The sequence below is a fragment of the Rhizocola hellebori genome, from assembly GCF_016862955.1.
Classification (GTDB): domain Bacteria; phylum Actinomycetota; class Actinomycetes; order Mycobacteriales; family Micromonosporaceae; genus Rhizocola; species Rhizocola hellebori.
On the sequence record NZ_BONY01000039.1, the window covers coordinates 1 to 93,777 of the forward strand.

A 93,777-nucleotide genomic window follows, 5' to 3' on the forward strand; every position below is an offset into this window, starting at 1 on the left:
TGGGTGTGGCGGGGGTGGGGGGCGTGATGGTGACTGGGACGGGGGGAATGGCTGTGGGGGGTGGGGCGAGGCTGGTGAGGGCTGCGCCGATGGCGAGGCCCGCCTCCTTGCCTGCTGCGGCGGCACCGAGCTCGCCCGGGGCGACCGTCACCTGACGCCGCAGGGTTTCGGCCCGGTCCGGGGTGGTGATCCAGGCTTGGGACCATCCGGCCCGCGCGAACAGTTCGGCGCTCGCGGCCAGCGTATCGTCGAGTATCTGGCCGGCCAGGGACGGTCCAATGACGACGGACACCGGGTGCCATCGCGGCAGCGCCAGCTGCCGGCGCGCGCGCACCAGCATCCGGCGCGCGGTGGCCGAAGGGCCGGGTTGCCGCCACTGCCCGTGCGGCCAGCTCACGCTCGCCAGCGCGATGAGGCGCGGCGGGTGTGACCGGGCCACCGCGATCACGGCGCCCGACTCGCCAAGGCAGATGCCCACGCCCCGGCCGTCCTCCTGCTTCATGGCAACCTCCCGGGTTCGGCTCAAACGGTGGCGTTGGCGGCGAGCAGGGCGGGGGTCGGCAGGATGGCCGCCTGCACCTGGGCCAGGCCGCCGGCCTCGACCAGGTAGCCCCGGCCGGGCACGGCCTTGGGCGGGGCCTCCCGGGGCAGCCGGATGCGCAGGATGTCACCGTCGTCTGTGCCGGGTCGCAGCAGCAGACCGGTACGCGACATGGTGACCGCCCGCTGCCACGCCTGCATGCCGCGGAACGCCTCGGCCCGCCCGGCGACGACGATGTGGGTGGCGACCGCGACGTGGGCGAACAGACGGTCGAGGGCGGCGCCCACGCCCGGCCCCATCGTGTCGACCCCGTCCACCAGCAACAGTCCCCGGCCTTGCGGGGGCCAGCAGGACAGCTCGTCGAACGACCCGGCCAGTTCGGTCAGTTGCGCCGGGTCCCAGCCGGACGGATCGGCCGCGACGACGCAGATGGCCGCATCGGGCGCGCTGAACCGGGCTGCCGCGGCGAACACGCGCAGCGCCGTGGTGCGGCCGCTGCCGGGCGGGCCGGCCACGACGGCATGCATGCCGGGGGCCAGGGCCAGCGCGGCCACCTTGAGATCGCGGTAGTAGCGCCCGATGCCGAACCGCCAAGTCGTGCCGGTCACCGCCGATACCTTGAGGATTTCCGCCGCGGGAACAGTCTCGGGCAGAACACCGATCGTCGCCGTGCTTGCCGCATCCGGGTACATCGCGACAACGCGAGCCACCGCACCGTTCCCGTACCGTCCAATGTGGAGTTCGTGTTGGGTCTGCAGGTCGATGGCGCGAAGCCCGCGCAGATCGGGCACGTCGCGCACGCGCAGCCCGAGGCCGGTGTAGGAGCTGGCGTCGGCCAACCGCAGGCACAGCTTCGTGGGCAGCTGGGCCAGTACCCGGCCGGGCACGGCACGCTCATGGGGTGCCGAGATCAGCAGCCGCAGACCGGCCGTGACCCCGTCGCGCAGCAGCCGCTCCAAGCGCTGGGCGGCGTCGGCCAGCCCGGCCCGCTCGGCACCCTCCACGACCGCACTCCAGCCGGCCAGCACGAGCAGGACTTCCGGGCCGGGTGCCCCGCTGGCGCGCCTGCGGGCGACCTCGCCGTCGAGCAGATCCAGCACCCGGCTGAGCCGCTCGCCGTCGTCGGATCCGACGATCGCCACCACATGCGGCAGGGCGATCAGCTCGTTGAGGCCGCGCCCCACCCCGTCCAGGATGAAGATTTTCAGACGGTCGGGTGGACGGCAGCGCGCCAAGCCCAGGCAGGCCGCGGCGAGGACCGCGCCGGTGGAGTCCGCGTCGGCGGCCAGCACCAGGGTGCCGCCCGCCTCGGGCTGCCACCGCCAAACATCGCTGCGCTGCTCATCGGGAAGGTCCACTATGGCCAGTGGCACCGGGCCGTCGCCGTCGGGCAGGGTCCACGCGTCGACCTCGGCCGGCAGCGGCGCTGGCCACGGCACCCGGGGCGGGTCGTAACCGCCCTGCCGCGCGGCCCCGATAGTGGCCTGCAGCAACAGTTCCAGGTCGGTCGGGCCAGCCGCGGCGGCCGGGCTGACCGCCGCCTGCGACTGCGGAAGCAGGCCGAACGGGGTGACATCGAGACGCTGCGCCGCGTCCGCCGACACGGCCGCTGAGACGAGCGCCGACTGCAGCGCGACGATCTCGCCCGCGCCCAGGCGTACGTAGGCCCGGCCCGGCCGACGCCGGTCGATGTCGGCCGCGTTGCGGGTCCCGAGGACGTCGCGCGAGTCCGCATCGTCCTGAACCCGCAAAGCGACCCGCAGGTTCGTGTTGGCCCGGATCTTCCCGTCGACCACGCCCTGCGGCCGCTGGGTAGCCAGCAGCAGATGGATCCCCAGGCTCCGGCCCCGTTGCGCCACATCGATCAGCGCCGACAGGAAGCCCGGCAGCTCCACGGCCAGAGTGGCGAATTCGTCGATCACGATGACGAGCCGCGGCAGCGGCGGAGAGGGTGCCAGATAGTCGGCGAGGTCGCTCACGCCCGCGTCGCGCAACCGGCGTTCCCGGTAGCGCAGCTCGGCCCGCAGACAGCGCAAGGCCCGCGCGGCAAGGTGTTCGTCCAGATCGGTTACCAGCCCGACCGTGTGCGGCAGCCCCGCGCATGCGTCGAAAGCGCCGCCGCCCTTGAAGTCGACGAGCAGGAAGGTCAGGTCGTCGGGCGAATACTTGCACGCCAGCGAGGCGACCAAGGTTCGCAGCAGCTCACTCTTGCCCGAGCCGGTCGTCCCCACGACCAGACCATGTGGACCGTCGGCGAGCAGATCCACTGTCAGCGGGCCGTGTTCGGTGACGCCAACTGTCGCTTGCAGGCCCGAAACCCCACGCCGCCACCACGCGAAGATCGTCGCCGGGTCGAGCTCGGCGACCGGGCGGCCGAGCCCGTCGGCACTGGCCGCCGCCGCCAGCAGGAGGTCGAAAAGCCTTGCCTGATCGGGCAGGAGAGCCGCCGCGACCGGCTGTTCCGGGTCGGTCCACCGGGCCAGGGCGCGCGCGGAAGCGGTACACACCTGAAGGGAAGCTTGAATTGCGGTCAGGCCCTGGGTGCGCTCACCGGTCACCGCATCGGTCACGGTGGCCAGACCGTCGGGGGTCAGCTCGAGGAAACTGCGGCACACCGACGGCAGCCGCTCTGGGCGTGAGGCGATCACCAGGGCACGGCCACCGCCGCGCGACAGCTTGCCCAGCAACGAGGCCACCGCACCGGTCAACAGGTCCTCCCCGTCGACGACCACCACGACGTGCCGGGTGGTGGCGGGCGTACCTCGGCCGACGAGCGCCGGCGTCGTCGCGGGCGTCGTCTCGGCGGTGAGGCGGGTCAGCAGCGCCACCGCGCCCTCGGCGTCGGTGGCGATGCGCGGCGCACCGTCCTCGCCGGCCAAGTGCGGCAACCACTTCGCCCAGTCCCAGTCGGAAAGCAGCCGGGGGTCGAGCACCAGGGCCAGGTCTATATCGGCCGGGCCGTGCCGGGTGACGAGATCGACGACTACCGCTGCGATCGTTCTGCGCGCGATCTGCAGCGGGCCGACCGCGCCGAGTCCGGAGCGCTCGCGCAGGTCGACGATCACCGGTACGTCCACCAGAGTGGCCCGCGTCTGCAGCACCTCGGCCAGATACGGCAGGGCCGGCAGCGTGTCGCCCCGGCGGCCCAGGTCGGGCCGCCAGGGCAGGTTGCCGATGCCGACCGGCACCCTCAGCTCATCGGCGTCGCCGGGCCGGACCTCCCACAGCCGCCGCCCCGACTCCGAGCGCAGCGCAAGCTCGCCGAGATCGGTGAACCCGGCGCGGGCCGCGTCACCGGCGACTGTTCGCGCCTCGTCGAGGTCCGCACCGAACCGGGCCGCGGCCGCCTCCTCCTGCGCCGCGATCCGGGCCTTGTCCTTCTTGGCCCGGAACTTGCCCTCCACCCACCGCGCCAGCCCCATCATCGGCGTCATCGCGGTCATGACCAGGAAGAACGGGCTGAACACCAGCGCCATGACCACACCGATCGGCAGCGGTGCGAGCAGCAGCAGCCACGAAAGCGGGGCCGGGACCGGTGGTGGCGCGGGCGGTTCGGGCACCGTCACTTGCGGGACGGGTGCCACGGTGGCCACGCGGGGAGTCCTGATCAACGGTGACCGGCCGTGTACGTCCACTGTGGACTCGCCATACGACGCCGCGCTGGCCGCCCGGGACAGCCGGAAGACGGTGGCGCCCAAAGCGATGATCGAGCCTCGGTCCATCCCGGCGGGCGTCGGCAGGTCTGCGGCCAGCGCCTGCCCATCGATTCTTATGACTTCTTCGATCAGCGGGCTGATCTGGCATCCGGCCGCGGTGACCTCGATGCGCACCGCGGGCCGGGTCACCGTTGCGTGGGCGAAGCCGGGTGCGGCGGCGGGCCCCAGGGCGAAGACTCCGTCCCCAACGCGAAGGCGCAGGCCAGAATCGGGCCCGGCGATCTCGGTGAGGTCGATCAGACCCCTTGCCGCTTGTGCGGCGGGTTCCTCCTGCGCGCGCAGACTCAGCACCGATCCGGCCCGCAGCGCCAGCTCGGTGATCCGATCGTGCACGGTCACCGGGACACCGTCGAGATCCATGACGGGGGTTCGGGCCGATGCGGCCGGCCACAGCACGTCCAGCAGTTCGCCGACAGTCACGTCGGCGGCCATCGCGCCGAGGCTCACATCCAGCACGGGCCGGACGACATCGGCAAAGCGCTGGTCGCTGATGCTGAACCTCATGCCACACCGTCCACATCACCGGTCGTCATTCCTGCGCGGTCGACCGGCATTCGCCGCCGACGCCCGCGACGGTTCCCGGGGATCCACAGCGGACGATTTACCACGTAAGGTGGCCACGTGGCCGTGAGGATTCCCCCCGACTCCCCCGCCGGCGCCGCGGCGACCTCGCCCGCCTCCGCCGACGCGGTCATCCCGGCCCAGCCGCAACAGCGGATGCAGCTGCCCGCGGCCACCCTGGTCCGGTTCCGCGACGGCGATGTGGAGGCGCTCAGCGAGGTCTACGACCGGTACGCCCGCCCGGTGTGGTCTGTCGCGATCGGAGTGACCCGCACCGATCAGCTCGCCCAGGAGGCGGTGCAGGAGACGTTCATCCGAGCGTGGCAGGCGGCCTCCTCCTACGATCCCGAACGTGACCTCGGGCCGTGGCTGCTCACCATCGCCCGCTACACGGCGCTGGACATGATGCGCCGCGAGCTGCGGCCCACCCGGGGCGGCCACGAGGCCGAGCAGGACGCCGTGGTCGAGTCGCCCGGCATCGATCAGGCCTGGACCTCCTGGGTGGTGCAGGAGGCGCTCGGCTCGCTGGGCACCGAGGAGCGGGAGATCGTGCGGCTGTCGTTCTTCGAGGATCTGACCCAGGTGCAGATCTCGGAGCGGCTCGGGCTGCCCCTGGGCACCGTGAAGTCCCGTTCGCACCGCGCTCATCGGCATCTCGCCGAGCTGCTCGCGCACGTGCGCGACAATCCCGAATCCGACACCGGGGAACCGGGCCTACCCCGCGGCCCGTATTCAGATCGAGGAACGGGCCAACGACGGAGGGATTCTCGATGAACGCCGGCCTCCGCAACGATGACGCCTTCGTGGACCGGCTCACCGCCTACCTCGACGAGCGGGCAGAACGCGCTTCCGCCGACTCCGGCGTGGCCGAATTCGCCGCGCTGGCCGATGAGCTTCGGGCCCCGGCCACCTGGAGCGCGCCACCGCCCTTTCTGCGCGATAGCATCCTCAGCCGGGTGAGCGACCAGGCAACCGCGGCCGCCACACCTGTGCCGGCCGAACCTGTGGTGGCCGCGCCCGCAACACCTGTGCCGGCCCAACCGGTGGCGGCCGCACCCGTAACACCTGTGGCGGCCGCGCCCCAACGGCAAAAGGCGCGTGCCGAGCGCTGGCGCCCCAGCTGGGGACGCCTCACCTGGGCGATTCCCGTCGCGGCATTCGCTGCGGCCGTGTTCACCTTCGGCGTGCTGGCCGTAGACAGGGCGCTGCAGCCCGGCCCGCCCGCGGGCGAAACGTATGTGGCCAGCGGCACCCAGCTCGCTCCGGACGCCACGGCCACCGTGGTGGTCGCGGCGAATCCGTCCGGCTTCTCGCTGCGGGTGCAGGCAACCGGCCTGCCCGCGGCCGCGCCCGGCTCCTACTATTCGGCCTGGCTGCACGGCCCCCGCGGAGTGGTGCCGCTCGGCTCCTTCCATCAGCGCCAGGAGGGCAGCTCGGTGGCGCTGTGGAGCGGAGTGGACCCGAAGGACTACACCGCTCTGGTGATCACGCTGCAGGCCGAGGGCGAGCCGCCGAGCCCGTCCAACGCTGTCGTCATGACGGCCACCCTGAAGCACTGAACATGACACTGTGGACAGTTGGCAACTGTCCACAGTGTTGGCCTGTAAGCACGTCAGCGGTTGGCCCAGGCGGGCGCCGCTTCCGGGGCTGTCGGCGGCTCGGGGGCCGGCTCCCGTGTTCCGTGATGGTCCTGCCAGTCGCGTAGATCGGCCTGGTACCGCGTATAGGAAGCGGCATAGGTGTGCTGGTCGGCTTGTGCCTGGCGGCAGATCTCGGCCCGTTCCCGGCAGGTGGCCACCAGCTCGGTGAGTTCGGAGGAAACCTGGTCCAGGATCCCGGCGGCCGCGTCGAGCTCGTCGGTCACCAGCCGGGTGAGCTGCCCACCGACCATCACCCCGGTGCCCAGGGCGGCGCGAGCCGATTCCATCATCGACGCGGCCTCCTGCGCGGCGGCCTCCAGCGCGTTGGCCGCTACGTCGTAGTCCTCGGCAAATGGCATGTCAATGCCTCCTTCTCGTCCGCGCGCAGTGGGCCAGGCCGTGCGCGATGGCCGGGACGCTCATCCGTCCCGGCCATCCGCCAGCTGGGCGATCCCGCCGCGGGATCGCGGGATCCGCGCGCCCGTGCCCGCCTCAGACGCGGACGATCCCGGTGTTCATCACGTCGTTGAGCTGCATGGCCTGGGCGTTCATCGCGTGGCCCAGCGACCCGGCCGACTCGGCGGCGGCCGCGGCCACGGTGTTGAACTGGGCCGCGACGTCGGTCAGCTGTGCGCCCAGGCGGGCCAGGTCGGCGCGGAACGCGTCGAACAGTTCCTGTACCTGTGCGGTCGTTTCGGTGACGCGGGCGTCCAGCTCGATGCCGACCTCTTCGGCCTGGGCCCGGTTGGCACCGGTCCACTGGATGCCGCCAAAGCTCGACATGACCGAGCGGGACTCCTGGCTGACCGACTGCAGCGCGGACACGACGGCCATCTGGGCTCCGCTGATCTGCTCCTGCAGACCGGCCACCGCATTGTCCGTAGTGGACACGATGTTTGTGCCGCACGCGACGAGGCTGTCACCCAACACCCGGTAAGCGGCGGCGTGTTCCTGGATCTGCGCGACATCTCCGCCGAGGATTCCAGTGCTCATCTCTTCCTCCCGATCTGGTGTCTCCATGGCGACCGTTGTGCCGCCTGGTTGTTTGGTATTCGCTTGTAGGTGGGCTTACGGTTCGCGTTACTCGTAAACGAAGTCCCCGGTGTCGAAAGTGGACGATTCCTCGAAGGTGAACATCTCCACGTCGCTGAAGCTCTCGGCCGGCTGTGTCGGGGCCAGGTCCGCGTAGTAGAAATCCGCGTCCTGGAAGGAGAATTCGCGGGTCTCGAAGGCCTGCCCTCCGAACGGCGACATGTCGCCGGAGGCCCAATCCACCGACGTCTGCACGAGGAAAGGTGCGCCGTCGAGTGGGTTGAGACCGGCGCTCTCCTCTGGCAGCAGGCTCCCGTCGGGCATCACCGTGCCCTCGGGCAGGAAGGCCGGTTGCGGGATGACGGTCCCGTCCAGGGCTGTCGCCACGACCTGATCAGGCGGCCCGAACGACAGCGCCATCCCTTGCGGCGCAAGCCGTTGCACGCCGTCCTGCCAGGCGAAGCGTTCCTCGACCTCGCGGCGGTAGATCTCGTCGTTGACGATCTGCCGCATCGCCTCGGACTGGTTCGCGCCCATCTTCAGGCCCTGGACCGTCTCATCCATGGCCGCGCCGAACAGCATCCCGGCCGGGCCGCCATACTTCCAGCCCTTCTCCGCGCCGACCACGAGCCCGATTGTCCCGTTGACGAGCGCGCCGTACGGGCCGAAGGCCCTCCAGCCGACGAAGGCGCCTTCGGCAGCGCCCCAAGTGCCCAGCGCCGTGGCGCCGATGAGGGGACCGGCCTGCTGTATGCCGGTGAGGAGGCTGGCATCGAACCGTTGTGCCTCCACGTCGACACCAAGCTGCTCCGCTTGCGCGCGTAGCGATTCGGTCGATATTCCGCCGAAGCCTTCCTCGAACCAGTTGTCGATCGGCCGCCCGTCCGGGCGCAACACGGACTCCTCTGGCAGGTTCTGGTCCAGGTTCGGCATCCGGTCGTCCAGGTCTGGGCCACCCCGCCTGCGCAGGCCGGCCAGCACGATCGGCAAGTCTTCGCCCTGCCCGCTCAGCGTCCGCCCACCGAAGCTGTCCACCACCGTGATCGCGCCGGGCTCCTCGCTGAAGTTGGAGAGCCCGGCCCGCCGCAAGGGTGCCACGTCGCTGCCGAACGGTGGGATGTCGTCGGGCGCAGGGTCCACGGGCATCCGCATCAGGTCGGGCAGCGGCCCCTGCGGCCTGAACATCGGCTGCGGGAGCACCGTCCCGTCAAAAGCCGTCGCGGGGGCCCGCTCGATGCGCCCGAAAGTCAACACCGTGCCCGATGGCGCGAGCTGCTCCACGCTTGTGCGGTAGGCGATCCGGTCATCGACCTCACGGCGGTAGATCTCGGTGTTGAGGAGCTGCTGCATCGCCTCGGACTGGTTCGCGCCCTCCTTCAGCTGCTGGATCTGGGTGCCGAACATGTTCACCCCCACGATCTGCCCGACGAGATTGCCTGCCTCCCAACCCTTGCGGACACCGACGACGAACCCGAGCGTGCCGTTGACGATCGCACCGGGCGGCCCGAACTCGAAACCGGTCAGCGCGCCCTGGGTGGCGCCCCAGCCACCCAACACCGTGGCCCCGGTGGTTCCGAAGATGAAGGGGGCCCACTGCTGCACCCCTTCCAGCAGTCTGGCCTGGGAGCGCTGGGCTTCCGCGTCCTGGCCGAACTGCCGCGCCTGTTCACGCAGAAGCTCGGTCGACATGCCCGCGAAGCCTTCACTGAACCAGTTCTCCGGCGTCTTGGATATTTCCGGGTCTTCAACGGTGGGCAACCGGTCCGCAAGCTCCGGCCCACCCGCGGCCAGAATGAGCGGCGCGCTTCCGTCGCCGCCCTCTCGGAAGCCGGCCAACAGCACGTCCGCGCCGGCGTCGCCGCGCAGGATCTGCGCACCGGAGCTGGTCGCCGCCAGCCTTTCCGGACGCTGGACTCCTGCATTGGCGTCCGGAGCTCTTACCTGGGTACCGAGTGCATCGACCACTTTGGACAGACCATCGACGACGAAGGGCGCGGCAGCTCGGGGATTGGCCCCCTTGAACACCTGCTCGAGGATGGCGCCCACCTCGGCGATGCGCTGGGTCACCACGGCACGGTTTCCCACCACGCTGGTACGCGGATCGTTGAGCGCCGCCACGGCCTGCGAGAGGAACGACCCGGCGAGGAAGGCCTGACCCGCATCGGCCGCGGTGATGGCCCGGGTCAGGTTGCCCAGGACCCCTGTGCCCTGGCCGATCGCCCGCAAGGTGGCCTGCGCCTCCTTGTCGAAGCCGAATAGCGAGCTGCCGAGGCTGGTCGGGGTACCAAAAACACCTCTGGGATCGGAGAAAGCCGTCGCACCGGCGGACACTGCGAGCAGCCCGTTGCCGAACGCGTTGGCGAGGTCGCCGTTCTCGATCGCCTGGACCAGGCCCGCGGCGGGGACGACCATCCTGGTCAGGTCCCGCGCGGTGGTGCCGAGCTGCACCAGGGCTTTGCCGAGCGAGACGTCGCCGCCCATGCTGCGCAACAGTTCCCCACCGTTGCCGAGCGCGGTGGAGAACGCGCCCAGACCGGCCCCGATGCTGCCCAGCAAGGAATCCGCCTGGGTGAACCGGATGACCGAGGTGCCGATGTCGAGCGCCCGCTTCGCGTTGATGAGGAAGTTCAAAGTCTCGTCGCCTTGGAACAGTGTCTTCACGAACTCCATCTGCGATGTCTGGAGCACCGTGGCCGAGACCTCGCCGAACACCTCGGCCCCCGCCGTGAAAGCGGACAGGCCCGAGCCGATGGCCGCCAGCCAGTCCCCTTCCACGGCATGGAACGCCGCCTCACCCAGGCTCAGCGCCATGGCCGCCGCGCCCAAACCCAGCCCCGGCACGAAAAGTGACGCCACACCGAGAGCGATCTTGCCCACCTGGAAGATCGCCTTGAACGGATTGTCCTTCCAGGACTCAAGAATCGCCTTGCCCACCGACTTGATGGTGTCGAACACCCGCGACAGCGTGCTCTTCTTCTTTCGCCGGATCCCGGTCAGCACACCGAGTTCGTCGAAGGACCAGGAGAACTTGTATTTGCCGAGATCCTGTTTGTGGCCACCCGGAATCCCCCATTGGCGGGCGACGAGAAGGAATTCCGGGTTCTTGCGCACCGCATCGGCGTTGCGCAGCCGCAGCCGCGCCCGGCCCAGCACGCCCAGCACACTCTCGCCGACGACCGCGGTGAGCTGCCGCTCGGTCAGCGCCGGTGGGCCGGTGACCGCGATGGTCCGGAAGGCCGCGACGACTTCGATGATGCGCTGGCGCAATTGCGGCCCGGTGGTTGCCTGGCGAAGGTAGCCGAGCGCCGCGATGAACTGGCCCTGGATCGCCGGGGACTGGGCCAGCGCCGCCGGGATCTGGCTCGCCACGAACGCGAACAGCTGCTGCTGCAACGATTCGGTGAGTTCGGCCGGCACCGGTCCGGACAGGTCGATGCCGAGCGCCGCCATTCCCCTGTCCAGCAGGGCGGCCAAGCCCGCGATCGTGGTGCCGGTGAGGACACCCGTGCGCAGCCCTAGCTGAAGGATCTGCCCGATCCCCGGTTCGTTGAAGAACGCGAGCGGGTCTGGATCACCCTGGAAACCCGTTGGCAGCAAAGCACTTTGCAGCAATCGGTTGGCTCTCAGGTAGGCCACCGCGTCAGCGAAGCGCTGCGCCGGGGTCCCGCCCGGGTCGGCCCAGCCCACCCGCTCCGCGAAGGCGAGCGTCTGCACGAGCTGGGTGTCGTCCGGGCCGGTGAGGTCCTGCCCGACCAGGAAGGCGGGCAGCCAATCGGCGATGGCCGGGAACGCCGCCTCGGTCTGTGCCACGATCGTGGCGACGTCGCCGCCGCCGGTGGTCGCGAAGTCATAGGTGGCAACAACATCGCCGAGCGTGGGCAGGCCGGTGGCGAGCGCCAGCCGGCGGTCGAGCTCGAACGTGCCGGCTACCCAATCGGCGAGGCGGCCGGGGTCGGCGAGGACCTCGTTGACGGTCACGCCGTCGGCCCAGAAGTCCTGCCAGAAAACCTCTGTGCCGCCTCGGGTGTTGCGCTGCCGGGTCTCGGCATCGCCGGACGGTCCGGCGTGCTCGATCCCAAGCCGCAGGGCCACTGTCCGCAGATCGGCCACCTGTTCCGGTACGAGTTCCGGCCGTTGGCCGGCCAGCAGCGCAGGCAAGACCGCGGGGCTGAGCCGGGCCAGGGCCGCGTCCAGTTCCGGATCCGCTCCCGGCGGGGCGAGCCCGGCCAGGACGGCACGCAGATCGACCGGGCCGCCGAAGCCGATGAGATCAGTGATCGCCATCCCTAGCTGCTCGGCCGAAACGCCCAGTCCGGACGCGATGCGCTGGGGGTCCAAAGTGAACTGTTCGGCCAGGCCCGCCTTGTCCGCCACACCCGACGCGAGCCGGGAAAACCCGTCCTGTACCAACGCCAGCTGCACCGGCACCTGACTGGGCAGATCGGCCAGCTTCAGCGCGCCCACGCTTTCGCGCCGTATGGTCTCCGCCCGCGTCGCAGTGTCCGCCAAGACCTTGGCCAGGTCCCGCACCCCGCGAATGTCCAGCCCGACGTAGGCCATCGAAACCACTCCCGTCACCCGAAGGTTGTCGACTCCCCGGGTTCGCCGCATCCCAGCGCAACGGTTCCCATCAATCTCGCGCGTTTTTTCGGGAACCGGCGGCAGCGCTCACGGCGAAAGCAGGTGAACGAGATCGAGTCCACACAGGAGGTACGCCGTGTCGGTCGACGTCAGCACAGCAAGGGTTCGCGACATCCCGGATGACCGGTGGGCGGGCACGCCGCTGGCAAGCGCGCACTGGTTGGAGAGCACGACCGGGTTCCCGCAGGGAAGCGTCGGCGCTCACGACAGCGGCGGCGGCGCCGAGGTGGTCTGCGCCGTGCGCGGATTCCGGCTCACCCGGCAACAGGTCACCGAGGTCCTGGCGTTCGCCGAATTCCTGGCCGGTAGCGCCCTCACCCCGGCCGACCGGGCCGAGATCGAGGAAGACATCATCGACGCGTTCGAGGACTCTCCGAAAGCGGCGGTGAAGTTCCTGCAGCCCATCTCGGGCGGGGTGGCCCGGATGGGTTCCATGGACCCGATCGAGCGCTGCCAGCGGCGGCTACACGCGCTGACCAGCAGCTATACCGTCGATCAGCGCAAGCGTAGCGACGGCGCGGATCCCGACCCGGTCATGTCGGTGGTGGGACGCTACAACCCCCTCGTGCGCTACTGGGCCTCCACCGGCATCGTGCTCGTCGAAGATGCGCTGAGCGCCCGTTTCCAGCAGCACCAGCTCGTGCTCTCCCTCATCGGCCGAGAACCCGAGCCGGCCCAGTTCCTGCGGGAACGCCTGCTGGCCCGCCTCGGCGACGCGGGTGCGGTCGAGATCGCCGACCTTGCCGCGGCGGAGTTCCGGCTGCTGTCGATGCGCGCGTGGCTGCGCGATCTGGGCGAGGCCACCCTGCGGATCCTGCGCGCGGATCTCCTTCGCGCCGTGCCGTCCGCGCTCGACATGGACATTGTGGTCCAGCAGGTCGGTTTCCGCGCGGCTCTAAGCGCCAGCTGATCCTTGCCGGGCGGCCTGCCGGACCGCGCGCGCTGTTCGGATCGCGGCGAGCACGGTCACGAGGCTGGCCACTGTCCACAGTGGATAGGCCACCCAGCGCGTGTCCAGCGCCGTCTTATCGAACGCGCCGCCGGCCGAGGTGACCGCCTGGTACACCCAAAAAAGCCCTTGGACCAGCACCGCGATCAGAACGCTGGCCCACGCCCACGCCCATGCGGCGTTGCGCCGCGTTCGGACCAGCCAAATGACCACGGCGACGGCAGCCACCACCGACCCGGCGATCCAAAACCTGTCGGCCACGATCGTCGCATCGCCACGAGGCATCAGCTGCTGCCACACTTCATAAGCCAACCAGGCGGGTACCACGTCGGCGCTGCCATGGGTCACCACGGTAATCCGGTCCTCGTAATGGCCCACCGCCATGATCGTGTGGAACACATCGAGGATCGCCCAAAGACTCAACGCAAGCACCAACACACGCGCCGAAGCCCGCAGCTCAACCGTCGCCTGTTCCACAAGTCCCCGTTCCGTCGAAGGTCACCGTCGAGTATGCCGCCTGCCCGTGACCATCCCCCCGGCCCGGGGTGGGGTGGGCGTGCTGCAAGATTCAGGTGTGGCCAAGCTGACTGACTTCCTCATTGAGTATCTCGGAGATTGGCCCGGCACGCCGGGGCTGACCATTGCTGGAGCCGAGGTGCGTATCCGTCCTGGGTGGGACGGGCAGCTGCGCGAGGTGGTCGGTGTGGGCAGCCCGCAGAGCGCGGTGATCTCCGTGCCGCCCAGTTCCGCCACGCTGGCGCGCGATCGGGTGCTCAGCTGGGAGCAGGCTCAGGCGGCGCTGCCCGAGGTGTTCGCTCGCCCGGACAGCCGGGTCTATTACGGCACGTTCCGGTGGACCTACCAGCCGACCGATCTTCCCGATGCCGGGGTTTGGATTCCGGCCGACGATCCGCTTGTGCCGCCGTGGCTGCATCCCTTCGGGGGCGACGTGCTGATGACGCTGATCGACGGGAAGTATGCCGCAGGGGTGGGCATCAAGCGGCACAACGCTTCTGGTCTAGAGATTTCTGTGGGTACCGAGCCCGAGCACCGCGGCAAGGGATTGGCCGCCGGCCTGGTGGCGCAGGCGGCGCGATGGATCCTGGCCCAGGACGCGGTGCCGATCTACCTGCACGATCCGGCCAACGTCGCCTCGGACCGCACGGCCAACGCGGCAGGGTTTCCCGATGAAGGCTGGCAGATTCTGGGCATGGGTTAGCCCGCGGCGCTGCCCCTCAGCCGCACCGCGATCGCGACCGTCCAGATGAGCCACGGGAACGCGGCCAGCCGTTCCAGCGTGCCTGCGCCCACACCTACGTCGGCCTGGGTCAGGAACAGCGCGGTGCCCGCCACCCCGGCCAGGCCCAGGGTGAGGCTGATCCCGCGCATCGAGCCCAGGACGGAAGGCCGACGGGCCAGCGATGCCACGAGCATGCCGGCATTGGCCAGTACAAAAATCAGCATCGCCGCAAGAAAGTGATTGTTCTCGTTCACGTCGGCCGGATAGAGCCCGGCCAGGAGATAACCACTCGCGCCCGCGAGCGTCAGCACCTGTGCCGTCCGCGCGCAGATCCCTTCCCCGAGCGCCGACCAGGTGAGCAGGGCCCCGAGCGCGAGCAGCACGCCAGTGGCGATCATCGCGCTGTTCATCGCCACATGCCAGGGCGAGCAGACCTCGCGCGGCCGGGAAGTGTCCCACACCCCGCAGGTCACGTTGCCAAGGTCGCTGATGTTGTTGGTGGCCCAGCTGAACGGCGGATGTCGCCAGGCCAGCCCGGTGACCACGTTCGCGACCAGGAACAGGGGTGTGGCCAGCAGCCAGCAGTAGGCGCCCAGGCGGTGTGTTCGCATCAGCTAACTTCAGCGTCCGGCGGTGACAGCCGCACTGGGCCCAGCCCGTCAAAATCGGGTAGGGCCAGGCATACCGCCGGCATTCGAGGAGTGCCTAGACTTCGCGTCATGCTGCAGGTTGAAGCATTCGCAGATGAGGATGTCACCGAGGCCTGGACACGGATCGAGGCGGGGCTGAGCCGTGTCCTGCCCGCTTCGCTGCCGCGCCTCGCGCCGCCGGCCGAGGTGGAGGCGATCGAAGAGGCGGAAGCCGTGCTGGAATTGGTGCTGCCACAGGATTTCCGGGCCAGTCTGCGCATCCACAACGGAACGGCATGGGGTCTGCCCAGCCCGGTTCCGCTGGAGTGCCTCTTCGACGCCAGCGGAATCGTCGAGTCGACCAGGATGTGGCGCACCACGATCGATGCGGACCCGGTCTTTGACGACCCCCGGGTCTGGGCCTTCATGGTCGACGAGAGCAGGATTCATCTCAACGGGCCGGTGCGGCCGACGCTGAGCGCCGAGGGCAGGGTGTGCGTCGGCACCATGAACGGCGACGTGCACTGGTTTCTCGACCTCGATCCGCCACCGGGCGGCACACCGGGACAGGTGATCCGGATCGATCCCGAGTGCACCGCATGGGACGTCCTCGCGCCGTCGTGGCGGCAGCTGCTGATCCGCTACGCCGAAGACCTGGAGCTGTTCGCGACCACTCCGGACAGCTCCGGTCTGGACATCGCACCGGAAGCCGGACCGGCGTGCGAATGGGGCAGCCGGACCGGCGTGCGAATGGGGCAGCCGGCCCAGCCCGCGCGGAGCACGCCCGGCTTATCTCCAGGAGGTTCAGGCGCTCAATCCCTACTCGTGGTGATCCGGCGGGTTATCCTGCGGTGGTGCTCAAGGGGTTCAAGGAGTTCATCACCAGGGGAAACGTCGTCGACCTCGCGGTCGGTGTGGTCATCGGCGCTGCCTTCGGCGCGGTCATCACCCAATTCACCGCCTCCTTCCTTGACCCACTGATCCGGCTGCTCACCGGCGGCAAGCAAGCCGGTGGCACCTTCACCATCGACGGCGTCGTCTTCGATTACGGCGCTTTCATCAACGTCCTCATCGCGTTTCTGCTCACCGCCATCGCCATTTATTTCTTTGTCGTGGTACCGATTAACCACCTCGCCAAGCGCAAAGCCTCCGAAGAGCTGAGCCGTGAGGCCCAGCTGCTCACGGAAATCCGCGACCGCCTTCCCGCGGACAGGTAGCCGGGAAACTCTGCGGCACTTGCCCTTGCGGCGATCACCGGGCAGGATCGCTGCGGGAGGCGACCATGGACGCTCTGGAATTCCTTCGGCTGCTGCTGCGCTATCTGCACCTCATCGGCTTCGCGCTGCTGCTGGGCGGCGTCGCGGTGCAATACTTCAACGGCCGCTATCAGGTGAACTGGGTCATGCGCATCGGCATCGGCGCGCTACTGACCTTCGGTGCGCTGCTGGCGATCCCGTTCCCGGCAGGCATCGACCTCAACTACCCCAAGCTCGCGGTCAAGCTCGGCATCGGTGTCCTCATCGGCGCCGCCATCGGCGTGGCCGTGGTGCGTGAGCGGGCCGGCAAGCCCGTCTCGAAAGGCCACTTCCTCGGCATAGGGCTGATGACCCTGCTCAACGCGGCGATCGCGGTCTTCTGGCGGTGACCATCTCCCGCAGTCCAGCAGCACGGCGCATCGGATGAGCCCGAGGTGGCTGTAGGCCATGGGATGGTTGCCCAGGCTCAGATTCTGCGCGACGTCATACATCTCCGGCATGAGTCCGGTAGGGCCGAGCAGTCCGAGGAATTGCTGAAACAGATCGTGCGCTTCGAGGCGGCGTCCGGTGCGGAGGTAGGCCTCGACAAGCCAGGTGGTACAGAGATGAAAACCGCCCTGATCACCGTCGAGACCGTCGTCCCAGTTGTATCGGCAGACGGTGGGCCCCACTCGAAGGTGCTTCTCCACGGCGTGCACGGTTTGCCGGAATCGGGGATCTGCGGGCTCGATCAGGCCGGTGAGGCCGACCCAGAGGGCGGCCGCGTCAAGATGGTCATTGTCGTATGCCTCGGTGAACGCGGCGACGTCGCCGTTCCAGCCCTTGGTCAGGACCTCCTCTCGGATTGTGGCAGCCAGCCTGGTCCACGATTCGATGTCCGCGTCGTGGCGTTGGGTCAGGGCCGCGATGTCGATCGCGCGCACCACGGCCCACCAGCACATGACCTTCGAATGCAGGTGGTGCCGTGGCCTTTGCGGAGGCTCCCAGATCCCTTGATCGGGATCGCTCCAGCCCACCGAAACCGCTTGGACCATGGCCAGAACGAGCCGCCACTCGTGTTCGGCGATCAGCGGGCCGTCCCCTGCACCGCGAGCCGCTCTGGTCTCTACCACAGCGGCGACGAGGTCCACCACCGGACCGAAGATGTCGCGCTGGATCTGGTTGTCGGCCTGGTTGCCGACTCGCACCGGCCCTGAGCCGCGGTGTCCCGCGACGGTGGTGATCTGCGCTTCGAGCCCCAGCTCGCGCCCGTCGAGGGTGTACAGCGGGCGCAGCCGCTCCGGGTGCCCATGTGTTTGAGCGACACAGCGTTCGATCCAGCCAAGCAGCGCTTCGGCCTCCGCTAGCGAGCCGAGCCTGACCAATTCCCGAGCCGACATCGACGCATCGCGAATCCAGCAGTAGCGGTAGTCCCAGTTGCGGCTGGCCCCCAGCGTTTCCGGCAGCGACGTGGTGACCGCGGCCAGGAACGCACCGGTCGACCGGTGCCAGAGCCCGCGCAGGGTCAAGGCGCTACGCCGGACTTCGTCGGTGGCGATCGCCGGCAAGTTGAGGGTGTCGGCCCATTCCTGCCAGGGCCGCAGGCTCGCGCCGACCTGCTCATGTGGTGAGAGCGCGGGCGGTTCGAGGTCGCTTGTGCCGCATCTGAGATCGAGCAGAACAGGTCCCGACTTGGCCAGGTCGACGATTCCGATGGCGACATCGTCCAGAATGGACCAGCTGACGCCCGGCGAGTACAGCGCACAGACATCGACACCAGCGAGCATCAAAAGCCCGTTCGGCCCGACCCGGAGGATCGCGGTGGTCTGCCCGAATTTCGGCTTCGGAGCGAATTCGATGCGGACTACGCCTGTCCCTTCGAGTACCCGGATCAGTGATGTCGTCAGATGTTGCTCGCCATAGAGACGGCTGGTGAGCCAGTCGGTGAGCGTCAGCTCGGTCCAGCTGGTCTCCACCGTCATGCTGGAACCCACGTAGCGCTGGCCCCGCAACGATTCCGGCCCGATTGGCCGCAGATCACCGGTCAGGGGCTCGATCGAAAAATGTCCGGCGGAGGTTCCGCCGAGGAGATCCGCGAAGATCGGCGGTGAGTCGGCCCGGGGATGGCAGAACCAGGTCACCCGAGCATCCGGCGTCAACAGGGCGACGGTCTGCCCGTTGGCCATCATCGAATGCTCTTCGATGGCGACCCCGGGCGGTGCCAGGTACCCCTGCGGCGCCAGCGGAAATGGGCCACTCACAGCGGTCGTGAGCGAGGCGACGAAAGCTGCCGACGGCAAACGACCGCCGGTCACATCCTCGTAGTGAACACCACCGAGCCTGAAGAACGGCTCGCCGGCCAGGAGCAGCGGAAGGATCGGCTTTCGCCGCGTTCTGGCCCGGTGCAGCTCGTTGTCGACCCACTCGGACTCCTCGGCGGCCGGTGACATCACCACCACCAGGGCCGCACATCGATCAATGCGATCGCGCAGCATGGCCACCCATCGATCGCCACTGACGATGGACTCATCGATCCACACCTCGAAACCCTGCGACTGCAGGAATGCCCGCAGCGTCGCCACATAGCCGGTGTCGGTGTGGGAGTAGCTGATGAACACGTGGCCACCCGGCGAGGCGGGCTCCGGCTGCGACACGCTGCCTCCTGACAAACCGTGGCCGATCTGACAATGTGACATTGATGATTGTCCACTCACGGTTCCACCCTGGGGAGGAAAGACAATGATGTCTCGGCTCATCCGGACAACGATCATTGGCGCGGCCGGCGTGCTGCTGCTGGGCTTCTTGCCGGCCGCGGCTTCGGCCGAGCCACCGGCTCGCAGCACCAAAGGGCCATGCCAGTACACGCAGACCCCTGACGATCCCGCCGTGCGCAAGGTGCCGCTGCCGCCCGACCCGCGGCGCACCCCGACCGGGGATCGTCTTGCCACGCTGCGTACCAATCACGGGCCCATCAACCTCACCCTGACTGGCAGCAAGGCGCCATGCACGGTGCAGAGTTTCGCCCACCTCATCCGGCATCGCTTCTACGACCTGACCAGCTGCCACCGGCTGACCGCCTACCCGACGCTCAAGGTCCTGCAGTGTGGCGATCCGTCGGGCACCGGCTCGGGCGGGCCGGGCTACCAGTACAAAGACGAGCTGCCGACAGATCTGCCGCCTGTTCCTGATCGGCCCGACCGGGTCTTCTATCCGCGCGGCGTGCTGGCGATGGCCAACGCCGGACCGAACACCAACGGCAGCCAGTTCTTCCTCGTCTACGCCGACTCCATCCTGCGCCCCAACTACACGGTCTTCGGCTGGATGGACAGCCGCGGCCTGGCCGTTCTCGACGAAATCGCCGCGGGTGGAATCGCGCCCACCCCGGAGGATCCAGCGCCCGTGGACGGCGCGCCCGCACTCGCGGCCCGCATTCTCCACGCCGACGTGCACTGGCTGGAATGCCCCCACTGCTGAAATAAACCGCCAACCGGGGCGGTGGCGCTGCGCCACCGCCCCGGAGCGGATCAGGATTGGCGCGTCAGCACCATCCCGTAGCCGGGATAGCCGTAGTTCAGGCTGCATCCGGTCAGCATGAAGCCGGAGTAGACGACGGCCCAGCCGGCCGGGACCGGGCTGCCGCTACAGGCGGTAACGTTCGTGCCGATCGGGTAGCCGTTGACCTGCATCACCCGGGAAGCGTTGTAGACCGCGCCGGGTGGGGTGTAGCAGGCTCCGCTGTAGGTGTAGTAAATGATGACCGAACCGGATGGAGCGCCGATGCCACATACCGTGCTCTGGTCGCCTGGAGCTGCCTGCGCTGCGGCCGGGATAGCCAGCATTCCCACGCCGACCAGGAACGCGATCAGCGCCATACGCAATGTGCGCACATTTTCCTCCATTGCCTGACGAGGACGTCCACCCCTGCGGGCCACCCGCGGAGCCCCGGCGCTTCCCGTCTGGCGTGGCCTGAGGTGATCGAGCGGCCTGCCCTCCGCCGAATCGAGGTTACCAAGTTGCCGGCGACGATTCCCTCGCATCAAGGTGCCGTTGTGGGGCTCAAGCTGTGGCGGCCACGCTGGTTCGACGGCGTGGCGCTCGTGGTCGGCGCGGCCGCACCCGACGCCGCCTACGCGGTGACGGGCCTGCCGATCGACATCCGCAGCCACGCCTGGCACGCACTGGGATGGTTCAATCTGCCGCTGACCGTCGTGGTCGCGGTATTGATCCGGCGTGCCGCGCCATACATCGTGGCCCATCTGCCCTCCGGCGGCCGGCTGGCCATACGCGACTACGGCGTTCTGGCCACGGTGCGCCACCCGGTCATGGTCACCGTTTGCTCGGCGTTGCTCGCCGCGCTCAGCCATCAGCTGTGGGATTCGATCACGCATCCGTACCTGCTGATAGGGCATCCCTTTTACGGAAACGGCACCTACCTGACGGCCATGCATGCCACCGCGTTTGCCGGACTGCCCTGGTGGCGGGTGATTCATCTGGCGTCGGAACTTCTCGGAAGCGCGATCAGCATCGCGGTGGCTCTCCGGATCGGCCGGCGGCGGCTGCTGGTCCGCTGGCACGGGCCGGCCCCGATCGCGCCGCGGCGTCCCCTCGTGTTCTGGCCGGTCGCGGCCGCGGTGTGGGTGGCCCTGGTTGCGGGAGCGGCCGCATTGCCGCGCAACGATCTCATCAACGTCGCCGGATCTCGGTTGCTCATCGCGGTCACCGTGGCCGTCCTGGCCGCCGCGGCCACGGTGCGCTGGCTGGCCGGACCAGCAAAGTCCATTTTGGATGATCGACGATCGCACCCGGCAGGTGTCGGGAATCCGATTGGCGACTGACGCAGTCTGGACCGGCGCCTACCCCCTATGTAGAGTTTCGAGCATGGTCGACGATGTGTGCATGGTCGCGCTCTGTCAACGACTGTCCGAAGCCGACGATTCGGGGCCACGGAAGCCGCGTACCACATGAGAAAATTGGTCGAACAGCTGCTAAGGATCGCGGTCAGCCGGTGGCCGGCCCCGCTTCGTCACGAACGCGCCCGGGAATGGGCTGCCGAGATACATCACCTGGGTCGCTGGCAGCGGCTGCGGTTTGCGGCCAGCCTCGCCATGTCCCCACCGATCAACCGGGCCGGCGTGCCCATGGGCTGGCGGGAAATGCTGCCCGCGCTCGGGCGCGGGGTGCAGCCGCTGATCGTCCTGTTCTTCTGCGGCCTGATGTGCTGGGTGGTGGCGATGCTGGCGATCCCGATGGTGAGCATCGGCGTCACGCAACTGATACTGGGCCCTCCGGAACCGGCCACCACTTTCAACTGGCTGGCAAACGGACTGTCTGTGGCCGCCATTGCTGTTGCCGTCGGTGTGCTGTTCTGGATCGGGAAACGGGTGGGTGCACGGACGAGGATGCCGCGGCCCAGCCGAGCCAGGCTCGCCCCGGCCTTCGTGGTGAGCGCGGCCGTGTTGGTGAGCCTGCCGCAACAGGCAGGCGCGACTGGCGACAGAACCCATGCGGCCCAAAGCTTCGCCGTCTTCATCCTGTGGGCAGCCGGTTTCACGGTCATCGTGGCCGCGGCGAACAACGCCAGGCGCCGCTGGCTGGTCGCGGTGATGGGCGCCGTGGTGACGCTGGATCTGATCGCGATCGTCGCAGCCTGGCCGTGGGCGCAGGAGGCGGGGATCAATCTGGGTTCCGCGCCGGTGTGGTTTCCGGTGGCATTGCTCGATTTGAAGAACAGCGGCGTGCGTTTCGACAATGCCGGGCCGGGTTTCATCGACGCCGAAATGGTGGTGGGCAACGCGATCGGCCCGGTGCGCATCTGCCTTCTCGCGTCGGTGTTCGTGCTGGGGTACGCGCTGGCGGGCCGCGCGGCACCGGCACGGCCGGCCTTGGTCAGCGCCAGCGCGCTGATACAGAACGCCGCCGTGGCCCGGTCGGCGCTTCGCGGCTGGCTCCTCGCCGGCAGCGGGCTGGCCGTGTGGGTCTATGCGCTGACGACTCTGACCGCAGCGCTCAACCCGCAAAACGACGGCGGCGGCGAGCACCACATCTGGGTCCATGAGATCCGCCAGGGGGCGATACTGGTCATGGTCACCGGTTTGGCCCTGGCCATCGCCGGGCGCGGTGCCATCGTCTTCCCGGCGGTGCTGGCGTTTGTGGCGCTGTTGGGCATCGACGCCGTGTTCGACTCGCGCGACGCCGTTTCCGTGCAGGCGGCAACGCTGGCCGCCGGCCTCGGCGTGATCGTCTTGTACACGGCTTGGCAACTGGCCCAGGCCATACGCACCGACGAAGCTGCTGTCCGCCGGACGCTGGCCGGGTTCGCCGTGCTCGGCGCGTACTGCACTCCGGCGATGGTGGTGGATGCGATCCTCTACCCTCTTGCCAACGAGTCCGCGGCATACCTGCCTGACGGATACTCCGTCGGCTCGGCGATCGTCATCGGTCTGCTCAGCTTCTCCGCGATGCTCTGCGCGCAAGCCGTACGCGGCAGGACACATTGGTTCGATTCCGCGATGATCGCCGCGCTGATCGGATCCTGCAGCACGTTGCTGCCGCCCCTGGTGCCGTTGATTCTGGGTCTTGGCACACCGCTGGCCGCACTCGCCGCCTGGTACATGCGCCCACCGGGATCGACGACCCGATGGAAGCGCATCCTGCCCGCCTCATTGGTGCTGGGCACCCAGATGGGTGGCGCTCAGATCATCACCGGAGTGTTCCTCGGCGTGCCGCTCATGGCGTTGGCCGGATACCCACCGCCCTACGACGGGCTCCCCATCCTGCCCGGGGGGATTCTCTTCGGTGCCGGCGTAGCCGTCATCGTCAGCGCCGCCACGGTTTCGCGCAAATCAGCCGCTCCGCTGATGACCGCCGATTAGGTTACGTGGCCGGTGTGGTGAGGCAGACCCATTCCGGCTCTGCGGCCGGGTTGTAGGCGGAGACGCCGGACGAGTTGTAGGCGCGGACCTTGAAGCACATGTAGGTGCCGGGGGCCAGCCCGTCCCAGTCGTACGTGGTCGTGTTAGCGCCCACGTTACGAGACGTGACGCCGTTGATGACGGTGAAGCCGTCCTCGTCGGCGGAGCCGTCTGTCCACTGTAGACGGATGGTGCCGCTGTTGACCGCCGTCGCGGTGAGGTTGGCCGGCGCGGCCGGTCCCGGGCCGAGCTGGGTGGTGGCGCAGACCCAATCCGCCTCCGCGGCCGGGTGGTAGGCCGATGTTCCCAGCGAGTTGTAGGCGCGGACCTTGAAGCACGTGTGGGTGTTGGGGGCCAGCCCGTCCCAGTCGTAGGTTGTCGTGTTGGCGCCCACATTGCGCGACGTGGCGCCGTTGATGACGGTGAACCCATCTTCGTCTGCCGAGTCGTCCGACCATCGCAGGCGGATCGCGCTGGCGCTGATCGGCGTCGCCGTCAGGTTCTTGGGCGGGGGCGGCGGAGTGGTGCCGGAGACCGTCCTGGGCTTCGTGGAGCTCGATGCACCGGAGCTAGGCCCCGGATTCGTCGCGCCCGGGGCCGAAGCTTCACTAGTAGCGCCAACGTTTCCGGCCGGACCGGTGGCGAGCGGGTTGCCCAGCGGGCTCTGCGCCTGCGGGCTGCCGCCCCGGCCGAGGACGATCGAGATGGTGGTGACGATCGCGATGACCAGCACGGCGGATGCGAGCACGACCAGCCGCCTTGACCTGTGCCGCTCGGGCACCGTTTCCTCAGCCGCCGCGAAAAAAGTGGTCTGGGTTTGAGTCGCGGCTGGAGTCAGCGCGCGCCGCGCTTCGACGGCGAGCGCGGCGCCGGAGGGCCAGCGGGCCGCCGGATCCTTGGCCATCGCCCGCTCGACGACCGCCCGAACACCTTCCGGCACATCCGAAGGCAGCGGCGGCGGCTCGTCGTCGACGTGTCGCAACGCGACACCCAGCGGGTTGTCCCCCTCGAAAGGCAGGCGCCCGGCCAGGCACCGGTAGGCCACGACGCCGAGGGAGTAGATGTCCGAGCGGGCCGTGGCCGGCCGGCCGATCGCCCGCTCGGGCGCGATGTACCCGGTGGTGCCGGCCAGCGATCCGGTCGCACCGTGTCCGGTCGCCTCGGCCCAGCGGGCAATGCCGAAATCGGTGAGCAGCGCGCTGCCGTCGGGGCGCAGCAGCAGGTTGCCCGGCTTGACGTCGCGGTGGGTCACCCCGTTCTCGTGGGCCGCATGCAGCGCCTCGGCGGCCTGCGCCACCAGCCGCATCGTCACCTCGGCGCTGAGCCGTCCGGTCCGGGCCAGGGTGTGCGCCAGCGACTCGCCGTCGATGTACTTCATCACCAGGTACACGCCGGCCGCCGGGTCGTCGCCGAAGTCGTAGACCTCCACGACTCCGGGATGGCTGATGGTGGCCATGGTGCGCGCCTCGGCCCGGAACCGGTCGACGAAGCTCGGATCATTGGGCAGCGTGGCCAGCAGGCGCTTTACCGCGACTGTGCGGCCCAGCACCTGATCGGCGGCCCGCCACACCTCGCCCATGCCGCCGCTGGCGATGCGCTGCTCGAGCCGGTACCGCCCGGCCAGCACCGTTCCCGCGAGGACCATCACCGTAGGGTACGGCGAGCGTCCGGGTCAGCCTCCGGGGGTCCCAGGTTGAATGTCCACAAACCAGTCACCGGTCAGATATTGGGGCTCGACCGTGATAGTGACCGGCGTGCCGTAGGCGGGATCCGCGACACCGATCGGAAATGACAGGAAGTAGCCGTGATCGCTGGTGCCATCGTAGGTCCAGAACGATATCGGCAGCTTCCTTCGTTCTCCGTTGAGGCTGATCCAGAGCAGGCCCGGCGTCTGGGAACGGGCGTGGAGCACGAAAATGCCCGTCCACACGGTCTGAATCTCGTGAACGCCGTCGGCTTCCAGGCGCAGATTCTCCTGCGCTTTCGAGGGCCGGGTCAGCGGCTCAAGGACGGGATGGCGGCTTGGCAGCGGATACTCCTCGAACGGGACTTCCTGGGCGATAGCAGCCGTGTAAGTGCCCACCGGCGGCAGCGAGGACTTGCCGTCGCGCGCTCGCACGAAGACGGTGATCACCACCGGCCGGCCAGGCGTCAGGCCCATCGCCTCCGGATAGGATTCGCTGTCATAGCCCCATTCACGTGGCTGCAGCGACTTGCGAGCGTCGTCGCATCCGCGGACTCCGAAGCGCTCCCGGCCGTTAATCTCGACGGCCACCTCAAATTTGCCTTCTGTCTCGGTGGAACAGCTGAAGCTGAACCACACCAGGCGGTCCGCGATCGGGGTCCAGGTCATTGTCGTCCTTGGACGGCTGAACGGCGTTTGCGGTATCTCGGCAGCGATGCGCCTGCCCTCCTCATACTGGCCCGACGGCGTCGGCGACGGGTGGACCGGCTCGCTGCGGCGGTGGCCCAACGGGGTCAGCAGGTAGGCGGAAACCACGACGGCCACCACTGCGATGACGGCCGCGGCGGTGGCGATCCGGTTGCGGCGGCGCTGCCGGACCCGCTGATGAACACCGGCCAGGCGCTCATGTCCAGCAGGAATATGTGGTACCTGGCCCGGCAACTCGCCATAGGCCGACAGGCTCGGGTCCAGGCGCAGCTTCGCCAGCGCCTTGGCGGCGTAGTTCTTCACCGCGCCCGCCGAGATGGACATCGCCTCGGCGATCTGAGCCTCGCTGAGATCTTCGAAGTAGCGCAGGACAAGCACCGCCCGCTGCTGCCGCGGAAGCCGCCCCAGCGCGCGCAGGACCAGGTCGCGATCGTCCACATCGTCATGCGGCCGGGCGGCTTGCGGCTCGGGCAGCTCGGCGGAGGGCACCTCGCCGCGCCAACGCCGGCTCCACCACGAGCTGTAGGTGTTGACCAGGATCCGCCGCACGTACGGTTCCGGATCGCCGTCGAGCCGCGGCCACGCCGACCAGGCCCGGACCAGAGCGGTCTGCAGCAGATCCTCGGCCAGCATGTGGTCCCGCGACAGCAGGAACGCTGTCCGAAACAGCCGATGCGAGCGGGAAAGTACGAACTCGTCGAACCCGGGATGATCCTTCACACCATAAGGTACCGGTCAGCCACCGGCCCCGGTTGTACCGAACGCTTGCAGATTAGCGTCGCGCTGCCACATGCCAGACGTCGTGGTAGGTGCGCAGCCGCTTGGGCACGTCGGGCAGCCACTCGCACTTGTCGAGCTGGTCGGGCAGGTAGGCCTCGGCCTGCCAGCCGTGTGCGCGCAGCCAGCCTTCCGGGTCTGCGTTGGACCCGATGAAGGGCGAGCCGCGATCGATGCAGTAGTCGAGAAACTCACGCAGCTCCGGATCGCTGAGCAGGGCCGGGTCCGGGATGTCCAGGCAGAGCATGGATCCGGGCGCCGATTGCGCGCTCACCTCGCCCAGTAACCTGTCCGCGTCATCGTCGCTGAGGTAATAGAAGAGACCCTCGATGATCCAAACCGTCGGCTCATCGGCCCGGTGTCCGGCCTGCACCAGTGTGGGAACCCAGTCGGTGCGCAGATCCGCGTCCAGGGCGAGCACCCTGTTCCTGGGTGTTCCGAGCGCGGCATGCTTTCCGGCCAGCTGTCCCGGCAGGTCGATCTCATAGAACGTCGCGGCGCCAAGGTCGAGCCGCCAGCCCCGGGCATCGGTGCCTGCGGCCAGCGACACGATCTGCCGCACTCCGCTGTCAAGCGCTTCGGCTAGAAGTTCATCGCCGAACCTGCCTCGTACCAAGACGATGTCGATGGGCGAATGCTGCTCGCGCAACAGGTTGAGCACCCGTTCCGGCTCGGGTCCGGTGAGCCGTTGCGCCCAGGGATCGGTCAGGTAGGGCGTGGACAGCCGGTTCTCCGCCGCCCTCACCGCTGCCATCCAGTCGTTGGTACTGCGCACAGGCTCACTCACCGTCGGATCTTATGACGTTAACTGGCGAAAAGTCCGATTACCCGTGCTCGGCGCGGCCGCGTCCGCAAGGTTGGCGCAAGGTTGCCGTGCAGGTTGCCGCACCACCATGAGGCCTCCTCACCACGGAGCTGAATGGAGAAAGCCCATGGCCATCAAATCGAGACCCAGATGGGCGACAAGCCTTCTGGCCACCATGACGCTGGCGATCGGACTCGTCACGGGGTGGCAGGTCACCGCGGCTGGACCCGCAAAAGCGGCCGACGAGGTCACCGACCTGGTGTTCCTTGTGGACGGATCGTCCAGCATCGACGCCGCCGATTGGCAGGTGCAAAAGGACGGGCTCAAGGCCGCGCTGGCCGACCCGGCCGCGTTCCCGCGCAACGGCGGGATCGCGATCGCCGTGGTGCAGTGGTCCTTCGTCAGCGACACCGAACGCACCCGGGTCGAGGTTCCCCTCACCGTGCTCGACAGCCTGGCCACCGTCAACACGATCGCCGGTCAGATCCAGGCGATGACGCAGATGCAGAACCTGACCAACCCCGGGGACGCCATCCGCTCGGGAACCGATCTGCTGCTTGCCGGCGGCGAGTCCCCCGCGGACTGGATTTTGTGCATGTCCACCGACGGCATCACCAACAGCGGTGAGGAGCTCGCGACCGCCGCGGCCTACGCGACCGCGAGCGGAGTGGACAAGTACGCCGTGGTGGCCATCGAGGATCCCGGCGTGGCCACCGGCGACGAGCTGAAGGCGCACTATGGACCGTTCGTCTTCGGCGGCGGCTCGGTGACCGTGGCCCGCGACTCCGCCGAGATGGCCGACATCATTGTCGGCGGATGTCTGAGCGGACCGGTGGAGCTGCGGGCGCTTGAGGTGAACCAGTCGGTGCAGGACTGGCATCACTCCGTCCCGCTGATCACCAACAAACCCACCGCGGTAAGGGCTTTCGTGCAGATGCCGGTGGGCGTGGCCGACCATCTGGTGTCCGGTCGCCTCTATGGCCGGCGCGGCGGCGTCGACCTGCCGGGCAGCCCGCTGCTGGCCCAGAACGTGGGTGGCTCGATCGTGGTCAAGCAGGACATCGTCGCGCGCCGCGGGGTGCTGGCCGACAGCCTGAACTTCCAGTTGCCGGCGGATTGGCGCAGCGGCACCGTCGAGCTCAGGTTCGAGGCCGCCGGCGCGCCGGTCATCTGCAAGGAGCCGACGGGGCCAGGTGCCAACCCGGCCAACGACTGTGTGGTGACGGTGTCCTTCCAGGACGAGGTCACCCCGCAGGTCAGGTTCATCGGCGTGCGCTACACCGAGGCGGGCACCGCCTTCCAGCCGACGACAGCGCAGCTTTCCGAGCAGATGTTCCGCTTCCAGTCGATCCTGCCGGTGGCCGCCATCAACGCCACGATGGACACCATGGGCGACTACCCCACCAAGCCCGCCCTGTCCACGGTGAACTCCGACCTCGCCTCGAAACGGACGCTCGACGGGGCAAGCAGCCAGTCTCGGTACTACGGAGTGCTTGACGGATATGGCGGCGGCTTGGCCAACAACATCCCCGGCACCGTCTCCTCCGGCTTCCTGGAAGGCGTCGGCGCCATTGGCAGCACCGGATACAGCCGCAACATCGGCCCACACGAGATAGGCCACAACCTTGGCCGCCATCACGCCGTCGACCCGACGCTGCCGCCGCTGAACAACGGTCTGCTCGTGGGCTATTGCGGTGAGGTCGCCGGTCCGTCCGCGCCCGGCCACACGCCTTTCGAGACCGTCAACGGCAGTAAGCGGCCCGTCCTCGGATCGCTCAGCGATGGGGCGGACAACGAGGTCTGGGGTTTGGACAACCGGATGCTGACCGACAACACCCATCTAGCGGTCGTCGATCCCCGGCAGACCTTCGAGCTGATGGGTTACTGCGGCGGCAGCGCGCAGGGCAAGTGGGTGTCCCGCTTCACCTATACCGGTCTGATGGGTTCCTTCCCGGCGGCAGCGGGCGTGTCCGTCGCGAGCGCCGACTTCGTGTTGGTGAGCGGCAAGATTGACTTCGCCGCCAACACCGCCGTGGTAGCGCCGATCGTGACGGCCACGGGCAGCATCGCGACGCCTGCGCCGGGCGACTATCGGGTGCGGCTGCTCAACTCGAGCGGGGCGGAGCTGGCCGGGGCGGCCTTCACCCCGGAGGTGATGGACGCCGACGCGGCCGGGCCGGGCAAGCCCACCGGTCCCCCGATCGGGCTGATCAACGTGCAGCTCGCCAAGCCCGCCAGCCCCATCGCCGCGGTGGTGGTCCTGCACAACGGCCAGGAGATAGGCAGGATCAACGCCACGGCCAACGCCCCGACCGTGCAGATCCTCAGCCCGGCCGGTGGCGCGAACCTCACCACGCCCACGGTCACCCTGCAGTGGCAGGGCAGCGACCCCGACCAGAACCCGCTGAAATACACGGTTCTCTACAGTGCCGACAACGGTGGTACGTGGGACACGCTCGCCGTCAACACGCCGGCCACCACGCTGACGCTGGCCCGCTCGGAGCTGCCCGCCTCGGCGGCCGCCCGGCTGAAGGTGATCGCCTCCGACGGGGCGCGCACCGCCTCGGCGACATCGAGCTCGTTCACGGTCGCCAACAACGCCCCGTTCGCCGCTACCGACCACTCCGTCCAGGATCGGTTGTTCTCCAGTGTGCAGAACATTCACCTGCGCGGCTTCGGTTTCGACGCGGAGGAGGGCGCATTGACCGGAGCCTCGCTCAAGTGGACCTCCAATGTGGACGGCCCGCTGGGCACCGGCAACGAGCTGACGGTCAACGCCTTGAGTCTCACGGCCGGCACCCATCAGCTGACCCTCACCGCGACCGATGGCACCGGCACGACGGCGACCTCGACCCAGACCGTGCACATCTATCGGGTGGCCCCGCCACGGCCGGGCATCACGATCAGCGCCGGTGGACCCTACACCGGGCAGGAGGGCGCACCGGTGACGGTGACCGGCACGGTGTCCGATCCGGACAGTCTCGGTTCCACGAGCCAGTGGAGCATCGCCCCCAACGGCGACGTGGATCCGGGTAGCAGCTGCACGATCGCCGACCCGGCAGCCCTTTCCACCACAGTCACCTGTACCGACAACGGCACCTTCACCTTGACGCTGACCGCGCACGACGGGGTCAGCCCGCGCACGATCAGCCAGACCAGCACGGTGGTGCTGGGCCAGGCCGATCCGGTGGTGTCCATCTCCGCACCCGGCACCGGGGCGATGTTCGCCGCGAACACGCCGGTGGCGCTCAGCGCGACCTTCACCGACGCTGGACACAACGACACCCACACCTGCACGGTCGACTTCGGCGACGCCACGCCGATCGCCATCGGACAGGTGACCCAGGCGCCTGGCTCCGGCACGTGCAGCGCCACCCACCCCTACACCCAGCTCGGCCCGCACACCGTCGTGGTGAGAGTCACCGATGACAACGGCCGCTCCGCGACCGCGAGCATCACCGTGGTGATCTACCTGCCCGGGGAAGCGTTCGCCGTCAACGCCACCGGGCTGGTGACGATCGCCAAGACGCCGTTGGCCACCTGCCCGCCGAACAAGTCGCTCACCTTGGCGACGTTCAGCGCCGGGATAATCTCGGTCAACGGGCTCACCGCCAGCTGCGCGGTGGACTCGGGCACGGGGCAGACCACCGCGTCGGCCTCGGTCGACCAGACCAGCGTGCTCGGCGGCGCCATCACCATCACCGGCATCCAGAGCAGCTGTGTGGCCAATGCCGGTGGGGTGACCCGTACCTCCAGTGTGGGCGCCATCAACGGGATCCCCATCGGGCAGGGCTCTGGATCGATCACCGTGCCGCTGGTGGCCCAGGTGTTCTACAACGAGTCCTCGACCGTCAACGGCCAGCAGATCCGAACCGCCATCCGGATACAGACCCTGCTGGGTCAACAGATCATCCTCGGCAGCTGCCGGCTCGGCTGACCACCGGGGTCAGCGCCGCGACAACTGGCTCGCCGGATTGTGCCACCCGGCGAGCCAGCCAATACCGCCATTTTGACCCGGTGAGCCTTGCCGGGATGCGACATTCGAGGGGCACCCCTGTCGTCGCCAGCCGGAGAGGTTCCAAGTGACGTCCTCTCTGGTGTTCCTGGGCCACTCGACGGTCCTGCTCGACATCGGCGGGGTGCGGGTGCTCACCGATCCGGTGCTGCGCGGGCGCCTGACGTTTCTGAGCCGGGTGGTCGCGCCGGTGGCGCCCGCCGACTACGCCAATGTCGATGTCGTGGTGCTGTCCCACCTGCACCACGATCACTGCGATCCGGCCTCGCTGGCGCTGCTCGGCCGCGACGTCCAGCTGGTAGCGCCGGACGGGGCCGCCGGATTCCTGCGGGGGCGCGGATTCCGGCGCGTGGTCACGCTGGCAGTGGGTCAGTCGCACGCGGTGGGGGCGGTGACCGTCACCGCGACCCGGGCGGTGCACGACGGCCGGCGGGAGCCGTTCGGGCCCCGGGCCGCCGCGGTCGGGTACCTCATCGGATCCAGCGATACCGTCGCCTATTTCGCCGGTGACACAGATCTGTTCGCCGGGATGCGCGACCTCTGCCCCGACCTCGATCTGGCTCTGATCCCGGTGTGGGGATGGGGCCCGAACCTCGGCCCGGGACACCTCAACCCGCAACGCGCCGCCGAAGCCGTCGCCCTGCTGCGCCCCCGCCGAGCCGTGCCAATCCATTGGGGCACCCTGTTCCCTTATGGGTTGCGGGGCTTCTACTCCGATCGGCTCCGCAGACCGGCTCGCGCCTTCGCCAGCGCGGTGGCGGCCCGCGGGCTGCCCACCGAGGTGCGGCTGCTGGCACCGGGCAGCGGGCTGACATGGTAGCCATGAGCCGCTGGTGGCCCGGTGGTCAAGCGCGGCTTGCCCTGCCGGTCCTCCTGCTGGACTGGGCGGCGCTGGGCATCGCGATCGCTGTCACGCCCGGGCTTTCCGCGAACACGGGCTGGGATGTGCTGCTGGCCGCGGTGCTGCTCGCGATCGCCGCCGCGCTGCTGCGGCCGCTGTTCGCCGCTTTCGCCGCCAGGCTCGGCTGGGCCGGTGTGGTGGCGGGATGGCTGTTGACCCAGGCGTTGCTCGTCTACCTGGCCCTGTCGGTGACCCCCAACATTCAGGTGAGCGGCTTCTGGCCGGCGTTCTGGGCGTCGTGGATCTACTCCGTGCTCGTCAGCGCCGGGATGTGGGTCGTCACCGCCGGCGACAACACGGCTGTGCTGGCGCATCTGTTGCGCACCACCAGGAAGAGCCGCCACGCGGCCGACACCACCACCGTGCCCGGAGTGGTGATGATCCAGATTGACGGGCTGTCGGCGCCCCTCGCCCGCTGGGCGATCCAGGCGGGAAACCTGCCGACGCTGACCCGGTGGATCCGGTCGGGCAGCCACAAGCTGGTGGAGTGGCACGCGCAGATGCCGGCGACCACACCGGCGAGCCAGGCCGGTCTGCTGCACGGGGCCAGCGCGCACGTGCCCGCGTTTCGCTGGCTGGAGAAGCAGACCGGCCGGCTCGTGGTCACCAACCATCCCAAGGACGCCGAATACGTGGAGCGCGGTTTCTCCGACGGGCGGGGCCTGCTCGCCGACGGCGGAGTGAGCATTAGCAACGTCTTCTCCGGCGACGCGCCCGTCAGCCTGCTGACGATGAGCACCGTGGCGCGCAAGGGCGCGCGACGCGGCCCCAGCCGGGAGGTCAGCACCTATCTCGTCGACCCGTTCGGGCTCACCCGCTCACTGGTACTGACCGTCGGCGAGATGGTCAAAGAGGTGTTCCAGGCGCGGCGGCAGCGGGCCCGCGACATCGAGCCCAGGGTGCATCGCGAGGCCTCCTACGTGGCGCTGCGTGGCGTGACCAACGTCCTGCTGCGCGACCTCAACCTGAACCTGGCGGCAGAGCACATGATGCGGGGCGCGCCGGTCATCTACTGCGATTTCGTCGACTACGACGAGATCGCCCACCACGCCGGTCCCACCCGGGCCGAGTCGCTTGCCTCACTGGACGGCATCGACTGGGTGCTGGGAAAGCTGGAACAGCTTGCGGCGCAAACCCCTCGCCCGTACCACCTAGTGGTTCTTTCTGATCATGGACAGAGTCAGGGCGCGACCTTCCTGCAGCGCTACGGAATGACGCTGGAGGCTCTGGTCCGAAAGCTGATGTCGGGCGATGGCACGGATCTGGCCGGCGCTCCCGAAAACGAGCAGTGGGGCCGGGTCCGCGCCCTGCTGACCGAGGTCAGCGGGGAGCAGAAGGCGATCGGCAAGCTGACCAAAAGCGTGCTGGCGGCGCGTGACGAGCCACCCGCGCCCAGCCCGGACGACGGTACGGAGCTGGTCGTCATCGCCTCCGGCAACCTGGGCATGGTCTACCTCGCCCGGGAACGCCGCCGCCTGACGGTGGAGGAGATCGAGGCGCGGCACCCGAATCTGCTGACCGGGCTCGTCACCCACCCCGGCATCGGGTTCGTGATGGTGCGATCGGGTTCGCGCGGGCCGATCGTCCTCGGCCGCGACGGCGTCCACCATCTCGTCGACGGCCGGATCGACGGCTCGGATCCGCTGGCCGAATTCGGCCCGCACGCGGCCGACGACCTCAGACGCCACGACACCCTGCCGCACGTCGGCGACATCGTGCTCAACAGCCTGATGGATGCCGCGACCGGTGAGGTGGCCGCTTTCGAGGAACTGGTCGGCTGCCACGGCGGGCTGGGCGGATGGCAGACCCGGCCGATGCTGATCCACCCCGCGCACTGGCCGGGGCCGGGATCGTTCATCGGCGCCGACGCGGTACACCATCAGCTGGTGCATTGGCTAAAGGACCTCGGTCTTCGCGCCGAGCAATAGAAAGGCGACCGGCCCTCATCGAGCCGGTCGCCCCTTGTTGTTGTGCTGGTTGAGGTTACGGCGTCGTAGCATCCCGGTGGGTGACCTGATAGGTCGCTTCGACTCCGGAAGCCTCAAGGACGACGGTCACCGGGCCTTCCGGCAGGGTGCACGTGATGGTGCGGTCGGCGTAGCCATAGAACGTGTAGCAGTAGCGCAGACCGTCCGCCGTGTACACCGACACGGCTGCCTCGCCGGTGCCGGTAAGCCGGTGCCAGGTAAAGGATTCCCGGGCAGCGTGCTGATCGGCGGGGATGCTGAAGCAGGTGGCGAAGCTGTCCGCGTTGGTGCTGACAGTCGCGCCTGCCTCATCTCGGGGCAGCACCGGGCAGGCCGGTGGGCCGTCGACGCGGGCGAAGGAGAGCGCGAACGGGCTCGGAACATAACCGCTGCGCTGAGTCACCACCGCCGTGTAGGGGCCGGTGCCGGTCAGCTCACAGCTGGCCTGGCGAAGACTCCACGAGGAGTCGCAAACGTATTCGCCCGTGGAGTTGAGCACATACACATTGGGATACGCCGCTCCGGTCGCGTCCGCGGGCAGCAGCATGACTACACGGCCACCCGCCGGGGTGGGCAGTTGCAGACAGACATATTGCCCTGGCGTGGTGAACCCACCACGGTGCGGCGCTTGGGCATAGCCCGTGTCAGACACCGGGGTGCACCCGGACGGCTGGTAAGGCAGCAGCGTGGTGTAGTAGGAGAAATCGTTGTCGACGACCGACCCCGGGGCACGACCATTGAGCACCATCGTGTACCGGCCGGCCGCCGGGATGTCACATACGCTGCTGTCGTTGCAGATACGGGTTCCCGTGCTGTCGTAGACAGGCGCGTATGTCTGGTTGTTCTCGGCGTCGAACGCCTTGGCGATGTAGCGCCCAGGGGTCGCGATGTCGAGGATGCGGCAGCGGATCGGGCCCAGCGCCCCGGCCGGTGCGGCGTTGTAGGCGCCGGGCCGGATCACGGGACAGCCAGCGGGCTGCGACAGCCGCCGGATTTGCAGTTTGTACATGGCGTCGGTAGTGCCGGAGTCCCACGAATTGAGGTACGAGATGATCCGGTAGCTGCCGGTCGCGGGCAGGACACAGCCGTCCTGCTCGCTGTATTCGGTGCAAAGCGATGTGCCTGTACTGTCGACCAGCCAAGCCACCACGGTGTTGTAGACGATCGGCGCCCGGTAGAACACCACACGATCCCCGGCGTTGCCGTGGAACAGCTGGCAGTTCGTCTGGACGTCCGAGGTCTGGTGCACCAGCGCCGCGTCGAGTGCCCACGACAGTCCGGTGTTGATGGCGCAGCCGCCGTTGCGGAACAGTGAGGCTGCCGCGATGTGGTAGTTGACGGGGTTCCAGTCCCTGTTTTGCAGGATCACGGTGTAGTCGCCCGCCGCCGGCAGATTACAAGACAGCAAGTTGTACCCGTAGCACACCGTCAGACCGGCGTCATCGTAGGCGGTCCAGCTGATTGACTGCCCGTTGTAGATGCGAATGCCCACCGTTCCGGCAGAAGGCATGCGGATCTTGTGACAGCTGATGCTCTCCTGACCGCCGAGGCTGCCGCTTCCGGTGTTGGAACCCGGATCACCGAAAGGCGTCAGTTTCAGCGCGGCGCACCCGGCGGCGTTCGAAATTCGCGCGATCCGGAAGTTGTAGGTGGCCGCGGTGCCGTAGTAGTTGGACAGGTTGAGGTGATAGGGCCCGGCCGTGGTGAGCGTGCATTCGTTCGCATAGCGCACCTGGCAGACCGGCTGGAATTGCCCGTCGAGAATCATCCCTTGCACGTCAGCGCCGCCGGCGCCGATGCCATTGGTCTTCCACAGGTGCACGACGGTGCCGACCGGCTGGTTGAACCGGTAGCAGTCGCCGGCGGAACCCGCCGCCAGCGAGCCGTCAATACCGGTGCTGGCGAAGGAGAAGAAGGTCCCGGGCAGTGTGGTGCAGGTGGACGGAGTGCGCATCGACTGCACCGACAGCGAATAGTCGCCGGTGCCTTCGCCCCACTCCAGCTTGACGGTGATCGTGTAGGTTTTCGCCCCGGCCAGCTGGCAGGTGCTCGCGCTGGTGAACAGATAGCAGATCGGGTCGCCGTTGGGCGCCTTCAGCTGAGCGCTCACATAGTCGCCACTGCCGCCCTTGAACATGGTGTACAGCAGGTCGTTGGCGCGGGTGGTGGTGACGGTGAAGTTGTCCTCCCGATCGCCGGTGATCGAGGAACAGACGGCGATATCGCCGAAGGCCAGGGCTCCACCACATTGCTCGGCCGCCGTGGAGACAGCCGTGGCCGCAGCCACCGCCGTGGTCGCGGTCGTCGCTGCTGGCGTGGTGGTTTCCCTCGTTGATGATGCCCCGCCGTTGGTGATGGCCGCTGTGCTTTGGGCGACCGCCGGCGGCGGTGCTTGGCTGGCGGCGGCGGGTGTTGCGGTGATTGTCGCAGCGGCGCAAACAAATGCGCCGAGCAGTGACAGCACGCGCGATGGCGCAGAGAAATGCACCCTTAAATCAACTCCCCGTGTCAGGCTCTGACGGAATGCAGAGCGATTAGATAGTTGAATGGATATCACTGACTGTCAACTCATTAGCGAAACAAATGTGAATCTTTCGAGCAGATTCCGGTTCCGCCTCTACTTTGGATGGTTGGCGAATCAGAGCAGGCCGCGCCGGGCCGCCTGCAGCCCGGCCTGGAAGCGGGGTCTGCGCGCCGAGCTGGCGCATGAGCGTGCTGATCCGGCGCTGGACGGTACGCAGCCGAGCCCGAGGTGGCGGGCGATCGCCTGATCGGTGATCCCGGCGGCGAGCAAGGTCAGCAGGGCGCGGATTCCTCATCCAGCAGCCGTCATTCCAGCCCACCCTGCCTTCGGCGCAGGCCGGCACCTTCAAGGTGACCGACCTGCTGCGTTTCGCCGGCGTCGATCCGGCCAGCCGCGGCCAGTAGGGGCTGCTCCGGCTGCCGTGTGAGCGTGCTCCGAACCGCATGGCAGCCGGAGATCCACCCGGCGAAGAACCGGGCGGGCGGCTCCCACCGACGGCCCGCGACGACGTATTCTGCCGGGCATGGCGAATTCGGATCGGGACGACGCACTGACCTCGGTAAACATCACGCGTGAGGCTTGCCCGGGATGCGCGGGCACGGGGCCGTTCGCGCTCTACGCCGAAGCCAAGATCGATCCCAACCGGATGACCGATCTCGCTTTCGCGTCGCGCAAGGCGCCGGAGAACATGCACCTGCGGCTGGTCACCTGTGCGAGTTGCGATCTGCTCTTCGCCAACCCGATCCCGAAGCAGCAAGCCGTCGAGCAGGCCTACCTTGAGGCGTCCTTCGACAGCGCCGAGGAGGCCGGCCACGCGAGCCGTACCTATGGCCGCCTGATCGACACCATCAGGAAGGATCTTCCTGGCTCCGATGGCGTGCTGGACATCGGCACCGGCGAGGGCTCGTTCCTCGAGGAGCTCGGCTCGCGAGGCTTCACCGGACTGGTCGGCGTCGAGCCGTCGGCCGCCCCGGTCGCCGCGGCCAAGCCGCAGACGCGGCCGCTGATCCGGCACGAGACCTTTGATCCGAGCGTTTTCACGCCGTCGAGCTTCACGCTGATCACCTGCTTCCAGACGCTGGAGCACGTCTTCGAGCCGGGCGAGCTGGTTCGCGCCGCCTTCGCGCTGTTGAAGCCGGGTGGCGCCTTCGTCGCCGTCTGCCACGACCGGCGCGCTCTGTCCGCGCGCATTCTGGGCAAGAAGTCCCCGATCTTCGACATCGAGCACCTTCAGCTGTTCTCACCGCGCAGCGGCCAGGCCCTGCTGACCCACGCCGGCTACGAGCGGGTCAAGGCCAAGATGATCTATAACCGGTACCCGGTGCACTACTGGTCGAAACTGCTGCCGATCCCCGGTGGCCGCAAGGACGCTTTCGTCGCGCGCCTGCGCCGCTCCGCGGCGGGCCGGGCCGCGGTCAGCCTTCCCGCCGGCAACCAGATCATTCTCGGCTTCAAGCCCAGCCGGTGACGGCCGGTTTGGTAGCGCAGGGCCGCCGCCGGGTAATGCTGAACGTATGACGATGCAGGGCGGGCTCACGCGGCTGCGGGAAGAGCTGGCCTCCGCCAGGTATCCCCTGTCGCTGCCGGGAGCGGCCGAGGCCAGAAGCCTCACCAAGTCCATGTCCGGACAACTGGGCGACTACCTCATTCCGCGGCTGGCCCGGCTCGACGCTCCCCTGCTCGCCGTGGCGGGCGGCTCCACCGGCGCGGGAAAGTCGACGCTTGTCAATAGTTTGGTCGGCGACACGGTCAGCGTGGCCAGCGCCCGCCGGCCGACCACGCGGGCACCGGTTCTGGTGTGCCACCCGAGCGACGAAGCCTGGTTCCGTGAGGGCAAACTGCTGCCGGACCTGAGCCTGCGCATCATCGCCAGCCAGGCCATCGCCCAAGGGCTGGCCCTGCTCGACGCGCCCGACATCGACTCGGTGGAGGAAGCCAACCGCGTCCTGGCCGAGCAGCTGATGGCCGCCGCCGACCTGTGGCTGTTCGTCACCACGGCGGTGCGCTATGCCGACGCGGTGCCGTGGGAGGTGCTCGCCGACGCCCGCACCCGGGGAACGTCCTTGGCGATGGTGCTCAACCGGGTACCGCCCGGGGCCGATGGCGAAGTGCTGCCGCACCTGCAGGAGATGCTTGCCGAACACGGGCTGGGCACCACCAAGCTTTTCGTGGTCGGCGAGCAGGCGCTGGCGCCCGGCGGCCTGCTGCCCGCCGCCGCGATCGCCCCGCTGCGGACCTGGCTGGAGACGCTGGCACAGGATGCCGTCGCCCGTGCGGCGGTGGTACGCCAGACCGTGCAGGGCGCCATCGCGGCGCTAGGCCCGTCGACGCTGAAGCTGGCCGCCGAGGCGGACGCGCAGGCCGAAGCCATCAACGCGCTCGCCGAGTCGGTGGACATCGCCTATCGCGAAGCCGGATCCGAAGTGGCCCATGGCGTGGAAGACGGCACTCTGTTCCGCGGCGAAGTGCTTGCGCGATGGCAAGAGCTGGTCGGCACCGGCGAATTCATGCGCGGCGTGCAGGCTGCCGTCGGGCGCTGGCGCGACCGGGTGGTCAGCGCGATCACCGGCAAGCCCCGCCCCACCGAGCAACTGCAGAACGCGCTGGAGACCGGGCTGGTCACCTTCGTACACAGCGCGGCCACCGACGCCGCCGAGCGGGCCACCAAGGCGTGGCGGGCACATCCGGCCGGGGCCGGTCTGCTGCGCCCCGAGCTGGCGGAGGCATCTTCCGACATCGATGAGCGAGCCGATCGGGTGGTGCGCGACTGGCAGCGCGGCGTGGTGGAGCTGGTGCGCGAGGAGTCGGGCAAGAAGCTCTACTACGCCAAGGCCGGCGCCTACGCGGCCAACGCACTCGCGGTCACCTTGATGATCGTCGTGTTCGCGGCGACCGCTTTCATCCCCACCGGCGCCGAGATCGCGGTGGGGGCGGGCACGGCGGTGGCCGCCCAGAAGGTGCTGGAGGCGATCTTCGGCGATGAAGCCGTACGCCGCCTGGCGACCCAAGCCCGCCGAGATCTGCTCACCCGAGTCGATGCCCTGCTGGCCGAGGAAGCCGCCCGTTTCCGCAAGGTCCTCGACTCGTCCGGTGTGGACTCCGGCGCTGGGGACAGGTTGCGTGCCGCGGCGGCGAAGGTGGCTGCGGCATGACCGATCTGGCGGACCGGCTGGCCGCACTGGGCCAGTTCGTCGAGGCGGCCGGTCCCTACCTCGGTGAGCGGGAGCTGGCGCCGGCCCGTGAGCTTGTCGCCCGCGCCGGGCAGCGGCTGGCCCTGTCGCGCGGGCATACCGTGGTCGCGTTGGCGGGCTCAACCGGTACCGGAAAATCAAGTATTTTCAACAAAATCGCCGGGGTCGACCTCTCCCAGACCGGCGTGCGGCGGCCGACCACCGGCCAGGCGCACGCGTGTGTCTGGGGCTCCGGCGACGCCGGCCCGTTGCTGGACTGGCTCAAGGTCAGCCGGCGTCATCAACGCGACGGCGAGGAGCTCGACGGGCTGATCCTGCTCGATCTGCCCGACTTCGATTCGGTGAACGCCGAGCACCGGATGGAGGCCGACCGGCTGCTCGCCGTGGTGGACCTCATGGTGTGGGTGCTGAACCCGCAGAAGTACGCCGACCGGGTGGTGCATCGCGGATACATCGAGCAGTTTCAGCGCTACGGCGACATCACGGTGGTCGTGCTCAACCAGGCGGACCTGCTCTCCGAGACCGACCTGCAGGACTGCCTGACCGATCTGCGCCGCCTGCTCGTCGCCGACGGGCTGGGTAAGGTTCCGCTCATCGCGGCATCGACACTGGCCGAGCCCGGCTTGACCGGCCTGACCCGGGCGCTGGCCGAGGTGGTGGCGGCCCGCCGGGCGGCGATGCGCAGGCTGGCCGCCGACGTCGACTCGGTGGTGGCCGGATTCGCCTTTCCTAAAGCCAAAAGCAATTCTCTTCTGGGTACCGTTGACAGCCTCACCGAAGCGCTGGGCCGCGCCGCGGGAGTCCCCACCGTGGCTCGGGCGACCGAGCAGGCCTACGTGCACCGGGCGCGCAAGGTGACCGGCTGGCCGCCCCTGAAGTGGCTGCGCAAGATGCGGCCGGATCCGTTGGCGCGCTTGCATCTGGAGGCCGCGGGCGCGACCTCGATCGCCCCGGCGGCCCCGGCCGCGCGAGCCGCGGCCTCGCTTGCGGTGCGCGCGACCGCCGCGAGCGCCTCGCTGCCCGGGTCTTGGCAGGAGGCGGTGCTGGAGGCCGCACGCTCCAAAATGGACGATCTGCCCGACGCGCTGGACCGAGCCGTCTCCCAGACCGAGCTCGGGCTGGGCCACACCCGGCTGTGGTGGCGGGCAGTCGGCGTGCTGCAATGGCTTTTCGTGGCCGTGGCCGCCGCCGGGGTGCTGTGGCTGCTCGTGCGCTACGCGCTTTTCGCGCTGGCCCTGCCCGAGCCACCGATGCCCGACGTGGGCCGCGTGCCGCTGCCGACCGCGCTGCTCGCCGGTGGACTGCTCGCCGGTCTGGTGCTGTCGTTGCTCGTGCGGCCGGTGGTGCGCCTGGCCGCCCGGCGGCAGCGGCGCAGGGTGGAAAAACGGCTACGCGCCAACGTTTCCCAGGTCGCTCGCGACTACGTCATCGCCCCTGCCTCAGGGGTCGTCGACGCCTACACGACCGCCGCCAAGGCCCTGGCCGTCGCCGCGAAGCGGTGAGCTATTGCAACCCGGAGCGCACTGAGGTGATGCGCTGGGTGTTGAAGCCGAGCCAGTGCATCCTGCCTACATACCTCGCATGTTCGACTTTGAGGCAGCGGTCCATGATGACCCCCACGCCGCCGTCCTCCGCGATCTGGGCGCCCTCGGCGTTGATGACGCCGAACTGGCACCACAGCGCCTTGGCGTGGATGGCGACCGCGTCGCGGGCGATGCCCGGCAACGCCTCCGGCGCGCGGAAGACGTTCACCACATCCACCGGGACGGGAATGTCCAGCAGGCTCGGATAGCTGGTCTCGCCCAGGATCGACGACTCGCGCGGGTTCACCGGGATCACCCGATATTGATGCCGCTTAAGGTAATAGCCGACGAAGTAACTGGCGCGAAGCTCGTTATTGGACAGACCCACGATGGCGATGGTCTTCGCCGTGTGCAGGATCCGCTGGATCGCCGTCACATCCTGGTACCGCGCGAGATCGATCATGCTGGCGCTACCTCGTTTCCTGATTTGGCGGCGTGTGCGAAACCCTGTTCCAGGTCCCAGATCAGGTCGTCGACGGATTCGGTGCCCACCGACAGTCGCACCGTGCCCGGGGCGACCCCGGCTGCCTGCAGCTCGGCGTCGCTCAGCTGCCGGTGCGTCGTGCTGGCCGGATGGATGATCAAGCTCTTCGCGTCGCCGACGTTGGCCAGGTGGGACCAGAGCGTCACCCCGCGAATGAGGTCCTGCCCGCCTTCGCGCCCACCGGCGCAGTCGAACGAGAACACCGCGCCCGCCCCGCGCGGCAGGTACTTTTCCACGTGCGCCCGATACTTGCTTGTGGGCAGGCCGGGATAGGTCACATTGGACGCCATCGGATGCGACTCGAGGAACTCCGCCACGGCCACCGCGTTTTCCACGTGGCGTTGCATGCGCAGGGACAGGGTCTCAAGCCCTTGCAGGAAAAGGAAAGCGTTGAACGGCGCGAGCGCCCCGCCGAGGTCGCGCAGCGTCTCGGCGCGCAGCTTCATGCAATAGCCGTAGGTGCCGAACGTCTCGTGGAACTGCAGGCCGTGGTAGGCGGGCGACGGGTCGGCGATGACCGGGAACCGGCCGTTGGACCAGTTGAAGGTGCCGGCCTCGACGACCACACCGCCGATGCTGGTGCCGTGGCCGCCGATGAACTTGGTCGCCGAGTGGATCACGATGTCGGCGCCCCATTCGATGGGCCGGCACAGGTACGGCGTCGCGAACGTGTTGTCGACGATCAATGGCAGGTCGTGCTCGTGCGCGATGGCGGCCAGGGTTTCGATGTCGAGCACGTTGCCGGAGGGGTTGCCGATCGTCTCGCCGAAGAAGGCTTTCGTGTTCGGGCGCACCGCCTGCCGCCACGCGTCGGGATCGTCGGGGTCGACCCAGGTCAGCTCGACGTTCATCTTGCGCAGCAGGTGCTTGAACTGGTTCACCGTGCCGCCGTAGAGCGCCGAGGACGACACCACGTGGTCGCCCGGCTGCAAGAGGGTGAACAGGGCGGCCGCCTGCGCGGCGATGCCGCTGGCGAACGCGACCGCGCCAGCGCCACCTTCGAGGTTGGCCATCCGCTCCTCGAACACCGCGACGGTCGGGTTCATGATGCGCGAGTAGGTGTTGCCGTATTCCTGGAGGTTGAAATAGGCCGCCGCCGATTCCGGGTCCTCGAACACGTAGCTGGTGGTCTGGAAGATCGGCACCGCGCGGGCCCCGGTGTTCGGGTCGGGCCGCTGCCCGGCGTGAAGCTGGCGGGTCTCGAACCCGAATTCGCGCTCATTCACTAGAGGGTCCTTTGCAGGAAGCGCTGGATGATGGGCGTTTGCCGCGCTTCCTCCAGCAGAAAGCAATCGTGGCCATATGGCGCATCAATTATGTGGTACTCGACCGGCTTACCGAGCGCACGCAAGGCCTCTTCGATGTCGGCCGAGGCCTGCGGCGGATACAGCCAGTCGGAGCTGAAAGCGATCAGCAGTGTGCGCGCGGCATAGTTTTCGAGAGCGCGCGTGAGGGATCCGTTGCCGTGCTCCCGCGCGAGGTCGAAGTAGGTCAGCGCCCGCGAGGTGTAGAGATAGGTGTTGGCGTCAAAGCGTTTGACGAACGACTCGGCCTGATGCCGCAGATAGCTTTCGACCTCGAACTCCGGCTCGGTGATCGTGTAGCGGATGTCGTCGGCGAACTGCAGCTTGCGGCCGAACCGATCGGTCAGCGCCGGCCCGGACAGGTAGGTGATGTGGCCGACCATGCGGGCCACCCCCATCCCGGCATCGGGCGCGCGGCCGGTGCCGTAGTACTGCCCTTCTTGCCACGCCGGGTCGCGCATGATCGAATCCCGGGCGATCGAGTTCCACGCCACGCCCTGCGCGTGCAGGGCGTGCGTGCTCGCGATGGCCACCACAGCATCGACCTGATCCGGATAGAGGATCGCCCATTGCATGGCCTGCATCCCGCCCAGCGAGCCACCGGCCACCGCGGCAAGCCGCTCGATGCCGAGGACGTCGAGGAAAGCGCGCTGGGTGCGCACCATGTCCGCCACCGTGATCACCGGAAAGCTCGCCCCGAACGGCGCGCCGGTCGCCGGGTCGATCGACGACGGCCCAGTCGTGCCGCGGCAGCCGCCCAGGATGTTGGTGGACACGACAAAATATCGGTCGGTGTCGAAGGCCTTGCCGGGACCTATCATCCCGTCCCACCAGCCGAGCCCCTTGCCCGCGGTGCCGTCCCGGCCTTCGGCCGCGAACCCATCTCGGGTCCCCGACTCGGGCGGAGTTTTCGCGAAGCCGGCGGCATGAGCGTCTCCGCTGAGCGCGTGGCAGACCAGGATGACGTTGTCGCGCAATGCCGAAAGCGTCCCGTAAGTCTCATACGCGACACGCACCGGCCCCAGTTCTCGTCCACAATCGAGCCTTACCGACTCGGGAAGGTCGAGGTACTGCGTGTCGACGCTGCCAACGGAGCCAGCGGCGAGCGTCGGGGGCGTGGGCATAGGCGCGATCATAGCTAGTCCCCATTGGCCAAGCCAGTGTATTGTCGTTCAACCCGATAGGATTTCTAGGAATTAGGCGAGGAAAGGAAATCCGATATGACCACAGCCGATAACGGAGTCAACGTCCAAGCGCTGCTCGACGCGCGTGAGGCATTGAAGAACGCGCCCGAGGCGGCCCAGTTCACCTGGCGGGCCACCTCCAAATGGCAGAAAGGCGTGCACAGCACGACGACGGTCCAGAACTTCTTCGGCCTCGGGCAGGAGCAGAGCCACAAGACCGAAACCGTGCTCGACGCCGACCACCCCGAGGTCTTCGCGGCCGAGGACAACGCCATCACCCCGATCGAGTACCTCCTCGTCGGCCTGGCCAGCTGCCTGACCGCGGGCGTGGCCTCGGTCGCGCAGAACCGCGGCATCCAGCTGCGCTCGGTGGAGTCGGTGGTCGAAGGCAACCACGACATCCGCGGGATCCTCGGCGACACCGATGTCCGCAACGGCTACAACGACATCAAGGTGACCTTCACCATCGACGCCGACGCGTCGAAGCAGGAGATCGAGGCGCTGGTGGCCCAGTCGCAGAAGCGTTCGGCAGTGTTCGACGCGCTGACCAACCCGACGAACGTCAGCGTCGAAGTCGCCTGAGGAGGGCCGAGCCATCGAGCAAACCACGACGGTCGTCATTGGAGCCGGACATGCGGGCCTTGCCGCAAGCCACTTCCTCACCGAACGTTCCATCGACCATGTGGTGCTCGAGCGCGGCGAAGTCGCGAATTCCTGGCGACGTGAACGCTGGGAGTCCTTGCGCCTGCTCACCCCCAACTGGCAAACCCGGTTGCCCGGCCACCACTACGAAGGCCCGGACCCCGACGGCTACATGACGATGGGCGAAGTGATCAAATTCATCGATCACTTCGCCGCCGTCTGCCGGGCTCCGGTCCGGACTTCCGTCGCGGTGACGTCGCTGCGCCGCGCCGACGACGGCTACCTGGTGGCCACCAATGACGGCGATATCCGTTGCCGCACAGCGATTATCGCCAGCGGCGCCTGCAACCTTCCGGCAGTGCCCGCGCTCGCCGAAGCCGTCCCTTCCGCCTTAACGCAATTCACTCCTTTTGGGTACCAAGGCCCCGCGCACCTTCCCGACGGCGGCGTGCTCGTGGTCGGGGCCTCCGCCACCGGCGTGCAGCTGGCCGCCGAAATCCGGCGATCGGGCCGCCCGGTCATCCTGTCGGTAGGTGAGCATGTGCGGCTGCCGCGCACCTACCGCGGCCGCGATGTGCTGTGGTGGATGGACTCCTCCGGGGTGTGGGACCAGCGGCACGACGAGATCGACGACCTCGCCCGGGCGCGGCGGCTGCCGTCGCCGCAACTGGTCGGCACCCCCGAACGGACGACGCTCGACCTCAACGCCCTCAGCGCGATGGGCATCGAGCTGACCGGGCGGCTGGCCGCCGTACGCGACGGCCGGGCGCTGTTCTCCGGCGGTCTGCGCAACGTGTTCGCGCTTGCCGACCTCAAACTGCAGCGCCTGCTGGACACGTTCGACGCGTGGGCCGGGTCTGCGGAAGCGGGCGAAGGCTTCGAGCCGACCCTGGTACCGGCCTCGCCGCGGCTACAGCTCGATCTGCGAAGCGGTGAGGTCCGCACCATCGTCTGGGCCACCGGTTTCCGGCCCGACTACCGGTGGCTCGATTTGCCCGTGCTCGACGCGAAGGGCCACCTGCAACACGACGGCGGCGTGGTGGCCACCCCCGGGCTCTACGCGCTGGGGCTGCCCGTGCTGCGCCGCCGCAAGTCCACCTTCATCCACGGCATCTCAGACGATGCCCGCGACGTGATCGAGCACCTGGCGCAAACCCTTGCCGCGCGGTGAATTCACGGCCCGCCCGTGGCGCGCTCGCGGGAGTCCAGAAGGTCGTCGAGGGTGGTGTTGTCGAGCAGCTCGCTGGTGGCCGCGTGCACGGCCCGCCAGAGCGCCGGCAGGTGGGTGGCCGCGCCGTGGTAGCTGATCGTGTGGGGCGGCCGGCTGCGGATGCTGGCAAGCTCGCCGCTGACCGCCCTCATGATGTCGCCTATGCTGATCTGCCCGGCCGGTCTGGCCAAGCCATATCCGCCATCTGTTCCCGACCGGCTCTTGAGCAGACCGGCACGGCGCAAGTCGCTCAGAATCGACGACAGGTAGGTGGCGGGGATGTTCTGCATCGTCGCCAGTTCTCTGGTGGTGACCGAACTGTCCGGCAACGCGGCTATGGCCAGCATGGCCTGGACAGCGTAATCATTTCGAGCTGAGATATGCACGGCTTCGCTGATTTCTGCCGGCGGTCACCAGCTGACCGGACCGCCGGCGTTGTGGTGTGCGCTATGCCGCACCGAGTGTCTGCGGGTAGGCGGCGCCGATGTGGACCTGCTCGGCGACCTGAACCTGAACAGTGTCACCGGTTTGCACACCGAGGGACAGAAATTCGTTGCGGGTGAGGGTGACCGTGACGATCTGGTCGGCGGTGGTGACCTCGACCCGGATCTCAAAACCGATGCGGGTGACCCGGGTGATGCGGCCGGTCACCGCCGCCGGGTCGGCTGTGCCAGTGTGGATTTGCAGGTCGTGCGGGCGCACCAGCTGCTGTCCCAGCTGGGTGACCGGGCCGAGGAACCGCATCACGAAGTCGTTGGCCGGCTGGTCGTAGAGCTCGTCGGGTGAGCCGATCTGCTCCACCCTGCCCTCGTTGATCACGACGATCTCATCGGCGACTTCCAGCGCCTCTTCCTGGTCGTGGGTGACGAAGACGGTGGTGACATTTACCTCGTCGTGCAGGCGTCGCAGCCAGTCCCGAAGTTCCTTGCGCACCTTGGCATCCAGCGCACCGAACGGCTCGTCGAGCAGCAGCACCGTCGGCTCGACAGCCAGGGCACGGGCCAGCGCCATCCGCTGCCGCTGGCCGCCGGAAAGCTGCGACGGCAACCGGTCAGCAAACTGCCGCAGGTGCACCAGGGCGAGCAGCTCGTCGACCCGAGCACGAACCTCGTCCTTGGGCCGCTTACGGATTTCCAGCCCGAAGGCGACGTTGCGGCGCACGGACAGATGCTTGAACGCCGCGTAATGCTGGAAGACGAAGCCGACATTGCGCTTTTGCGGCGGGAGGTTGGTGGCATCGAGGCCCTCGATGGTCACCCTGCCGCTGTCGGCCTGCTCAAGTCCGGCGATGATGCGCAGCAGGGTGGACTTCCCACCGCCAGAGGGCCCGAGCAGGGCGGTGAGCTGTCCCGACGGAATGCTCACGGACACGTCGTCGAGGGCGACGAACCCTCCGAAACGCTTCGTAACGTTCGCGATCTCGATGCTCAACGGTCTTCCTTCGGACGGATAACGGACACGATGATGATTGCCGCCACGGCGACCAGAGCCAGCAGGAATGCCGTGGCGTAGGCGCCGCCCTTGTCGAAGTTGAGGTACTTCTCCTCGACCACCAAGGTGGCGGTGCGGGTCTCCCCCAGCACATTGCCGGACACGACCTTGACCGCGCCGAACTCGCCCAGCGACCGGGCCAGGCTCAACACGACACCGTAGATCACACCCCACTTGATGGCGGGCAAGGTGATCCGCCGGAAGGTCTGAACGGCGTTGGCGCCCAAGCTGCGCGCCGCCTGCTCCTGCTCGTCACCGATTTCCTCAAGCACCGGCACCACCTCGCGGATCACCAGTGGCAGCGCCACGAACACGGTGGCCATGACGATGCCCGGCGTGGAGAAGATGACCTGAAAGCCGATGCCTTCCAGCGCGGGGCCGAACCAGCCGGTTCGCCCGCCGTAGACCAGCACGAGCGCAAGACCGACGACGATCGGTGAGACCGACAAAGGCATGTCCAGCAAGGCACTGAGCAGACGCTTGCCCGGGAACTGGTAGCGGACAAGCAACATGGAGATCCCGACGCCGAACACCGTGTTGATGATCACGGCGATGATGGCCACCTGCACGGTGAGCACCAGCGCGTGCACGATGTCGGGGTCCTCCAGGATGCCGTTGATGTTTTCCATACCATCGGCGAAAGCGTTCTTGCCGACCAGATAGACCGGCCACGCCACGAGCAGGAAAAGGTAACCGACCACAACCAAACGCAGCGCATAGCGGCCCGGGCGCTTAGCCACGACGTACCACCCTTCGCTGGATGACGTCGAGAATGACGATGACGGCGAACGAGATGGCCAGCAGAATGGTCGCGACCGCGGCGGCACTGTCCAAATTGTCATTCTCGATGCTGCTCAGAATCCGCACCGAGGTGACCTCGGTGCGCATGGGCAGATTGCCCGACAGCAGGACAAGCGAGCCGTATTCGCTCACGCCGCGGGCGAAGGAGAGCGCGGCGCCCGCGGCGATGGCCGGGGTCAGCGCCGGCAGGATGATCCGGCGGAAGACCGTGAACCGGCTGGCGCCCAAGGACATCGCGGCCTCCTCCACCTCTTTGTCCAGCTCGGCCAGCACAGGCTGTACCGTGCGCACGACGAACGGGAGCGTGACGAAAAGGAAGGCCAGGAAGACAGCGGCACGGGTGTTGGCGATGTCGACTCCGAGCGGGCTGTTGTGGCCGTAGAGCGACAGCAGCACCAGACCGGCGACGATCGTCGGCAACGCGAACGGCAGATCGATCAGCACCTCCAGCGCCCGCTTGCCAAAGAACCGGTCTCGTACCAGCACCCACGCGATCAGGGTTCCCATCACCACGTTGACGATCGTCACGAGCAATGCGGTGCCCACGGTGAGCCGGATCGCCGCGATGGTCTGCTCGTTGGTGATCGCCTGCCAGAACTGGCTCCACCCGCCCGTGCTCGCGGTGACCACCACGGCCGTGAGCGGAATGAGCACCAGCAGGCTGAACCACAACATGGCCACCCCCAGACCCAGGCCGGAGACCCGGGTCAGCAGGCGGCGGCCGTCCTGAGCCGCCCGGCGCTTGAGCGCCGGGCGGTCCGTGACAAGGGTTGCCGAGGTCACTTTGCCTTGCCTGAGGCGGCTATGATCTTGACGATGAGGCCCTCTTTCTCGTCAAAATACTTCTTGGACAACGCCGACCAGCTTTGAAAGTCCTTCGCCACGGTCAGCAGCTTCTTCGGGGTGGGGAAGGGCTTGCTCGGGTCCGGCACGCCCTTGATGTCGCTAGTGCTGACACCTTCGACGATCGGACGGAAGCCCTTGAGGGCGAACTGACGCTGGCCGTCCTTGCTCAGCACGAAGTTCAGCCACTGCTGCGCCTTGGGGTTGGCGTTCTTCAGGATCGCACCGGGGTTCTCGATGAGGATGGTGGTGTCCGGGACGACCCACTCCAGCTTCTCCCCGCTCTGGGTGGCCAGGATCGCCTCGTTCTCGTAGGCCAGCAGGACGTCACCGGTGCCGCCGAGGAAGCTGGTCGTAGCGTCCCGGCCGCTTCCGGGCAGCGAGACCACGTTGGCGAAGAGCTTGGTCAGGAACTCCGCCGCTTGCGCGTCGGTGCCGCCGTTGGCGGTGATGTGTCCCCATGCCGCCAGCGCATTCCATCTCGCTGCGCCGGACGACGCCGGGTTGGGCGTGACGATCCCGATGCCCGGCTTGATCAGATCGTCCCATCCCTTGATGTTCTTCGGGTTGCCCGGGCGGACAGCCAGGACCACGATTGACGACGAGACGATGCCTTTGGTCGGGCCGGTATTCCAGCTGGCATCCACGAGCCCGGCATCGACTAGCCGGGTCACATCGCTGGAGACCGAGAAGTGCACGTAGTCGGCCTTGAGCCCGTTCACCACCGCGCGGCTCTGGTCGCCCGAAGCGCCGTAGGAGGTCTGGAACTTCACCCCACGGCCTTCGGCTGTTTTGTTCCATTCGGTGGCGATGGCCTTGTTTGCCGCCTCCGGCACCGCGAAGCCGACGATGGAAAGGGTGGTGGATTCCGCCGCGGGTTCGTTTGCGTTGCCCCCGCCGCAGGCAGACAACACCAAGCCAGCCGCTAGCGCCAACGCGGCCGTTAATTTGATGCGGTACTTCATGGGAGAACCTGTCCTCCTCAGCGCGCAGTCGCGCATTAAATCCATAGTTATCGATATCTGAGCCGAGAGCTCTCTCGACTCAGAAGATGGTGAAGCGTTGGGCGCCTTGAGCTTCGCTGCCCACGGCATACCTGGCGAGCCAACCCGCAGGCGCCCGCCCGGCCACACGAACGAATATCCCACCAATCCAATAGGATTACAAGAGTATGCGCCAGGCGACTTGAAAACAGCGACGGCGGCGCAGCCTCGGCTGCGCCGCCGTTTCAGGTGGGCTTCAGTGACCGATAGCGTGCCGGATCAGCACCACGGTCCCCCTGCCGGGCAGGAACTCCCGCTCCAGGATCAGGATTTCCCGATGAAGGAATCATGGCCCTGCGCCTGCCATTTGCGTCGCTCCAGCGGCAGGCTGTAGGTGCGCACGCGGCGCAGCGCGGTATCCAAATCGGACACGATCTTCTGCGCGCCCACCACCCAGACCGCCCTGCGGGCGCCCGCCGAGTACGGCCCGAGCTGGCTGCCACTGGCCGAAGCGGCCACCATTCGCCCGTCCTCGGTCACGGCATGCACGCTGCCCACGACGACATCGGGGGTGGCGCCCAGCCGCAGCCTGCCGTCAACGTCGTCGTCGGCCAGCTGTCCCACCTGCCGGCGGACAGAGACGAACTCGCCGCTTTCCTCGACCGCGGCGGCGATCCCGCTGATGCGCAAGGTCTCACTCAGCGCCGTAAATACCGCCTGGTCCCGGGGCAGCAGCTCGATGACCAAGTCGCGGGCCTGCTCGGCCGTGTCCACCACGTGAACCGTGAACCCGTTGTCCTGCAGTGACTTCGCGGCTCGATCCAGCTGGCTCACGTCGGCCGCGGCAGCGAACGCTTCATCAAAAGTATCGTCGGTGCTCAATGCTCCCGCCTTTCGGTTCCATTTGGTTACTAGCCCCATCGTGAGTAACCATCGAGTCCGGAGGAAGACGGCACTATTTTCTGCGTCAGGCACACGGAGGTAACCATGCAGGCACCGGTGGTGCACGATGAGAAGACCTGCCAGGTTCGCGAGATCCTCGATCGCGTCGGGGACAAGTGGTCCCTTGCCGTCGTCAACGAGCTCGGCAACGGCACCCTGCGGTTCACCGAGCTGAAGCGGGCCATCGGTGGGGTCAGCCAGCGGATGCTCACGGCGACCCTGCGCAACCTGGAACGTGACGGCCTTGTGCTGCGCACGGTCCATCCCGTCATCCCACCCAGGGTCGACTACGAGCTCTCCGATCTGGGCCGCACCTTCCTGCAGACGGCATGGTCGCTGATGAACTGGGCCAACGACCACGCCGCCGACATCATCGCGGCACGCGCCAGATACGACACCTGATCCGGCACAGGGGGTTTCCAAATCCTATCTTCTGAGTAGGATATCTAGGCACCTGCGGACTCCCCCGGCAAGGAGTGTGATCACCATGGCCGAATCCTTTGCAGACGAATGGCGTGCCTGGCATGACAAGCACGAGGCGAACCGCGCCCACCGGCACGGCTTCCTCGCCATCACCGGCGTGCACTGGCTGACCGTTGAGCCCCAGCTGTTACCCGACGCGCCCGGGGTCTGGTCATCGGACGGCGACCGCGTCACGGTCCATCTGGACGACGGCGAGGAGCTGGCCGTGGCCGGTGAGATCATCCGCGGCGAGCACCGGTTCGAGCCGATCGCCGAGCGGGGCGGGATAAACGCGGTGTGGGGTGAGGCCGTCATCGAGATCGCCCGGCGCGGCGGTTTCGACATCGTGCGGCCCCGGCACCCGTCACATCCACTACTGACCGCCTACCCAGGCACGCCGGCCTACCCGGCCGATCCACGCTGGGCGATCACCGGCCGGTACGTGCGGTTCGACGAGCCACGGCCGACGACGGTCGGGTCGGTCGTCGACGACCTCAAGCACGTCTACCAGGCACCAGGCCGGATCGACTTCGAGATCGACGGGCGGCAGCTGAGCCTCACCGCTTTCGACGGCTGGACGCCGGGCAGCCTGAGCGTGCTGTTCACCGACGCCACCTCGGGGGTCACCACTTACGCCGCCAACCGATCGCTGCAGGTGAACGCCCCGGAAAGCGACGGCGCGGTGGTGCTCGACTTCAACCGGGCGGTCAACCTTCCGTGCGCCTACACCGAGTACGCGACCTGCCCGCTGCCGCCGGCCGAGAACCACCTGCCGGTGGCGATCGAGGCCGGAGAACAGCTCCCAGCATCGGCCGCCTTGAATAAATCCGCTCGATAGGACAACGTGAAGCGATGAGTCCCCGACCCCTCAGGATCGCTGCCGTCTTGATCGCCGTGGCGCTGGCGGCATGCGCGCCGCAGGACGAGCCGAGCACCCCCGCCGCTTCGGCCGACACCGGCTGCGCACCTTCAAAGCTGGCCACGGTCGCGGCCGGCAAGCTGACCGTGGCCACCGACGATCCCGCCTATCCGCCGTGGGTCGCCGACAACAAACCGGAAAGCGGCGACGGCTTCGAGTCGGCGGTGGCCTATGCGGTGGCGGCCAAGCTCGGCTATGCCAAGGATCAGGTGGTGTGGACGCGGGTCACCTTCAACAGCGCCATCGCTCCGGGCCGCAAGGCCTTCGACTTCGACATCAACCAGTTCTCCATCACCGAGGAGCGTAGGAACGCGGTCGACTTCTCCTCCGCCTACTACGACGTGGCCCAGACCGTCATCACCATCAAGGGCTCCAAAATAGACGGTGCGAAAACACTTGCCGCGCTGAAGAATGCCAAACTCGGCGCACAGGTGGGCACGACCAGCTATCGGGCGATCACCGAGGTCATCAAACCCGCTACGGCACCGGCCGTGTTCAACAACAACGACGATGCCAAGCAACAGCTGGGCAACGGAACCGTGGACGGGATAGTTGTCGATCTGCCGACCGCGTTCTTCATGACGGCCGCGGAGCTGGACAACGGCGTCATCGTCGGCCAGGTGCCGCAGCCGTCCGGGCAGCCGGAGCAGTTCGCTCTGGTGCTGGACAAGGGTTCCCCGCTGACCGCGTGCGTCAGCCGGGCCGTCGACGCGCTGCGGCAGGACGGCACGCTGACCTCCTTGCAGGCCAAGTGGCTCGCCGGGGTTTCCGGCGCGCCGACGCTTGGCTGAGGCATGACCACCGCCTATCAACCGAGCCAGCTGCAACAGGAACGGATCGCTTACCGGCGAAGGCAAACGGTGCTTTCCGCCGTCGTCGCCGCCGCGTCCACCGCCGTCATCGGCGTGCTGGCCGCGGTGGCGATCACCGGCGCCCCGGGCTGGGCGCGGGTGCGGAGGTCCTTTTTGGACCCCGCGATCGCCCTCGATGCGTTGCCAGACATCCTTCACGGCCTCTGGCTCAACGTGCAGCTGCTGTTCTTTTGCGCGATCGGCGCGCTGCTGGTCGGATTGGCCATCGCGCTGCTGCGCACCCTTCGCGCGCCGGTCTTCTTCCCGTTGCGCGCACTGGCCGCGCTCTACACCTACCTGCTCCGCGGTGCGCCGCTGCTTATCGTCTTATATCTATTGACTTTTGGGGTACCAGGTCTGCGCCTGAAAGGCACGCCACCCCTCCTGGTGCTGGGTGGGCTGGCGCTGGTCATCGTCTACGCCGCCTACCTGGCCGAGGTTTTCCGGGCCGGCATCGAGTCGGTGCACCCGTCACAGCGGGCGGCGGCGCGCTCGCTGGGCCTGACCTACCGCCAGACGATGCGCCATGTGGTGCTGCCGCAGGCGATTCGCCGGGTCACCCCGCCCATGCTCAACGATCTGGTCGCCCTGCAGAAGGACGTCGGCCTGATCTCGCTCGCCGGGCCGATCGACGCGATCCGGGCGGCGCAGATCCAGACCGCGGAAACCTACAACTACACGCCGTATGTCGTGGCGGGCGTGCTTTTCGTGCTGCTGGCCATTCCGCTGATCGCGGTGACCGACTGGGTCACCCTGCGCTCGGCCCGCCGCCAGTCCGCCGAGGCCGCCCTATGAACGTGCTGTCCTGCCGCGCGTTGCGCAAAGTGTTCCGCGGCAACGTGGTCCTGCACGACCTGGACCTGGAGGTGGCCGAACACGAAGTGGTAGTGCTGATCGGGGCCTCGGGTTCGGGCAAGTCGACGCTGCTGCGCTGCGTCAACCTGCTGGAAACCGTCGACGACGGCACCATCCACCTCGACGGCGAGCACATCACCTCGCCGGGGGTGAACCCTGACCGGGTGCGCCAGCGCATCGGCATGGTGTTCCAAGCCTTCAACCTGTTCCCCCACCTGACCGTGCTGGACAACGTGACCCTCGCACCGCGACGGGTGCACCGGCAGCCCCGCCGCGACGCCGAGGCCGCCGCGATGCGCCTGCTGGACCGGGTCGGCCTGGCCGACAAGGCACGCGAATACCCCGACCGGCTCTCCGGTGGCCAGCAGCAGCGGGTCGCCATCGTCCGCGCATTGGCCAACTCGCCCAGGCTCATCCTGCTCGACGAGGTCACCTCGGCGCTCGACCCGGAACTGGTCGGCGAGGTGCTCAGCCTCATCCGCGAGCTGCGTGCCGACGGGACGACAATGCTCATCGCCACCCACGAGATGTCCTTCGCCCGCGAGGTCGCCGACCGCGTATGTTTCCTCGACCAGGGCCGCATCCTGGAACAGGGAACCCCGCAACAGGTCCTCGGCGCACCCCAGCAACCCCGCACCCAACAGTTCCTGGAACGCATCATCGCCGCCGGCCGCCTCCCCTAGCCCGCACCGCCGCCACCGCCGCGGAGAGCTTGAGAGGTGAGCTAGTGCCTGCGGGTCGGCGGCGTAGCCGTCGGGGGCGGCCGAGCACGGACGGATGTGCCGCGCGGGAGCTGGCGGCGAGGGACCACGACGCAGCGGCGTAGAAAGGAGCGGGCCGTGGAGAAACGGCGGCCCGCCACCGGGGTGGAAGCGGCTGTCAGGCCCAGAGCGCCACCGGCCACAGCGGGCAGGATGGTCACCGTGTCGGCCAAGCGCATGGCTGGGCGGATGTCAGCGGGAGGGAAGGCCAAGACGGTCAAGGGTTTCGCGGAGGCGGTGGCGGCCGGCCATCGATTCTGGGCCGCGTAGCCGGTCGAGCACTCGGCTGGTCCAGTTGCCTGCCAATCCGAAGCGGCTGTTGTAGGCGGCCAGTCTTTCGTTGTAGGCGGCGATGTGCGCGTCGGCGGAGGCGTCGTATTGTTCACGATGCACGACAGCCGCTTGTGGCAGCCGTGGCTTCACGCCGGCCTGTTCGGTGGGATCTGGGGTGCCGACGGCGAGCCCGAAAGCGGCTACCGCGTGGGGTGGCAGCCCCAGCTCGGCGGCGACCTGTTCCGGTGCGTTGCGGATCGCCCCCACGAACACCGAACCCAGCCCCAGTGAATGCGCTGCTATGACAGCGTTCTGGGCCGCCAATGCGGTGTCGATGAAGCCGATGAGGGTGGTCTCCAGGTAGTCCGCGGCATCGACCTGGGTGCCGGCGTGTTCGGCCAGCCGCCGGGCCCGGCTCAGGTCGGCGACCCAGACCAGGAACAGTGGGGCCTGGGCGATGAAGGCCTGGTTTCCGGCGAGCACGGCCAGCCGCGCCTTGCGCTGCGGATCGCGGACAGCCACCACGCTCCACGCCTGGAGGTTGGATGACGTCGGAGCGGACTGCGCGGCGGCGATCAGAGCGGTCAGCTCGTCGTCGGTAACCTCGCGGGATCCGAACTTTCGCACCGAGCGGTGTGCGAGTTGCAGACGCAGGACATCGTTGTCCACGCCGAGATTCGCGGCGGGATCGCCGTAGCGGGCGGTGACTGGCATCGCCAAGCTATATCACAGAATTGCGATCGAACTGTCTCAATCTTTGGAATTCCTATTTCGCATGTAGGATATGTAGGCTATTCTCAACACCATGGCCAGCACCCAAACCCCGCTCGACGGCACCGCAATGGCCGTGTCGCGCGGATGCTGCCGCGGCTGGACAGCCGCGTGCGGGTGCTGTTAAGCGCGCCTATCCCCCTGTTATCGCCTGACTTCACCTGCGCCATCCCGATGGCCCGTGGCGCGTTCCCGCGTCTTGCTCAGGAGGAACGTCATGACTGTCATAGCCGAACCGCTCGCGCCGATCGAGCCGGACATGTTTCGTTCCCTGCTTCGCCAGCAGGCAGCCTCGGTCGCGGTGGTCACCGCCGCGGGCGACCCGCCGGTGGGGTTCACCGCGACCTCGTTCACGTCGGTGTCACTGCACCCGCCGCTCGTGTCGTTCTGTCTGGCCCGTTCATCGTCGAGCTGGCCCACCATCCACCGCGCTGAGCACATTGCCGTGCACCTGCTCGGTGAACAGCAGCATCACGTGGCGCGCACCTTCGCGACCAGTGGCATCGACCGCTTCGCCGCGCATCCGGGTTGGCAGCGCGGACCTTTCGGGGTGCCGCTGCTGCACGAGCCGATCGCCTGGCTGCTGTGCCGGGTCACGCAGCGGGTCGCGGCGGGTGACCACACCATCGTGCTGGCCGAACCGCTTACCGGCAGCCACGGCGAGGGCGCGCCCTTGCTCTATCACATGGGGCAGTACGCCGCCCTGCGTCCATCCACAAAGGAGTCATAGGTGAAACCGTCACCAGTAGTCGCCCGTCGCACGTTCCTTTCCGCCACCCTCGGCGCGGTCGCCCTGGGCCTGACCGCGTGCGCCAACGCTGAGACGCCGGACGTGACACTGGCCGCCGACACACCCCTGCTCGACTCGGTGCCGAAGGGTACCAAGCTTGTCATCGGAGACAAGGAGCATCAGAAGGCCATCGAGTTCTCCGGCGAGGCGAAGAACTTCACCTTCGAGGTGGAGTGGGCCAACATCAGCGGCGGCCCGCAAACCCTGGAGGCGTTCCGCGCCAAGGCGCTGGACGTCGGCTCGGTCGCCGACATCCCGCCGATCCATTCCCACTGGACCGGCATCCCCACCCGGATCGTCGCTTCCAAGTTCCGCCAGGATCCGCTCAACCACGCCATCTACCGGCTCGGCATCGCCCCCGGGGTCGCGGTCGCCGCGCTCGCCGATCTGCGCGGCAAGAAGGTCGCCTACAGCCCGGGACAGGCGCAGGGCGCCCTGGTGTTACGGGTGCTGCACAAGGCCGGACTGTCCAAAGAGGACGTGAAGCTGGTGGAGCTGCCGAGCACCGGCGACGTCTACGCGACCGCACTGGCCAGCCGTCAGGTCGAGGTTGCCCCGATCGGGGGCGTACAGATCAAGCGTTACGAGACCAAGTACGGCAAGGACGGCGCGAAGACCATCGCGCACGGCCTGCGCGACGACCCCGGTCACCTCTACGTACCGATCACCGTGCTGGCCGATCCGGCCAAGGCCGCCGCGATCCGCGAGTACGTACAGGTGTGGGCGCGGGCGTGGCGGTGGCGCGAGGCCAACCCGCAGGAGTGGATCGAACGGTACTACGTCAAGGATCAGGGCCTCACCGCCGACGACGGCCAGTGGCTGGTCGACAACGGCGGCGTGGCCGACATTCCGGCGAGCTGGGGCGAAGCCATCGCCCGCCATCAGGAGACGATCGACTTGCTGGCCAAGGAGACCGGCAACAAACCGCTGCGGGCCGAGGACCTGTACGACCGCCGATACGAATCCGTTGCCGCCAAGGCACTCGACGCGGGAGGTGCCAAGTGACCGCCTCTGTGCTCAGCAGACCCCGCCCGGCGGTGGCGACACCGACCGCCGCCAAGCCGCGGCGTCGGCTCGGGCCCGGTCGGGCCATCCCGTTCGGGGCGGCCATCGGGCCGGTCGGCCTGCTGACGCTGTGGGCGGTGGGCTCGGCCGCGGGGTGGCTCGATCCGCGTACCCTGTCAGCGCCCTGGACGGTCGTGACGACCGCGGGCGACCTCATCGCCAACGGCCGGCTGCAGGACAACCTTGCGGTCTCGGCGCAGCGGGCCGGTCTCGGCCTCGCCTTCGGCACGGTCATCGGCACCGTGCTCGCGCTCGCCTCGGGACTGAGCCGGTGGGGGGAGGCGATCCTCGACGGCCCGATCCAGATCAAGCGGGCCATCCCGGCCGTGGCACTGATTCCATTGCTCATCCTCTGGCTCGGCATCGGCGAGGAGATGAAGGTGCTCACCATCACCCTCGGCGTGCTGGTGCCCGTCTACATCCATACCCATAACGGGTTGCGCACCATCGACAGCCGGTACGTCGAGCTGGGCGAGTCGCTGCGGTTGCCGCCGGGCACCTTCCTGCGCCGGATCGTGCTGCCCGGTGCGCTGCCCGGCTTCCTGCTCGGCATGCGGTTCGCCGTGGTGGGCGCCTGGCTGTCCCTCGTCGTGGTCGAGCAGATCAACTCGACCAGCGGCATCGGCTACATGATGGATCTGGCCCGCCAGTACGGCCAGACCGACGTCATCATCGTCGGGCTCGTCCTCTACGGGCTGCTCGGGCTGATCTCCGACGGCGCTGTCCGGCTCGTGCAGAGGAAGGCGCTGTCATGGCGACGCACGCTGGCGGACTGACCGCCACCCGCACGGTTCGGGTCCGCTCGCTGTCGCGCGGATTCGGCGACCGGACAGTCCTCAATGGACTGGATCTGGAGATCGGCGAAGGCGAGTTCGTCGCGCTGCTGGGCCGCAGCGGCTCGGGAAAGAGCACCCTGCTGCGCGCCCTGGCCGGTCTGGACCGCGACGTGGCGGGCTCCGGGCAGATCGAAGTCCCGCAGAACTCCTCGGTGGTCTTCCAGGACGCGCGGCTGCTGCCGTGGCAACGGATCCTGGACAACGTCACCCTCGGCCTGCGCGGGCCGGAAGCGCCGCAGCGCGGCCGCGCGGCGCTGGCCGAGGTCGGGTTGGCCGGCCGGGAGCGGGCCTGGCCCAACGAGCTGTCCGGCGGTGAGCAGCAGCGGGTCGCGCTGGCGCGGGCGCTGGTGTCCGAGCCGGAGCTGCTGCTGGCCGACGAGCCCTTCGGCGCGCTGGACGCGCTGACCCGGCTGCGCATGCACCACCTGCTGCGCGAGCTGTGCACACGGCACCGGCCCGCGGTTCTGCTGGTCACCCACGACGTCGACGAGGCGGTGACGCTGGCCGACCGGGTGCTGCTCATCGACGAGGGCCGGATCAGGGTCGACCTCACCATCGACCTGCCCGCGCCCCGCTCACATCGACAGCCACAGTTCCTGGCCTACCGGGAATCCTTGCTGCAATCGCTCGGCGTCTACCAGACGGAAGGATGACCATGCTTCACCTCAACGCGTTCCTGATGGGCGTCGGGCACCACGAAGCCGCCTGGCGGCTGCCGGAAAGCGATCCCTTCGCGCAGACCGACGTCGAGCACTTCAAGCGCCTGGCCCGCATCGCCGAGCGCGGCAAGCTCGACTCGCTGTTTCTCGCCGACAGCCCGGTGCTGTGGAACAGCATCGGGAGGCGGCCGGCCGGCACGCTCGAACCGACCGTGCTGCTGACCGCCCTCGCCGGCGCCACCAACCACATTGGACTGATCGCGACCGCGTCGACCACCTACAACGAGCCGTTCAACCTCGCCCGCCGGTTCGCCTCGCTGGACCACATCAGCGGCGGCCGGGCCGGCTGGAACATCGTCACCACGGCCGGGGTGGAGGCGGCCCGCAACTTCAACCTCGATGAGCTGCCCTCGCACCGGGACCGCTATGAGCGGGCGGCCGAATTCATCGAGGTGTCGCTGAAGCTATGGGACAGCTGGGATGACACCGCCCCGTTGGGCGACAAGGATTCCGGGCGATGGGGCGACGATGCCCTGCTCTACCCGCCCGGCCATAGCGGGCAATACTTCCGCGTGGCCGGCCCGCTGAATGTGCCGCGCTCGCCGCAGGGCTACCCGCTGCTGGTCCAGGCCGGGTCCTCGGAGGACGGAAAGGAGCTGGCAGCCCGCTACGCCGAGGCGGTCTTCACCGCACAGCAAACCCTCGCCGACGCGCAGGCGTTCTACCGTGACCTCAAGCAGCGGGCCGCGCTCGCGGGCCGCGACCCGGACACGATCAAGATCCTGCCGGGGATCGTGCCCGCGATCGGGGAAAGCGAGGCGCAGGCACGCGAGCTGGAGGCCGAGCTGGATCGCCTGATCCGGCCCGAATACGCGCGCCAGCAGCTGGCCACCACCCTGCGCGTCGCCCCCGAAGACCTGGCCCTGGACGAGGAATTGCCGGCCGACCTGCCCAGCGAAGACGAGATCGAGGGGGCCAAGAGCCGCTACACGCTGATCGTCACCCTGGCCCGGCGGGAACGGCTGACCGTCCGTCAGCTCATCGGCCGGCTCGGCGGCGGGCGCGGGCACCGCACCTTCGCCGGAACACCCGAGCAGGTGGCCGATGCCATCGAGGAGTGGTTCCGCAGCGGCGCCGCCGACGGATTCAACATCATGCCGCCGGTACTGCCGTCCGGGCTGGAAACGTTCGTTGACCAGGTTGTGCCGATTCTGCAGCGCCGAGGACTGTTCCGCACCGAATACACCGGGACCACTCTGCGCGACCACTACGGCCTGACCCGCCCCGCCAACCAGTTCGTGACCGTTTAACCAGTTGGAAGGACCATCCATGGTGGACTATCGACCCTTCGGGCGCACCGGCGTGCAGATCAGCTCGCTGACCCTGGGCGCAATGAACTTCGGCCAGCGGGGCAACCCCGATCACGAGGACGGCATCCGGATCATCCATCGGGCGCTCGACGAGGGCATCAACGCCATCGACACCGCCGACGTCTACTCCCAGGGCGAATCAGAGGAGATCGTCGGCAAGGCCCTGGCCGGCGGGCGGCGCGACGACGTCTTCCTGGCCACCAAGTTCCACGGGCAGGTCGGCGACAACCCGCAGCATCGCGGCAACTCCCGCCGCTGGATCTTCCGGGCCGTCGAGAACAGCTTGCGCCGCTTGAACACCGACTGGATCGACCTGTACCAGGCGCACCGCCCCGAGCCCGACACCGACTTCGACGAGACCCTGGGCGCGCTCACCGACCTGGTGCGCCAAGGAAAAGTCCGCTACCTCGGCACCTCCACCTTCGAGCCCTCGGCCGTCGTGGAGGGCCAGTGGATCGCGGAGCGGCGCGGGCGGGAACGGGTGGTCAGCGAGCAGCCGCCCTACTCGATCCTGGCCCGCGAGATCGAACGCGAGCTGCTGCCGGTGGCCCAGCGCTACGGGCTGGCGGTGATCCCGTGGAGCCCGCTGGCCGGCGGCTGGCTCGCCGGCGGCTATCACCCCGGGATCGAAGCCCCGATCTCGCTGCGGGCCGACCGGTTCCCGGCCCGGTTCGATCCGGCCTGGCCGGCCAACGCCGCCAAGCTCGCCGCCGTCGCCGAGCTGGCCGCGCTCGCCGAACAGGCCGGCCTGTCCCTGATCCACCTCGCGATCGCCTTCGTGCTGCAGCACCCCGCCGTCACGTCGGCCATCATCGGGCCGCGCACCTTGGCACACCTGGAGTCGCAACTGGGCGCGGCCAAGGTGACGCTCTCCCCCGATGTGCTGGACCGGATAGACGCCATCGTGCCGCCCGGCACCACCCTCAACCCCGCCGATTCCGGCTATCAGCCACCATCGCTGGCCGACCCGGCGCGCCGCCGCCGCGGGGGCACCCGATGAGCCTCGATGTCGTGGTGCTGGTGGGCAATCCGCGGGCTGGATCGCGTACCCGACAATTGGCTGAAACCTTGACCGAGACGCTGCTGGACCGGATCGGCCTGCCGCCCAACGGCTGGCGGGTGCTGGAGCTGGCCGACATCGTCGGGGTGTCGTTCGGGCCGGAACCGGCCTACGGCAACAAAGCGGGCCCCGATCCTTTCGCGACAGTCGCCTCGGCCCAGCTGCTGATCGTCGCGACGCCCGCCTATAAAGGCAGCTACACCGGGTTGTTGAAGGTCTTCCTGGATCGGTTCGGGCACCGGCAGCTCGCTGAGGTGACCGCGGTGCCGGTGGTGGTGGCCGCGTCACAGGCGCACGCCGATGCGGCCGCGGCGGCACTGCACGATGTTCTGGCCGAGCTGGGCGCGCGAGTCCCAGCGCCTGCGCTCGCGGTGCTGGAGTCGCGTTTGGAGGATGGGCGCGCCATCGCCGCGCAGTGGACGCAACAGCATGCCGGGGCCTTCGCCAACCGTCCGATCACGACAGCAGGGATCAGCTGATGAGCCTCGAATTCCTCTGGTACATCCCGAACCAGGTCCAGCCCGGCCATCGTGGCGACGACGCTGTCGCCAACCACAACAGTCTGCAAACCCTTACCGGTCAAGCAAAGGCGCTCGAAGATCACGGGTGGGGCGGTGCCCTGATCGGGACTGGCTGGGGCAGGCCGGACACCTTCACGGTCGCCACCGCGCTGGCCGCCCGGACCACAACCTTCCAGCCTCTGATCGCTGTCCGGCCCGGCTACTGGCGGCCGGCCAACTTCGCCTCCGCCGCGGCGACCCTCGACCATCTCAGCGAGGGGCGGGTGCTGATAAACATCGTGTCGGGTAAGGACAATCTGGCCGCCTACGGCGATCACGAAGGCGACCAGGCCCACCGCTACGCCCGTACCAAGGAATTCCTGCAGATCGTCCGCAAGCTGTGGACTCAGGAAAGCGTCACCTTTCACGGCGAGCACTTCAGCGTCACCGACTCCACCGTGGTCCCGCGAACGGTCGTGCGCGGCGAGCGCAAACACCCGCGTCTCTACTTCGGCGGCGCCTCCGAGGCCGCCGAGAGGGTCGCCGCGGCCGAAGCCGACGTCCAGCTCTTCTGGGGAGAGCCCCTCGACGGCGTCCAGGAACGGATCGAACGCCTCAAACAGCTCAGCGAGGAGCTGGGACGCGAACACGCGCCGCTCGAGTTCGGCCTGCGCATCACCACGCTTGTGCGCGACACCAGCGAACAGGCCTGGGCCGATGCCGAGGCCAAGGTCGCCAAGATGGCGCAGGCCAACGGCGATATCCCGCGCAATCTGAACTGGCGGGCCGCAGTGGGCCAGCAGCGGCTGCTCGACCTCGCGGCCCGCGGCGAGGTGCTTGACGACAACCTTTACACCACACCCGGCAAGTTCGGCGGCGGCGGGGCGGGCACCACCTGGCTCGTGGGGTCGGCCGAGGAGGTGGCGACCTCGCTACGCAAGTACGAGAAGCTCGGCATCACCCACTTCGTGCTCTCCGACACGCCCTATCTGCCGGAGATCAAGCGCCAGGGCGATCAGCTCCTGCCGCTGCTGCGCTGATGGGCCTCACCGATTCGACAGCGGTGGATACGCTGCGGCCGCTCTAGTAGGCTGCCGACGGCATCCAATGGCCGCTGTCGATCGGTGAGGAGTCTACATTGAATTCTGAGTTGAGGAACGACTACCGTTCTGCGCTTGATGCGGTCATCGCCGACACGGTCATCCCGGCCGCCGCTGACGTCGACCGCACCGGCACCTTTCCCCGAGCGGCGCTCAATGCTTTAGGCGACGCCGGGGTGCTGGGGCTCCTGTCGGCAGCTGAGGTCGGTGGCGGCGGCGGCTCACTGGCGGACGCGGCCGACGTGGTGGAACACCTCGCCGAGGCCTGCGGCTCGACCGCGATGGTGGTGCTCATGCACTTCTCGGCCGTGTCCGTGCTCGAGGCGCACGGCCCGCGTGAGGTCCGCGAGGCCATCGCCCGCGGCGCGCACCTGAGCAGCCTCGCGTTTTCCGAAACCGGCTCGCGCAGCCACTTCTGGGCGCCGATGAGTACCGCGACCGGCGAGGGCGACGCCGTCAGGCTCGACGCCAGCAAGAGCTGGATCACCGCGGCCGGCGAGGCCGACAGCTACGTCTGGTCGAGCCGTCCCACTTCAGGTGACGGGCCGATGACCCTGTGGCTGGTGCCGTCGGATACGCCGGGGCTGAAGGTCGCCGGGCCGTTCGATGGGGTGGGGCTTCGCGGCAACGCGTCCAAACCCGTTACCGCCGAAGGCGTGAGGGTGCCCCGCGACGCCATGCTCGGCGCGGACGGGGCAGGGATGGACATCTCCCTATCCGCTGCGCTGCCGACATTTCTGGTGTGCAGTGCTGCGTGCTCCATCGGGCTGATGAGCGCGCTGCTGAACGACGCCGCCACCCACCTGACCAAGACCCGTCTGGAGCACCTCGGTCAAACACTTGCCCAGCAACCGGTCAGCCGGATCGAGTACGCGCGCCTGCGCACGCGCGCCGACGAGGCCCGCGCGTTCCTCGCCGACACGCTGGCCGCGTTGGGCACCGGCCGCGCCGACGCGGTCCTTCGGGTCCTTCAGGTCAAGGCCGTCGCCGCGGAGGCCGCGTCCGAGGTCGCCGACGGGGTGATGCGCTTGTGCGGGGGCGCGGCGTTCCGCAAGGAACTCGGCGTAGAACGCCGTTTCCGCGACACCTTGGCGGCACGGGTGATGGCGCCGACCACGCAAGCGCTGCGCGATTTCGTCGGCCGGGCCACGCTGGGCCTGCCCCTTTTCGACGGGAGTGACGTCCGGTGAGCGAGCAGACCCTGCTGATGGGCGCCGTCGCCTACGACCCGAAGGTTGTCACCATCTGGGAAGGCTTCCGCGGCTGGCTTCGCGACAGCGGCCTGCCTTTCGACTTCGTGCTCTACTCCAACTATGAGCGCCAGGTCGAGGACCTCGTGGCCGGACGGATCTCGGCGGCGTGGAACTCGCCGCTGGCCTGGCTGCGCGCGCAGCGCCTGGCCGGTGCCGCCGAGCGCACCGTGCGGGCGGCGGCCATGCGCGACACCGACCGCGACCTCACCTCGGTGGTGGTCGTGCGCGCCGACTCGGACGTGTCCTCCCTGGCCGACCTTCGCGGGCGAACCATCGCGGTCGGCGCGGTGGATTCGCCACAGGCCACCCTCATTCCGTTGGCACACCTGCAATCCGCCGGTCTGCGCCAGGGTGCCGGCCTCACCGTTCACCGGTACGATGTGGGAGTCGGCCTGCACGGCGACCATGTCGGTGGGGAGCGCGCCGCCGCGGCCGCCCTGGCCGCCGGGAAGGTCGAAGCCGCCTGCATGATCGACGCGAATCATCTGGCCTTCATCCGGGAAGGCACCCTCGCCCCGGACGCGACCCGCATCCTGAGCCAGACCGCGCCCTACGACCACTGCAACATGACCCTGGTCGACACCGCGCCCGAGGAGCTGGCCACCCGGTTCATCGACCTTCTGCTGGCAATGTCCTATGCGGACCCGCAGGTACGCCCGCTGCTCGACCTGGAAGGCCTGCGCACCTGGCAGGTGGGCCGCACCAGCGGCTACGCCCAGCTCGACGCCGCGGTCGACCAGTCGGGGTTCTACGACGATCGCGGGCGGGTGACAGCCGCGGAGTACGCGCCGTGACCACCGCCCGGCTGGACCTTGACCGGCTCGGGTTCGACCACGGCGCGCACCTGTTGGTGGACAGGGCATTGCGCGCGCTGCCCGGCGGCGGGCGGCTGCGCGTCACCGGATCCGATCCGGCGCTGGGCGTCCACCTGCGCGGGTGGTGCCGCGAACGTGGGCACGTCTTCGCCGTCGATCCGGTCGCCGGTTTCGAGATCGAGCCAGGGCCGGCCGAGCGGCAGCGGCTCACCGGCGCGGAACGCGCTGGCGGGGCACGGCCCGAGGAGATCGTCCGCCATCCACCGGCGCATTGGGGGCTGGCCGCCCGCGGCGCTCTCGTCGAGGCCGGCGGGCCGTCCCCGGGCTGGTTCGACCTCGCCGACCGCGATGTCCTCTGGGCCGATCTGGCACCCCGGCTTTACGCGCATGCGGCTGCGGCGCAATGGGATCCGGCCACCGCCGTCGCCTGGAACGCGTCTTTTGAGCTGGCTGACGACATCGAGGCGGCCGTGGTACAGGTGATGACCTATCTGGTCGAGAATGAGCAAGCCGCCCTGGTCATCCCGGCGCGGCTGCTCTCCCGGGTGCATCCCCACTTCCGCGAGGTGCAGCAGCTACTCGCTGTCCAGGCCGCCGATGAGGCCCGCCACGTGGAGGTGTTCACCCGCCGGGCCCTGCTGCGCGGCAGCGCCATGGGCACCTCCTCGGCGGGCGGACGGGCTTCGCTGGCCAGCCTGCTCGCCGAGCCCGACTTCACCCTGGCCTCATTCCTGCTTTCGGTACTCGGCGAAGGCAGTTTCCTTGCGCTGCTTGCCTTTCTCGACGAGCACGCGCCAGACCCGGTGACCCGCCAGGTCGCCCGGCTGGCGCGGGTCGACGAGGCCAGGCACGTCGCCTTCGGCGTCGCGCATCTGGAACATCAGGCCGCGCTCGATCCCACCCTGCGCGGCCGCCTGCGCAGCTCGATCGAACGCCGCCACGACGCGCTGGCGAACACCGCGGGTCTCAACGCCGACGTGTTCGACGCGCTTGTCGTGCTCGCCGCCGGTGAGTGGACACCGGCGGCGATCGCCCGCGGTTACCGCGCGGTGCAGGCGATGAGCCGCGCCATGGACGACGGACGCCGCCAGCGCCTGGCGCGACTCGGATTTCCGCCCGACGAGGCGGCGGAGCTGTCCGCGCTGCACACCCGCAACTTCATGTAGAACTAGGCTCGAGCTCGCGGGGCCTTGCGGTGGCGGCGATGGCCGGGGTGGCCGCCTTGCCGCCGCCGGAGAGCAGCACCCGGGCCACGATCCCGGGCTTGAAGAGCGCAGTCGGCGGCATCACGAGGTTGGCGACGCCGAGGAAGGTCTTCGCCACCACCGGATGCTTGCCGGCCGCCCCGTAGAGGCGTGCGATATAGCTGTTGAGGAACTTCACCTTTCCCGGCCGAGGCGCGACCACGTGAGCGAAACGCAGGTCTCCCCCGACGGCCATGTCCCACGGTACGTCGATCGCCTTGGCCGCCTTCGCGAAGTACCGGCGCGGCAAGCCTTCCCGGCCTTGCCTGAGACAGTCGCGCAGCTCGATCGCCTCCACCGCGGCGATCGTCATGCCCTGGCCGTAGGCGGGGTTGAAGGCGCACATCGCGTCGCCGACCGCGACAAAGCCTTCGGGCAGGTGTTTCATCCACTCGTAGCGGCGGCGCACACTGACCGGCAGGCGCATCTTCATCGGGGCGCTGAGCGGCTCGGATTTGCTGAGCAGCTCGTGGATCGCCGGGTGGGAAAGGCGTTTGGTGAACTCCAGGAACCCCTCGGGGTCGCTGGGTGGGAAGTTTTGCGTGTCGCAACCGACCAGGGTGACCATCCACCGATCGCCGTCCACGGCGATGAGCACACCGCCGAAGGGGTTGGCCGGCGATGGGCTGGCGATCACCATGCGATAGTCGGCGTCGCCTTCCACCCGGCGGTAGATCCTTGACATGTAACCGCTGACGGCGTCGACGGCCTCCTCGGCCGGCTTGTCGTAACCGATTTCGGCCAGCCAGGTCGGGCCGCGGTTGCCGCGGCCGGTCGCGTCGACCACCAGCTGTGCGGCGAGCTGAATTTCGGTGCCGCCCTTGGGAAGCAGCCGGGCGCCGGTGACCCGGGCCGACGCGTCGTCGACGACCAGCCCGACCGCCTCGGTGCTCTGCCGGAACTCCACATTGGACAACTGTCCGACCCGTTGCCGGACATAGCCTTCGAGGGTGGGGCGGCTCACATCCAGCCCGAGGATGCCCGACGGCGTCCGCGGGAAGGCATGGCCGTCGCCGACCCAGACGCTGTCACGCTGCAGATCGACCGGCAGCGCGCCGAGCGCGACCAGGTCGGGGATGAAACCGTCGAACAGTTCTTCGAGAATCTGGCGGCCACGGGCCAGCAGCCCGTGCGTATGTTCACCCTGCGGCACGCCTTTGCGGTGGCGATGGGCGGCCGGCAGCTCGTCGCGGTCCACGATGGTGACTTTGGCGAAGGATTCACTGAGCACCCGTGCGGCCAGCAATCCGGCGATGCTTGCGCCGAGCACGATCGCGTGCCCGGAACGTTCGTTGGCAGACAATGGTCTACTCCGTTTCGATGAGTGCGGTGCGCCCACCGTAGAACTCATCGATCCAGCGAAGAAAATGAATTAAGCGTAGACAACCTGACACTGTGTGCCCGCTCACTTCGGGTGGGTCCGAAGGCGAGAACGGACCCACCCGAAGTCCCGGGAGCAACGACTGATCAGTTGACGACGACCCGGAACTGTTCGCCGTCAAGCACCCGGTCGGTGGAGTAGAAGATGCTCAGCGAACCGCCACCGCCCGAGTTCTCCGACCTCGGGATCATGCAGATGCTGAATCCGCTGCGGTCACCGGGCTGCCGCACCGGCACCGCGGTGATCTGACACCCGTCGAAGGTCCGGCCGTAGGGGGCGCCGCTGGTGAAGGCGCCCTGCGTGGTGGACCGGAACGGGTACTCGTCGCAGCTGAACCCGTCCGGTCTGAACAGGAAGTCGGGGCAGGCCGTGCGGCCGTTGAGCTCGCGCAGCTCGGCGCTTTCCAGCCGGGTCAGCACCGAGGGCAGGCCAAAGCCGATGGCCAGCGCGATGTGCCGGGCGTAACTGGGATAGCTGAAGCTGTACACGTTGTAGATCGGCATGACCTGAGCGAACACACAGCCGATCTGGGTGGTCACGATCGAGTCGCAGCGGATGTCGCCAGGGCTCAACGTGAGGCTGCCGGTGTAAGGCGGGGTCCATCGCGTGTTGGTGTAGTAGAACGTCAGGCTGGTCGGTCCGCGGCTGAAACCGCCCAGACCGGGGGTGACCAGTGACCGTCCGGTGACCACCGCGCTGGCCCGCTGGTTGACCACGGCCAGCGGCTGGGCCGGGAAGCTCACGCTTTCCGTGGTGCAGCCGCCGGTGCAGTTCCCGCTGCCCCGGATGAACGTTCCCTCGGTGCCGACGGCGAACAGCACGAAGAACTGCGCCTCCTGGCTGTACACACCGCCCGGCACGAACGTGTTCACGAACGTCGTGACCTGAACGTCCATCAGGCCGACCAGCACGCCCTGCGGCACGGTGAACACATAAATGGTGTCGACGCCGTCCAGGCAAGCCGTGGCGCGGGTGTATGCCCAGAATCCGTCACCGCACGTGCTGGGCACGATCCCGTTGGTGCTCGCGCCGCCGGAGCTCTTGTGGGCCGCCTTCGCGGCCGCCGCCGGCTGGCGATCCACGCAGGTTATGGTGCCCGACTGGGCCGCCTGGCTCATCGCCTGCCGCCGTTCCTGAGCGCATTTCGGCGTTAACGTCGCGCCGCCCGGCCTTTCGGCCAGCCGCTGCGCGATCGCCGGCGCCACCGGCGGCCCCGCGGTGGCGGCAGAGGCCGGCGCGCTGACGAGCCCACCCGCCAGGCTTAGCATGGCGCACACCAGCATGAACCGGTACCCGCCAGATCTGAACCGTCGCATTGATCCTCGCTTTCCTAGTTCCAATGTGGACGGACCGAATGCGTCGCCGACGCCTGCGGTCGAGGTCAACATAGAAGCCAGTGAGCGCGCCGCCATCCGTAGAACTACGCAATCGGCCTACGGAATCCGGCGGGCCACGACTAATGTCACGATCGTGGTGGAGCAAGCGCAAGGACTGCACCGGGTCGAGCTGATCATGGGTACCGCCATCAGCATCGACCTGTCCGGGTCGATCGATTCCGTTCGGGCCGCAGAGCTCGCCGACGCCGCGTTCGCCTGGTTCCGCGAGGTGGATGCGCGATTTAGCACTTACCAGGACGACAGCGAGGTCAATCGCCTGCAGCGCGGCGAGCTGAGCTCCGCGGACGCCTCGCCCGACCTGCGCCACGTGCTGGACGAATGCGCGCGGCTATGGCGCGAGACCGACGGATACTTCGACGCCTACGCCACCGGGCGCCTGGATCCTTCCGGCTACGTGAAGGGCTGGTCGGTTCAGGTCGCCTCCGACCGGCTCACCGCCGCGGGCGCGCCTGACCATTGCGTCAACGCCGGCGGCGATGTGCGCGTTTGCGGCCGAGTGGCGGGCCAGCCTTGGCGGATCGGCATAAGGCATCCATTTGAGCCTATGCAGACTTGCTGGGTACTGGCCGGAACCGACCTCGCCGTGGCCACCTCCGGAAATTACGAGCGTGGATTTCATGTCATCGATCCGCTGACAGGCAAACCGGCGCGGGCACTGGCTTCCGTCACCGTCGCCGGCTCAGATCTGGGCGTCGCCGATGCCTACTCGACAGCGGCGGTTGCCATGGGCGTCAAGGGAATCGACTGGCTGGCCCGGCTAGAAGGCTACGAGTCGGCGGTGGTCACCGAGGACGGCCTGGCCTTCCGATCCGAAGGCCTGCCCGTCGCCTAGCGAGCCCCGACGGTCATGACAGGTGGGCCGCGTCGAGGGCGGCCTGCAACGACTCCACGTAGCCGTCGCTGGTGACCGTGGCGCCCGAAACCGTGTCGATGTCGGCGCTCTGCGCAGCGAGGGTCTCCTGCTTGAGGATGGGCAGGGCATAGGCGTTGATCTGTCTGTCCCGGCCGTTGGCGGTCGGGTAGACGGGAACCGACACATCCGTGATCTTCCCGTTGGCGACCGTGATGGCGACCTGCACGTCGCCCCACCGGGTGCCCGCCACCGAGCCCTTGTAGGTTTTGGCACCGCCCGATCCGCCAATGCCGCCGGATCCACCCGCGTCCTCGGCGTTGCTGCCGCCGGAGAGGTTGCCGTCGGTGGTGACGGTGGAGCCGGTCGCCGTGTCGGCGCCCATGGTGCTGGTGCGGTAGCTGAACAGCAGCACCAAACCGGCGATCGTGGACACCAGCCACAGCGTGATCCGTCGCATCGCCTTGAGTTCCTCTCCAGCTACCAGGCGAACTGTTCGGTGTGCAGGTGCTCCGCGCGGACGCCGGCCGCCAGGGCGGCATCGCTGGCCGCCTCGGCCCACTGCTGCGGCCCGCAGAGGTAGACCTCGGATCGATCGATGTGCGGCGCGATCTGGCGCAGCGCGTCGGCCTCACCGAGCGACGCCATCGATCGCGGCAGCCATGACGACCCGTCGGCACGCGGGCCGAGCAGGTAGACGACCCGCACCCCCCGCTGCCGGGCCAGCCAGTCGAGCTCCGCGCCGAAGGCCACCTCGGCCTGGCTGCGCGCCCGGTACACCACAGTGGCCTCCCCTGGCCGATAGGGCAGCTCCCCCAGCAGCGCCAGCAGCGGGGTGACGCCTATCCCGCAGGCCAGCATCACCACCGGGCCGCCGGGATAGCCTTCGCCGGTCAGCTTCCCGTATGGTCCTTCGACTATTGCCTTGGTACCGGGCTGGAGCGCGGCGATCCGGGCACTGCCGTCACCAAGATCCTTGACCGTGATCCGCAGCACCCCGGTGTGCGGGGTGGCCGACAGCGAGTAGGGGTGGGCACGCGACCAGCCCGGCCCGTCGAGGAACCGCCACTGGAAGAACTGCCCGGCCCGCACCTGAAGCTTGTCCAGCCGCCGCCCGCGCAGATAGACCGAGGTGAGCCCGGGGCCTTCCGGCACGACATGGCTGACGGTCAGCCGGTGCCGCCAGTTGCGCCACGCGGGAAGCCCCACGCGGTAGACCAGAACCGCACCGGCCGACACCGCATACAGCGTCCACCAATACGCCGTCGCCACCGGCGAGCTGAGGAAGTCGGCCCCGGTCCACAGCTGGTGCGGCAACGCCAGGCCCACTCCGAGGTAGGCGTAAAGGTGCAGCAGATGCCATGACTCGTAACGCAGCCGCCGCCTGGCCGCACGCAGGGAGGTCACCACCACCATGATCAAAAGAACCGTGCCCGCGGTGGCCAGCAGCATCCCCGGGTAGGAAACGATCATGTCCCACAGCTCCGCGAACACATTCGCGTGCACCGCGGCGGCGTAACCGACCGTGATCAACACGATGTGCGCGACCATCAGGTGGAAGGAGCTGAACCCGGTCCAGCGATGCCAGCGCGCCAGCCTGTCCTGCCCGAACGCCCGCTCGACCAGCGGCACCCGTGCCATCAGCAGCACCTGCAGCAGGAGCAGATCCGACGCCAGCAGACCGGTCAGCCGGCCCACCGCCGACACCGCCTCAGACCCGCCACCGGCAATCTGCTGCACGCCGCGGTTGGCCACCCACAGCGCGACCACGACCAGCAGGCTCAGCGCGGCCCCCGCCCCGGCGGCATCGGCCCACCAGCGCGGCGTCGCCTTGCGCGAGGCCCCCCACCGATGCGGGCCCGCCGAGGCGACATGACGCTCCTGGCGCTCGATCGTCGTGGTCATGCCCCCAATAGTTGGCCGCGCTCGCGACGCGTCCAAGGGATCCTCCCTATGAATCTCCTATGAACCTCAACCCGCAGCGCAGCGCTCGCCTGACGTAGATCCTTGTACGTTCTAGTTGACCAGGGCTGGTGAATTTGCTTGTGGCACCAGGAGGTGGGGTTGCCCGGTGCTGCTGGCGGCGACTGTCCAGACATCGTTGACGCCGTCGTCGCGCTGCAGGGCGTAGGCGATGGTTTCCGAGTCGAGCCACAGCGGCTGATCGTCGACGCTGCGGGTCTCCGCGGTCGGGGTCACCGCCATGGTGGCCAGGTCGAGCACAGACAGCCGCCAGCCGTTGCGGGGGTGGCCGTCGACCGCGGCCTTGAAGGCTATCCGCCGGCCGTCGGCCGAGAGCGAGGGACACTCCACATTTCGGGCGATCGCCCGCACCTTTCGCGCGGCGAAGTCGCCCTCGACAAGGTAGCGCTGCCCGCCGGTGGACATGGTGGCATAGAAGCGGTTGTCGTCGGCCGCGAAGGTCACCCCCCAGAAGTTCTTGTCCGCCGCCGCATACGGTTTTCCGTCCACAGTGGACGCGAAGTCTTCCAGGGTTGGCACGAGGGTTCCGGTCTTGGTGTCCAGGATGCCTGCGCTGGTGGAGAAACCGGTGGTGGCGTAGGAGTGTCCGTCCACGAAGAGGGTCCACGCCACCATGCGGCCGCTTGCCGAGACCCGTAACCGGTTGGGGAATCCGGTCAGTGGGATCTCCCGTTGCAGCCGCAGCTGCCGGTCGAGGATCTGAATGTGGGTACCGCGGAAGGCGTCCACCGGCACGAGACAGGCCACGGTCCCGGCGGCGGCGTGCGCGCGATCGCACTGCAGCGGGGTTAGCGCGCGTGCGCCCTGCGGGTCGCTCAGGGACACCGTGGAAAGCACACCGTTGCTCAGCACCTGGAGGCCAGGCTCGACGCTATGCGCGGTGACGCTTTGCGCGCCCAGATCCCGAGCGGCCGGTGACTGGCGCGCGTGCACGACATAGCCGGCCACCACGCCGGCCAGGAGCAGAGCGGCCAAAGCTGCCACGAGGTTACGATTCATTGCTGGCCTCCGGAATCGCGACGGGAAGTCGGGTAAGGATCCGGGTCAGGATGAGCGCCGCCAGCGTGGTCAGCGCGGCGGCGGCGAGGGCGAGGCGCTGGCTGCCGTAACTCCAGGCCAGTCCAAAAAGGATAGACGACACGAAGTAGGCCAGAGCTTGGCTCGACTGCACCAGGGCCAGGCCCGTCGCGCGCAAGGACTCCGGCAGCAGCGGACCAGCCAGCGCCATCAGCACCCCATCGGTGGCGGCATAGAAGAGACCCAGGCAGGCCAGCACCGCCACGACGATGGCAACTCCTCGCATCGGGCTAAGCAGCACCAGGTACACAGAAAGAAGAGAAAGAAGGCCGATCAGCAGAACCGGGCGGCGGCCGAGACGGTCGGCCAGCGACCCCATGGGATAGGCCAACACGAGATAGCCGAGACTCGTGCCTACCGCAAGCAATGGAAACCAGCCGAGATTGAGGCCCTCACGGCGTTGCAGCAGAAGATAGACGAAGCCATCGCCAATCGTCGACAGCCCAAAAAGGCAGGCGACCGCAAGTAACCGCCGAATGGGCGCACGCCGCAGCAAGCCAAGAGCGAGCCGCGGCGAAACCGGCCGGGAAGGCGAAAGCAAGCTCGCCCGATCGTCGCGCACGAAAAGCACCAGCACGACCACGCCGAAGGCGGCGATACAAAAACTCGCCACGAACACCGCATCGTAGCGCTGGGCACCGGCGAGCATGAGAATGCCCAGCGCCACCAGCGGACCCGCGAAAGCACCGATGGTGTCCATGGTGCGATGCACGCCGAAGGCACGGCCCAGCCCGGTGGGCGGTGTGGAAAGGGTGATGAGGGCATCGCGTGGCGCGGTGCGAAGACCCTTGCCCGCCCGATCGGCGGTGATCGCGGCGGCGAGGGCCGGCACCGATGCTCCCGCCGCGAGCAACCCCAGTTTGGCCAGCGCCGACATCGCATAACCGGCACCGGCCACACTCTTGCGGCCCGAAATCCGGTCGGCGGCATAGCCTCCGGCAAGTCGCAACAGGACAGTCGCTCCGGAGTAGACACCGTCAATCAGACCGTATGCGGCGGGGCTAAGGCTCAACCCGACGACAAGGTAAACGGGCAGGATCGCGGTGACCATCTCCGCCGAGACGTCGGTGATCAGGCTGACCGTGCCGAGCGCGAACACGTTGGCCGCGACAGCCCCTTTGACGGACTGCCGCGGCCGATCGATGGTAGATAGATACACGGTGGTCAGTGACAGGAGCCGGAGCCGCTGTCGCTGTAAGTCTGGCCGGCGACGGGCACGAACTGCCAGTTGTATCCGTTGGCATGCAACGTGAACTTGAGCACGCCGGCGGTGCCGGTGTTGCGCGCCTCGCTGTTGGGCTGGATCGTGCCGAACGAATATGCGCCCGCTCCGCCCATCCCGGCCACGAAATGCCGGATGCCGCGGGCCGTGTCCAGGCCACCGCTCGGGTTCATCGGGGCGAACCGCTCGTACTGGTGGTTGTGCCCGGCGACGACCACGTCGGCGTTGAAGTCGTAAAGCGCTTGCACCAAGGGCCCGATCGCCGTGTTGGGGGCATGGTTGGAGCCGGAGGTGAACCGCGGCTTGTGCCAGTAGGCGAACGTGCACGGCTTGGAACTCGCGGCCAGATCGGCGCGCAGCCACTGCTCCTGAGCCGAGCCCGCCGACGTGCTGACCTCCGAGTTGAGCGACACGACGTGCCAGTTGCCCAGATCGTAGGAGTAGTAGCCACGGCCGGACGGCCCGGCGCTCGCGCCGAAGTAGCTGTAGTAACCGGTGGCGCCGCTGGTGTTGTAGTCGTGGTTGCCCGGCGCGGGACGGGTACGGGCTTTGTGCCTTCCCCACGTGGGCTCGTAGAAGCTGGCGAAATCTGAGGCGGTGCCGTTCGGGTACACGTTGTCGCCGACCGTGAAGACCGTGCCCGCGATGCCGTCGAGCAGCGCGGCCGTCCGGGTGTCGTTGGAGCCGGAGTCGGCGATGTCGCCCGCACCGACGAGCACCGGATCACCCGGGGCAGGCGACGAGGTCGGGGAGGCCGAGGGTGACGGAGCCGCCCCGGTCGTGACGATGAGCTGTGGCGCGGTCCCGCCGGTCTCACGCGAGTCGAAGTCCGCGCCGTCGCTGCTGGACGAGGTCACGCCGATGCTGTAGGTGCCGTTACCCGTGATCAACGCGTCCACGTTGATCTGGTACCAGGTGTTGCGCGAGACAGCCCCGAGCGAACCCAGCGTCACGCCGTCGATGGCGGGCTGAACGTTCCAGGTGACGGCGGTCTCCGACCAGCTGGTGTTGGTCATGGCACGGTAGGTGCCGCCGTTGCTGCTCTGCGCCCCGCTCACGTCGTCGACGTGGATCCGCAAGGTGGCGGCGGTGACGGGCGAGGTCAGCCCGGAGACGGTGAACTTGAGGAACGTCCGCTTGACCTCTGAGTTGTCGACGCCCAGCTGGCCGGAGGTGCCGAAGTTGGTGCCGGTCGAGCTGTTGTCGACATAGGTGTCCGCGACAGGGGTGAACGTGACGGTGGCAGCCGAGGCGTTCGGCGCGTGGGTCAGGACAGCAACCGTGATCGCTACAGCGGTGAGGGTCACCGCTGCGCCGGATGCCAACACCGCCCTAGTCGTGCGAGTGGACATGCTTACCGAGCCCTTCGTGGGGGTCTTTAAAGGACAGGCTTGCGACGTTACGCAAGTTGTCGGCACTGCGCATGTCGAGAACAGGGAAGGTGTGGTGGATGCTGGGTGAACGCTGGACAACGATGACTGACAATCCCTGCCCGGTGGCTGCCGCCCAGGCGTCGACCTGGGCGACAGCCGGTGCGGGTTCAGACCTGCACGCGGTTCCACTGCTGGTTGGCACCGCTTCCGCAGGTGAATTGCTGGATGTCGACGCTGTCGCCGGTGCCGGAGCCCACCACGTCCAGGCACTTGGCGCTGTGACGCGCCCTGAGCTGGAAGCCGCTGCCGCTGGCCACCCATTGCCACTGCTGATTGGTGCCCGTCCCGCAGGTGTACTGGATGATGTTGCCACCGTTCGCGGTCGAGGCGCTGGCCACATCGAGGCATTTGCCACTGTTCTGGTTGACGATGCGGAAGTAGCCGCCGCCCGCGTCCTCGAAGGCCCACTTCTGGTTGCCACCGTTGTTCCAGGTGTACTGCTTCACCTCGGCGCTGTTGGCCGTGGACTGGCCGACCACGTCCATCACCTTGCCGCTGTTGACGTTGTTGAGCCGGTAGTAGGTCAGCGCCGGTGGTGGGGTGGGCGGCGTCGTGATGCTGACGTTCATGCCCCACGAGTACTGCAGCAGCTTCTTGCCCGACTGGTTGGTGATGCTCACGGTCAGGTTGGTGCCGCTGCCGCCCAGGCCGAACAGGCTGTAGGTGTCGTTGATGCGCACCCCCGGCCAGTACACGCTGCCCAGGCCGAGCTGACGGGCGCCCGCCGTGGTGCCGCGGATGAACGAGATGAACTGGTCGGTGCTCGGCACCTCGTAGTTCTTCCCGTTGGTCATCTCGGCGCCCCACTCGGTGATGATCACCCGGTTGGCGTAGCTGCCGACGCTGGAGACCAGACCGTTGTAGAACTGCGCTTCGGTGGTGTAGTCGTTGTTGAAGAACTTGTAGGTGTGGCGCGAGATGTAGGTGCCGTCGAAGCGGCTGTCGCTGCCGATCGTGATCAGGCCGGTGTTGTACCCGGAACCACTGATGATGATCCGGTTCCTCGGCACGCTGGAGTAGGTGGAAATCCATTGCGCCGCAAGGTTCTTCCAGGCGTCCGCGGTGTAGCCGTAGGGCTCGTTGAACGGCTCGAAGTAGACATGGCTCGCCCCGCCGTAGGCGTTGACGATGGTCTGCCACAGCGACCAGTACTGCGAGTCGTTGTCCACCGTGCCGTCCCGGTCGGCCGATGATTCCCAGTAGCTCAGGATTATCTTGTAGCCGCGCTGCCCCGCGGCGTCGATGATCCCCCGGTAGGAGTTCCAGTAGGCGCCCGAGATGGTCGGGTAGTTCACCGGAATCCGCACGGTGTTGGTGTTGAGGTTGGTGGTGGCGCTGTTGAGCACGCTGGTGGCCTTGGCCACCGTGGTGGCATAGCTGTCCGATGTGGACAGTCCGCCGAGGACCAGCGTGTCGGCGACGAAGTTGTCCCGCTGGTCGGCCCAGTTGAAGCCGCGGAAGTCGTTGGTGGCGGCGACGGCTGGGCCGGTGCTGACCGCGATGGCCATCGCCGTGGCCGCAGCGGTCAGTACCAGTGCGCCGCCCAACGCGATGATGCGTTTAGATTTCACTGTTTCCCCTGAAGTCGAAGGTCAGACCGCTGTGCGCGACCACTGCTGGTTGTTACCGCTGCCGCAGGTGAACTGCTGGATGTCCGCGCCATCGCCGGTGCCGGAGTTCACCACGTCGAGGCACTTGCCGCTGTGGCGCGCCCGCAGCTGGAAGTAGCTGCCGATGGCCACCCACTGCCACTGCTGGTTCTGGCCGCTGCCGCAGGTGTACTGGATGATGTTGGCGCCGTTGGCCGTCGAGCCGCTTGTCACATCGAGGCATTTGCCGCTGTTCTGGTTCACGATGCGCAGGTAGCCGCCGCCGGCGTCCTGGAACTCCCACCTCTGGTTGCCGCCACCGTTCCATGCGTACTGCTTCACCTCGGCGTTGTTCGCGGTGGAGTTGCTCACTACGTCCATCACCCGGCCGCTGTTGCGGTTGGTCACGCGGTAGTAGGTGGGCGAGAGCCCGGTGATGGTGCCCGCCGCGACATCGATGGTGATCTGCGGGGACCAGTTCAGGCTCATGCTGGTGTTGCTGGGGAAGGTGATCGGCAGCCACACGTACTGCGAGTCGTTCACCGGCCCGCCCCACGCGCCGGCCCAGCGGTCACCCAGGTAGAGATAGCTGGTGCCCGACGTGCCGGTGATCGGCAGCACGAAAGTCGGCTGGGAGCTGTAGGTGGTGGAGTTGCCCACGTTGGTCCAGCCCGACCATGGGCCGGAGATGCTGGTGGAGGTGGCGTACTGGGCCTGGTTCGGGTTCCATCCGGTGGCCGCCGAGGTCAGCATGAAGTAGGTGCTGCCCCGTTTGAACAGCGCCGGCGCCTCGCGGTGCGCGTCGTTCCAGAAGTTGCCGACCACAGCGGCGATGCCGAGGAAGTCCGGCGTGAGACGGTAGATCATCAGATCGAAGTTCTCGTCCGCGGCGGAAATCATGTAGCCGGTGCCGTTGTCGTTGTAGATCGTGATGTCGCGCGACATGAACGATCCCTGCGGCCGGAAGCTGCCCTGGTACGTGTAGGTGCCGTCGATCGTGCTGGAGACGGCGACCGCCGCTCGGGCCTCGCTGTAGTTGGTGCCGTTCTCCTTGTGCATCCACATCACGTACTTGCCGGTGCTGGCGTTGAACATGACCTTAGGGCGTTCGATGTTGGCCGATGCCAGCTCCGCGGCTGAGCTTTGGGTCAGCACGTTGTTGCGGAACTCCCAGTTCTTCAGGTCGGTGGACCGGTAGACGGAGACCGCGAGGAAGCGGTTGTCGGCGGTGCGGTTCTCGCCGAACCAGTAGTAGAAGTTGCCGTCTTTGAGGACGCCGCCACCGTGCGCGTGCACGATGCTGCCGTTGGTGGCGGTGAATTGGGTGCCGTTGGTGATGGTCACCGGCACGGCCCGGGCAGGCTCGGCGACGGCGACCACGCCGAGCGCGGCCAGGGTGGACGCCAGCAGGGCGGCGGCTGTCCGGACAGTGCGGGATCGGCGGTCTCGGGAGCGGGTCGAGTGGTGCACTCTGCTTCACCCTTCCTTGGGGAGACTTAGATGCTGAATCGTTTCAACGATGATGTGCGCGGACCCACCTCCTTTCGCGCCATGTCCCAACATTCGTTACATGGCGGCAATGTTTACGCAAACATCAGTGTGGACAGATGGTGTCACCGCGGTCAAGCCCCGTCAAGGGCGCGTTGCCCGGTCCATCCGATGTGGACGTGCCGTCTACCGGCGCGCCGCACGGCGGCGCTGGGTGGCGGCGCGGTCACGCGACGAGGCGCGCGGTGTGGCACCGCGGTGGTGCGGTGCTGTTTACCTGCGCGCCGCGCGGCGACGCGGTGGTGCGGTGCTGTTTACCTGCGGGCCGCGCGGCGGCGCGGGGTGGTGGCGGGGGCGGTCGCGGGTGGGGCGGCGGTGCTGTCCCGCACCACCAGGCGGGTGGGCACCAGGGTGGTGCCGTGCTCACGCGCCACACCGGGCCGGGTGTGGATCTGGCGCAGCACCGCGTCGACGCAGCGCCGCCCGACCTCCGCGAAGTCCTGGTGGATCGTGGTCAGCGGCGGGGTGAACGCGCCCGAGTCGGGCAGGTCGTCGAAGCCGACGACACTGACCTCCCCCGGCACCGCGCGGCCCTTCTCGTGCATGGCACGCAGCACGCCGAGCGCCATCTGGTCATTGGCCACGAACACGGCGGTGCACCCAGGTTCATCGGCGAGAGCCAGCCCGGCGCGGTAGCCCGACTCGGCGGACCAGTCACCGCGCAGCAGCGGCGGGACCGGCCGGCCGGCATCCTCCAATGTGGATCGCCAGGCCGCGGTGCGCCGCTCGCTGGCGAAGGACTCCTGCGGGCCCGCAATGTGCCAGACCGTGTGATGGCCGAGGCCGAGCAGATGCTCGGTGGCCTGACCCGCCCCCGAGGCCTGATCGGTGTCCACGACGGTATATCGGTCACCGGCGTCTGAGTCGACCACGACGACGTGCACGCCGGGCGGCAGGGTGATGGCCGCGTCGTTGAGGAGGTGGACCTCCATGATGACGATGATGCCGTCGACGGCCAGCTCCTCCAGACGGCTGAACGCGCCCGAGACCGCGTCCTGGGTCGGTGCGGCGACCGGCATCAGCGTCGTCGCGTACTTGCGGCGGGCCGCCTCCATGGCGATCGCCTCCACCGTGCGGCTGTTGCCGATGGTGGCGAGGGTGAACAGGATGACGCCTATGGTGTGGAACTCGCCCCGCTTGAGCGCGCGGGCCGCGCTGTTGGGACGGTAGCCCAGCTCGCGCATGGCGGCGAGAACCTGGTCGCGGGTGGTGGCCACCACGCCCGGCTGTCCATTGGCGACACGCGACACCGTCTGGGAGGAGACCCCGGCGAGGCGGGCCACGTCGGCCATCGAGGCCGGTTGCGGGCGCCCGTTGTGGCGGCGTTGCCTGCCGCCGGCCGTTGCCGGCAAGCCGCCGGCGCCTCCGGACGGTGCGCTGTCGTGCAGGGGTTGACGACTGCTGTGGTCCGCTGCCATTATTCGCCCCATCGATGTTTACGTAAACGAGCCCACCCTCACCCTACAAGATGTTTACGTAAACATTCGCCTGGCGCCTGATCTTTCGAGGGACACACATGACGCGGATGGTGCCGACGATCGGTGCCCGAAAGCGCCGCGCAACGGCGGCACGGCAGCACCTGGGATCACCGCGCCGGTCCAACCGCCGATCATGGGTGGGGCTGGGCTTCGTCGCACCGTTCCTGTCGGTGTTCGCTCTCGTCTTCGTCGCTCCCATCGCGTATTCCGGCTACCTGAGCCTTTACCGCACCAGGCTGATCGGCGGCACCACTTTCGTGGGCGTTCAGAACTACGCGGATGTCTTTGGCGATACGCACTTCTGGTCTGCGCTGGCCCGGGTCGCGCTGTTCCTCCTGGTACAGGTGCCGATCATGCTGGTGCTGGCGCTCGCGGTCGCTTTGGCCGTCGACAGTGGACGGTTGTATGGCGCGGGTGTGTTCCGGCTTTCCATCTTTTTGCCTTATGCGGTACCGGCCGTGGTCGCCGTGCTGATGTGGGGATTCCTTTATGGGCCGCAGTTCGGGCTGGTCGCCGGGCTCAACAGAACCTACGGCTGGAGCATCCCCAACCCGCTCGGGCCGGACCTGGTGCTCGCATCCATCGGGAATGTGGTCACGTGGTCCTACGTGGGGTACAACATGCTGATCTTCTTCTCGGCATTGCGCGTGGTGCCGCTGGCGCTCTATGAGGCGGCGGCCGTGGATGGAGCGTCGCCCTGGCGCGTGATCTGGCACGTCAAGCTGCCGGCGATCCGGGGCTCGCTGGTGATCGCGACCATCTTCTCCATCATCGGCAGCTTCCAGCTGTTCAACGAGCCCGCGATCCTGCGGCCGCTTGCGATGAACGCCATCACCACCGACTACACACCCAACCTTTACGCCTACTTCCTTTCCTTCTCCGGGCAGCAATACAACTACGCCGCGACTGTCGCCATTGTCATGGGCGCCTTCACGATGGTGATTGCTTATCTGGTACAGCTTCGTGGCATGCGCGGGATGGGTGACCGATGACAGGCACGCGCCGCAGCCCGCTGCTGACCGGATTGACCGGCATCGTCTTCGTATACAGCCTGCTGCCGCTGGTCTGGCTGGTCATCAACGCCACCAAATCCCAGGAAGGGCTGCTCGCCTCGTTCGGGTTGTGGTTCGCCGACGACTTCAGCCTGTGGCAGAACATCACCCAGACCCTCACCTACGACGACGGCGTGTTCCTGCTCTGGCTGCGCAACACCGTGCTGTATGTCGTGATTGGAGCCGGTGGCGCCACCGCGCTCGCGACGCTGGGCGGTTATGGGCTGGCCCGCTTCGATTTTCCGGGCAAGCGGGCGGTCTTCGCCGTCGTCATCGGCGCGGTCGCGGTGCCCGGGACGGCCCTCGCCGTGCCGACCTTCCTGCTGTTCAGCAAGCTGGGGCTGACCAACACCCCGTGGTCGGTCATCATCCCGTCACTGGTCACCCCGTTCGGCCTCTATCTCATGTGGACGTTCTCGGCCGAGGCCATCCCGGTCGACCTGATCGAGGCGGCCCGCATCGAAGGCGCCGGCGAGCTTCGCATCTTCACGCGGATCTGCCTGCCGCTGCTGGGGCCCGGCATCGTGACGGTGCTGCTGTTCTCGGCGGTGGCCACCTGGAACAACTACTTCCTCCCGCTCATCATGCTCAAGGACCCCAGCTGGTACCCACTACCGGTTGGCCTGGATACCTGGAATTCCCAGGCGGCAACCGCCGGAGGCGAGGCGGTCTTCAACCTCGTCATCACCGGATCGCTGCTGACTGTCGTGCCGCTGGTCGCCACCTTCCTGCTGTTGCAGCGCTATTGGGTGTCCGGCCTCGCCGCCGGCGCGATCAAGGATTGACCCCGCTCGCAATCCGTTAAGAGAAGCCCATTCAAAGGAGAGGTTCCGTGAGAACCAAATACAGCTGGCTCGCCGTCCTCAGCGCGGTCGTCCTCGCGACGACCGCGTGTTCGCAAGCCGAAACCCCAAGCCCGTCCGGCTCGGACCCCGATGCCGCGCTGGCCAAGGGCGGCAAGATTCTCGTGTGGTCGTGGGAGCCGACCCTGAAGAAGGTGGTCACCGCGTTCGAGGCGAAGTACCCCAACGTCGACGTGGAGCTGGTCAACGCGGGCACCGGCGGTAAGCAGTACACCGCTTTGCAGAATGCCATCACCGCCAACTCCGGCGCACCCGACGTGGCCCACGTCGAGTACTACGCCCTGCCACAGTTCGCCCTCGCCAAATCCCTCGCCGACCTCACTCCCTTCGGCGCGGGCAAGCTCGACGGCACGTTCACCCCCGGCCCGTGGAACGGCGTTCGGCAGGGCTCGGCAATCTTCGGGCTGCCAATGGATTCCGGCCCCATGGCCCTGTTCTACAACGACGAGGTCTTCAAGAAGCACAATGTCAAAGTCCCCACCACTTGGGATGAGTACCTCGACGCGGCCCGCAAACTGCACACCGCCGACCCGAACGTCTACATCACCAACGACACCGGCGACGCGGGCTTCACCACCAGCATGATCTGGCAGGCGGGCGGGCGTCCCTATAAGGCGGACGGCACCAACGTGTCGATCGACTTCTCGGATGCGGGGACAAAGAAGTTCGTTGAGACATGGCAGAAGCTCATCGACGAGAAGCTGCTCGCCCCGATCCCGTCTTGGAGTGACGGCTGGAACAAGGGCCTCGGCGAGGGCACCATCGCCACGCTGACCATCGGCGCGTGGATGCCGGCCAACCTCGAGTCCGGTGCCAAAGCAGGAGCGGGCAAATGGCGGGTCACCGATATGCCGCAGTGGACCACCGGCGGCAAGGTGAGCGCGGAGAACGGCGGAAGCTCGCTTGCCGTCATGGACAAGAGCGCGAACAAGGCGCTTGCCTACGCCTTCGTGCGTTATGCCACCACTGGCGAGGGCGCCACCTCGCGCGCCGCCGAGGGCGCCTTCCCGGCGACGCTCGCGGACCTCAACTCACCCGCGTTCGTGGACAAGGAGTTCACCTACTTCGGCGGCCAGAAGGTGAACCAGGTTCTCGCTCAGGCGGCCAAGAATGTGGCGACCGGCTGGAGCTACCTGCCGTTCCAGGTTTACGCCAACGACAAGTTCAACGACACGGTCGGCAAGGCCTACGTGTCGCCCACCAGGCTGGCCGACGGTCTGGCCGCGTGGCAGGCCGAGTGCAAGACCTACGGAACCGCGCAGGGCTTCACCGTGAAGTAGATCGGCGGCCATCTCGCTCACCTTTCAACCCGAGGAGTTGCTGTGCCTGAGCCCACCGGCCACAGATGGTTGCGCTGGCCCGCATCCACGCCCGAGCCGCGCCTGGCTTTCGGCGCGGACTACAACCCCGAGCAATGGCCCAGCGACGTGTGGCCCGAGGACGTGCGGGCGATGCGCGAGGCGGGCGTCAACATCGTGACCGTGGCGGTGTTCGCCTGGGCGCGCCTGCAACCCGGCGCGGGCCAGTGGACCTTCGGGTGGCTGGACGAGGTGATGGATCTGTTGCACGACAGCGGAATCGCGGTGGACCTCGCCACCGCGACCGCCTCACCTCCGGCCTGGCTGACCAGGGCACACCCGGAGATCCTGCCGGTGAACCGGCTGGGTGAAACGTTGTGGCCGGGCGGGCGTCAGCACTGGCGCCCGACCTCGCCGGTCTTCCGGACCCACGCCCTGGCCCTGGTCGACAAGCTCGCGCATCGCTACGCCCACCATCCGGCGCTGGCCTCCTGGCACATCTCCAACGAGCTGGGTTGCCACAACCTCTACGACTATTCCGACGACGCGGCGGCCGCCTTCCGGCTCTGGCTGCGCGCGCGTTACGAGACGCTCGACGCGCTCAACCACGCCTGGGGGACAGCGTTCTGGTCGCAGCGCTACGGCGACTGGGCGGAGATCCTGCCGCCCCGGCTGGCCGCCTCCTATCCCAATCCCACGCAGCAGCTGGATTTCAAACGGTTCTCCTCCGACGCCCTGCGCGACTACCTTTGCGCCGAACGCGATCTGTTGCGCGGCATCACCCCGCAGGTGCCGATCACCACCAACTTCATGGTGATGGGCGAGACGAGCGGGATGAACTACGCGCAGTGGGCTGCCGAGCTGGACTTCGTCTCCAACGACCACTACACCTGGCCCGGCCCGCACGCCGTTTCGGAGCTGCAATTCTCGGCCAATCTCACCGGCAACCTGGCCGGCGGGCGGCCCTGGTTCCTCATGGAACACTCGACCAGCGCGGTCAACTGGCAACCGGTTAACGTGCCGAAGAAGCCGGGCGAAATGGCTCGGGACTCGCTATCGCATGTGGCGCACGGTGCTGACGCCGTCTGCTTCTTCCAATGGCGCGCCTCCGTGGCGGGGGCCGAGAAGTACCACTCGGCGATGCTGCCCCACGCCGGGACCGACAGCGCCGTGTTCCAATCGGTCGTCCAGCTTGGACAGAGCCTGGCGGCGCTCGCTTCGGTGGCCGGTAGCCTTCGCAAACCCGCGCCTGTCGCGATCCTGTTCGACTGGGAGTCCTGGTGGGCAAGCCAGCAGGACTCCCATCCCACGGAATGGCTGCGTTACCGGCAGGAGGCCTTGGACTGGTACGTGGCGTTGCAGCAGGCGGGCCTGCGAGCCGATGTCATCCCGGCCGGGGCGGCGCTGCACGGCTACCGTCTGGTGATCGCGCCCGTGCTTCATGTCACGCCGCCCGCATTGGCCGCCCGGCTGTCATCCTATGTGGACGATGGCGGTCATCTGGTGACGACCTACTTCTCGGGCATCGTCGACGGCAACGACCACATCATCACCGGCGGCTATCCGGGTGGGCTTCGCGACCTGCTGGGCATCCGCATCGAGGAAATGGCGCCCCTGCTCGACGGCGAGTCGGTGAGCCTCGACAACGGCACGACCGCCACCATGTGGACCGACCGGATGGAGGTCGTCGATCCGGCCGTGAAAGTGCTTGCCCGGTACGCCTCCGGGGAACAGGCGGGCCGGCCCGCGATCACCCACCGCCCGGTGGGCGGCGGCTCGGCCAGCTACGTGTCGACCCGGCTCGGGCCGGCCGGGCTCGCGCCGGTCGTCGGCGAGCTGGCCGGATTCGCCGGGCTGGTAAGCGATCTGCCGCGCAGCGCTCGCGGCCGGGTCGAGCTGGCCGTGCGGCGTACCGACACCGAAGAGTTCTGGTTCTTGATCAACCTGACCGACGAACCGGTTCCGGCGGACGGGATCGACGGCGAGGTCCTCGTCCCTGCGGGGGCAAGGAACACCGCGGAAGGGCTCGCCCTCGCCCCCCGCGGCGTCGTGGTCCTGCGAAAGCCCAGCCCTTAACGAACGGAGCAACGCCCATGAGAATCCGTCCCTTGCACCAGGCCTGGCGAGTGCTGATCACCGTGCTGCTGGGCGTCGTCACCGGCGCGGTGGTCACAGCGGCACCCGCGCAGGCGGCCACCTCCTACCTCTACGCCACCTTCAAAGGCGACGCCGCCGCCGACGAGGAGCTGTGGCTCTACTCGTCGCCGAACGCCACCAGCTTCAGTGTCATGGCCGACACGAACTTCCGGGGGCCCTCCGGAGTGCTGCGCGACCCCAGCATCATCGAGTACGGCGGCAGGTTCTACGTGGCCTACACGGTGCAGTCGTGGACCACCAACTCGACATCGTTCAATATCGCCTCCTCCACGGACCTGCGTTCGTGGACCCATGTGACGACCGTCAACTCCGGCATCACCAACACGAAGTTCGTGTGGGCGCCCGAGTTCTACGTCGAGGGCAACACCGTGCGCATCATCGCGAGCATCGCGCAGACGACGTGTTCCGCGTGTTTCCGGCCCTATGTCTACACCGCGCAGAACACAGCGCTTTCCTCGTGGAGCGGGCCGGCACAGATGGACGGGTTGGGGTTCAACCACATCGACACGTTCGTGGTGAAGTCCGGCAGCACCTATCACGCCTTCGTCAAGAACGAGACCTCCAAGTTCATCGAGCACTGGACGAGCGCGGCGAGCCTCACCAGCGGCTGGACACTCCTGGGCACCCTGTGGAGCTCCGGATACGAGGGACCGTCCCTGATCCAGCTCACCGACGGCACCTGGCGCATCTACATCGATAAGTACACCAATGGCGGCATCTGGACTGCCACCAGCTCGAACCTCAACAGCTGGACCGGCTTGAGCAGCGTGACCTGCGCCGGATGCCGACACGGGACCGTCATCAAGACCACGACGACGACCGGCCCGGCATTCAGCTCCACCGCGGTGGCTCAGCACAGCGGCAAGTGTGTCGACGCGGTCAACGCGACCGCTGCCGGTCAGCTGGTACAGGCCACGTGTAGCGGGGCTTCGCCCCAGTCATGGCGTTTCGAGCCGGTGGGCGCCGACACCTACACCATCGTCAACGCCGGCAGCGGCCTGTGCATGGACGTCGACGGCGGCTCCACCGCCAACAACGCCAAGCTGATCCAGTGGACCTGCAACGGGGCCGCCAACCAGACTTACCAGCTGAATCTGGTGTCCGGCAAGGTATACAGGCTCATCGCCGTCCACAGCGGCAAGTGTATCGATGTCACCAGCGCCTCGACCGCTGACGGCGCCGGGCTGATCCAGTACACCTGCGGCAATGGCACCAACCAGCGATTCACCCTCGCCGGGCACCCGTAACCCCGCGTCACACCTCCTGGCAGATGCCGGTGGCCTTCGCTATCACCACCTCGACGGTGGAACCGGTCGACAGCACGGTTCCACCGGGCGGGGATTGCTCGATGGCGTAACACTTGTCCGGAGTCCATCGGTAAGTTATCCGCGCCACGAGACCGAGCCGCGTCATCTCGGAGGTCACCTCCGATTCCTTCCAGCCATAGAGGATCGGCACCTTAGCCGTGGCGGCCGGTGTGCTCTGCTTGGCGGTGGGGCCGGTCGGCGTGGTGCCCGCAGGCGTTGTCGCGGTTGAGGTTGCGGCACGGGTACCGGACGCCGACGGCGCGACCGAGGCGGCGGGCGACACCGACGCGGCCGTGGCGGTCGGTGACAGTGAGGCGTCAGGCCGCTGCGATTGCGGCTCGCTCGTGCCGCGCCAAGACAGGACGAAGATCAGGGTGGCCGCGATCGCCAGTGTCAGCGCGCCACCACCGAGCAGCAGCAGCCGTTTGCGGGCGGGCACCGCCGCCGCGGTTGGCTTTTCCCAAGCCGGGGCGGGCGCACGGGTGGTCGGCCCGGTCAGCACCTCCAGCTGGGGCACCGGCGCGGCGCCTTCGACCAGGTGCAGGCTGGCCCATGGCGCGGTGACCGCGCCGACGACCGCGGTGGGCATCGGGCCGGTGGGCAGGGTCATGCCGATCGCCGTGGCCGCCGCATGCGCCAGGGCAGCGGCGCTGGGCCAGCGCGCGGCGGGATCCTTGGCCATGGCCCGCAGCACGACCTCGCGGACCGGTTCGGCAATGGTCTCCGGAAGCGGTGGCGGATCCTCGTGTACGTGCTTGAGCGCCACCCCGAACGGCGTGTCCGCTTCGAACGGCCTGCTCCCGGTCAGCAGCTCGTAGGCGACCACGCCGAGGGCGTACACGTCGGTTGCGGGACCGATCTCGTGGCCGGTGACCTGCTCGGGGGCGAGATACGAGGAGGTCCCGACGATTTGTTCGCCGACGGTGAGCCGGTCGGTGGCCAGGATCCGGGCGATACCGAAGTCGGACAGGGCCAGCCTGCCGTCGGCTCGCAGCAGCAGGTTCGCCGGCTTGACGTCGCGGTGGACTATCCCCTGCCGGTGGGCGGCCTCGATGGCGTCGGCCGCCTGTACCACCAGCTGCATCGCGCGCTGCGGTGTCACCGGACCCGTGCGGCGGATCAGCGACACCAGCGACTCACCCTCGACGAACTGCATCACCAGGAAGGCAAGCCCGTCGGCCTGCCCGTAGTCGTAGATCTCGACGATCCCGGGGTGGCTCAGCGCCGCCATCGCCCGCGCCTCGGCCAGGAACCGGGCGGCGAAGCCGGGGTTGCCGGCAAGGTTGGGCAGCAACACTTTCACCGCGACCCGCCGGCCGAGCACGGTGTCCTGCGCGCTCCACACCTCCCCCATCCCGCCGCGCGCGACCAGGGCCACCAGCTGGTAACGGTCGCGGAGGGTCGCCCCTACCTCAAACACGCAGTGAAGCCTTAAGGAGCGATCCCCGCCCGTCAAGCCGGGTTCAAAAAATCAAAGACATCTGCATTGAATTATTAAGAATCTCAAGGTACAACTTTAATTACATGAGATGGAGGGTCGATGGACTGGCAAGAACTGACCAACCTCACGAAAGGCCGGCGTTTCGTCGTCGAACGCGTCCGCCTGGAAGGAGATATCGCCATCGAAGGCGAGTTCGAGTTACCGCAACTCGCCCAGCTCGGCGTGGAGGACCAGGTGTTCGTCACCGCGTTCGTCCGCTGCCACGGCTCCATCAAGGAAATGGAACGCATCTTCGGGGTCAGCTACCCCACGATCAAATCAAGGCTCAACCGCCTCGCCCAAAGCCTCGACTTCGTCGACACCGACCCCGGACCCTCACGGGCCGATGCGCGGGCCGAGTCGCGGGCCGAAGTCATCGACCAGCTAAAGCGCGGCGAAATCACCGCTGACGAAGCGCTACGACGCCTGGAGGAGCCGACATGATCCCGCAAATCGCCACCGTTCGCGTCCAGAGCAGACCAGACAGGCACCTGCGCCTATGGATTCCCCTGCTGCCGATCTACCTCATCCTCACCCCGGTGCTCTTCCTGATCATCATCGGCGGAGCCGTCGCCTGTGCGCGCTACCGCATCAACCCCATCCGCGCCCTGACCGCCGGCGCGCAGATGCTGGCCGGGCTCGGCGGCCTGCACATCGACATCAAGGCCCACCACTCAAACATCATGATCAAACTTGCCTAGGAGGCAAACATGAACGAGCAGCGCATGCAGATCCTCGAAATGGTGGCCGAAAACAAGCTCACCGTCGACGAGGCCGACCGCCTCATCGCCGCCCTCGACGACACCCCCACCCAAAACCAGGCCACCCCGGAGTCCAAACCCAAGAGACCCAAGTATCTACGTGTCTTGGTGGACTCGCGCGACGACGGCGAGCAGACCCACGTCAACGTTCGCATCCCCATTCAGCTCATCCGCGCCGGCGTCAAACTCGCCAGCATCATTCCCCCGAAAGCCCTCGACCAGGCCAATATCGAGCTGCAGCGCTCCGGCATGCCCATCGATCTGACCAGACTCAAGCCCGAAGACATCGACGAACTTATCGATCACCTGGGCGACATGACCGTCGAGGTCGAGGACCACGAAAACAAGGTCCACGTCTTCTGCGAATAGCTACCAACCGAGGGCCTGGCGCATCACGCCAGACCCTCGTTCGCTCAGCAGGTTGGACAGGGCTCGCGCCTGACGCCCCACGTGAACTGAGCGCTGGCGGACCGGCCGGCCGCGTCCACCGCGGTGGCCGTGACCGTGTAGGTGCCCAACTTGGTGACAGTGCCGGTGATCAAGCCGGTGCTGGAGTTGATCGACAGGCCGGTGGGCAGTCCCGTGGCCGACCAGGTGTAAGGGGCGGTCCCGCCGGTTGCGGCCATCTGCAGCTGATCTGAGTCGAACACGAAAGTCGTCTGATTACCGGGATTGGTCACAGCAAACGTCGCCGGCGGCGGCGTGGTCGGCGGCGGCCCGCATCCGATGTAAACCGGGTAGCTGATGATGGTCAGCGAGTCCGACGGCGGGTTCAGATCGTAGCGGGCAATGGTCGCGCCCACGACCCCGAAGTACCAACCTTCGGTGCAGGTCGACAGGCCCGCGGTGGCGAAGATCCCGTAAACGTAAGGAAAGACCGCGGTGGTGTTCGCGACCCGGTCGGCCCCACGGAAAAGCTCGACCGTCAGCACACCCAGATGGATGTAGTCGTCGCAGGTGAACCAGCCGTCCAGCAGGATGTCGGCGTCCGCGGAGCCTCCCCCATGGGGAAGGGTCATGTCCAGATAGCACGTGACCTGAATCGTCACGCCGCCATCGACACCCTTGCCCTCGGCGGCCTTCGAGCCAAGGGTCACCAGCTTTCCGTTGCCCTCGGCGGCCATCGCCAGGACCTGTTCGGTGGTCGCCAACCGGAAGTTCATAGCGGAGGATCGGGCGATGGTGGGTGCGGCTGTCGCGTCGGGACCGGTGGGCGCGGCCTGAGCGGGATTGGATGTCCCGCACAGGGCACCGGCAAGGATTAGTGCGGTCAACGGGGCGCCGGCTCGAAGCCAGCTCCTTCTCAGCATTTGGCGGTCACACCTCTCGTATCCAGGGTGGCGGCAAGAGAGGCAGACCTTATCGACGGCCACTGAACACGGACTGGCCACGGATTGGACAGCGACTGGATTCGATCCCTGCGTATCAGCAGCGGAGGTTGAGGGCCACCAGGTCGTCGACCTGGGTGAAGCCGAGCGAGCCGTAAAGGGATAGCGCGGCTGCGTTGTCCGGCTCGGTCTGCAGCGACAGCCGAAGCGCGCCTTCACCGCGGGCCGTCTCGATGACGTCGAGCAGCAGGGCCCGGGCGGCGCCGGATCGCCGCACGGCGGGATCCACGTACAGGTCGCGGATCAGCCAAGCTGTCCGCAAGGTGAGCGACGCCGGTATGACGGTCGTGGTGATCAACCCGCACACGTTGTCGCCGAGCGAGGCGATCGCCACCCGAAACCGTTGCCGGTCAAGCTGTTCGCTCAGCCAGCTGCGAGTCGGATCCAGTGCCGGCGGCTGTCCATAGTGGACACGGTAGGCGTCGAACAGCACACAGGCTCGATCGAATGCCGGATCTGCAACCGTAATAGGGCGGACCGAGATCATCTCGCGATACTAGCGGCTCACTTCACCGGCTTGCGCCGCACCAGCAGCACGGTGAGCGCCGCCATGCCGAGCACGATGAGCGGCAGGACCAGCGTGTTTCGCATCGCCGAGGTGAACGCCTCGTGGAAAGTCTTCTGCGCCAAAGCGGTGATCGCCTGGAGGACCTGCGCGGGAAGGCCGGAGGGCAGAGCCGCGCCGGTCTGGCCCGCGCCGACTTCGAGCCCTTTGGAAGCGGCATCGCTGAATCCCTCGACGAACTGGCTACGGTACTGCTCCGGCAACGCGGCCGCGTTCGCCGTGGCGGTCGTGGTCAGCGTCTTGCTGAGCTGCGCCTGCAGCAGCGCGCCCACGGCGGCGGAACCGATGACCGCACCCAGCTGCCGGGTGGTGGTGATCATGCCGGAGGCCGCTCCGGCCAGGCGCGGGGCCACGTTTAGCATCGCGATCGTCTGCAGCGGCGCGAACGTCATGCCCAGGCCGAATCCGGCGACCAGCAGGCCGGGCAGCAGGTGCCACCGGGTGGAGTCGGGGTGGACCGAAGCCAGGACGATGGACAGCCCGACCGTCCAGAGGGTGAGCCCGGAGAACAGGATCCACTTGCCACCGAACCTGTCCGAAAGACGGCCGGCCACCGGCGCCACGAACATCGAGATCACCGACATCGGCGCCAGGGTGAGACCGGCCTGCAGAGCGGTGAGGCCGAGGACCGACTGCAGATAGATGACCAGGGGAAGGAAGAGCCCCAGCATGCCGAAGGAGATCCCCGCCACCACGAAGTTCATCAGCGAGTAGTTGCGATCCCGGAAGATCTCAAATGGTACCAACGGCTCCTTAGCCCGCTGCGCATACTGCTGCCACATGAAGATTGCCAGCACCACCACACCCAGCACAATGATCATGGGGATGGTGATCGGCCCCCACACTTTGCCCCAGTCGTGCGACTGCCCTTCGATCAGCCCGAAGCAGACCAGGAACAGGCCCAGCGTGGCCAGCCCGGTGCCCAGCCAGTCAAGCCGGTGACGCACGTTGATATGGATGTCGGGCATGAGCACGAAGGCGAGAATGAGCGTGAGAATGCCGACCGGCACGTTCACGAAGAAGATCCAGCGCCACGAATAGTAGGTAACCAGCCAGCCACCGAGGGTCGGGCCCGCGATGGTGGCCACGCCCGCGACCGCGCCCCAGATCCCGAAGGCCGCACCCCGCTTCGCCGGCGGGAAGATGATCGTCAGCATGGACAGGGTCTGCGGCGTCAGCAGCGCGCCGCCGACGCCCTGCACGACCCGGAAGAAGATGAGCTGATTCGGCGTCTGCGCCAGGCCGCACGCGGCCGAGGCGATGGTGAACACGATCAAACCGATGATGAAAAGCCGCTTCGGCCCGAACAGGTCGCCCAGCCGGCCCGCGGTGATGAGCAGCACCGCATAGGCCAGGATGTAGGCGTTGATCACCCACAGGATCTGGTCGAGCGTGGCGTGCAGCTCGTCGATCATGTTCGGGATGGCGATGTTGACGATCGTCGTGTCCAGCAAAATCATGAAAAAGCCGAGACACAGCACGATAAGCACGAGCCACGGATTGCGCCCCTGCGCGGAGGCGGGAACCCGGCCGTGAGGGTCGCTTGCCGAAGTCATCGCCCACCCTTCGAGATCTACTCCGCTCACTGTACTGCGAGGGCCCGGCGAAAGGCGGCATCCTCGCCCAGCGCGTGGTGCATCCAATGTGGTCGATAGCGCCCGCTGTCATCCGTTTCCCGCCGCCGGGGTTCAGGTGGCCCCGATGACGAAGACGCTGCGTGAAGGCACCATCGATCCAGACCATGGGATCGCCCGCCCTCGGATCTGCCCGCCGACTGGCTGACCCGGCTGATCCCGGCGGCCCGCGCGGCGATCCCGCAGTCGGTGTTCGCGGCGGTCAGCACTCCGCCAGCCGGGGCCATGGCTGTCTTCGGCGCCCGCTGAGACGGGCAAAAGCCAGACGGGCCAGGGTTTTCCGCGCAATGCGGTGAACCCTGGCCCGTCGTGAAGGGACTTACAGACTGAGGTCGTTCCAGCCGGACCAACCGTTGGCGAAGTAGCGATACACCGCGTGGTTGTTCGGCGTGCGGGAGTAAACCTCCGTGGTGGAGAACTGCGGGTTGAAAATCAGCGACGGCGAGCCAGCCACCTGTCCAGCCAGGGGGTTCCAGACGGACCACCCGTTGGAGAAGTATCTGTACTGCGTCTCGTTGGCGCTGGTCCGCACATACACCTCGGTCGTGCCGAAACGCGGGTTGTAGAGCAACGCCGGATCGCTCGCGACGTCACCC

At 67.9% G+C, this 93,777-nt stretch carries 80 protein-coding genes; 42 read left to right on the forward strand and 38 right to left on the reverse strand.

Annotation, left to right across the window (positions count from 1 at the left end; translation table 11 throughout):
- A partial coding sequence (locus Rhe02_RS28335; protein WP_203911438.1) for a hypothetical protein occupies positions 1-502 on the reverse strand: 502 nt, incomplete at its 3' end.
- Positions 503-522: 20 nt separating this feature from the next.
- Positions 523-4,761 carry an FtsK/SpoIIIE domain-containing protein gene (locus tag Rhe02_RS28340; protein ID WP_203911439.1) on the reverse strand — a complete coding sequence of 1,413 codons (4,239 nt, stop codon included), beginning with the start codon at positions 4,759-4,761 and terminating at the stop codon, positions 523-525.
- A gap of 123 nt (positions 4,762-4,884) precedes the next feature.
- Between Rhe02_RS28340 and Rhe02_RS28345 the strand changes: the two genes are divergently transcribed.
- Together Rhe02_RS28345 and Rhe02_RS28350 are read left to right on the forward strand one after the other, a co-directional pair.
- The gene (locus Rhe02_RS28345; RefSeq protein WP_203911440.1) at positions 4,885-5,592 is read left to right on the forward strand and encodes an RNA polymerase sigma factor; all 708 of its coding nucleotides are present in this window, start codon (positions 4,885-4,887) and stop codon (positions 5,590-5,592) included.
- Positions 5,589-6,377, forward strand: coding sequence for an anti-sigma factor (locus tag Rhe02_RS28350; protein WP_203911441.1), 789 nt, complete (start codon positions 5,589-5,591; stop codon positions 6,375-6,377). Before Rhe02_RS28345 ends, Rhe02_RS28350 begins: the two co-directional genes overlap by 4 nt.
- 53 nt (positions 6,378-6,430) lie before the next feature.
- Here Rhe02_RS28350 and Rhe02_RS28355 read toward each other — a convergent pair whose 3' ends face one another.
- The 3 genes from Rhe02_RS28355 to Rhe02_RS28365 all read right to left on the reverse strand — a co-directional run bounded on the left by Rhe02_RS28355 (position 6,431) and on the right by Rhe02_RS28365 (position 12,068).
- Positions 6,431-6,817, reverse strand: coding sequence for a DUF630 domain-containing protein (locus Rhe02_RS28355; protein WP_203911442.1), 387 nt, complete (start codon positions 6,815-6,817; stop codon positions 6,431-6,433).
- Positions 6,818-6,950: 133 nt separating this feature from the next.
- On the reverse strand, positions 6,951-7,451 hold the full coding sequence (locus Rhe02_RS28360; RefSeq protein WP_203911443.1) for a hypothetical protein: 501 nt from the start codon (positions 7,449-7,451) through the stop codon (positions 6,951-6,953).
- Between the two features lie 87 nt (positions 7,452-7,538).
- Positions 7,539-12,068, reverse strand: coding sequence for a hypothetical protein (locus Rhe02_RS28365; RefSeq protein WP_203911444.1), 4,530 nt, complete (start codon positions 12,066-12,068; stop codon positions 7,539-7,541).
- Positions 12,069-12,207: 139 nt separating this feature from the next.
- On the opposite strand from Rhe02_RS28365, the gene Rhe02_RS28370 reads away from it, so the two are divergent.
- A complete protein-coding gene (locus Rhe02_RS28370; protein WP_203911445.1) occupies positions 12,208-13,041 on the forward strand; it encodes a hypothetical protein in 834 nt (277 codons plus the stop codon).
- Here Rhe02_RS28370 and Rhe02_RS28375 read toward each other — a convergent pair.
- On the reverse strand, positions 13,027-13,503 hold the full coding sequence (locus Rhe02_RS28375; protein ID WP_203911446.1) for a hypothetical protein: 477 nt from the start codon (positions 13,501-13,503) through the stop codon (positions 13,027-13,029). The genes Rhe02_RS28370 and Rhe02_RS28375 overlap by 15 nt on opposite strands.
- Before the next feature lie 151 nt (positions 13,504-13,654).
- Here Rhe02_RS28375 and Rhe02_RS28380 point away from each other — a divergent pair, with 151 nt between their 5' ends.
- Positions 13,655-14,299: a GNAT family N-acetyltransferase gene (locus Rhe02_RS28380; RefSeq protein WP_203911447.1), complete on the forward strand. Its 645-nt coding sequence runs from the start codon at positions 13,655-13,657 to the stop codon at positions 14,297-14,299.
- On the opposite strand, the gene Rhe02_RS28385 is transcribed toward Rhe02_RS28380, so the two are convergent.
- Complete coding sequence (locus tag Rhe02_RS28385; RefSeq protein ID WP_203911448.1) at positions 14,296-14,931, reverse strand: DUF998 domain-containing protein; 636 nt, start codon at positions 14,929-14,931, stop codon at positions 14,296-14,298. The genes Rhe02_RS28380 and Rhe02_RS28385 overlap by 4 nt on opposite strands.
- Before the next feature lie 108 nt (positions 14,932-15,039).
- Here Rhe02_RS28385 and Rhe02_RS50060 point away from each other — a divergent pair, with 108 nt between their 5' ends.
- Positions 15,040-15,930 carry an SMI1/KNR4 family protein gene (locus tag Rhe02_RS50060; protein ID WP_239124094.1) on the forward strand — a complete coding sequence of 297 codons (891 nt, stop codon included), beginning with the start codon at positions 15,040-15,042 and terminating at the stop codon, positions 15,928-15,930.
- Positions 15,864-16,166 (forward strand): large conductance mechanosensitive channel protein MscL, encoded by a 303-nt coding sequence (locus Rhe02_RS28390; RefSeq protein ID WP_239124095.1) that lies wholly within the window; start codon positions 15,864-15,866, stop codon positions 16,164-16,166. Before Rhe02_RS50060 ends, Rhe02_RS28390 begins: the two co-directional genes overlap by 67 nt.
- Before the next feature lie 206 nt (positions 16,167-16,372).
- On the opposite strand, the gene Rhe02_RS28395 is transcribed toward Rhe02_RS28390, so the two are convergent.
- Positions 16,373-18,838, reverse strand: a complete 2,466-nt coding sequence (locus Rhe02_RS28395; protein ID WP_203911450.1) for a trehalase-like domain-containing protein — start codon at positions 18,836-18,838, stop codon at positions 16,373-16,375.
- A gap of 85 nt (positions 18,839-18,923) precedes the next feature.
- Here Rhe02_RS28395 and Rhe02_RS28400 point away from each other — a divergent pair, with 85 nt between their 5' ends.
- Positions 18,924-19,658, forward strand: coding sequence for a peptidylprolyl isomerase (locus tag Rhe02_RS28400; protein WP_203911451.1), 735 nt, complete (start codon positions 18,924-18,926; stop codon positions 19,656-19,658).
- A gap of 50 nt (positions 19,659-19,708) precedes the next feature.
- Here the strand turns inward: Rhe02_RS28400 and Rhe02_RS28405 are convergent, their stop codons facing one another.
- Complete coding sequence (locus Rhe02_RS28405; protein ID WP_203911452.1) at positions 19,709-20,071, reverse strand: hypothetical protein; 363 nt, start codon at positions 20,069-20,071, stop codon at positions 19,709-19,711.
- An 84-nt stretch (positions 20,072-20,155) separates the two neighbouring features.
- Between Rhe02_RS28405 and Rhe02_RS28410 the strand changes: the two genes are divergently transcribed.
- Together Rhe02_RS28410 and Rhe02_RS28415 are read left to right on the forward strand one after the other, a co-directional pair.
- Positions 20,156-21,019 (forward strand): DUF4184 family protein, encoded by an 864-nt coding sequence (locus Rhe02_RS28410; RefSeq protein ID WP_275412650.1) that lies wholly within the window; start codon positions 20,156-20,158, stop codon positions 21,017-21,019.
- A 126-nt stretch (positions 21,020-21,145) separates the two neighbouring features.
- A complete protein-coding gene (locus tag Rhe02_RS28415) occupies positions 21,146-23,056 on the forward strand; it encodes a hypothetical protein (RefSeq protein ID WP_203911454.1) in 1,911 nt (636 codons plus the stop codon).
- Position 23,057: 1 nt separating this feature from the next.
- On the opposite strand, the gene Rhe02_RS28420 is transcribed toward Rhe02_RS28415, so the two are convergent.
- Genes Rhe02_RS28420 through Rhe02_RS28430 form a run of 3 tightly spaced genes read right to left on the reverse strand, consistent with a single transcriptional unit; the run spans position 23,058 to position 27,051 of the window.
- Complete coding sequence (locus Rhe02_RS28420) at positions 23,058-24,740, reverse strand: protein kinase domain-containing protein (RefSeq protein ID WP_203911455.1); 1,683 nt, start codon at positions 24,738-24,740, stop codon at positions 23,058-23,060.
- 27 nt (positions 24,741-24,767) lie between these two features.
- The gene (locus tag Rhe02_RS28425) at positions 24,768-26,207 is read right to left on the reverse strand and encodes a SigE family RNA polymerase sigma factor (protein WP_203911456.1); all 1,440 of its coding nucleotides are present in this window, start codon (positions 26,205-26,207) and stop codon (positions 24,768-24,770) included.
- Between the two features lie 52 nt (positions 26,208-26,259).
- Positions 26,260-27,051 carry a class I SAM-dependent methyltransferase gene (locus tag Rhe02_RS28430; protein ID WP_203911457.1) on the reverse strand — a complete coding sequence of 264 codons (792 nt, stop codon included), beginning with the start codon at positions 27,049-27,051 and terminating at the stop codon, positions 26,260-26,262.
- A 145-nt stretch (positions 27,052-27,196) separates the two neighbouring features.
- Here Rhe02_RS28430 and Rhe02_RS28435 point away from each other — a divergent pair, with 145 nt between their 5' ends.
- From Rhe02_RS28435 to Rhe02_RS28445, 3 genes are all read left to right on the forward strand, one after another.
- Entirely contained in the window at positions 27,197-31,006 is a 3,810-nt protein-coding gene (locus Rhe02_RS28435) for a choice-of-anchor P family protein (protein ID WP_203911458.1), read from the forward strand.
- A 145-nt stretch (positions 31,007-31,151) separates the two neighbouring features.
- Positions 31,152-31,904, forward strand: a complete 753-nt coding sequence (locus Rhe02_RS28440; RefSeq protein WP_203911459.1) for an MBL fold metallo-hydrolase — start codon at positions 31,152-31,154, stop codon at positions 31,902-31,904.
- A 2-nt stretch (positions 31,905-31,906) separates the two neighbouring features.
- The gene (locus Rhe02_RS28445; RefSeq protein WP_203911460.1) at positions 31,907-33,913 is read left to right on the forward strand and encodes a phage holin family protein; all 2,007 of its coding nucleotides are present in this window, start codon (positions 31,907-31,909) and stop codon (positions 33,911-33,913) included.
- A gap of 55 nt (positions 33,914-33,968) precedes the next feature.
- On the opposite strand, the gene Rhe02_RS28450 is transcribed toward Rhe02_RS28445, so the two are convergent.
- On the reverse strand, positions 33,969-36,440 hold the full coding sequence (locus Rhe02_RS28450) for a hypothetical protein (RefSeq protein WP_203911461.1): 2,472 nt from the start codon (positions 36,438-36,440) through the stop codon (positions 33,969-33,971).
- 559 nt (positions 36,441-36,999) lie between these two features.
- Between Rhe02_RS28450 and Rhe02_RS28455 the strand changes: the two genes are divergently transcribed.
- Genes Rhe02_RS28455 through Rhe02_RS28465 form a run of 3 tightly spaced genes read left to right on the forward strand, consistent with a single transcriptional unit; the run spans position 37,000 to position 41,169 of the window.
- Positions 37,000-37,944, forward strand: coding sequence for a class I SAM-dependent methyltransferase (locus Rhe02_RS28455; RefSeq protein ID WP_203911462.1), 945 nt, complete (start codon positions 37,000-37,002; stop codon positions 37,942-37,944).
- Between the two features lie 46 nt (positions 37,945-37,990).
- Entirely contained in the window at positions 37,991-39,628 is a 1,638-nt protein-coding gene (locus Rhe02_RS28460) for a GTPase (protein ID WP_203911463.1), read from the forward strand.
- The gene (locus tag Rhe02_RS28465) at positions 39,625-41,169 is read left to right on the forward strand and encodes a GTPase family protein (RefSeq protein WP_203911464.1); all 1,545 of its coding nucleotides are present in this window, start codon (positions 39,625-39,627) and stop codon (positions 41,167-41,169) included. The genes Rhe02_RS28460 and Rhe02_RS28465 overlap by 4 nt, the downstream gene beginning before the upstream one ends.
- 1 nt (position 41,170) lies before the next feature.
- On the opposite strand, the gene Rhe02_RS28470 is transcribed toward Rhe02_RS28465, so the two are convergent.
- Genes Rhe02_RS28470 through metX form a run of 3 tightly spaced genes read right to left on the reverse strand, consistent with a single transcriptional unit; the run spans position 41,171 to position 44,162 of the window.
- Entirely contained in the window at positions 41,171-41,653 is a 483-nt protein-coding gene (locus tag Rhe02_RS28470) for a CoA-binding protein (protein ID WP_203911465.1), read from the reverse strand.
- Positions 41,650-42,960 (reverse strand): O-acetylhomoserine aminocarboxypropyltransferase/cysteine synthase family protein, encoded by a 1,311-nt coding sequence (locus Rhe02_RS28475; protein WP_203911466.1) that lies wholly within the window; start codon positions 42,958-42,960, stop codon positions 41,650-41,652. The genes Rhe02_RS28470 and Rhe02_RS28475 overlap by 4 nt, the downstream gene beginning before the upstream one ends.
- On the reverse strand, positions 42,960-44,162 hold the full coding sequence (metX, locus tag Rhe02_RS28480) for a homoserine O-acetyltransferase MetX (RefSeq protein WP_203911467.1): 1,203 nt from the start codon (positions 44,160-44,162) through the stop codon (positions 42,960-42,962). The genes Rhe02_RS28475 and metX overlap by 1 nt, the downstream gene beginning before the upstream one ends.
- A gap of 96 nt (positions 44,163-44,258) precedes the next feature.
- On the opposite strand from metX, the gene Rhe02_RS28485 reads away from it, so the two are divergent.
- Both Rhe02_RS28485 and Rhe02_RS28490 read left to right on the forward strand, forming a co-directional pair.
- On the forward strand, positions 44,259-44,804 hold the full coding sequence (locus Rhe02_RS28485; RefSeq protein WP_203911468.1) for an OsmC family protein: 546 nt from the start codon (positions 44,259-44,261) through the stop codon (positions 44,802-44,804).
- 37 nt (positions 44,805-44,841) lie between these two features.
- The gene (locus Rhe02_RS28490) at positions 44,842-46,035 is read left to right on the forward strand and encodes a flavin-containing monooxygenase (RefSeq protein ID WP_203911509.1); all 1,194 of its coding nucleotides are present in this window, start codon (positions 44,842-44,844) and stop codon (positions 46,033-46,035) included.
- Between the two features lie 2 nt (positions 46,036-46,037).
- On the opposite strand, the gene Rhe02_RS28495 is transcribed toward Rhe02_RS28490, so the two are convergent.
- From Rhe02_RS28495 to Rhe02_RS28520, 6 genes are all read right to left on the reverse strand, one after another.
- Complete coding sequence (locus Rhe02_RS28495) at positions 46,038-46,460, reverse strand: RrF2 family transcriptional regulator (RefSeq protein ID WP_203911469.1); 423 nt, start codon at positions 46,458-46,460, stop codon at positions 46,038-46,040.
- Positions 46,461-46,521: 61 nt separating this feature from the next.
- Entirely contained in the window at positions 46,522-47,505 is a 984-nt protein-coding gene (locus tag Rhe02_RS28500) for a sulfate/molybdate ABC transporter ATP-binding protein (RefSeq protein ID WP_203911470.1), read from the reverse strand.
- Positions 47,502-48,305, reverse strand: a complete 804-nt coding sequence (locus tag Rhe02_RS28505; protein ID WP_239124097.1) for a sulfate ABC transporter permease — start codon at positions 48,303-48,305, stop codon at positions 47,502-47,504. Before Rhe02_RS28505 ends, Rhe02_RS28500 begins: the two co-directional genes overlap by 4 nt.
- Positions 48,298-49,149, reverse strand: coding sequence for a sulfate ABC transporter permease subunit CysT (cysT, locus tag Rhe02_RS28510; protein ID WP_203911472.1), 852 nt, complete (start codon positions 49,147-49,149; stop codon positions 48,298-48,300). The genes Rhe02_RS28505 and cysT overlap by 8 nt, the downstream gene beginning before the upstream one ends.
- The gene (locus tag Rhe02_RS28515; RefSeq protein ID WP_203911473.1) at positions 49,146-50,174 is read right to left on the reverse strand and encodes a sulfate ABC transporter substrate-binding protein; all 1,029 of its coding nucleotides are present in this window, start codon (positions 50,172-50,174) and stop codon (positions 49,146-49,148) included. Before Rhe02_RS28515 ends, cysT begins: the two co-directional genes overlap by 4 nt.
- A gap of 342 nt (positions 50,175-50,516) precedes the next feature.
- Entirely contained in the window at positions 50,517-51,074 is a 558-nt protein-coding gene (locus Rhe02_RS28520; protein ID WP_203911474.1) for an LUD domain-containing protein, read from the reverse strand.
- 105 nt (positions 51,075-51,179) lie between these two features.
- Between Rhe02_RS28520 and Rhe02_RS28525 the strand changes: the two genes are divergently transcribed.
- The 5 genes from Rhe02_RS28525 (at position 51,180) to Rhe02_RS28545 (ending at position 54,904) form a co-directional block, all read left to right on the forward strand.
- On the forward strand, positions 51,180-51,536 hold the full coding sequence (locus Rhe02_RS28525) for a winged helix-turn-helix transcriptional regulator (RefSeq protein WP_203911475.1): 357 nt from the start codon (positions 51,180-51,182) through the stop codon (positions 51,534-51,536).
- Between the two features lie 85 nt (positions 51,537-51,621).
- A complete protein-coding gene (locus tag Rhe02_RS28530) occupies positions 51,622-52,434 on the forward strand; it encodes a DUF1684 domain-containing protein (RefSeq protein ID WP_203911476.1) in 813 nt (270 codons plus the stop codon).
- A 14-nt stretch (positions 52,435-52,448) separates the two neighbouring features.
- Positions 52,449-53,306 carry an ABC transporter substrate-binding protein gene (locus Rhe02_RS28535; protein ID WP_203911477.1) on the forward strand — a complete coding sequence of 286 codons (858 nt, stop codon included), beginning with the start codon at positions 52,449-52,451 and terminating at the stop codon, positions 53,304-53,306.
- A gap of 3 nt (positions 53,307-53,309) precedes the next feature.
- Positions 53,310-54,161, forward strand: a complete 852-nt coding sequence (locus Rhe02_RS28540; RefSeq protein ID WP_203911478.1) for an amino acid ABC transporter permease — start codon at positions 53,310-53,312, stop codon at positions 54,159-54,161.
- Entirely contained in the window at positions 54,158-54,904 is a 747-nt protein-coding gene (locus Rhe02_RS28545) for an amino acid ABC transporter ATP-binding protein (RefSeq protein WP_203911479.1), read from the forward strand. The genes Rhe02_RS28540 and Rhe02_RS28545 overlap by 4 nt, the downstream gene beginning before the upstream one ends.
- Positions 54,905-55,174: 270 nt before the next feature.
- Here Rhe02_RS28545 and Rhe02_RS28550 read toward each other — a convergent pair whose 3' ends face one another.
- Positions 55,175-55,969: an NADPH-dependent oxidoreductase gene (locus Rhe02_RS28550; RefSeq protein WP_203911480.1), complete on the reverse strand. Its 795-nt coding sequence runs from the start codon at positions 55,967-55,969 to the stop codon at positions 55,175-55,177.
- A 274-nt stretch (positions 55,970-56,243) separates the two neighbouring features.
- On the opposite strand from Rhe02_RS28550, the gene Rhe02_RS28555 reads away from it, so the two are divergent.
- The 11 genes from Rhe02_RS28555 to Rhe02_RS28605 all read left to right on the forward strand — a co-directional run bounded on the left by Rhe02_RS28555 (position 56,244) and on the right by Rhe02_RS28605 (position 66,640).
- A complete protein-coding gene (locus Rhe02_RS28555; protein ID WP_203911481.1) occupies positions 56,244-56,756 on the forward strand; it encodes a flavin reductase family protein in 513 nt (170 codons plus the stop codon).
- Positions 56,757-57,821, forward strand: a complete 1,065-nt coding sequence (locus Rhe02_RS28560; RefSeq protein ID WP_203911482.1) for an ABC transporter substrate-binding protein — start codon at positions 56,757-56,759, stop codon at positions 57,819-57,821. It begins immediately after the preceding gene.
- A complete protein-coding gene (locus Rhe02_RS28565; protein WP_203911483.1) occupies positions 57,818-58,657 on the forward strand; it encodes an ABC transporter permease in 840 nt (279 codons plus the stop codon). Before Rhe02_RS28560 ends, Rhe02_RS28565 begins: the two co-directional genes overlap by 4 nt.
- A complete protein-coding gene (locus tag Rhe02_RS28570; RefSeq protein ID WP_203911484.1) occupies positions 58,633-59,370 on the forward strand; it encodes an ABC transporter ATP-binding protein in 738 nt (245 codons plus the stop codon). The genes Rhe02_RS28565 and Rhe02_RS28570 overlap by 25 nt, the downstream gene beginning before the upstream one ends.
- Before the next feature lie 2 nt (positions 59,371-59,372).
- The gene (locus Rhe02_RS28575) at positions 59,373-60,686 is read left to right on the forward strand and encodes an LLM class flavin-dependent oxidoreductase (RefSeq protein ID WP_239124098.1); all 1,314 of its coding nucleotides are present in this window, start codon (positions 59,373-59,375) and stop codon (positions 60,684-60,686) included.
- A gap of 22 nt (positions 60,687-60,708) precedes the next feature.
- Complete coding sequence (locus Rhe02_RS28580) at positions 60,709-61,746, forward strand: aldo/keto reductase (protein WP_239124106.1); 1,038 nt, start codon at positions 60,709-60,711, stop codon at positions 61,744-61,746.
- Positions 61,743-62,285 carry an NAD(P)H-dependent oxidoreductase gene (locus tag Rhe02_RS28585; RefSeq protein WP_203911487.1) on the forward strand — a complete coding sequence of 181 codons (543 nt, stop codon included), beginning with the start codon at positions 61,743-61,745 and terminating at the stop codon, positions 62,283-62,285. The genes Rhe02_RS28580 and Rhe02_RS28585 overlap by 4 nt, the downstream gene beginning before the upstream one ends.
- The gene (locus tag Rhe02_RS28590; RefSeq protein ID WP_203911488.1) at positions 62,285-63,346 is read left to right on the forward strand and encodes an LLM class flavin-dependent oxidoreductase; all 1,062 of its coding nucleotides are present in this window, start codon (positions 62,285-62,287) and stop codon (positions 63,344-63,346) included. The genes Rhe02_RS28585 and Rhe02_RS28590 overlap by 1 nt, the downstream gene beginning before the upstream one ends.
- 98 nt (positions 63,347-63,444) lie before the next feature.
- On the forward strand, positions 63,445-64,596 hold the full coding sequence (locus tag Rhe02_RS28595; protein WP_239124099.1) for an acyl-CoA dehydrogenase family protein: 1,152 nt from the start codon (positions 63,445-63,447) through the stop codon (positions 64,594-64,596).
- Complete coding sequence (locus tag Rhe02_RS28600; protein ID WP_203911489.1) at positions 64,593-65,453, forward strand: phosphate/phosphite/phosphonate ABC transporter substrate-binding protein; 861 nt, start codon at positions 64,593-64,595, stop codon at positions 65,451-65,453. Before Rhe02_RS28595 ends, Rhe02_RS28600 begins: the two co-directional genes overlap by 4 nt.
- The gene (locus Rhe02_RS28605) at positions 65,450-66,640 is read left to right on the forward strand and encodes a ferritin-like domain-containing protein (protein WP_203911490.1); all 1,191 of its coding nucleotides are present in this window, start codon (positions 65,450-65,452) and stop codon (positions 66,638-66,640) included. Before Rhe02_RS28600 ends, Rhe02_RS28605 begins: the two co-directional genes overlap by 4 nt.
- On the opposite strand, the gene Rhe02_RS28610 is transcribed toward Rhe02_RS28605, so the two are convergent.
- Both Rhe02_RS28610 and Rhe02_RS28615 read right to left on the reverse strand, forming a co-directional pair.
- The gene (locus Rhe02_RS28610) at positions 66,633-68,021 is read right to left on the reverse strand and encodes an NAD(P)/FAD-dependent oxidoreductase (RefSeq protein WP_203911491.1); all 1,389 of its coding nucleotides are present in this window, start codon (positions 68,019-68,021) and stop codon (positions 66,633-66,635) included. The two genes, Rhe02_RS28605 and Rhe02_RS28610, sit on opposite strands and share 8 nt — an antisense overlap.
- A gap of 164 nt (positions 68,022-68,185) precedes the next feature.
- Complete coding sequence (locus Rhe02_RS28615; RefSeq protein ID WP_203911492.1) at positions 68,186-69,415, reverse strand: NucA/NucB deoxyribonuclease domain-containing protein; 1,230 nt, start codon at positions 69,413-69,415, stop codon at positions 68,186-68,188.
- Positions 69,416-69,611: 196 nt separating this feature from the next.
- On the opposite strand from Rhe02_RS28615, the gene Rhe02_RS28620 reads away from it, so the two are divergent.
- Positions 69,612-70,328 carry an FAD:protein FMN transferase gene (locus Rhe02_RS28620; protein ID WP_203911511.1) on the forward strand — a complete coding sequence of 239 codons (717 nt, stop codon included), beginning with the start codon at positions 69,612-69,614 and terminating at the stop codon, positions 70,326-70,328.
- A 13-nt stretch (positions 70,329-70,341) separates the two neighbouring features.
- Here the strand turns inward: Rhe02_RS28620 and Rhe02_RS28625 are convergent, their stop codons facing one another.
- The 8 genes from Rhe02_RS28625 to Rhe02_RS28660 form a co-directional block, all read right to left on the reverse strand.
- On the reverse strand, positions 70,342-70,806 hold the full coding sequence (locus Rhe02_RS28625; protein WP_203911493.1) for an FMN-binding protein: 465 nt from the start codon (positions 70,804-70,806) through the stop codon (positions 70,342-70,344).
- Between the two features lie 20 nt (positions 70,807-70,826).
- Positions 70,827-72,251, reverse strand: a complete 1,425-nt coding sequence (locus Rhe02_RS28630; protein WP_203911494.1) for a ferredoxin reductase family protein — start codon at positions 72,249-72,251, stop codon at positions 70,827-70,829.
- Positions 72,252-72,362: 111 nt separating this feature from the next.
- On the reverse strand, positions 72,363-73,313 hold the full coding sequence (locus Rhe02_RS28635) for a hypothetical protein (RefSeq protein WP_239124100.1): 951 nt from the start codon (positions 73,311-73,313) through the stop codon (positions 72,363-72,365).
- Between the two features lie 4 nt (positions 73,314-73,317).
- A complete protein-coding gene (locus Rhe02_RS28640) occupies positions 73,318-74,565 on the reverse strand; it encodes an MFS transporter (RefSeq protein WP_203911496.1) in 1,248 nt (415 codons plus the stop codon).
- A gap of 5 nt (positions 74,566-74,570) precedes the next feature.
- Positions 74,571-75,980, reverse strand: coding sequence for a CBM96 family carbohydrate-binding protein (locus Rhe02_RS28645; protein WP_203911497.1), 1,410 nt, complete (start codon positions 75,978-75,980; stop codon positions 74,571-74,573).
- A gap of 188 nt (positions 75,981-76,168) precedes the next feature.
- Positions 76,169-77,632 (reverse strand): RICIN domain-containing protein, encoded by a 1,464-nt coding sequence (locus Rhe02_RS28650; RefSeq protein ID WP_239124101.1) that lies wholly within the window; start codon positions 77,630-77,632, stop codon positions 76,169-76,171.
- Positions 77,633-77,653: 21 nt separating this feature from the next.
- Positions 77,654-79,060, reverse strand: coding sequence for an RICIN domain-containing protein (locus Rhe02_RS28655; RefSeq protein ID WP_444544530.1), 1,407 nt, complete (start codon positions 79,058-79,060; stop codon positions 77,654-77,656).
- 392 nt (positions 79,061-79,452) lie between these two features.
- The gene (locus Rhe02_RS28660; protein ID WP_239124102.1) at positions 79,453-80,550 is read right to left on the reverse strand and encodes a LacI family DNA-binding transcriptional regulator; all 1,098 of its coding nucleotides are present in this window, start codon (positions 80,548-80,550) and stop codon (positions 79,453-79,455) included.
- Positions 80,551-80,714: 164 nt separating this feature from the next.
- Here Rhe02_RS28660 and Rhe02_RS28665 point away from each other — a divergent pair, with 164 nt between their 5' ends.
- Genes Rhe02_RS28665 through Rhe02_RS28685 form a run of 5 tightly spaced genes read left to right on the forward strand, consistent with a single transcriptional unit; the run spans position 80,715 to position 87,293 of the window.
- Entirely contained in the window at positions 80,715-81,668 is a 954-nt protein-coding gene (locus Rhe02_RS28665) for a carbohydrate ABC transporter permease (protein WP_239124103.1), read from the forward strand.
- Complete coding sequence (locus Rhe02_RS28670) at positions 81,665-82,513, forward strand: carbohydrate ABC transporter permease (protein ID WP_203911499.1); 849 nt, start codon at positions 81,665-81,667, stop codon at positions 82,511-82,513. Before Rhe02_RS28665 ends, Rhe02_RS28670 begins: the two co-directional genes overlap by 4 nt.
- Before the next feature lie 47 nt (positions 82,514-82,560).
- Positions 82,561-83,871, forward strand: a complete 1,311-nt coding sequence (locus tag Rhe02_RS28675) for an ABC transporter substrate-binding protein (protein ID WP_239124104.1) — start codon at positions 82,561-82,563, stop codon at positions 83,869-83,871.
- Positions 83,872-83,913: 42 nt separating this feature from the next.
- On the forward strand, positions 83,914-85,965 hold the full coding sequence (locus Rhe02_RS28680; RefSeq protein WP_239124105.1) for a beta-galactosidase: 2,052 nt from the start codon (positions 83,914-83,916) through the stop codon (positions 85,963-85,965).
- A 17-nt stretch (positions 85,966-85,982) separates the two neighbouring features.
- A complete protein-coding gene (locus Rhe02_RS28685; protein WP_203911500.1) occupies positions 85,983-87,293 on the forward strand; it encodes an RICIN domain-containing protein in 1,311 nt (436 codons plus the stop codon).
- A gap of 7 nt (positions 87,294-87,300) precedes the next feature.
- Here the strand turns inward: Rhe02_RS28685 and Rhe02_RS28690 are convergent, their stop codons facing one another.
- The gene (locus tag Rhe02_RS28690) at positions 87,301-88,773 is read right to left on the reverse strand and encodes a serine/threonine-protein kinase (RefSeq protein WP_203911501.1); all 1,473 of its coding nucleotides are present in this window, start codon (positions 88,771-88,773) and stop codon (positions 87,301-87,303) included.
- 120 nt (positions 88,774-88,893) lie between these two features.
- Here Rhe02_RS28690 and Rhe02_RS28695 point away from each other — a divergent pair, with 120 nt between their 5' ends.
- The 3 genes from Rhe02_RS28695 to Rhe02_RS28705 are packed head-to-tail and all read left to right on the forward strand — an operon-like array spanning position 88,894 to position 89,963.
- Positions 88,894-89,277: a DUF2089 domain-containing protein gene (locus Rhe02_RS28695; RefSeq protein ID WP_203911502.1), complete on the forward strand. Its 384-nt coding sequence runs from the start codon at positions 88,894-88,896 to the stop codon at positions 89,275-89,277.
- Positions 89,274-89,534: a hypothetical protein gene (locus Rhe02_RS28700; protein WP_203911503.1), complete on the forward strand. Its 261-nt coding sequence runs from the start codon at positions 89,274-89,276 to the stop codon at positions 89,532-89,534. The genes Rhe02_RS28695 and Rhe02_RS28700 overlap by 4 nt, the downstream gene beginning before the upstream one ends.
- Before the next feature lie 9 nt (positions 89,535-89,543).
- Positions 89,544-89,963 carry an SHOCT-like domain-containing protein gene (locus Rhe02_RS28705; RefSeq protein ID WP_203911504.1) on the forward strand — a complete coding sequence of 140 codons (420 nt, stop codon included), beginning with the start codon at positions 89,544-89,546 and terminating at the stop codon, positions 89,961-89,963.
- A 44-nt stretch (positions 89,964-90,007) separates the two neighbouring features.
- On the opposite strand, the gene Rhe02_RS28710 is transcribed toward Rhe02_RS28705, so the two are convergent.
- The 4 genes from Rhe02_RS28710 to Rhe02_RS28725 all read right to left on the reverse strand — a co-directional run.
- A complete protein-coding gene (locus tag Rhe02_RS28710; RefSeq protein WP_203911505.1) occupies positions 90,008-90,904 on the reverse strand; it encodes an Ig domain-containing protein in 897 nt (298 codons plus the stop codon).
- Positions 90,905-91,019: 115 nt separating this feature from the next.
- Positions 91,020-91,469: a GNAT family N-acetyltransferase gene (locus Rhe02_RS28715; RefSeq protein WP_203911506.1), complete on the reverse strand. Its 450-nt coding sequence runs from the start codon at positions 91,467-91,469 to the stop codon at positions 91,020-91,022.
- Between the two features lie 17 nt (positions 91,470-91,486).
- Complete coding sequence (locus Rhe02_RS28720; RefSeq protein ID WP_203911507.1) at positions 91,487-93,103, reverse strand: DHA2 family efflux MFS transporter permease subunit; 1,617 nt, start codon at positions 93,101-93,103, stop codon at positions 91,487-91,489.
- A 397-nt stretch (positions 93,104-93,500) separates the two neighbouring features.
- A partial coding sequence (locus Rhe02_RS28725; RefSeq protein WP_203911508.1) for a DUF8189 domain-containing protein occupies positions 93,501-93,777 on the reverse strand: 277 nt, incomplete at its 5' end.

Bases quoted from the DNA above. Each gene is read 5' to 3' on its own strand.
- Rhe02_RS28340 (WP_203911439.1), bottom strand. From the start codon at position 4,761: ATGAGGTTCAGCATCAGCGACCAGCGCTTTGCCGATGTCGTCCGGCCC.
- Rhe02_RS28350 (WP_203911441.1), top strand. From the start codon at position 5,589: ATGAACGCCGGCCTCCGCAACGATGACGCCTTCGTGGACCGGCTCACC.
- Rhe02_RS28355 (WP_203911442.1), bottom strand. From the start codon at position 6,817: ATGCCATTTGCCGAGGACTACGACGTAGCGGCCAACGCGCTGGAGGCC.
- Rhe02_RS28360 (WP_203911443.1), bottom strand. From the start codon at position 7,451: ATGAGCACTGGAATCCTCGGCGGAGATGTCGCGCAGATCCAGGAACAC.
- Rhe02_RS28385 (WP_203911448.1), bottom strand. From the start codon at position 14,931: ATGCGAACACACCGCCTGGGCGCCTACTGCTGGCTGCTGGCCACACCC.
- Rhe02_RS50060 (WP_239124094.1), top strand. From the start codon at position 15,040: ATGCTGCAGGTTGAAGCATTCGCAGATGAGGATGTCACCGAGGCCTGG.
- Rhe02_RS28400 (WP_203911451.1), top strand. From the start codon at position 18,924: ATGATGTCTCGGCTCATCCGGACAACGATCATTGGCGCGGCCGGCGTG.
- Rhe02_RS28415 (WP_203911454.1), top strand. From the start codon at position 21,146: ATGAGAAAATTGGTCGAACAGCTGCTAAGGATCGCGGTCAGCCGGTGG.
- Rhe02_RS28420 (WP_203911455.1), bottom strand. From the start codon at position 24,740: ATGGTCCTCGCGGGAACGGTGCTGGCCGGGCGGTACCGGCTCGAGCAG.
- Rhe02_RS28435 (WP_203911458.1), top strand. From the start codon at position 27,197: ATGGCCATCAAATCGAGACCCAGATGGGCGACAAGCCTTCTGGCCACC.
- Rhe02_RS28445 (WP_203911460.1), top strand. From the start codon at position 31,907: ATGAGCCGCTGGTGGCCCGGTGGTCAAGCGCGGCTTGCCCTGCCGGTC.
- Rhe02_RS28455 (WP_203911462.1), top strand. From the start codon at position 37,000: ATGGCGAATTCGGATCGGGACGACGCACTGACCTCGGTAAACATCACG.
- Rhe02_RS28460 (WP_203911463.1), top strand. From the start codon at position 37,991: ATGACGATGCAGGGCGGGCTCACGCGGCTGCGGGAAGAGCTGGCCTCC.
- Rhe02_RS28465 (WP_203911464.1), top strand. From the start codon at position 39,625: ATGACCGATCTGGCGGACCGGCTGGCCGCACTGGGCCAGTTCGTCGAG.
- Rhe02_RS28470 (WP_203911465.1), bottom strand. From the start codon at position 41,653: ATGATCGATCTCGCGCGGTACCAGGATGTGACGGCGATCCAGCGGATC.
- metX (WP_203911467.1), bottom strand. From the start codon at position 44,162: ATGCCCACGCCCCCGACGCTCGCCGCTGGCTCCGTTGGCAGCGTCGAC.
- Rhe02_RS28485 (WP_203911468.1), top strand. From the start codon at position 44,259: ATGACCACAGCCGATAACGGAGTCAACGTCCAAGCGCTGCTCGACGCG.
- Rhe02_RS28515 (WP_203911473.1), bottom strand. From the start codon at position 50,174: ATGAAGTACCGCATCAAATTAACGGCCGCGTTGGCGCTAGCGGCTGGC.
- Rhe02_RS28525 (WP_203911475.1), top strand. From the start codon at position 51,180: ATGCAGGCACCGGTGGTGCACGATGAGAAGACCTGCCAGGTTCGCGAG.
- Rhe02_RS28530 (WP_203911476.1), top strand. From the start codon at position 51,622: ATGGCCGAATCCTTTGCAGACGAATGGCGTGCCTGGCATGACAAGCAC.
- Rhe02_RS28535 (WP_203911477.1), top strand. From the start codon at position 52,449: ATGAGTCCCCGACCCCTCAGGATCGCTGCCGTCTTGATCGCCGTGGCG.
- Rhe02_RS28540 (WP_203911478.1), top strand. From the start codon at position 53,310: ATGACCACCGCCTATCAACCGAGCCAGCTGCAACAGGAACGGATCGCT.
- Rhe02_RS28545 (WP_203911479.1), top strand. From the start codon at position 54,158: ATGAACGTGCTGTCCTGCCGCGCGTTGCGCAAAGTGTTCCGCGGCAAC.
- Rhe02_RS28550 (WP_203911480.1), bottom strand. From the start codon at position 55,969: ATGCCAGTCACCGCCCGCTACGGCGATCCCGCCGCGAATCTCGGCGTG.
- Rhe02_RS28555 (WP_203911481.1), top strand. From the start codon at position 56,244: ATGACTGTCATAGCCGAACCGCTCGCGCCGATCGAGCCGGACATGTTT.
- Rhe02_RS28570 (WP_203911484.1), top strand. From the start codon at position 58,633: ATGGCGACGCACGCTGGCGGACTGACCGCCACCCGCACGGTTCGGGTC.
- Rhe02_RS28575 (WP_239124098.1), top strand. From the start codon at position 59,373: ATGCTTCACCTCAACGCGTTCCTGATGGGCGTCGGGCACCACGAAGCC.
- Rhe02_RS28585 (WP_203911487.1), top strand. From the start codon at position 61,743: ATGAGCCTCGATGTCGTGGTGCTGGTGGGCAATCCGCGGGCTGGATCG.
- Rhe02_RS28590 (WP_203911488.1), top strand. From the start codon at position 62,285: ATGAGCCTCGAATTCCTCTGGTACATCCCGAACCAGGTCCAGCCCGGC.
- Rhe02_RS28615 (WP_203911492.1), bottom strand. From the start codon at position 69,415: ATGCGACGGTTCAGATCTGGCGGGTACCGGTTCATGCTGGTGTGCGCC.
- Rhe02_RS28620 (WP_203911511.1), top strand. From the start codon at position 69,612: ATGGGTACCGCCATCAGCATCGACCTGTCCGGGTCGATCGATTCCGTT.
- Rhe02_RS28625 (WP_203911493.1), bottom strand. From the start codon at position 70,806: ATGCGACGGATCACGCTGTGGCTGGTGTCCACGATCGCCGGTTTGGTG.
- Rhe02_RS28630 (WP_203911494.1), bottom strand. From the start codon at position 72,251: ATGACCACGACGATCGAGCGCCAGGAGCGTCATGTCGCCTCGGCGGGC.
- Rhe02_RS28645 (WP_203911497.1), bottom strand. From the start codon at position 75,980: ATGTCCACTCGCACGACTAGGGCGGTGTTGGCATCCGGCGCAGCGGTG.
- Rhe02_RS28665 (WP_239124103.1), top strand. From the start codon at position 80,715: ATGACGCGGATGGTGCCGACGATCGGTGCCCGAAAGCGCCGCGCAACG.
- Rhe02_RS28670 (WP_203911499.1), top strand. From the start codon at position 81,665: ATGACAGGCACGCGCCGCAGCCCGCTGCTGACCGGATTGACCGGCATC.
- Rhe02_RS28685 (WP_203911500.1), top strand. From the start codon at position 85,983: ATGAGAATCCGTCCCTTGCACCAGGCCTGGCGAGTGCTGATCACCGTG.
- Rhe02_RS28695 (WP_203911502.1), top strand. From the start codon at position 88,894: ATGGACTGGCAAGAACTGACCAACCTCACGAAAGGCCGGCGTTTCGTC.
- Rhe02_RS28700 (WP_203911503.1), top strand. From the start codon at position 89,274: ATGATCCCGCAAATCGCCACCGTTCGCGTCCAGAGCAGACCAGACAGG.
- Rhe02_RS28705 (WP_203911504.1), top strand. From the start codon at position 89,544: ATGAACGAGCAGCGCATGCAGATCCTCGAAATGGTGGCCGAAAACAAG.
- Rhe02_RS28710 (WP_203911505.1), bottom strand. From the start codon at position 90,904: ATGCTGAGAAGGAGCTGGCTTCGAGCCGGCGCCCCGTTGACCGCACTA.
- Rhe02_RS28715 (WP_203911506.1), bottom strand. From the start codon at position 91,469: ATGATCTCGGTCCGCCCTATTACGGTTGCAGATCCGGCATTCGATCGA.
- Rhe02_RS28720 (WP_203911507.1), bottom strand. From the start codon at position 93,103: ATGACTTCGGCAAGCGACCCTCACGGCCGGGTTCCCGCCTCCGCGCAG.